Raw genomic sequence first — 111,652 nt, 5'->3', positions numbered from 1 at the left:
ACGAGCTGTCCGGGCTGAACGTCCAGGGTCTGCGTCCATGTCTGGGTCTGACAAAGCAGCTTGAGCAGACATCCCTTGAGCTTCAGCCGGTCGGACGCATCGCGCCACAGCGAGACCGAATAGGACTTGCCGTCCTCTGCATTGTAGATATCGCCGTCGAAGCGGCCCTCCGGCGTCAGCTTCAATCCCAGGATCATCTGATGGCCGAGCAGCGCGCGCGTTCGCTTGTCGGGATCGGGATTGAAGCTGTCGCGAAACGGCTGGCCGTGTGGATCGAGCGGATCCTTCATCCACACGATGAAGCCGCAGATGCGGTCATGCGCGGTGCCGCAGCGCTCGAGACGGATGCGCGCGCGTCCGTCTTCGGTCAGCCAGGTGCCGCTGGGATCGGCTGGTGCAACCGTCTCGGCGCGGCCGGTTGAACTCATCAGCAAGGCGGCGACGAGACTGCGCAAGAACATGCGAACCAGGAAGTTCATCGGTCAGGACCTTTCATTGTCGGGATGATTCGGGGACGCGCGACGCGCCTCACTTCAGTTGCGTCATGAAGGCATCGGCACCCTTGTCGATGCCGGCGGTCGCGGCGGCGAGATCGCCGACACTGGCCTTGATGTCGTAGGCGTTGGGATATTGCTTGCTGACATAGGCGCCGAGCAGGCGCGCGGTCGAGCTGTCGAACATCTCGACGGCATAGATCACGGAGCCCGTCATCGTGCCCTCACCGTCGCGCGCGGCCTGCACGCCGTTATAGACCGCGCCCGCGATATCGAAGCGCGACAGCGTGCCGAGCACCGGTGTGTTGGCGACCGCGCCGGTCAACGTCAGCCGCACGCGAAACGTGTTCGGTCCGCGCGTGTTCACCAGCGTGAAGCGGCTGCGGAGCTTGTCGGCGAAGCGGGTTTGCATGTGGGCGGCGAGCGTCTCCCTGTCCTTCTCGGACATGTCGCCGAACTGATGATCCGCGCCGCGATAGATCACGACCGGATCGAGCATCACCTTGTTGTAGCTCCGCCAGTCGACCGGCGGCGCATAGCGATACGGCACACGCCCCGAGGAATCCGACGTGTCCGCCGTCATGTAAGCCGACGAGGCCACCTCCGAGTAAGCCACCGGCGTGACGGCGGCACATCCTCCGGCGAGGACGCAAAGCGCCATCGCTCCCAGACCGCGCGCGGCGATCGAGCTCTTCATTCCAATCTCCTCATCCGACCTGGGCGGAAAAGCAGCACGGCCGCAGCCACGTCCGGGGCTGAAGTGCGGCTGCGGCCGTCACTGCCGATCCGGCTCGCCGTCCCGGCGCCGCCAGATCTAGCCTCAGTGCGACGAACTATAAAACCGACCAGTTGGTTTGTAAAGTTGCAATCGCAGGAAACGCGTTAGAAAAATGCGGTGATCCTGACGCTGGGGAAGCTGGTGAGCTCACTTTGCGAATGGCGGTCTCGCCTTGTCACAAACCCGCGATATCTCTCGTGCTAACGCATCAATTGCCGGGGGATTTCAGGGGCCCGGTGCCGATCCAACGCCGCCAAGCGATCCATATTCCGCTTGGGCGGCGTTGTGCTTTCGAGCAGCGCCGGAAATTCAGCTGCGCTTGCGCGCCGGGACCGGCCCTGCGGCCCGTGCGCCGGCAGGCTGCGACGATGCCGCTCGCGCCGCCGCCGTCCTGGATGGCTTGCCAGCCGCCGTCGCCCCCTGCTCGATCGCAGTCCACTTGCTGTCGTCGAGCAATCGTTCGAACAGGCGATCGCGCTCGGCATCGGTCAGCGACAACATGCCGAACAGCGAACTCAACAGCAGCCCCCTCGCCGCCGCCCAGCGCAGCAGCGCGAGATCGGGATCGCGCGCCTCGGCCTTCATGCGTGCGACCTTCTCGATGTCGACGTCGCGCGGCATCGCCATCAATTCGGGATTCTCGTTCATCGCCGCCAGCAGTGCGAACGCGCCTGCCCGCGGCGTGCTGATGGCCTCCCGCAGCGTTGCGATCTGCGCCGCCAGTTCGGGCTGGTCCGTGGTCGCGCGCGCCTTTTCGATGTAGCGGTTCGAGAATTCCTCGAAATACGCCATCTGCTGCTCGAGCAAGGCACGCAGCACCGCTTCCTTGGTGCGGAACTGATGCATCACGCCGCCCTTGCTGAGACCGCTCTCGCGCGCAATCGCGTCCAGCGTCAGGCGTCCCGGACCATCGCGCGTCACGATGGTGATCGCGGCGTCGAGTGCGGCGTTGCGGGAGCGTTCCGAGCGGGAAGGATTGTCCATGGGTTACTCAGGAAGGAGTCGCGTGAGAGCACAGTATCTCAGCGGCATCAGTCAATCTCAAGCGCTGCATGGAAATCTGCCAGGCAGCGCCAACGACGCCCCGAAATGCCGGTATCGGCCTCGGGAGACGCATCAACTTCAGGAATCGATCATCGCGCTATCCGGTTGCTCGCGCGCGCCAGCTCTCGGTGCCGTGAACGTTCCGCAGCAAGCGGCGACGCAGGCTGTGAAGGAAGCCGTGAGCCATTCGGCCGATGACCCGTTCCCCGCGACCGCGCGCGCGGGCGACAGACACAGCATCGGCATAACTGGCGGCAACGATCGTGCCGTGCCTGTTGCCATCGAGCTTCAGGTCGGTGAGATAAACCAGGTCGCGCGACGTCAGCAGCGCCGCCTGCGCGTCGCTGAATCGGGTCAGTTCATCGCAGATATCCACGGCCTGGTCGCTCACCATGCTCCTCCTGCCAGGCGGCCTCCGGGAACGAGGCGCGCGTCTTCATCCGGTATCATTCCTTATACAAACCAACCGGATGGTTTGTAAATAGGGAAGAAATGCGGATCAGGCCGTTTCGGCCGCATCGCGCGCCGACCTGACCCGGACGAAAATCTACCTGGCGTGTCGGATAGGCGTCGTCGCATTCGTCCTCGAAGCATCGATCAGCCGGCACTCGGAGCACGCAAGCGATGACACAGCAGAACCACACGGCACAAACTGAAGTCAGAACACTCATTGAAGCCTGGGCGGACGCCGTCCGCAGACACGACTATGCGGGCGTTCTCGCCCATCACGATCAGGGCATCGTGATGTTCGACGTTCCACCGCCGTTCCAGTCACGCGGACTTGATGAGTACAGGAAGACCTGGGATCTGTTCTTCGGCTGTCAACGCCCGTCCTACGCCTTCGATATCGAGGACATCGCGATCACGGCCGGCGACGACGTGGCCTTCGCCGTCGCAGTGATGCGGTGCGGCGCGCCCGACGCCACGTTCCAGTTCCGCCTGACGATCGGGCTGCGCAAGATTGACGGCAGTTGGCGGATCACGCACGAGCACCATTCCGTGCCGGCGACTGATTAGAGTGCAGGTTGGGTTAGGCCAACGGGTCCGCGCGAAGCGCGGCAGGCTCCGGCGTAACCCGCCAAATTTCTTTGCCGCACGAAGACGGCGGGTTACGCTTCGTTGACCCGCCCTACGCGCTCTTCGCCGTTGCGCGCCAGGCGATCGCAAGTGCGAGCAGCAGCAGCGCGCCCGCCAGATAGAACGGCGCGCCGGGCATCTTGAGCGGCATGTTGTCGCCGATGAAATAGGCGAAGGTCAGCGTGAACAGGAACGGGCCGATCAATTCCGACATGCTCTGCACGCTTGATGTCGCGCCCTGCAACTGGCCCTGCTGGTCGGCGGCGACGAGTTGCGTCGTCAGGGCCTGCGTCGCGGCGCCCGAGATGCCCCACAGCGCCATCACCGGAATGCCGATCCAGAACAGCTGGCCGGTCGGCGCCGCGCCGAAGATCACGAAGCCGGCGGCGCCGCAGACGAGGCCGAGGAACAACGCCTTGCGCTCGCCCAGCCGCTGCACGATCGGACCGATCGCCGCGCCCTGCACGATCATGCCGCAAAGACCGACCAGCGCGAGCGTCGCGCCGACCGTGCCGGTGTCCCAGCCATAGCGATAGGTAGCGTAGAGCACGAACACCGAGGGCAGCACGACATGCGCGAGCTGGCCGAAGAAAGTCGCCAGCGACAGACCGGCCAGCGTCCGGTTCGAGCGCAGGAAATGCAGCGCGCCGATCGGATTGGCGGTCTTCCATTTGAACGGCGCACGCCGCTCCGGCGGCAGCGACTCCGGCAGGATGAACAATCCATAGAGTCCGTTGGCAAAGCTCAGGCCCGCCGCCGCCCAGAACGGCAGCCGCGGATCGATCTCGCCGAGCAGGCCGCCCAGCGCCGGTCCGAGGATGAAGCCCGCCCCGAAGGCAACGCCGATCTTGCCGAACATCGCGGCGCGCTGCTCCGGCACGGTGACGTCGGCGATATAGGCGAACACGGTCGAGATGCTCGACGACGTGATGCCCGAGATCGCCCGCCCGACGAACAGCCAGGTCAGGTTCGGCGCCAGCGCCATCAGCACGTAGTCCGCCGCAAGCCCGAAATTCGACACCAGCACCACCGGCCGGCGGCCGAAGCGATCGGACAGCGCGCCGAGGATCGGCGAACAGACGAACTGCATCAGCGCCCAGATCGAGCCGAACACGCCGAAGATGCGCGCAGCGTTTGCGGTGTCGTTGTTGACGAAGCCTTCGATCAGCTTGGGCAGGATCGGGATGATGATCCCGAGCGCGAGCATGTCGAGCAGCAAAGTGATGAAGATGAAGACCACCGCGCCGCTGCGCGCCTGCGGTACGGCCGCAGCGTCATTCTCGTTTTGACGCGTTTCCTTCACGCGAACCGGCACCCGCTTCGCTCGAAAACACTATGCGCGGCCTCTCGGCTCATGACGGGCGTTTGCGCTTGTGGGCGAACGGATTGGCCTTCTCGCGCAGCGTGATCCTGATCGGCGTGCCCGGCAGGTCGAAGGTCTCGCGCAGCGAGTTGGTGAGATAGCGCAGGTAGGATCTCGGGATGGCGTCGGCGCGCGAGCAGAACAGCACGAAGCTCGGCGGTCGCGCCTTCACCTGCGTGATGTAGTTCAGCTTGAGCCTGCGGCCCGAGACCGCGGGCGGCGGGCTGGCCTGGACCGCTTGCTCGAACCAGCGATTGAGCGCCGCCGTCGGCAAGCGCCGGTTCCAGACCGCGTAGGCCTCCTGGATCGCCGTCATCAGGCGGTCGATGCCCTCGCCCATCAGGCCGGAGACGGCGACGATCGGCGCGCCCTTGACCTGCGGCAGCCAGTGATCGGCATCGGTGCGCAATTGCGAGATCTGGTTGGGCTTGCGCTCGACCAGATCCCATTTGTTGACCGCGAGCACGATGGCACGGCCCTCGCGCTCGACCAGGTCGGCGATGCGCAGATCCTGCTCCTCGAACCTGTTCTGCGCGTCCATCATCATCACGACGACCTCGGCGAAGCGCACCGCGCGCAACGCGTCGGCGACCGAGAGCTTTTCCAGCTTCTCCTCGATCCGCGAGCGGCGGCGCAGGCCGGCGGTATCGAACACACGGAACTGGCGGCCCTGCCAGGTGATCTCGACCGCGATGGAATCGCGCGTGGTGCCGGCCTCGGGGCTGGTCAGCAGCCGCTCCTCACCGAGCAGATGGTTGATCAGCGTCGACTTGCCGGCATTGGGCCGGCCGACGATGGCAACGCGGATCGGGCGCTGCGCGGCCTCCTCCTCCGAGATGTCCTCGTCGTCCTCGGCCCCTTCGTCTTCCTCTGATGTCGCGGGCACCAGCGTGCTCAACGCCTCGTGGAGGTCGCCCATGCCCTCGCCGTGCTCGGCCGAGATCTGGACGGGATCGCCAAGCCCGAGCGCATAGGACTCCATCGCACCGATCTCGCCATGCTTGCCCTCGGCCTTGTTGGCGACCAGCACCACCGGCTTGTTGGCCTTTCGGGCGAAGTCGGCGAAGGCGCGGTCGGTCGGCGTGAGGCCGACGCGGGCGTCGATCACGAACATCAGCGCGTCGGCAAGCTCGATCGCGGTTTCGGTCTGCTCCTGCATCCGCGCCGTCAGCGAGCCCCTGGCCCCCTCGTCGAGCCCCGCGGTGTCGATGATGATGAAGTCGAGATCGTAGAGCCGGGCCTGGCCCTCGCGACGGTCACGGGTCACGCCGGGCTCGTCGTCGACCAGCGCGAGCTTCTGGCCGACCAGCCGGTTGAACAGCGTCGATTTTCCGACATTGGGCCGGCCGATAATGGCGATGGTAAAAGACATGGATCATCCCGGCACCGCGGCGCGGCGCGCGTCTAATGAATTGAAGCAGGAGTCTAGCGGCTAAACCCGCCGCTCGGTAGCGGCGCCGGGAACCCGCTGCCGGATTGTTGCGTGGTCTGGGTCTGCTGGGCCGGCGCCGCGGGCTGCGCCTGCTGGTCGTCGCCGGCCGGCGCGGTGGTGCGGCGGCGGACCATCTTCTTCGGCTTCGGATCCGGCGGCACCGCCGCGGGCGCGCCCTCCTCGGCTGCGGCGTCGGGCGCCGCCGCCTGATCCGCGGCCGGCGCGGCCCTCTTGGTGTGCTTCTTGGCGCCCTTCGGCGGCTCCGCTGGCGGAGCCGGCTGGGCGGCGGCCGCCGCCGCGGCGTTCTGCTGGTCCAGCTGTTCCTGCTGCGAGCCCTTGTACAATTCCTTCGGCACACCCTGCTCGAGGCCGGGCACGCCTTCGGGGAACACCGGCTTGCGGTCGCCCTGCAGCTTCTTCTTGGTGTCGAGGAAGTCGAGCAGGTCGCTCGGATCGAAATTGGCCATGCCGCCTCCGCCGCAACCCGCCAGCACGCTGCAAAGCGCGACGAGGACTGCGGCTGCGATCAGGCGTTGCGAGCGGCGCATGTTCGATCTCTCACTCAACTCGGGTTTCGCGCCAGATCAGCTTTTCGCGACCGGCGGCAACAAGGCCTGCAGCGCCTCGGCGCGCGAGCGCATGCTCGGCGGCGTCTCGCCGTCATTGGCAATCTGGTCGAGCCACTGCCGCGCGGCGGTGGCATCATTGGCGCGCCAGGCCGACAGCGCCAGCAGCTCGCGCGCGGAGTGGCGGAATGTCGAGTCCTTCGACGTCGCCGTCGCCTCGAGCCGTTGCAGCATGTTCGGATAGGTCGTGGTTTCCATCAGGATCTGCGCGGCGCGGATCCGCGCCAGGTCCTGCTCGGGGCCGCCGACGCTGCGGTCGGCTGCGATCTCGTCATAGAATTTCGCGGCGGCCGGCTGGTCGCGGGTCGCGACCTCGGCGGCCATACGCAGCCGCGCCAGAGTGCGGTAACCGGACGGCGCCTTGGCGGAAAGGTCGGCGAAGGCAGCCTCGGCCTCGGCATGCTTGTTCTGGTCCGACAACTCAACGGCGCGGTCGAACGCCGCACCGGCCACGGCAGCCTTCTTGGCCTCGAGATATTGGTAGCCGCGCCAGCCACCGACGCCGGCGACCACGAGGATCGCCAGAGCGATGATAAAGAGCGAGTACTTGTCCCACAGCTTCTTGAGCTGATCGCGACGGACTTCCTCGTCGACTTCGTTAAATAATTCAGACACTTAAGGCTATCCCATCCCCTCGGGACCGCTGATATCGGTGAGGCCCAGCCCCTACCCGATCCCCACATCGCGGCGGCGTTACCCTAACGGTGTGGCGGAGGCAAGGCAAAGCGAGGCGGATCAAAGCGTTAACGGCGCAGCGACGCGGCTTTCATCAAGCGACCAATAGTTTTTGGAACGTCGGTATACCCAAGTTGTAACGATTGCTGACTGCCAGGTTTGCGCTTGGTTTTATAGGGTGACACGACTCGAGATGAGAAATCGTGGTAGTTTAGCAACTTGAGATTGTCCCAGAACAATAAGCTTTTTCGGACACTTATGATCAAGCGAACGTACCCATCTTGCGACACAACGATACCAAGAGCTTTGCGATCTTGTGCGCAGTAACGGAGCATGGACCCATGTCGCGTTCCGAACTGCGTAGGATCAATCTTCCTCGCGCGAGTTCCTCGACGAGCAAATCCGGCACCGTCATACACTGTCGTAACATTCGGCGCTGAGCCGATCTTCACACCAAAGCCCACCACAGAAAGCGTTGGGGTCATTAGAACCAACCCGTCGACGGCAGCCAAAGAAGTGACTAGCTTGACCGCGCCGGTCATTTCCTCTTCTCGATCTTTCGCATCCGCATCAGCCAACGACGCCTCTATTGCCAAATCTGCGGGGACTGAATCTCCTTCGTCGACTAACGCATCCTGCGCGTTCTCAATATCCGCTAAATATCGTTCATCCATCACTCTAAGGATCGAGGCGTCCCCCAGCGGGTACGCGAACGAATGTTTGATTTCCAGCAAGCGTTTGATTGGCTTCGGGGTCAGAAGAAACGCTCCTCCTGTGCCACGCAGCCGCAGCCCGATGCAGAGCCTAGCGATGGAGGTTACCCACATATCGGCGAGGCGCGCCTGGATTTCGGCCGCACCGTCATCAGTGTCAAGAACTCGCGCTATAGCATTTGCGAACATCGCCAGCGCGTCGAAAGCGTACTCGGAGACGATCGCCGATCCGAGTGCGTCGTTTTCACGTGTTATGACGGTTTGGGACTTTATGCCACCCAAGAACAAGTTACCGTGGTAGGCAGAGATATCGCCAATACCGTCCATCGTGACCGTGAGCAGACCCGGATTTGCGAAAAAGCCTTCAGTCCGTTCTCGATGCAAATGCACGCTTTGTGGGACCAACTGATCGACCACGCCCCACGCGACAATTTCGCTCCGGCGTGTTGTATAAACCGCTATGGACCCCGACCACCGGTCAATCGCGCATGCGAGCTTCGCGAGTTCCCGAACGGTCAAAATCTCAGACGACCCAAATTTTGTGAATGCCGGGTAGTCTGCTCTTCGGAGAAACGGAGGATGGACGTCTGGCTGCTTAGGGTTTGCAAACGTCAGGCTTCCTTTGACAAACCGGCCTTCTTCGCTGCGCATAGTGCCGAGGTAGGCCATTTCAAGGAGAGCGAAAACCACCTGATGGTTTGGTTCATCGAACCCAAGTTTGCGAATTTTGGATGTGACTTGATGTGCTAACTGATCGACCAAATCTGGCATGCTTCGCCCGCAATGTTACACCTGCGAAATAACGCGACTCAAACTATAGTAGCACAGAACTGAAACATTTCCCTTTGGTTGCGTAGATAGTCTGCCGCAGGACCGCTAGTTACAGATTCCCGCAAAGGCAACGACGAAGTGGAATGGAGCTTGTCTAGAAAATCTAGCCGTCACCTGTTGCCAACACCTCCCGCAGCTGGCGCTTGATCACCTTGCCGTTGGCGTTGCGCGGCAATGGCTCCGCGGTCAGCGCCATCGTCTCCGGCACCTTGTAGTCCGACAGACGCTCGGCGCACCAGGCGCGCAGGCTCTCCGCATTGACGTCGGTGCGGGTCACGATCACGGCGTGCACGCGCTCGCCGAGCACCGGGCACGGCTTGGCGATGATCGCGCTCTCGACCACGGCCGGATGGCCGGCCAGGACTGACTCGACCTCCGCGGAATAGATCTTGAGGCCGCCACGGTTGATCATGTCCTTCTGGCGATCGAACACGCGGACGAAATTCTCCGGATCGATCGAGCCGAGATCGCCGGAATGCCAGAACCCGGCGGTGAAGCTCTCCGCGGTCGCGTTCGGATTGTTCCAGTAGCCCTTGATGACGGAGGCGCTGCGGATCCAGAGCTCGCCGACCTCGCCGCGCGGCACCTCGCGGCCGTCGGCGCCCATCACGATGATCTCGGCGCCGGGACACGGCAGGCCGACGCTGTCGATATGCGCGGCGGTCAGTTCACCCGGCATCAAGGTCGAGGGCGACGTGGTCTCGGTCGCGCCGTAGCAATTGGCGAGCTTCAGCCCGGGAATCTTGGCGTCGAGTCTTTCGATGGTCGCGACCGGCATCGGCGCGCCGCCGAAGCCGCCGACCCGCCAGCTCGACAGATCGTAGCTGTCGAAATCGGGCTGCATCAGGCAGAGATTGTACATCGCCGGCACCATGACGGTGTAGCTGACGCGCTCGCGCGCGGCGACCCTCAGATACTCCGACGCCTTGAACTCCGGCATGATGATCAGCGCGCCGGCGCAGCGAACCATGGTGGTGATGTTGGCGACCGCGCCGGTGACATGGGCGAGCGGCACCGCGGCGATCGAGCGATCGGCCTTGGTCAGCTTCAGGCAGGACACGAACACGTCAGAGGAATGGATGATGTTGCAATGGGCGAGCATCGCGCCTTTCGGCCGCCCCGTGGTGCCTGACGTGTAGAGGATCATCGCGGTGTCCTCTTCCTTCACCTCCGCCGGCGCCCGCGCCGGAGCATTGTCGCGCAGGCGAGCGAATTGCGACGCGCTGTCGTCGCTGACCGGGATGCGATGCGTCAGGCCGGGAATATCGGCAGCATCAGGGATGCGGCCGGCAAGCGTGGCCTCATGGACCAGAACCTTCGCGCCGCAATCGTTCAGCACATAGGCGATCTCGGGCTTCTGCTGGCGCGTCGAGAGCAGCACCGTCACCAGCCCGGCATGGGCGGCGGCGAACATCGCCAGCACGAACTCAATGCGGTTGCCGAGCAGCATCGCGACGCGGTCGCCGGACGCGAGGCCAAGCTTTGCGAAGCCCGCCGCGACCTTGGCCGACTGCTCGGCGACCTCGCGCCAGCTCAGACGCGTCTCGCCGCAAACCAGCGCCTCGCCGTCGCCGTTCTGCGCGGCGGCCTCGGCGACCATCGCCCACAGGCTGGCTGGCCGCTCCGCGAATGCCGGCACGACGCGGTCGCCGAAGCGCGGCTCAAGCCGCATCGGCGGAAGTGCGTGTTGCGACCAGTCCATGCGCGCTCCGTCAGCTCTTCTTCATGCCGTAGACGTGCTCCGGCCCCGGGAAGGCGCGGCTCTTCACATCGCGCGCATAGCCCGCAATCGCTTCCTCGATCGCGGGGCCGAGATTGCCGTAGCGGCGCACGAATTTCGGCGCGCGCGGCGACAGGCCGAGCATGTCCTCGAGCACCAGCACCTGACCGTCGCAGGCAGCACTCGCGCCGATGCCGATGGTGGGAACTGCGATCGATTGCGTGATCTTGCGCGCCAGGGGCTCGGCGACCGCCTCGACCACGATCGAGAAGGCGCCGGCCTCCGCGATTGCGTGAGCGTCGTTCTCGATCGGTGCCCAGTTCTCCTCCTCGCGGCCCTGCGCGCGGAACGAGCCGAGCGTGTTGATCGACTGCGGCGTCAGGCCGATATGGCCCATGACGGGAATACCGCGCTCCGACAGGAATGCCACCGTCTCCGCCATCCGCGCCCCGCCCTCGAGCTTGACCGCGCCGCACAGCGTTTCCTTCATGATCCGCACCGCGGATTGGAACGCCTGCTCCTTCGAGCCTTCATAGGACCCGAACGGCATGTCGACCACGACGAGCGCAGCTTGCGAGCCGCGCATCACGGCGCGGCCCTGCAGGATCATCATGTCGAGGGTCACCGGCACCGTGGTCTCGAAGCCGTGCATGACATTGCCGAGGGAATCGCCGACCAGGATGGCGTCGCAGTGGCGGTCGACCAGCGCCGCGGTATGCGCGTGGTACGATGTCAGCATCACGATCGGCTCGCCGTTCTTGCGGGCGCGGAGATCGGGCGCGGTCTTGCGCTTGATGGCGGATTGAACAGACATTGTCAGGCTCCCATGACAGGCACGCCGATCACGACCGGGTGGAACGCAAACGCCAGCGCCAGATATGCGATGACACCGACCGCAATCGCGATCAGGTCGTTGGTCGGGCCGCCCACCGGGATCGGCGGCGCGCCGGCATCCGTGCGGCGCTTCAGCGAGATGCGGTCATAGACCGCCCAGGCGAGAAACGAGCCGAACAGGATGATCGAGCCGAGGTCGCCATTGGCGAGCAGATGCGCGAACGCCCACAGCTTGACGCCCGCCAGCATCGGGTGCTTCAGCGTGGTGTAGATGCGGCCGCGGACATAGGAGGCGACGACGAGGATTACGGCGGGCAGCATCAGCGCCACCGCGATGTGCTTGAGCGCGGTCGGCGGCGTCCAGACGTCGATCCATCCGGTCGCGCGGTAGTGGCCGAAGCCCCAGATGATCAGCGCGAGCCCGGCGAACGACACCAGCGAGTAGCCGATCTTGTAGGTCCCCTCGCCGATCGCATTCACGATGCCGGCGCGCAGGTCGCGCAGGCTGGTCAGCACATGGATGCCGAGGAACAGCACGAGACCCAGGATCATGACGAGCAGTCCCACGATGTTCCTCCCCTGATTGATTAATGTCTTCGCGTATCACCTTCGCCGGGCGGTAGGCAATGCGTCAGCTTCACGGCTTTTCGGCCGATTTGGCCAGCTCGCGATTGTCGACATAGCGGATCATGATCGGGCGGCCGGCCAGCGCGCCGCCGAGCCCACCGGTGAATTTCAGCGGCAGGCAGGCGCCCAGCGAGGCGTTGATCGCATTGAGGTAGGTCGTGCGGGTGTCCGCCGGGACGCCGGACGTCGCGAACGTCAGGCGCGGCGTGCCGATCATTTCGCCCGACCGCTTGAAACTGAAGCGCACCGACATCTGCATGCCCTCGCGCGCATCGTCCGGCGGTGGGGGCGCCCAGCAGGCCCGCAGCGCGGCAAAGAGATCGCCGATGGTATCGAGATCATGATCCGGCTTGCGGTACTTCCCGGCCTGATCCTGCGGCGGCACGGTCAGGATCGTGAGCTGGAGATTTTCGCCATACGGATAATCAATTTCGGGAAGGCAGGGCCCATGGTTGAGCACGCTGCAATAGGATGGGATGCAAGGCCCGTTGTCGAGCACGCTGCAGGGTGTGTGCGCGAACGGCACCGGGTTTGTCTGGTGCCGCTGCCGCGCGCCAGCCGTGCCCGCGAAGGCAACGGCCAGCACGGCAAAAGCGAGGCAAATGGCAACGCGTCGGAGCATGCAGGCGGATCCAGAGTGCGTCTCCGGGGAAAATGGTACCGCGGCCGGACCGCATCAAGCGGGGCCAGTTCACGTCCTCGCGCTTTTCGCGACACCCCGCCCGGCTTGACCGGGCGATCTTCCATAGGCGATTGTGGGTCACGGAGAAGCCGCGGCGTACTGGGTCCGCCGCCTTCGCGGGGGACGACAGTGAGCATGCGGCACTACGCCTTTTTCTTCACGTCCTTGACGTTGGAGAAGGTGATGCCCTCGGCCCGTTCGCGGGTGTAGCCGAGATAGAACTCGTTCTTGGCCATGAATACGGGGTCGCCGTCGACGTCGTCGGCAATGCCGGAATTGTTGGCGGCGACGAAGGCGTCCAGCTTCTTGCGGTCGTCGGACGAGATCCAGCGCGCCAGCGAGAATTCGCTGATCTCGAACTCGACCGGCAGCGAATATTCCGCATCCAACCGCGCCTTCAGCACGTCGAGCTGCAGCGGGCCGACCACGCCGACCAGCGCCGGCGCGCCATCGCGCGGGCGAAACACCTGAACGACGCCCTCCTCCGACATCTGCTGCAGGGCTTCCTTCAGCTTCTTCGCCTTCATCGCATCCGTCAGGCGAACACGGCGGACGATTTCCGGCGCGAAGCTCGGCACGCCGACGAACGTCAGATCCTCGCCCTCGGTCAGGGTATCGCCGATCCGCAACGTGCCGTGGTTGGGGATGCCGACGACGTCGCCGGCGAACGCCTCGTCCGCCACGGAACGATCCTGGGCGAAGAAGAATTGCGGGCTCGACAGGCTCATGTTCTTGCCGGTGCGTACCAGCTTGGCCTTCATGCCGCGGCTGAGCTTGCCCGAGCACAGCCGCGCGAACGCGATGCGGTCGCGGTGGTTCGGATCCATGTTGGCCTGGATCTTGAACACGAACGCGCTCATGCGCGGCTCTGCCGCCTCGACCTTGCGCAGATCCGAATCCTGCGCACGCGGCGCCGGTGCAAATTTGCCGAGGCCCTCCAGCAAGTCACCGACACCGAAATTGCGCAGCGCGCTGCCGAAATAGACCGGCGTCAGATGGCCCTCGCGGAACGCCGCGAGCTCGAACGGCTTGCAGGCCTCCGATGCCAGCGCGAGCTCGTCCCTAACCTCGCCGACGTCGAGATTGGGGTTGCGCTTGCCGAGATCGGCGATGTCGATCTGCTCGGTGGCGCCGGTCTTGGCGCCGCCGCCCTCGAGCAGCCGCACGCCGCCATTGACGACGTCATAGGTGCCGAGGAAGTCGCGGCCGCGGCCGACCGGCCAGGTCATCGGCGTGGTGTCGAGCGCCAGCGTCTTCTCGATCTCGTCGAGCAGCTCAAACGTGTCGCGGCTCTCGCGGTCCATCTTGTTGATGAAGGTGATGATCGGAATGTCGCGCAGGCGGCATACCTCGAACAGCTTTCGGGTGCGCGCCTCGATGCCCTTGGCGGCGTCGATCACCATCACCGCAGAGTCGACCGCGGTCAGCGTGCGGTAGGTATCTTCCGAAAAGTCCTCATGGCCCGGCGTGTCCAGCAGGTTGAACACGAGGTCGTTGAACTCGAAGGTCATCACCGAGGTGACGACCGAGATGCCGCGCTCGCGCTCGATCTTCATCCAGTCCGAACGCGTGTTGCGGCGCTCGCCCTTGGCCTTGACCTGGCCTGCGAGGTTGATGGCGCCGCCGAACAGCAGCAGCTTTTCCGTCAGCGTGGTCTTGCCGGCGTCCGGGTGTGAGATGATCGCAAAGGTGCGCCGGCGCGCCACTTCCTCTGAAAGCGGCGAGCGGGACGACGATTCGGCTGAAACTGAGATGTCGGACATGGCGGGGCAGCGTTTGGCAGGGAAAACGGGCGCAATCAAGGGCGTTTTGTCGCAATGCGGAATGGCCGCACCATCCCCATATAAGTGCAGGAAGGACGACCTTCTCCTCACATTGTCAGCCGCGGGGACGACCCTGCCTTATCTGGAGGGTTCGTTATGGCTTGGACCATTCTGTTCACCGCTGGTCTGCTCGAGATCGGCTGGGCGATCGGGCTGAAATATACCGAGGGTTTCTCGCGGCTGGTGCCGTCGGTGCTGACGCTGGCGGCGATGGCCGGCAGCGTGATCCTGCTCGGCATCGCGCTGAAGACGCTGCCAATTGGAACCGCCTATGCGGTCTGGACCGGGATCGGCGCGGTGGGCACCGCGGCGCTCGGCATCATCCTGCTCGGCGAACCGGCGACTGCGATGCGGCTTGCCAGCATCGGGCTGATCGTTTCCGGCATCGTCGGGCTAAAGCTCGTCGGGTAATCACTTCAGGATCTGCACCGCCCAATAGGTCAGCGCGGCGACTGCCGCAGACGCCGGGATCGTGATGACCCAGGCGTAGACGATCGAGCTCGCCACACTCCAGCGCACGGCGGAGAGCCGCCGTGCCGCACCGACGCCGACGATGGCGCCGGTGATGGTGTGCGTGGTCGACACGGGAACCCCGAGATAGGTCGCCATGAACAGAGTTACGGCGCCGCCGGTCTCGGCGCAGAAGCCCTGCATCGGCGTCAGCTTGGTGATCCGCAGTCCCATGGTGCGGACGATCCGCCAGCCGCCCATCAGGGTGCCCAGCGCCATTGCGCTCTGGCAGGCCAGCACGACCCAGAACGGAATCTCGAATTTGTCGCCGAGATGGCCCTGCGAGTAGAGCAGCACGGCGATGATGCCCATGGTCTTCTGTGCGTCATTGCCGCCATGGCCGAGCGAATAGAGTGATGCCGAGGCGAATTGCAGGATCCGGAAGGCGCGATCGACCGCGAACGGCGTCGAGCGCACCGAAAGCCAGGACACGATCGCAACCAGCACCAGCGCCAGCAGGAAGCCGACCAGCGGCGACAGCACGATCGCGAGCAAGGTCTTGGTGAGCCCGCTCCACACCGCCGCCGAGATGCCCGCCTTCGCCATGCCGGCACCGACCAGACCGCCGATCAGCGCGTGCGAGCTCGACGAGGGAATCCCCAGCGCCCAGGTGATCACGTTCCAGACGATCGCGCCGACCAGCGCGGCGAAGATCACGGTCGCGTCCACCACCGACGGATCGATGATCCCGGTGCCGATCGTGTTGGCGACGTGCAGGCCGAACACCAGGAAGGCGACGAAGTTGAAGAAGGCCGCCCAGAACACCGCGTATTGCGGCCGCAGCACGCGGGTCGAGACGATGGTCGCAATCGAGTTCGCGGCATCGTGCAGGCCGTTCAGGAAGTCGAACAGCAGCGCGACCGCGATCAGAATGGTCAGAACCGGAAGACCCAGCGTGGCGTCCACGTGATGGCCCCGCTTTATTGGGCTTTTTTGAGCATGATCTCCGCGCAAACGCTTCGCGTTTGTCGCATGGAAAACCGCTGCACACTTTTCCGGATCATGCTCAGACCTGTTCAATCACGATGGAGTTGATCTCGTTGGCGACGTCGTCGAAGCGGTCGGCCACTTTCTCGAGGTGATCGTAGATCTCCGCGCCGACAATGAAGTCCATCGTGTTGGCGTCGCGATGCTTCAGGAACAGCTCCTTGAGTCCGATATCCTGGAGATCGTCGACCCGGCCCTCGAGCTTGGTCAGCTCCTCGGTGATCTGGGTCAGCATCGAGACGTTGGGGCCGATCGACTGCAGCAAGGGCAGCGCGCGGCCGACCAGGTTGGCGCACTCGACGATCAGGCCGCCCATTTCGCGCATCGGCGGCTCGAATTCGCGCACCTCGAACAGCATCACCGCCTTCGCGGTCGCCTGCATCTGGTCGACCGCGTCGTCCATCGCGGTGATCAGGTTCTTGATATCGCCGCGGTCGAACGGGGTGATGAAGGTGCGACGAACCGCGGTCAGGACCTCACGGGTGACGCTATCGGCGTCGTTCTCGAACTGATTGACGCGCTGGCAGAAGACCGGGGTCTCGTCTCCGCCCTTCAGCATGTCCTGCAGCGCCAACGCGCACCGCACGGAGGTCTGGGCGTGGCGGGCGAACAGGTCGAAAAACCGCTCTTCCTTCGGCAGAAAGGCGCGAAACCAGCGCAGCATGTCTCAGTTCCATCGTTCCGGGACAGCCCTTTTAGCGACTGTCACAGAACTGTCATAGAGCATCTGGCGGGGAAAACACCGGGATCGACCGCCCGAACGGGCGGTCGTCCACCGCTATGTCAGCCGAAAACGCTGATCTCTGCCCTACAGCGACCGCCGCAGCAGGTGAGCGAGCTCACCAACCAGGCCGCGCCGGAACAGCAGCACGCAGGCCACGAAGATCACGCCCTGGATCACCGTCACCCACTGGCCGAAGCCGGCGAGATACTGCTGCATGGCGATGATCACGAATGCGCCGACCACCGGGCCGAAGATTGTGCCGAGGCCGCCGACCAGCGTCATCAGCACGATTTCACCGGACATCGACCAGTGCACATCGGTGAGCGAGGCATTCTGCGCCACGAACACCTTCAGCGAGCCGGCAAAGCCCGCCAGCGTGCCCGACAGGATGTAGGCGAGCATCTTGTACTGGTCGGTCTTGTAGCCGAGCGAGATCGCGCGCGGCTCGTTCTCGCGGATCGACTTCAAAACCTCGCCGAACGGCGAGTTGATGGTCCGGTAGATCAGCAGGAAGCCGGCGAGGAAGCCGACCAGCACAACGTAGTAAAGCACCATCGGCTTCGAGAGGTCGAAGATCCCGAACAGGTGCCCCTGCGGGATGCCCTGGATGCCGTCTTCACCATGGGTGAACGGCGCCTGCAGGTAGAGGAAGTAAAGCAGCTGCGACAGCGCCAGCGTGATCATCGAGAAATAGATGCCCTGGCGGCGGATCGAGATGAAGCCGGTGATGAGACCGAGCAAGGCCGCGGCAGCGATGCCGGCCAGGATGCCGAGCTCGGGCGGCAGTCCCCACACCTTCAGCGCATGCGCCGAGACGTAGCCCGCGGTGCCGAGGAACATCGCGTGGCCGAACGACAACAGGCCGCCAAAGCCGATCAGCAGGTTGAAGGCGCAGGCGAGCAGCGCAAAGCACAGCGCCTGCATCACGAAGAAGGGATAGATTCCCGTCCACGGCACCACCGCCAGCAACGCCGCCATCACGGCGAACACGATCATCTCATCGCGCATCGCGCGCGGCGTCATCGGAAGTGTATCGTCGGTCAATGCTGACATATCAGGCTGCCCGTCCCGTCAGTCCCGTTGGCTTCACCAGCAACACCAGCACCATCAGAACAAACACCACGGTGTTGGAGGCCTCGGGATAAAAATACTTGGTCAGTCCCTCGATCACGCCGAGCGCGAAGCCGGTGATGATCGAGCCCATGATCGAGCCCATGCCGCCGATCACGACCACCGCGAACACCACGATGATGAGATCGGCGCCCATCAGCGGGCGGACCTGGTTGATCGGCGCCGACAGCACGCCGGCGAGCGCGGCGAGACCGACGCCGAGCCCGTAGGTCAGCGTGATCATGCGCGGCACGTTGATACCGAAAGCGCGCACCAGCGTCGGGTTCTCGGTGGCGGCGCGCAGATAGGCGCCGAGCTGGGTCTTCTCGATCAGGAACCAGGTGGCAAGACACACCGCGAGCGAGAAGATGACGACCCAGCCGCGATAGATCGGAAGGAACATGAAGCCGAGATTCATGCCGCCCTTGAGCTGATCCGGGATCGAATACGGCAGACCGGAGGAGCCGAAATAGTTCTGGAACACGCCCTGAATGATCAGCGCAATGCCGAAGGTCAGGAGCAGTCCGTAGAGATGGTCGAGCCCGGTCAACCATTGCAGCATGGTGCGTTCGAGAATCATGCCGAAGATCCCGACCACGATCGGCGCGATGATCAGCGCCCACCAGTAGTTGATGCCGCCCAGATTGAGCAGGAAATACGCCACGAAGGCGCCCATCATGTAGACAGCGCCGTGCGCGAAATTGATGATGTTGAGCATGCCGAAGATGACGGCGAGCCCCAGACTGAGCAGCGCGTAGAACGAGCCGTTGATCAGTCCTACCAGAAGCTGTGCGTAGAGAGCCTGCATCGAATGAGCTTTCGCTAGATAGATGAAGCCCGCCGGCCACGCGCATGGCCGGCGGGCATGATCGTCACTTCTTCAGCAGCGCACAGGTGCTCTTGTCGAGCGGCGTGAAAGCCTGGTTGCCCGGCACCGTGCCGACCAGCTTGTAGAGGTCCCACGGCCCCTTGGACTCCGAGGGCTTCTTCACCTCGAACAGGTAGGCGTCGTGGATGACGCGGCCGTTGGCCTGGACCTCGCCCTTGCCGAACAGCGGATCGTCGGTCGGGATCGTCTTCATCTTCGCGACCACCTTGGCGCCGTCATGCGGATTGCCGCCGAGCGCTTCCAGCGCCTTGAAGTAATGCGTGAGGCCCGCATAGACGCCGGCCTGGACCATGGTCGGGGGAGCGCTGTTCTTCATCCGCGCCGAGAAGCGCTTCGAGAAGGCACGGCTGTTGTCGTTGAGGTCCCAGTAGAACGTCTCGGTGAAGTTGAGGCCCTGCGCGGTCTCGAGCCCGATCGCCTTGACGTCGGTGAGGAACAGCAGCAGCGCCGCGAGCTTCTGGCCGCCCTTGACGATGCCGAATTCGGCGGCCTGCTTGATCGAGTTGGTGGTGTCGCCGCCGGCGTTGGCGAGGCCGATGATCTTGGCCTTGGAGGCCTGCGCCTGCAGCAGGAAGGAGGAGAAGTCAGCGGTGTTGAGCGGATGCTTGACCCCGCCGACCACCTTGCCGCCATTGGCAGTAACGACGGCGGTGGTGTCGCGCTCCAGCGCCGCACCGAACGCGTAATCCGCGGTAAGGAAGAACCAGGTGTCCCCGCCCGCCTTCACCAGCGCCTGGCCGGTGGCGTGGGCCAGCATGTAGGTGTCGTAGGTCCAGTGCACCGTATTCGGCGAGCACTGTGCGTTGGTGAGATCCGAGGTCGCGGCACCCGAATTGATGTAGACGCCGTTCTTCTCCTTCACGACGTTGTTGACCGCGAGCGCGACGCCGGAATTCGGCACGTCGACGATGGTGTCGACCTTGTCGACGTCGAACCATTGGCGGGCGATGGTGGTGCCGATATCAGGCTTGTTCTGGTGATCGCCGGAAATCAGGTCGATGGTCCAACCCTTGGCCTTGAGGCCGGAATCCTCGATCGCCATCTGCGCCGCCAGCGTCGAGCCGGGACCGGCGAGATCGGCATAGAGGCCGGACTGATCCGACAGCGCGCCGATCTTGACCGTCTTGTCGAGCTTTTCCTGAGCGGAGGCGACGCTTGCGGCTGACAGCACCATCGCGGTGCCGAGCAGAAGCGCCGAAATCGTATTTTTCATGTCGTATTCCCTCGTCCTAAATTTTCTGGTTTCGGCGTTTCAAACGCCGAGATAGGTATGAAGCTTGTCCATGTTGGCCGACAGTTCGGAATTCGCGAAGCCGTCGATCACCTTGCCGTGCTCGACGATGTAGTAGCGGTCGGCAACGGTCGAGGCGAAACGGAAATTCTGTTCGACCAGCAGGATCGTGAAGCCCTGCGACTTCAGGCGCGCAATGGTGTGCCCGATCTGCTGGATGATCACCGGCGCCAACCCTTCGGTCGGCTCGTCCAGCATCAAAAAGCGCGCGCCGGTGCGCAGGATGCGGGCAATCGCCAGCATCTGCTGCTCGCCGCCCGAGAGCTTGGTGCCCTGGCTGGTGAGACGCTCCTTCAGGTTCGGAAACAGCGTGAAGATCTGGTCGAGCGGCAGGCCGCCCGGGCGCACCACCGGCGGCAGCAGCAAATTCTCGCGCACGTCGAGGCTGGCGAAGATGCCGCGCTCTTCGGGACAGAATGCGATGCCGAGCCGCGCGATGCGGTCGGAGGTGGCGCGGATGATCTCCTTGTTGTCGAAGCGGATCGAGCCCGAGCGCTTGCCGATGACACCCATGATCGACTTCAGCGTGGTGGTCTTGCCGGCGCCGTTGCGGCCGAGCAGCGTCACCACCTCGCCCGCCCTCACGTTGAAATTGATGCCGTGAAGAATGTGGGATTCGCCGTACCAGGCCTGCAAATCCTTGACCGTCAGCACCTCGGCGCCGGCCGCAGCCACGGGCTTCTCCGCCAATTTTGCCTCAGCCATGACCCGCTCCCAGATAGGCTTCCTTCACGCGCTCGTCCTTGGAGAGGTCGGCGTAGTTGCCCTCCGCCAGCACCTGCCCGCGCGTCAGCACCGTGATGATGTCGGAGAGGTTGGCCACCACCGAGAGGTTATGTTCGACCATCAGGATGGTGTACTTGGCGGAGATCCGCTTGATCAGCGCCGCGATCTTGTCGATGTCCTCGTGGCCCATGCCGGCCATCGGCTCGTCGAGCAGCATCATCTCGGGGTCGAGCGCGAGCGTCGTTGCAATTTCAAGTGCGCGCTTGCGGCCATACGGCATCTCGACCGCCGGCGTGTTGGCGAATTCGCTCAAGCCGACGTCGTTCAGCAGTTCATGGGCGCGCGGATTGAAGCGGTCGAGCACGCTCTTCGAGCGCCAGAAATCGAATGACGAACCGTGCTGGCGCTGCAGCGCGACGCGCACGTTTTCGAGCGCGGTCAGATGCGGGAATACCGCCGAAATCTGGAACGAGCGGACCAGCCCGAGCCGCGCCACGTCGGCCGGCGGCATCGCGGTGATGTCCTGGCCCTTGTAGCGAATCTGGCCGCCCGTCGGCTTCAGGAATTTGGTCAGCAGATTGAAACAGGTCGTCTTGCCGGCGCCGTTCGGCCCGATCAACGCATGGATACTGCCGCGACGCACCTTCAACGCGACGTCGCGAACGGCAAAGAAACCCGCGAATTCCTTGGTCAATCCGCTGGTTTCGAGGATGAACTCATCGGCCAAATAGATTCCCCCATACGCCATCGCCGCGAAGCCCGTCGCCCGCGTGGCCAGCTTTTTTCGTGTCCGACAGGTTGTCCGCACGTCTTGGAAACCGTCCGGAGACCTGTCGCCTCCGGGCCGGAATATGCCGTCATCTGCGGCGGTTACGCAAGGTGGAAAGCTGTGCAGTGCGGCATCGCCGCGACCGGTTCCGGTTGATCCTTAGTCGAATGGCATTTGGGTGCGTCTTACGCCTCGGGAAAGTGGCCGTTAACGGTGTTTTCCTCCAGACTCGCACTTTCATAGAATATTTGCGCCTCTCGCCGAAGCTCCGGTCATTGCATTATGAATGGCCAGAGCCTTGCATTTCGAGAGCGCCAATTCTTCGATCGTCAAGTCGATCACGCAGCGTGTGCTGCTGAACGCCTGGCTGCGCGCGGTGCGGATGCCGGACACCCTTCCTTTGCTGTGCGACTTCCATACCGACGGCACCGCCGACGAGCGCGCCGACATGATGGGTTTTGACGTGGTCGGCACTGGCGAAGCGGCCCGCTTCCTGATCACGCAGGAAGGCACGAGGCTGACAACCGCCTATGGCAACGAGGATGTCGAGCCACGGATGCGCACCAACCGCTATCTCGATGATGCGATCGGCCCGGATCGTTACGCCGGTGTGATCCGGTCCTATCGCGCCTGTCTCGCGAGCAAGCGCCCGACCTATACGGTTGCCGCGGTCACGGACGCCGACGGCAAGGACGTGTCCTATGAACGGCTGCTGCTGCCGTTCGGGCGCGGCGATGCCGTCGAACACATCATCGGCTCGTACAAGGCGATCAGCATCGAAGGCGGCTTCAGACTGCACAATCTGATGGGCGTGACGCCGAAGTCGGTCCCGGTCGTCACCGTGCGGGCGGTGATCGACCGCAGGTTCGTGCCCTCAGATCATCCGGCGAGCCAGGATTCAGTCGAGCTGATCTAGTTCGCGCGGACCGCGTCAGCCCTTCTTGCGCGCCTTCGCCGGCACTTCCTTGTCATAGATATCGGGCTTGAAGCCGACGACGCGCTTCGGCCCGAGATCGAGCACCGGCCGCTTGATCATCGACGGCTGCTCGGCCATCAGTGCCAGCGCCTTGCGCTCGTTCAGCCCTTCCTTGTCGGCATCGGGCAGTTTCTTGAAGGTCGTGCCGGCGCGGTTGAGCAGCGTTTCCCAGCCGACCTCGTCGCTCCACTGCTTGAGCTTGTCCTTGGCGATCCCGGCGGTCTTGTAGTCGTGGAAGTCGTAGCCGACGCCATGATCATCAAGCCAGCTGCGCGCCTTCTTCATGGTGTCGCAGTTCTTGATGCCGTAGATGGTGATGGTCAAAGCCGTTCCCCGCATGCGATTGCCGCGGGGAAACTAGCCCCGCCGCAACGACCGCGCCAGATCGGACCGTGCGGGTCTCCACACCGATCTTGCTGGCGCTCAATGCGCATAGTGTGTGAAGACGAAATCGTGATCGCTGGCATGGGCCTCGTGGCAGGCGAAACACGTCTCGTGCTGGGCGGCATCGACCGGCTTGCCGTCGATGAAGCGGCCAAAACCCCAGCCGCCGGTCGAGGCATATTTGGCGGAATCCTTGACCATGACCTGGACGGTTGTCGCCGCCCCCGTGATGAAGGCGCCGTTGAGGCCCGCAACCGGCTTGCGCTTCCAGGCGAGCTTGACCAGCACGGTGCCGTCGGGGAATCGCGCAGCGCCGTCCTGATAGGCCTTCACCGCGGTCGCGTTGCCGAGCACACTGCGCAGTTCGTCGAGCCCGGTCTCCTCGCCGACCGCGATCAGCTTCCAGTCGCGATAGCCTTGTGGAATTTTCACGCCGAAGATCGGCGATGCCAGCGCCGCATCATCGGCATGCCCGACGGCAAACGGCAATGCCGCGCTGATGCACCCTGCCGCGATCGCGGCAGCTCCCCATTTCAAAACCTGTGTCATGATCCGATATCCACGCTCCGCTCAGACCTTGCTGACGTCGATGATGGCCTGGACGAAGGCCTGCGGCGCTTCCTGCGGCAGATTGTGGCCGATGCCGCCGGTCAGGAGCCGATGCTCGTAATGCCCGGAGAATTTCCTGGCATAGGCTGCGGGCTCCGGATGCGGCGCGCCATTGGCATCGCCTTCCATCGTGATGGTCGGGATGGCGATGACCGGCGCCTGGGCCAGCGTCTTCTCGAAGCCGTCGTACTTCGCTTCGCCCTCAGCGAGCCCAAGCCGCCAGCGGTAATTATGGATCACGATATCGACATGGTCGGGATTCTCGAATGCCGCCGCGCTGCGGTCATAGGTGGCGTCGTCGAAGTTCCACTGCGGCGAGGCAAGCTGCCAGATCAGCTTCGCAAAATCATGTCGATTCCTGGCATAGCCCTCGCGGCCGCGCTCGGTCGCGAAATAGAACTGGTACCACCATTGCAGCTCGGCCTTCGGCGGCAGCGGCACCTTGCCGGCCGCCTGGCTGCCGATCAGATAGCCGCTGACCGACACCATCGCCTTGCAGCGCTCGGGCCAGAGCACCGCCATGATGTTGGCGGTACGCGCGCCCCAATCATAGCCGCCGAGCACAGCCTTCTCGATCTTCAGCGCGTCCATCAGCGCAATGATGTCGGCGGCGACCGCGACCGGCTGGCCGCTGCGCATCGTGTCGCTGGAGAGGAAGCGCGTCGTGCCGTAGCCGCGCAGATGCGGCACGATCACGCGGTAGCCGGCCTCGGCCAGCGCCGGCGCGACGTCGGCATAGCTGTGGATGTCGTAGGGCCAGCCGTGCAGCAGGATCACCGCGGGACCGGAAGCAGGACCCATCTCGACATAGCCGGTATCGAGCACGCCGGCATTAATCTGCTTGACCGGACCGATCGAGGTATGGGCGCCAGCCTTGACCGCTGATGGCGCCGGCTTGGACTGCGCGCTGGCCGATCCGATCAAGCCGAACGGGGAAGTGGCGAGAATGCCGCCAGCGATGCCAAGCAAGCGGCGGCGTTGCTGATTGATGGATTGGGACATGGCGATCTCCTGCGTCTGCTGTCGGAATTGACTATTGCAGAGACCGGACCCGCCCGCTTTCAGGGGACGTTGAGTTGTCCTTCAGACCGTCGTGATTTTGGCCCCACGCCGCCTGTGCTAGGTTCCGCCACGGATTCAGCCACCGGCCGCCGGACCATCGAATTTGACTTACCGTTTCAACGACTTGACCCTCGATTCCGAGCGCCGGGAGCTGCGCCGCGGCGATGCCCTGGTGGCGGTCGAGCCGCAGGTCTTCGACCTCCTCGAATTCCTGATCCGCGCCCGCGACCGCGTGGTCAGCCGCGACGAGGTGCTGGCCGCCGTCTGGCACGGGCGGATCGTCTCGGAAGCAACGCTGAGCAGCCGGGTCAATGCGGCGCGGACCGCGATCGGCGACAATGGCGAGGCACAGCGGCTGATCCGCACCCTGCCCCGCAAAGGTCTCCGCTTTGTCGGCGATGTCAGGGAGGACATCGCGCCCGGTCATCGGATTGCTGATAGCGCCGGGGCGCGCCTGAGCGAGGGTCCGTCGATTGCGGTGCTGCCCTTCACCAATATGAGCGGCGACCCCGAGCAGGATTATTTCGCCGACGGCATCGCCGAGGACATCACCACCGCGCTCGCCCGCTGCAGCCGCCTCACCGTGATCGCGCGCAACTCCGCCTTCACCTACAAGGGCAAGGCGGTCGATATTCGCCAGGTCGGGCGCGATCTCGGCGTCGGCTATGTGCTCGAGGGCAGCGTCCGCCGCGGCGGCGATCGCCTGCGCATCACCGGACAGCTGATCGACGCCGTCTCCGGCGCGCATCTGTGGGCGGACCGGTTCGACGGCGCGGCGACCGACGTGTTCGACCTGCAGGACCGCATCACCGAGAACGTGGTCGGCGCAATCGAGCCGACCTTGCTCGTCGCGGAAGCCGAGCGGGTGCGGGCGGCACCGCCCGACAGGCTCGACGCCTACGACCTGCTGCTGCGCGCCTACAGCCTGCGCTACGAGTTCACGCCCGAGAGCATGATTGCGGCCCTCGATTGCCTCGACCGCGCGCTGGCGCTTGACCCCGCTTACGCGCCGGCGCTTGCGGCCTCGGCCTATTGCCACGCGCTGCGTCATTTCCAGGGTTGGCTGAAGCCGAACGATGCCTATCGGGATCGCGCGGTTGCGCAGGCCTGGCGCGCGGCCGAGCTCGCGCCCAGCGATCCGCAGGTGCTGTGGATGGCAGCCTTTGCGATCTGGAACATGGCCGACGAGATCGAGCCCGCGCGCGAATTGTTCGAGCGATCGCTTGCGATCAACCCGAACTCGGCGATGGCGCTGGTGCTCGGCGGCTGGATCGAGGCGATGCGCGGCAACCAGAAGGCCGGCCGCGCGATGATCGAGCGCGCGCAGCGGCTGAACCCGCGCGACCCGCGCGGCTGGTTCGCCTCCGCGGCGCTGGCGATCTGCGCGGTGCTCGACCGGAATTTCGCCGAAGCCGTGATCTGGGCCGACAAGGCGCTGGCGCAGAACCGCCGCTTCGCGGTGGCGTTGCGCGTCTTGATCGTGGCACTGGTCAAGACCGGCGAGAACGAGCGCGCGACCCAGATCGCGCGCGAACTGCTCAAGGTCGACCCGGACTTCACGATCTCCGGCTTCCTGTCACGGAGTCCATTCCCGGTGGAATCGATGTCCAAGATCTATGTCGAGACTTTGAAGGCGGCCGGCGTTCCGGATTGATGCTGCCTGAGGATTTGCTCGTGGAGAGGAGCTGAACCAACGTGTCTGTGCTGGGGTACGACACCCGTGAAGACTCGGATGTTGAGATTTTCGCCCGTGAACGCTCGCACGCGGACATTCTCTCGGCTTCCGCTCGCGACAGTCATGCTGAGCTGGGGAGCCGCTTCGGCCAGGCGATCCAGCCGACGACTATTGATAGTATCGCCACGATAAGCGGCGGCGCTCCGTGCCCGTACTCGCCGTGGAGGGTGACGGTCGCGAGCGCCGCCAACATCACGGCGCAGCCGAGCGCCGAGCCCCACAGCCGCGTCCGTTCCCGCGCCAGCAGAACGGCGGTCGTGAGCTCCAGCGATCCGGTCACGAAATGGAACCAGTGCGGGTATCCCCACCGCAGATACTCCTCGTAGATAGACCCAGGGGCGAAGATGTTGCTGAGCGATCCCGCGACGAAGAAAGCTGCAAGTGCCAAGGCCGAGACCTGGCGCCAGGAAATCTTTGACATTTGTCGAACCTTTTCTGACAGGGCGTCGCGGAGGTCGCGCAAGAGACGGCCTGGCCGCGACGCATTCATTCCGAAGGAGATGCGAATTTCCGGAGCAGGTCCGAAGTCGTATCTCATCGCTGATCCGCGGACCTACGCCGTGGCGGCCTTCTGGGCCGCCGCGAAGACATCGCGGGGAAGCGTTGTGCCGGCGACGTGCTCCGTGCCGGCGACGCCGAGATCCATCCAGCCCGCATTGACGGCCTCGAACATCGCTTCAGCCGGTCCGGTTTGGCCCTTCGGGATGCCGAACTGCTCGAACGCTGCCGGCCACTCGGCCCGCGGGACAGGGAAGGCCTTGACTTCGCGCTGCATGACATCGCCCAGTTGCGCTGCGACTTCATCCGCGCTGACCATCGAACCAAGTTCGATGACGCGATGCCCCGACCACGCCGGCCCGGTCAGCAGCGTCGCCACCTCGGCACCGATGTCGTTCGTCGCGACCATCGTCGATTTCCGGCTGGTCGGATTGTAGTAGACCGGGAGCGCGCCGCCCTGGGCGACCTGCAGGCCATAAATGAAGTTCTCGAAGAACCCGCCGGCGCGCACGAGAGCGACCGGCGACGCCAAGTCGCGAAAGCCTTGTTCCAGCAGCGACAGCGCGGTGATCATTCCCAGCCCGCTGGTCCGGTTCGCCCCCATCGACGAGAGCGCGACCACACGCGGCGGCGCGGCCTTGGTCAGCACCTCGACATAGTTCGCGATGACGCCCTTGGCTTCCTTGAAATCCGGCGAGGGGGCCCAGACTGCTGGCAGCATGACGAACGCGCCGTCGACGCCGTCGAGCGCCCGCTCGATCGCTGCCGTGTCGTTCCAGTCGCCGTCCACCAGTTCCACGTCCTGGTCCATCCAGGCCGCCGCCTTCTCGCGACTGCGGACCAGCGCGCGTACCCTCTTACCGCGGGCCAACAAATGCCTGGCCGTTGCGCCGCCGACTTTTCCTGTGATTCCCATGACTAGAAACATGCGTATTCTCCCGGTGCTAGATGGCCTATATTCTAGGGTAGGTCTCACATAGAGACCTTCGACCTGCACCGTAAGGAGGCAGTTTTTTGTAACCAGGAGAGAAAAAGGGGACCAGCATGAGCGACGCATTGAGCGCGATCGAGCGATTCAGCCGATATCAATCGGACGACGCCCAGTCAGCGGAACCCGTACATTGCCCGGTGCGCGACGTGCTCGACTGCATCGGCGACAAGTGGAGCATTCTCATGATCATGACGCTCGCGACGCGACCGCAGCGCTTCGGCGAGCTTCGCCGAGCCATCCGCGACATCTCGAAGCGCATGCTCACCCAGACGCTGCGCGATTTAGAGCGCGACGGACTTATCACCCGCCATGTCTTTCCGACCAAGCCGCCGAGCGTTGAATATTGCCTTTCCCCGCTAGGCCAATCCCTGCTGGACCCGATGGCGAGCCTCATCGATTGGGCCGACCGTCGTTATTCCGATATCCATGCAGCGCGCGTCCGCTTTGACGGAGCATCCTGTGATGTCCAGCGCCAGTAATCTGAAACAGCAGTTCGCATCATCGCAAGTGCGAGGTCTGGCGGCGTGCTTCAGATGGAGATACCAGCGACCGGCTCGTTGACTCAGCAGCAGCGCACCAAACGGCGATCAACGGAAGTGGCATTGCCTAGGTAGGATGAGTTAGTCGCCTTGGATTTGGCAACGGGCCGCCTCGAAGTCGGTTAGATCATGTCGGCTCATACCGCGCGAATTGTTCGAGCGATCGCTTGCGATCAACCCGAACTCGGCGATGGCGCTGGTGCTCGGCGGCTGGATCGAGGCGATGCGCGGCAACCAGAAGGCCGGCCGCGCGATGATCGAGCGCGCGCAGCGGCTGAACCCGCGCGACCCGCGCGGCTGGTTCGCCGCCGCGGCGCTGGCGATCTGCGCGGTGCTCGACCAGAATTTTGCCGATGCGGTGATGTGGGCCGACAAGGCGCTGGCGCAGAACCGCCGTTTCGCGGTGGCGCTGCGCGTCTTGATCGTGGCGCTGGTCAAGACCTGCGAGAACGAGCGCGCGACCCAGATCGCGCGCGAACTGCTCAAGGTCGATCCGGACTTCACGATCTCCGGCTTCCTGTCACGGATTCCATTCCCGGTGGAAATCGATGTCTGCGACCTATCGCGAGACGCTGAAGGCCGCCGGCGTCCCGGACTGACGCCGCTCTGAGGACGCGACGATCGTTCACCCGCGGTACGCCGCGCGGCTTGTTTGGCAGCATCGGCGTGATGACCCTAAGCGGAGCTTGGACTTGTCGCGCGTTGGACTAGTTTGCGGGTTGTGGCTCCGGGAATTTCCATTTGCCGCTTAGGATTTCGGCGCGAGGGCGGTAGAGCCTTACCGTATAGTTCCATCCCTTAGTGGTTGGCAGACAGTTAGGCACTTTGCCGTCGCATCCGCCGAACTGGATCGCAATGGATCCATCGCCACTCTTTTGGGCCGTGAGGTTATTGAGCGTGTACGCATTGTAGGTGTTTTTCTCGAAGTAGCCGTTCGCATTGTAGACGCTGACAGACCAAAAGTCATCGACAGGCACATCCTTCACTTGGAGCTTGTAAACTGTGGTTCCGTCGTTCTTGGTGGGTGTGATGTTGAGATACGTCGCGTCCTTGTCCGGATTGCCGCCCCATGCCGCAGCCGTTGCGACCAAATGTCGTACCGGATCAACCTGCTCCTTCGTTCCGAAAGCTCTCTTGAAGTCAGGTATCGTCGAACTGAGCACCAGAAGCGCGTCGCGAACCTTCTTCTGGTTTGCGGCATCCCACCTCGGTATCTCGAACCTGCCGATGCTCTTCTGGCTCACTTGGATCGCGTCCTGCAGCGCGTGAACCCGTTCAACATCCTTCGGGTCGGCAGGGTTTACCAATGTGCGAATGGCGAACACGACATACCGTGTGCCGATTTTTTCCTTTGTGAGGGTATGAGAGCCTCCTCCGTAGAACACGGATGGCGCATAGTGGTCTTCATTGATGACCAGCAAGGACATGAAGCGCTTGCCCGCATCGGGAAGCGTAACGCTCACAGGACCAGCGTCGAGATCAAAAACGCCTGACGAATACAAGGTGTCGCGATTGAGACGAATTACGGTCTGATTGTCTATTGAGGCGGGTTCGCGGCGGTGAATGAGCTTTCCGAAGCCACCATCCTTGACGATATTGCCCATGTATAGGTCAGTTTCGGCGCGGGTAAAATTATCGACGGTGACTGGCATCTCGCCCACGGGCGACTGCTCGGCAGATTGTGCATGACCCACCCTGACGGCGAACGATAAGATCACAGCGCAAATGATAGATTTGACTTTCATTTACCTCGTTCCTTTGTATTCTTCTCAAGGTGGCAGCATCGCAACTATACTCGAAAATGGTGACCTTGCTATCCGGACTTCACAACCATGAGAAATGCGACATGCGTAAGTTGCTGATGGGTGCTCTTACATTGCTAACTGCCGCAACCCAGATACCCGCCTACGCGCAAAGCCAGTCAGCTCCGGCGTATTCCGCCAAAGTCCCAAGCTACATTCAGACGCCCGATAAGGTTGAGACCCGGCTAGGAACGTTGAAGTTCTTTGACGGACTCCCTGATCAGGAAACGGTGCAGAAGGTTTACGACAATATTGACTACGCCCGTGGCACCGAAGCATTCATGGCCGGAATGCCAGCCGCCTCCGTCTACGCGATGTGCGAGGGGCTCGACCAAGTTGGCGCGAAGCGAAATCAGGGAATGGCCATCACCCAAGAGTTGATGGATGCTCGCTCATTGTTTCTTACGGCCAACTCCACAACGGTCTATGTATTCTTCTGCATCGATCTAAGAAACGGGCCAGTGATCGCGGAAGTCCCGCCAGGCGTGCTGGGACCTGTTGACGACGCTTACTTTCGGTACGTGACAGACGTTGGACTGATCGGTCCGGACAGGGGCAAAGGTGGCAAATACCTATTCGTGCCGCCCGGATATACAGGCAACCTTCCAACGGACGGCTACTTTGTCACTAAACCTCCGACGTACAGCAACCTCATTCTTTACCGCGCCTTCGTTAAAGACGGCGACATCGCGGCGGCGGTGAACAATGTGAGGAACAACGCGCGCGTTTATCCTCTCTCGGCGGCGGCAAATTCTCCCACTACCACGTTTGTCGACACGTCCGGGAAGCAGTTCAACACCGTCCATGCCAACGATTTTCATTTCTATGAGGAACTGAATGCAGTGATCCAAGCCGAGCCTGCCGACGCATTTGATCCTGAAACGGTGGGGCTGTTCGCTTCGATCGGTATCAAGAAAGGCAAGTCGTTCGCACCGGACGCACGGATGAAGGCAATCCTCACCGAAGCGGTCGCGGTCGGCAACGCGACGGCGCGAGCTATGGTGTTCGCTCCGAGAGATGAGCGAGCCAAGTTCTATCCCGATCGCCAGTGGAACAATGGCTTTATCGGCAACAGCTATCAATTCCTAGACAACGGCGAGCGAATGCTCGATGCGCGCACGATGTTTCATTACGCCGCAACCGGCATAACGCCCGCAATGGCCGACGCGAAGCCGGGCACGGGATCGGCCTATGCGTTCACCGTACGCGATGCAACAGGGACCTATCTCGACGGCGGGAAGACTTACAAGATTACGCTCCCCGCCCCGATCCCGGCTGGTCAGTTCTGGTCATTCACGGTCTATGACAACCAAACCCGCTCGATGCTCGAAACTGATCAGAAGTTAGCCGGCCTCGACAGCAACCAGCCCGGTATCGAGAAAAATGCTGACGGGTCTGTGACGGTGTGGTTCGCACCTAAGGCACCTGCCGGACATGAAGCCAATTGGGTCCAAACCACGCCGGGCAAAGGTTGGAACTCGCTGCTGCGTCTCTACGCGCCACTCCAGCCTTGGTTCGATAAAACTTGGAAACCGGGTGATTTCGAAGTCCAGTGAAGCCATCAGGGTCGCTCCTACTCGTGCACACTCGTTCGGAACGCTTGTCTGCTTGTGGCCCTTCGGCAATCTCGGGAGATGTCCGCTTTTCCGCCGCTGTTGGGGGTTAAGCGGACATCGTGCGTCGGCCGCTTAATGAGCGCACGGCCTACTAGTTAGCTAGCTAGTCAGTATTACGCCAGGCGCTTGGCCGCTCCGATGAAGCGCGCACTACAGTCCCGGTGATCTCGCCGCCCAAGCCTTGGTGTCCTGGCAGCTTTCCATCGCTCGGACGTAGGCAGGGCGTGCCGTCGTGCGGGCGAGATAGTCCCGCTCGGTCGAACCGGGGATGTAGTTGCCGGTTCGCAGGCCGAGCAGGAGGGCGTAGCTCACCGAGATATCGGCAGCAGTGAATCGGTCGCCGGCGAGATAGGGGCAATCCGCGAGGCGGCGGATAACCAACCCCAGCCGGCTCTCGAAGGTCTCGAGTGCCCAGCGGGTAACCCGGGTATCTCGCTCGCCTTCGGGTGCCAGTTCACGACCGACAAAGACGGCGTTCATCGGCCCGGCGAGCCCGGCCTCGCCTAGGTGGAGAAATTGCAGATAGGAAGCGAAGGCGGGATCGTCCGGGGCGACGGCAAGCGAACCTGAGCCGTGGCGGGCGAGCAGGTACTCAAGAATCGCAATCGATTCGACCATGATCGTCTCGCCGTCCTGCAGTGCGGGAATGAAGCCGGCGGGATTGATCGCGAGGAAATCGCGATCATTCTCGACTGCGAGCAGATCGACCGCGCGCAGCCGATAAGCCAATCCTAATTCCTCGAGCAGCCAAACGATACGGAAGCCACGACCTTCGCCATAGACGGTGAGCATAGTTAAGCATTCCTGGATTGGGTTAGTGGATCGACCGTCCTTCCGATTCGTGGAAGAGCACCGCGCCCTTGCCCATTAGCAAACGTTCCGAAGGTCGCAGGGGGTGAGAAGCGGTCACTCACGTTCCAAGACCGGCGGCTTCCATGCGTCGATCGCCGTCTCTGGATAAATTTGCACCGAGCCAGGCTCGAAGTAGCTCTCGATCGCATATCCGAGCTTGGTCAAATCCGTACGATACCAACCAACGATTCTACCGCGCCATGATGCTCGCCCCTTCTTTGCGGCATAGTCACCCATTTGAAACTTTGCATCTGGGGGCCACTGATCGACCATCTCGCCTCCGACCGAATTGCTTTAAAAAGAAGACATTATGGCCGCCCCACCGACGTCCACAGAGCCGGCTCCGGAAATCTGAACAGGGCGATAAGTGGAGTTTCTGCCTGACGGCGGGCAAGATTGTCCCGCGAATCAGGAGAGACGATGACGAGACGCGCACGCCGGAACCACACACCGGCTTTCAAGGCGAAGGTGGCGCTGGCCGCTGTCAAGGGCGACCGAACGATAGCTCAACTGGCCGAGCACTTTGACGTTCACCCCAATCAGATTACGGCATGGAAAGCCCAGCTGGAGGGTGGAGCTTCCGGAGTTTTTGGACCCAGCAGCGCCGCGCCCGCCGTGCCTGCGATCGACGTGAAGTCGCTGCACGCCAAGATCGGAGAACTGACGCTGGAGAACGATTTTTTAGAAGGAGCGCTCACCAAGGCGGGATTGCTGAGCGCAAAGCGATGATCGACCGTGAGCACGATCTGTCGATCACCAGGCAGGCGGAAGTTTTGAAGATCAGCCGTAGCAGCGTCTATTATCTGCCGCGCCCGGTGTCGCCCGACGATCTCGCAACAATGCGACGGCTTGATCGGCTGCATCTGGAGTTCCCTTTCGCCGGTTCGCGAATGTTGCGAGGCCTGCTAGCTGCCGAGGGGTGCAAGGTCGGCCGCCGGCATGTCAAAACGCTCATGCGGCGGATGGGGATAGAGGCGCTGTACCGTCGTCCGCGCACCACCAAACCTGAGCCCGGGCACAAGATCTATCCGTATCTGCTGCGCGGCGTGGAGATCACGCGCCCGAACCAGGTTTGGGCAATGGATATCACCTACATCCCGATGGCGCGCGGCTTCGTGTATCTCGCTGTCGTGCTGGACTGGGCGACCCGCCGGGTTCTGTCGTGGCGGCTCTCGATCACGATGGAGGCGGCGTTCTGTGTCGAGACACTGGAGGACGCTTTGGCGCGTCACGGCAGGCCTGAAATCTTCAACACGGATCAGGGCTCGCAGTTCACCGGCTCGGCCTTCACCGGCGTGCTCGCCAGCAACGGCATTGCCATCAGCATGGACGGTAAAGGAGCTTGGCGGGACAACGTGTTCGTTGAGCGACTGTGGCGCAGCGTCAAATACGAGGAGGTTTATCTGCGGGCCTACGACAGCGTGTCCGACGCCCGCGCCTCGATCGGCCGATACCTCGACTTTTACAATGCCCGACGTCCACATTCGAGCCTTGACGGCGGCACACCGGATCAAGCCTACTTCAACCCGCTGCCAATCCGCATGGCGGCCTAACCCCGGCAGAGCCTCCACTTATCGACGCGGAGATTCTGTTCAGACAACCGGGACCAGCTCTCACAACGGGTCGACTTTGCCCCGTCGACCTCGGTCCGTAACCTGACGTTCGATGAGGCGGCAGTGCACGATAGCCCGTACCTAGCGGACTAAGTCCAGGGCTTGGTGCCCGCGCCTGACGGCGGCGATGATCTTGTCCGGATTGGCGGTCCAAGTGAAGGGTCCCAGCCCGGGTCCGAGCGGACACTTGCGCATTTTCTGAATATTAGAAATATATCCCTGAGTTGCCCGACATGTCAAGTTGCTCGGTCGAACGCCGGCCGCCGCCGGCCACTTTGCATGGGGTTGTTTTCGATATTTTGGCAGCGCCCCCTGCGACGGCCCCCATAACTCCATATTGCTCTAGCCCGATCCGCCCGGCTCCAGCGCCTCGCCGAGTTCGAGCGGGTGCGCCATGGTCTCGTGCAGCGCGTCCTTGTCGAGCTCGCCCTCGGAGAGGCTGATCACGACGCAGGCGACGCCGTTGCCGATCAAATTGGTCAGCGCGCGGCATTCGCTCATGAACTTGTCGATGCCGACCAGGATGGCGATCGACTGGATCGGAATATCGGGCACGATCGACAGCGTCGCAGCGAGCGTGATGAACCCGGCGCCGGTGACGCCGGAAGCGCCCTTCGAGGTGATCATGGCGATGCCCAAAATGCCGAGCTCCTGCCAGATCGTCAGATGGGTGTTGGTGGCCTGCGCCAGGAACAGCGTCGCCAGCGTCATGTAGATGTTGGTGCCGTCGAGGTTGAAGCTGTAGCCGGTCGGCACCACGAGGCCGACCACCGAGCGCGAGGCGCCGAGATGCTCCATCTTCTGGATCATCTGCGGCAGCACGGTCTCCGACGACGAGGTGCCGAGCACGATCAGGAGCTCGTCCTTGATATAGGCGATGAAACGGATGATCGAAAAACCCGCCAGCCGCGCGATCGAGCCGAGCACGATCAGCACGAACAGCACGCTGGTGAGATAGAAGGTGCCGATCAGCGCCGCCAGATTCACCAGCGAGCCGAGGCCATAGGCGCCGACCGTGAAGGCCATCGCGCCGAACGCGCCGAGCGGCGCGACACGGACGATCATGCGGATAATGCCGAAGAACATCTTGGCGGCCTTGTCGATCGCCTCCGCGATCGGCTCGCCGGGCTTGCCCATCAAGGCAATGGCAAACCCCGACAGGATCGAGATCAGCAGCACCTGCAGCAGGTCGCCGCGCGCGAGAGCGCCGAAGAAGCTGTCGGGGATGATCGCCATCAGATGGGCGACGATGCCTTCCTCCTTGGCCTTGGTGACGTAGGTCGCGACCGACTTCGGATCGATCGAGGCTGGATCGATGTTGAAGCCATGGCCCGGCTGCAGCACCTCACCGACCAAGAGGCCGACCGCCAGCGCCACCGTCGATACCGCCTCGAAATAGATCAGCGCCTTCAGTCCTACGCGGCCAACCCGCTTGAGGTCGCCCATCGAGGAGATGCCGTGCACCACCGTGCAGAAGATGACCGGTGCGATCATCATCTTGATCAGCGCGATGAAACCGTCGCCGAGCGGCTTCAACTCCTTGCCGAGGCCGGGATAGAAATACCCGATCAGGACGCCCGCCACGATCGCGATCAGCACCTGAACGTAGAGGATCTTGTACCAGGGCTGATGACGGTGATGGGTGGCGGGCTTGATCGCGTCTGTGGTCATGAGATGCCCCGGCTTGGATGAACTCAACTCATGCCATCTTGGCGGAGCGACGCGCAATCGACAATGCACATTCTTGTTCGGGCTAGTGCGGGGGCCGCAGGGCCTCAAGTTTCACCTCAAGCCCACACCTTATGTGCTCCGACTCTGCTGGAATGCGGCCTCGGCCGCGCCGACAATCCGACCGTCGATGCGCCGCCCAAACCTGCAGCCTAAGGCCGCTTGGGAATATTCAGCCCGCGTTCCACCGCCGGCCGCTTGAGGCCGCGCTCCAGCCAGGCCGCGACCTGCTTGAACTGGTCGAATTCAACGAGCTCGCGCGCGCCGTAGAAGCCGATCAAATTGCGCACCCAGCCGATCATCGAGATGTCGGCGATGCTGTATTCGTCGTCCATGAACCACTGCCGCGCGGCGAGATGCGTCTCCATCACGCCGAGCAGGCGGCTGGATTCGGCGACGTAGCGTTGCAGCGGCCGCTTGTCCTCATAGTCCTTGCCGGCGAATTTGTGGAAGAACCCGACCTGGCCGAACATCGGCCCTAAGCCGCCCATCTGGAAATGCACCCACTGGATGGCCTGATAGCGACGCGCCGCATCCGCCGGCAACAACTTGCCGGTCTTCTCCGCAAGATATTGCAGGATGGCGCCGGATTCGAACAGCGGCAGCGGCTTGCCGCCGGGACCGTTGGGATCGAGGATCGCCGGGATCTTGCCGTTCGGATTGAGCGACAGGAACTCCGGCGTCTTCTGGTCGTCCTTGTTGAAGTCGACGAGATGGACCTCATAGGGCAGCCCGATCTCCTCGAGCATGATCGAGACCTTCACGCCGTTCGGCGTCGGCAGCGAATAGAGCTGCAGGCGGTCCGGGTGCTGGGCAGGCCAGCGTTTTGTGATGGAAAAGGCTGACAGGTCGGTCATGTCGACATTCTTTGCAGGGTTGTTGCTTTGCATGGTTGTTGTTGGACGGCTAATGTACGGAGCTCAGTGAAAGTCGCAAGGTCGGCAACCGACACGGACGATCAACAGGACATGGGCGATCAACAGACAGGCGCAAAGCTCGGCCCTTCCGATGACGAACTCGCGACACACCCGACCGTGTTCGCCGCGAATGCGTTGGCCGGTCAGGTGGTCGTCGTGTCGGGCGGCGCCGGCGGCATCGGCCGTGCCATCGTCTGGCTGTTCGCGCGGCTCGGCGCTAACGTCGTCGTGATCGGCCGCAATGCCGACAAGCTCGATGCGCTGGTCGACAGTCTCGGCCATCGCGGCCTGAAGGCATCCGCGCATGTCGCCGATATCAGGGATCCCGACGCGGTCAACGCGATGTTCGATGCGCTGTGGGCCGTGCACGGCCGTGTCGATCATCTGGTCAACAGCGCCGGCGGCCAGTTCCCGCAAGCCGCAATCGATTTCACGATCAAGGGCTGGAACGCGGTCATCAACACCAACCTCAACGGCACCTGGCACATGATGCAGGCCGCGGCGCAGCGCTGGCGCGACCGCAAGCATCCCGGCAGCATCGTCAATATCGTCGTGGTCACGACCCATGGCCTGTACGGTATCGCGCACAGCATCGCGGCGCGCTCCGGCGTGATCGGGCTGTCGCGCGCGCTCGCGGTCGAATGGGCGCCACTGAGCATCCGCATCAATTGCATTGCGCCAGGCGCGATCGAGACCGAGGGCTGGAACGTCTATAGCGAGGCGGCGCGCGCCGCCTATCCGCGCTCCAACCCGATGATGCGCCCGGGCACGCCGTGGGACATTGCGGAAGCGGCCGTCTACCTCACCGCGCCCTCCGGCAAATTCATCACCGGTGAGATGCTGACCGTCGACGGCGGCGGCCAGCATTGGGGCGAGACCTGGACCACCGGCAAGCCGGACTATTTCAGGGGCGGCGAGTAACGCACGCATACCGGTCGCTGCCGCCCCCTCTGTCATTTCCCGTCGTCGAAGCTGACGATGACCGCCGCGTTCGCGATCAGGATCGGGTCGTTGCCCAGATCGGACGGGATTTCGAGCCCGCCCGCGATCGCCTTCACCGTCTTTGTGCCATATGGCAGTTCGTTGGCGACGGCAGCGGTATCGACCGCTTCGGGATTCGGCACCGCGATCGTGACATCGACGAACATGTCATTGGCGGTCTTGCCGAGCATGCGGAAGAAGCCGAGGCTGGAATGGCGGATCGCATCCGAGACCGCGCGCTTGGCGGCCTTGGTTGCGTCACGGCCGTGAACGTCGACGCCCATGCCTATTTCGGTGATACAGCGCACGCGTGTCATGAAGGCTTCCTGTTGTCGTTGGCGTGAGAGACCTTCACTCCTTCGGCTCCCGCGCCCGCGCCGTCAAGCCGGGTCCCTCGCGTCACCCACGCGCTTGTGATCGCCGCGCGCGAGCATCCACGCCGCGAGACCGGCGAGGATCGCCGCCGCAACGACCATGATGCTGGCCGCGCCCCAGCCCCACCCCGAGACGATGGCGCCGACCGCGATCGGGCCGGTCACCTGGCCGAAATTGCTGCCGGTCATCAGCAGCCCCATCATGACCGGCACCATCGCCGCCGAGCCCGCCGCCGCGGGTGCGGTCGCAAGCAACGTCGCCGGCATCAGGCCGCCGATCGCGGAGAACAGCAGGCACAGAAAGAATGCACCCCACCCGCCGAGCCCCGGCAGGAAGATGCCGAGCGCGGACGCGCCCATCACGAATGCCGCCACGACGATCAGCACGGTGCGGCTGACGCCGCGCGCAAGCAGATTGCCGGCGGCGAGATTGCCGACGACGTTGCCGGCCGCCGCCAATGCACTGAGGCCGCCGGCGCTCTGGCTGGAGACGCCGAGCCGCTCGGTCAGCAGGATCGGCAGGAAACTGAACAACGCAAAGAACATCAGGCTGTACAGCGCAAACAGCACCATCAGAAGCGCCGGGGTGCGGCGCCGCGCCAGCGCGGTCGCCTCCTGCATCAACCCGGCACGCGCCGGTCCGGTCCGCGATGCCACACCCGGCACGACGACGCTGGCGAGGACGAACAGCAGGCCGACAAACGCTGCACTGGCCCACCAGATCGCGCGCCAGCCATCGAACATCGGACCGGCGACCAGCGCCAGCGCGATCCCGAACGGCATCACGCAACTCCACACCGCCATGGTGACGTCACGCGCGCTGACATCGACGACGCGATCGAGCAATGCGGGGGCCGCGACCATCACGAGCAGGAAACCGAACCCTTCCAGCAGGCGCGATGCCAATAGCACCGCCAGTTGCGGCGCTAGCGCGCCTGAAGCCGCGCCGAGCGTGATGGCCGCAAGGCCGCATAGCAACACCCTGCGCGCGCCCACCGCGGCAATCACGACGCCCGCCGGGACGCTGCCGGCAAGCCCGAGCACCGCAAAGATGCCGGCGATTGTTCCAACGGCAGCGAGGTCGATGCCGAGGTTTTGTTGCAGCATCGACGCCGCAATCGGCACCTTCCCGACCTGCAGGGCGGCGCCGATCCCGCAACCGATCACAATGGCGACCGTCGCCCATCGCTTCGCCTCGCTGTGCTGCACCACGGCCGTCCCGATAGTCATGCGTCCACTCCGCCAGTTCTAATCATCACAAATAGCGTTTCCCGGCCATCGACAGGAGTGATAAGTTTTGCATCCAGTTGATCGATCTCATAGATCATGCTCGATAACCTCACGCTCGATCAGATCCGCGTCTTTGTTGCCATCGCCGAGAGCGGTAGCTTTCGCGCCGCCGCGACGAAGCTGGCGCGGGTGCAGTCCGCGGTCAGCCATGCCATCGCCAATCTCGAGGCCGAGCTCGGCCTCATGCTGTTCGATCGTTCCAGCCATCGCCCGGCGCTGACGGCGGAAGGCAAGGCACTGCTCGGCAACGCGCGCGACCTCCTGCTCCGCGTCGATGCGATGCGGGCGCGGGCCCACGGCCTTGGCGACGGCGTGGAATCGGAACTCGCGCTCGTCGTCGACACGCTGTTTCCGATCGCAGCCGTCGGCGCGGCGCTCACGCAGATGCGGGCGGCCTATCCGTCCGTGAGCGTTCGGCTCGCGGTCGAACCGATGGGCGGTCCGATCGCAGCCCTGACCGGACGGCGCAGCGCGCTCGCCGTCACCGTCGGCGAGGATTTTCGCGATCCCCGCGTCGCGCTAGAAGCAATTTGCGGCGTGCAGATGGTCGCCGTCGCCTCCGCAAGCCATCCGCTTGCGCGCCGCGGCCGCAAAACCGTCGCCGATCTTGCCGACCATTTGCAGATCGTGCTGTCGGATCCGACGCCGCTGTCGGAGGGCCGCAGCTTCGGCGTGCTCTCGCCGCAGATCTGCAGGGTGAGCAATCAGGACACCAAGCACGCCATGATCCTGGCCGGGCTCGGCTGGGGCCGGCTGCCGCTCTGGCAGGTGGCGCGCGACCTGAAAGAGCGCCGCCTGGTGCGGGTCGAAACCGGCGCACTCGGCCGCAATGCTGCGCTTGCAATGGAAGCCTATCTCGCCCACCGGCTCGACGAACCGCTCGGCCCTGCCGCGCGCGCGTTTGCCGATGCATTGACGCGGATCGCTGCGCACAGTCACACGTCGAAGATCAGTACGAGAGCACGCAAGAGAAGCTGAAGCACTGCCGGCGACAACGGAATCGCCACATCATCCCCCCGGTGCAACCACCGCAAACGCCGCCAGAGTCCGCTCGACCGCCGCGCGGTCGATATGGCGGTGCGTGACGAGGCGCAGCTGGCTTGCGCCGCTGGCCTGCACCAGGATGCCTTGCGTCTTGAGGCGCGACGCCCAGTCCGCGGAGCTCTGCGCACTGCCCGACGTATCAATGCGCAGGATGTTGGTTTGCACATGGCCGGGCTCGGCGAGCGCCGGGTCGAGCCAAGCCAGGCTACGTGCGAGTTGCTCGGCGGCCTCATGATCGTCGCGCAGGCGCGCGATCATGGTGTCGAGCGCGACGAGACCGGCGGCGGCGATCACGCCCGCTTGGCGCATATTGCCGCCGACGAAGCGGCGGAACGCCCGTGCCCTGGCGATCAAGGCGAAGTCGCCGACCAGCAGGCTGCCGACCGGCGCGCTCAATCCCTTCGAGATGCAGAACATCAAACTGTCGGCATGCGCGGCAATTTGCTGCGCACTCACCCCGAGGGCCACAGCTGCGTTGAACAGGCGCGCACCGTCGACGTGCACGGCAATGCCGTTGCCGCGGCCGAGTGCGTGAACGCGCGCCATATGCGCCAACGGCAGCACGGTGCCGCCGGCGCCGTTGTGGCTGGTCTCCATCCAGATCAGCGCCGGACGCGGCCGTCCCGCCGATGACGTGGCATGGATTGCCTGCGCGAGCGCCTCCTCCTGCATCGCGCCGCTGAGGCTCGGGAGCGGTCGCGGCACCAGGCCTGCGACGGTCACGACGCTGCCGATCTCCGAATTGAACAGATGCGCGCCGGCGTCGGAAAACACCTCCCCGCCCCGCTCGCCATGCGCCAGCATCGCCAGAAGATTGCCCATGGTGCCGCTCGGCACGAACAAAGCGGCCGCCTTGCCGGTCAGATCGGCCGCCCGCTGTTCCAGCACGCGGACGGTCGGATCGCCGTCGCGGCCGTCGTCGCCGAGCGGCGCGCTGCGCATCGCGTCGAGCATGGCATCGGTCGGCAACGTCACGGTGTCGCTGCGCAGGTCGATGATCTCGGCCGCGCGCTCCGGATTGGCTGAACTCATCATGCGTCCTGGGTCTTGAGCGCAAGCGGCGCAGCCTCCGGCGCTTCGACCGGAAGCCCGCCGCCAAAGCGCTGCACCAGCTTCACCGCAACCGTGTTGCCGAACACGTTGATCGCAGTGCGGCCCATGTCGAGGAAAGCGTCGACCCCGGCAATGATGGCGAGCGCCTCGACCGGGAGGCCGATCGCCGACAACACCATGGCGATGGCGACGAGCCCGCCCGAGGGAACATTGGCGCTGCCCTTGCTGGCGATGGTGGTGACCATCACGATGGTCAGCAGCGTCGACCAGGTCAGCGTCACGCCATAGGCTTCGGCCAGGAAGGTGACGGCGAGCGCGAAATACATGATCGCGCCGTCGCGGTTGAAGGCGTAGCCGAGGGGCAGCACCACCGAGACGATCCGGCTCGGCACGCCCATCGCCTGCAGCTTCTCCATGTGGAGCGGCAGCGTGACCTCGGAGGAGCGGGTCGAGAATGCCAGCAGCATCGGCTCCATCACCGCTTTCGTCACCGCGATCGGCTTCTCGCCGATCGCAAGCAGGATCAGCCAGAAGATCACGACCATGATGGCGAGGCCGAGATACATCACGGCCACAAGCTTGGCGAGCGCAACGACCGTCGCCAGGCCCTGCGTCGCGAACAGCCACGACATGATCGCAAACACGGCGATCGGCGCCAGCGCCGTGATCCATTTCGTCATCTTGAACATCGCCGCCATCACGGCTTCGAGCACAGCGACCATCGGCTCATCGACCTTGCCGATCGAGGCCAGCGCCAGCCCGAACAGGATCGCGAACACGAGCGTGGGCAGGATTTTCTGCTCGGCCATCGCCGCGACGATGTTCGACGGGATCATGTCCATGAAGAACTTGATCCAGTCGACCGACACCGCGAGGTTCGCCGGCACCTTGCCGGTCGCCGCCAGCGGCGCGCCGGCGCCGGGGTGGAAGACCCCGTTCAGCAGAAGCCCGATCACGATCGAGATCACGGTCGCCAGATAGAAATAGCCAAGGCAGATGACGACGACGCGGCCGAGCACCTTGAGCTCGCTGCCCATCCGGTAGATGCCGAGCGCCACCGAGGAAAACACCACCGGGATCACGATCATCTTCACGGCTTCGACGAAGGCGGTGCCGAGCGGGCGCAGGCTGGCGCCGAAATCCGGCCAGAACAGTCCGACGGCAAGCCCTGCGAGCAGGCCGATCAGCATCTGAACCGCGAGCGGCAATCTCAGAACGCGCCGCAGGCCCGATCGTTCGTTCATGAGCGCTGGTCTCCAATCGCCGAATGGCGCGGCCGCACGGCGCCGAGCGCCTTCAGCCGCGCCTCGAATGCCGACGACAAATGCCGCCACATCCGCTGCTGCGCGGCATCAGGATCCTGCGCCGCGACCGCGGCATGGATGTCGAGATGCTCGCTGACCGCCCGGCGGGTGCGCTCGGCGCTGTATTGCGGCATCTTTTGCAGCGCGAGCCCGCTTTGCGCGCGCAGATTGTCGTAGGCCTCGACCAGCCGGCCATTGCCGGTGGCGCGGAACAGCTCGTCGTGAAAGCTCCAGCCGGCTTGCTGTGCCTCCTCGACATCGATCGCGGCGCGCGACTTGATGCGGCGCAGCTCCTTGGCACATTGCACAAGGCCCTCGGTCGGTCCACGCGTCGCGGCGAGATAGGCCGCCATGCCCTCGAGTGCGAGCCGCAGCTCATGGATCTCGCGCAGGTCGTCGAACGACAATTGCCGCACGAAGGTGCCGCGCATCGGATGGATCGTGAGCAGGCCGTCTTTCGCGAGGGCCTTCAAGGCCTCGCGCACCGGCGTTCGCCCGAGCGCGAGCCGGTCCGACAGGCCGCGTTCCGACAATGGCTCATCCGGCACGAACTCGCCCGACATCACGAGGTCGCGGATGCGCGCATAGGCCTGGTCGCGGTGCAGAGCAGCTGACACAACTGACATACCAGCAGTATGTCAGCGGCATGTCAAGCGCATAGGACCTTCTCAGCGTGCCATCCTGAACGCCCGCCACACGCCGATCGCGGCGCAGAACGATGCACCGAGCTCCTGCCCATCTGCGAAATCGGCCTCGAACGCCTCACGCGCCGCCGAAAACCGCGCGTCGGCGAATCCGTCTGATGTCGCAACTGCCATGGCTGTGCCCCCCGCTCCATCCCCCACGCTTGCAGGGAGGCGGGACCTAGGCGGCGGAAGGCGCGCCTGACAATTCTCGAACTGAATTCTTTCGTCCCCATGTATTTATTTAAGCAGAGAGCTTCCCCTGCAGCCCCCGCCCTACTCCTGCTTCTGCAACACCGTGATGTGCAGCCGGCGGCAGATCTCCATGCCCTGGCGCCGGTAGAGCGCGATCGCCGAGACGTTGCTGGTGAAGACGTGCAGGAATGGAATTTCGTCGCGCGCCACGATCTGGCGGGCGACCGCCGACAGCAGCGCCTGGGCATAGCCGCGGCCGCGGTGGTCCGGATGCACGCAGACGGCGGTCATCTCGGTATAGTTGCCCGGCTTCATCCGCTCCCCGGTCATCGCGACCAGCTCGCCACCGACGCGGATGCCGAGAAAGGTGCCGAGCTCATGCGTCCGCGCGCTGAACGGTCCGGGTTTTGTCATTTCCGTCAACGCCATCATCGCGGGAACATCGGCGACACCGAGAGCGACAATCTCGACGCCGGGCGCAGAATGATCCGCGGGAACACCGACCATCTGCTCGCCGGTCTCGGCCAGCAGCACCTTGAAGTCGGGCGGCACAGGGACAGGATCGGGTGTGAACAGCACCGCGATGTCAGGTCCCGACAACAGCGCACCGAGCGCGGCAAAACTCTGCGGCGACATGTCGATCATGTCGGCGAAGGGTGCGATCGCAGTCGGAAAGCGCCTTGCGTCGGCGCCGCCTTCCGCCAGATCGCGTTGTCTCGTGGTCAGCGCGCTCCAGATCGGGCGATCAAGCGGATGAATCGACGGAACTTCGGACATGCGGCGCTTCGCTCCTGATTTCCCTCGAGCAGATCAAGAAGCGCCGACAAAATCCAGCATGGCGTGATGTCGTTGCGGCTCACAATCACGCCAGCAGGATTGCTTCTCTGTGCCGGACCGGCGCTTACGCCACCTTCAGGCAAAGCTCGGTCCCGCCCTTGAGCGGCAGCGTGATAGACACGAAGCCGTTTTTGGGATCGCGGACGAACTCCAGGAAATCCGCCTCGGCATTGTCGTTCATGACATAGCCGCCGACACGAAGCTGCGGAGCAACGATCTCGATCACCTGGCGGGCGAGTGTCGGTCCCTTCTCGCCCGGCCAGCCGTCGATCAGGATGAAGTCCACGGGACCACCGAGATCGCGCAGCGTCTGGCGCGCATCGCCCTCGCGGATCTCGGCATAGTCGGCCAGGCCGGCCTCGGCGAGATTGCGCTTCGCGGTTGCGACCTTGGCCGGCACGATCTCCGAGCCGATCACGGTGCCGCCGCCATTGTCGCGCATCGCGGCCGCGAAATAGAGCGTCGACATTCCGACCGAGGTCGCGAACTCGGCGACACGTTTGGCGCGTAAACCACGGCACAACAGATAGATCAACTCGCCCTGCTCCGGGTGGATCGAAAACCCCTGCTCGGCATAGTCGTTCGGATCGCGGCTGCCGCTCTGCATCGGATTGCCTCGCACGGGCGCCCGGCGCGTGGCCTGCAGGCGCTCGATGACGGCAGCGACCCGGGCATCGGCAATCGCGCTGTGAGGTCCAGCGTTGTACATGAAGGGTCTCCTTTGTGACTGCGTCATTGCTGCAGGATCTCGGTGGCAGCGCGGTCCAGGATTTTGGCGATGCGCCGCGCCTCGGCGGCATCGCAGCCGCGCTTCTGGCGCAGCGCGCTCTTCAGCGCGTGGCGGGCGCGGTGCACGTCGTCGGACGCTTCGCCATCCAGATCGCTGACGCCGGCGAAGGCTTCGCGCACCTCTTCCATGCGGCGGCCGATCCGCGACAGCGCCTCGAGAATGGTATCCGCGGTCGCACGGTTCTCGCCGAGATAGGCCTTGCCCTGCTCGGTGATATTATAGAGCTTGCGTGCCGCATCCTGGGTGACGCTGGCATGGCCGATCTCCTCGAGGAATGTCAGCGCCGGATAGATCACGCCCGGGCTCGGGCTGTAGAAGCCGTCCGACCGCTCCTCGATTTTCTTGATCAACTCGTAGCCGTGCGCCGCCTGCTCGCCGAGCAGCGCAAGGATGACCAGTTGCAGATCCTGCGACGAGAGCCGCCGCGATCCCGGAAAGTCGCCGCCGCCACCTCGCCCGAAGAAGCCAGGACCGCCGTGGCCAAAACGGCGGCTGCCTCTGCCGTGGCGGCCCATGGCGAAGAATCCAAACCGGAACCCGTCGTCGTCCCGGCCGTGAAATATCGATCTTCTCATTGGTCGTTCCTTACTGAAAACATATCTTACGATATATCTTCAGATGAAACAGCCGCAACCCACGTTTTCGTGAGTGCCCCCTTGCCGGGTCGGCCGCTCGGCGAGCTCGCTTGGTCTTTAGGGGTTTTGAGGGGTCATTTAGTGCCCCTCGTCCAACGTTGCAGGAAGTACAGGGCGATCAAACCGATGGGCCAACAGATCATGAGTGTCCGCTCCCAGGCCTTGAAGTCGCTGTACTCGGCAAGGGTATGCGGTCGGCCCTGCTTTCCACAATATCCACTGGCGCACATGTGCAGCGGAGCATCCGGGAATCTGACTAGGCCGTAGAGGAAGAGCGCCGCCATCAGAATTACAGCGCAAAACGTCACGACGCGCGCTGTGGTGACGCCCCTAAGCCAATCCGGAAGGGTACTGCCCATGTCGCAAATATGCGACCTTGATGGTGAACATTCCATTCAATCCCGTGATGCATGCGCCCCAGGACCTTCGAAGCCCACTGTCTGCGCCTGCCCGCCGCCACCAAGGTCGTGCAATGGGAAGGCACGTCGGTGTTCAAGGTCGGCGGCAAGATGTTCGCGCTGGCCGGCGGCTACATCGCGAGCACCGGCGGCTTCATGTTCAAGACCTCGAACATGGCCTATCAGCTGCTAATCGAGCAGGGCTTGGCGCGGCCGGCGCCGTATCTCGCGCGTGCCAAATGGGTGCAATTGATCGGCAACGACGCCCTCCCTGACGCCGAGCTCAAGGCCTATCTCGACCAGGCCCACGCGCTCATTGCCGGAAAGCTGACGCGGAAGTCGCGCAAGGCGCTCGGGCTCGACTGACCGGCGCGGCCGCAGCGCTAGTCAGCCACCCAGCGGCTTGTCGGAATCGCCCGACAGCAATTTCGGAAACAGCTCCTTGAAGGCGAACTTGACGTCGCCCTTGGCGCGCTCGAAGCGCAGCACGACGTCGAAGCGGCTGCCCTCCCATTTGGTGGGCGGCGTGCCCTTGCTCACCGGGATCAGCGGCAGGATGTCGGCGATGATCGCCTTGTGCTCCCAGCACAGCAGCACGACGCCCTTCAGCGCCAGTATCGCCTTCACCAACGCCGGCTCGTCACCCTTGCCAAAGCCTTCGTTCGGCGTCAGGCCGCGGCGCGCGGCGAGCGCGGAGATCGTCTCGGCCGGACGGCTGCTCGGCGGCTGATTGGGCGTGGTACCCGGCGTCGCGGCGTAGATCACGTCAGGCTTGGCATAGTCGCCCGTCGTGAGATCGGTGCCAAACAACGCTGCCCACGCGCCTGCGCGCTGCCAGCCGCGGAGCACGAGCGACTCGGTATCTGACACACCATCCGTAGTGAAGCCGGGCCCCGGCCAGGACTCGCCCGGCTTCTCGGCATGACGGACGATGTAGAGCGTGAGCGCGTCCATGGCAGCCTCGCGTAAACGTTGCATGATTGGAAACGACTTCAGACAGGTTGACCCTATCCCCGATCCGGCCTCGGCTTCATGAACGGCCTCACAATTTGCGAAAACTCGAGCGGTATTGCGCGGGCGACACACCAAGCCGCTCGGTGAACACGATGCGCATCCGGTCCGCCGAACCGAAGCCGCAGTCGAACGCAACCGCCTTCAGCGGCCGATCCGAGCCCTCGAGCAGCCGGCGCGCGGCATCGACCCGCGCTCGCTCGACGAATTCGTGCGGCGTGATGCCGGTCTCCTGGGCGAAGGCGCGGCCGAAATTGCGCACGCTCATGCCGACGGCCTCCGCCAGCGACTGCAGCGTGTGGCGCTCGCCGACACGCTGCATGACATGCGCCTGCGCGCGCGCAATCGGCGAATCCTCGTCGACCGGCGCGGTGAGATAGGGGCTGAACTGCGACTGCCCGCCCTGGCGCTGCGCCACCACGACCAGCCGCTTTGCCACCGCGACCGCGACCTGCGGCCCATGACGCTCGGCGACCAGCGCGAGACCGAGGTCGATGCCCGCTGTCACGCCGGCAGAGGTCATCAGTCTGCCGTCACGAATATAGATCCGGTCGAAGATCACCTCGGCAGCCGGAAAGCACGCCGCCAGCCGCTGCGCGTTCTGCCAATGCGTCGTCACCTTGTGCCCGTCGAGCAGCCCGGCATGGCCGAGCGCGAAGGCGCCGGTACAGATCGAACCGTAGAGCTCGGCGCGCGCGGGCGCCCTGCGCAGCCACTGCGTCAGCGCCTGATCCGGCTCGGCATCGGGCAGTGCCGGCCCACCGGCAACGAGCAGGATGTCGAATTTCTCCTTTGCCTCATCGAAACTGAGGTCGGCTGATATCTTCATGCCGTTCGATGCGCGCAGCGGTTCGCGGCTGGCGCCGACCAGCACCGTCTCATAGCCGTTACCGGGCGCGACAAAACCGTTCGTTTCCGCGAACACATCGACGGGACCGGCGACATCGAGCGCCTGAACCCCTTCGTGAATCGCGATCGCCACCTTCTGAACCGCCATGCCTTCTCCCTGTCAGCTGGCGCAAAACGACGTCTCGTTGGCCCGATCCGGCGGCGCGCGATCGTTGCGAGATCAGGCCAAGACGGGCGACAAAGCCGCGACGGATCACGCCACCAGGCGATCCGAACCTACCGCAGAGGCGAGCGCTGGCCCGGCGTGTTCGGACGCCACGGCATCGTCTTGCCACATCGAGGAGCGTCTTGAAATGACCGAGATCATCGCCGGCATCCGCGTACCCGACAGCGCCATGGCCCGTGCTGCCACCCAGCTGGTGCGCGATACCGAGGACGACCTGCTCTACAATCACAGCCGCCGCGTCTTCTTTTGGGGTGCGCTGACCGGCAATCGCCGCAAGCTGAAGTTCGATCCCGAGCTGCTCTATATCGGCGCCATGTTCCACGACATGGGCCTCACCGCTGAACATGCGAGCCCCGATATGCGCTTCGAGGTCGACGGCGCCAACGCGGCGCGTAACTTCCTCAAAGGCTACGGCGTCGCCGAGCGCGACATCGAGGACGTCTGGACCTCGATCGCGCTGCACACCACGCCCGGCATTTCCGAGCACATGCGTCCGACCATCGCGCTGGTCACCGCCGGCGTCGAGATGGACGTCCTCGGCATCGCCTATGACGATTTCTCACACGAGCACCGCGACCATGTCTGCGCGCATCATCCGCGCGAGACGAACTTCAAGGAAAACATCATCGATCATTTCGCCGCCGGCACCATCAAGAAGCCGCTGACCACCTTCGGCAACGTCAAGGCCGATGTGCTGGCGCTGAAGGACATGAATTACACAAGGGTGAACTTCTGCTCGATCATCCTCGGCTCGAAATGGCCGACATGAAGCGAGGCTCGTTCGGCTTCCTTCGCCCGGGCCGGAGGAAGTATGTTCAATCGGAGAAAAGCGCCTGGACGTCCTCTTGCGTGAGTGCGGAGCCAATGCGTCCTTCGGAATCGAAGATGCTGTCGGCCAGCGCGCGCTTGCGGGCCTTGAGTTCGTCCATTTTCTCTTCGATCGTACTGGCGGCCATCAGCCGATAAACAAAAACAGCCTTGTCCTGACCGATGCGGTGAGCCCGATCGATGGCCTGCTCCTCAACCGCGGGATTCCACCAAGGATCGAAGATGATCACGGTGTCCGCGGCCGTCAGGTTGAGTCCGACACCACCGGCCTTCAGGCTGATCAGGAACAAGTCGGTGGCGCCGTTCTGAAACCCCTCGATCGCGCTCCTGCGGTCCTTTGTTTCACCCGTCAGCACGCTGTACCGGATTCCGAGTGCGTCGCAACGCTTGCGGATCAGTGTCAGCATGGAGGTAAACTGCGAGAACACAATGATCTTGCGCTTCTCGCTCAGGAGTTCCTCGACCATCTCCATCAGCCGATCGAGTTTTGCGGACGGGCGCCTGACGCCGTCGTCGAGGTTCAACAGCGCGGGATCGCAGCAGGCCTGACGCATCCTGAGCAGCGCTTCGAGCACGATGATGTGGCTCCTGGCAAGGCCGCGCTCCCGGATCGCCTTGCGGACCTTCGCCGACATCGACAGACGGATCGCATCGTACAGTTCCCGCTGGCTGCCTTCGAGGACGATGCTTTCGGCGAATTCGCTCTTCGGCGGCAACTCGGCGGCTACTTCCCGCTTGGTCCGTCGCAGCAGAAACGGCCGGATGCGCTGCGTCAGCGTCCGTGCGCGTCCGGCGTCGGCCCGCTTCTCGATCGGCGTCCGCCAGTTGCGCACGAACGCCGCCCGATCGCCGAGATATCCCGGATTGGCAAAGCTCATGATCGACCAGAGTTCGCCGAGATGATTTTCCATCGGCGTGCCGGTCAGGCAGAAGCGATGCCGCGCGCGGATGCCCTGGAGCCGTCGTGTCGTCGCCGCGTTGGAGTTCTTGATGGTCTGAGCCTCGTCCAGCACTGCGATGTGCCACTCGCGCACCAGCAGCACCTCGTGATCGCGGGCGATCAGCGGATAGGTGGTGAGAACGAGATCGTAATCGCCGATCGTTTCAAAACTTTGCTTGCGGTTAGAACCATGCAGGACGAGAACCCTCAAGTCTGGCGTGAACTTGCGCGCCTCGTTGAACCAGTTGGTCATCAGGCTTGTGGGAGCGACGACGATCGCAGGATCCGTCATATGACCGCGCGCCTTCTCCAGCGCCAGCAACGCCAGGATCTGAACGGTCTTGCCCAATCCCATGTCGTCGGCCAGCACGCCGCCCAGACCGCTCTCCCTGAGCAGTTCGAGCCAGGCAAGCCCCTGCATCTGGTAAGGTCTCAAAACCGCGTTAAAATCGGCCGGCAGGACGGGAACCGGCAATCCGCGGGCGCTGAGCAATCCCGCCATGCGACGAAGATTTTCTGCACCCTTGAAGACGAATTGATCGTCTTCGAGACCGAGCAGTGGCACGATCTGTGCGCGCGAGAGCCGGATCTTCCCTGACGCGTCGACGAAGGTTTCGCCCGAAGTCAGGCTATGGAGCGCGAGTACGAGCGGAAGAAAGCGGCTGGCGGCCATCGCCAGATAGCGGCCGTCAGCCAGCGGCAGGTAGACGCTATCGCCATCGTCCGCGAGTTGCTTGACCGTCTCGGGCGCAAATCCGGGTTGCGATACCAGCGCCGCCAGGAGCGGGGCAAGATCGCGGCGTTCGCCGTCGATCTCGATCCCGAGTGCAAGCTCGAACCAGTCGATGCCGCTGCTCTCGAACTCGGCATCGAACGCCCCGGATGACATCGCGAGCCGGTATGGGAAATCGTCGTCGATGCGGATTTCGAAACCGGCCGTCTGCAGGCCGGCCGCATCAACATTGAGGAAGTCGAGCCAGTCCGTCGTCGACTGCGCGAAGGTCAGATCATGCGTATGCACGGCATCGAGCAGCGGGAAGGCCGATCTCGCTTCGACCAGGCCGAGACTGGTGAGCCGTGCGGTCATTTCCTTCTCTTTGGCCTTGCGTCGCGCGACGACGTAGAGGCTTCCGTCCCGGAACAGCTCCACGCGATGGGCGCTTTCCGACCGTTCGATTTCGACCGGACCGTAGCGGAAGCTGAGGCGGGCCACCGGTACGCGGTCTGGCGTCCGATCGCCATAATAATAGGCGGGCGCCGCCTTGCGCCCCGCCATCAGACGAAGCACCGGCATTGGATCCGTGTTGATCGTCGTCGCGGCCGCCGGTGGCGCGGGCAACCAGCCGGGATCCAGGTTCGGTAAACGCTGGCCAAGGCGTTGCGCGACTTGCGCGACATGGGCATGCGGGATGGCAGGAGCGAGCAGAAGCCGGCTGCTCAGCCGTTCTGGAAGATTCAACGTGATCGGCCCGATCAATCCGGCGGCATCGTCGACATAGACCGGCGGCTCTGCGTTCAGTGCCGTTGCACCCTCGACGATCAGTAGCGGACCGATCCCGTCCCTGCTGACCTGCCCCCACGCAATGCGACCATCGCGCGCCTCGCCCCATTGCAGCGGCGCGCCGCTGTGATCGTGCCAGAACGCCCGCCCGGTCGCTACGATCCGTTGCAGGACATCGGCCGAATAGGCGCGTCGGCCAAAGTTGTAGCCGGACCGAAACTCGCTGGACAGCCTGACAAGGATGTCGATGTCGGAACCGAGATAATATTTCGGAGCACGATCGACTGAAAATTCGGCCAAAGATGGCTGTGACACCTTGCTGCCGAACTCACCGGTCTTCAGGATTCTCACGGATACCAGCGACACCTCCATGCAGGGTACGCCGTACCCCGACAACGCGGGCTGCAGGTAGTAGAGCAATCGTTGCGCAACATCGGGCGGATAGTTCGTATCCCGCACCGCCCGACCGACCGTCTCGATCCATTCCGCGATTTGATAGGGCAGCACCGCTTCGGGCCGCGCATGCCCATTCCCTGCGGCGCCCCGTGGCTTCTGCGGTGCCGCTCCGGTTGACTGTGCCGGCGAATGCAAGGCTTCAAAGAGCGTTGCGGCAACATGCTTGCAGTTCACGGCCATTGGACAGCTGCAATCGCCGTCGATGTCAACCAGCCGATCACCGTCGAACTCCAGTTCGATATTGACCCGGTAGGGCGTGCGCTCGGTTCCACTCACCCGCGCCTGCATGCGGGTGAGATCCTCACTGATCTTCAAGCCGGAGACGCGGCCCTGGGCGCGGTAAGCAAAGGCCTTGTCCACAGCCGATCGGCTGAAGAAGCCGAGGATGTCTTTCTGTTTCAGTCGCTCGGAAAGGTTTGGAACGTCAGGCATCAAGGATTGCGGTTTCGACGAAGACGGGCGGCCCTAGACCAATCCACCATTAGCAGACGGAATATGTCGGCCAAACGGCATCGACCATCGCCCCTCCCGCGTCCACACCTTTGTCGTGGGCCGTGATGCACGGCGGCCGACGGACTCCCGCAGTGAAGGGCTAACTGCTGCGCGCCGGACCGCGGTCTGGACCGGGATCCCGACCGGCGGCCGCGAGCGCGAGCCGGCCCATATAGTGCGCCCAACCCTTGTCATGGCTCGCGCACTGCTCCGCGTTCGGCAGGCCGCTATGGGTCATGCGCAACAGCGTTCCGTTGTCCTGTTCCATCAGGTCGATCTCGATCAGGCTCGATCCCGGCGGTACTTCCGCGCCGCCTTCCCAGCCGAAACTGTAGGCCAGACGATGCACCGGCACCACCTCACGGAACGCACCGCGCGCGGCGCGGTTGCGGTCGTTACCGAGGCCCTTGAGCAAATAGAGCCCGCCGGGATGCAGCTCGGTTTCGGCCTCGAGCCCCATCCAGCTCACGATCTTCTGCGGATCGGTCAGGAAGGCGAACACGGTTGCGGGCGGTGCTGCGATCTGCATCTCGCGTTGAACGATGAAGGCTTCAGTCATCGATCCATCCTCCATGGGCGGTCGGGTTTCAGGGATAAGGCGTGACAAGGGTGGCGCATCAACCCCATGATGGGGGTGATGCAATTGTCCTCGACGCTGAGCTGGCTGGTCGACGCCGCCGCCGAGACCGCGAGCGCCAACCGGTTGCTGGCGGACCTGGGTCGCCACCTTATCACGGATGGCCTGCCACTTGTCGGCGGCGCCCTGACGCTCGAAGTTCCGCACCCGCTGATCGCCAGGCGCACCTGGTTGTGGCGTGCCGGCACTGGCGAGGTTATCGAAGCGCTTGGGTTCGCGCCTGAACAACCATTTGCAATGCCCGATATGGTCGGATCCGGCGATGCCGGCCGGCGCTGGCTCGGTAGCCTCGCGCCCGGCTCCATCCACGAGGACACGATCGGAACGCGACCGGATGGCCCGACCCTCGGCTGGATCGGGACAGCCGCCTTCACGCCTGCCGAGGCGGATCAATTGCGCGAGGCGGCACGCTTCACGGCCGCTCCGCTCGCAGCGCTCGCGGCGCGCGCGACATTGACGGCGGCGCTGGAAGCCTATCTCGGGCGGCGCAGCGCGGCGCGCGTCCTCGCATCGCCGTTGCGGCGCAACACTGGCGAAACCATCCGGGCGGCACTGCTGTTCGCCGATCTGCGCGGCTTCACCGCGCTCTCCGAAAGCCATCCGCCCGCCGAGGTGATCGCGGCACTCGACGCCTGGTTCGACCGCATCGCCGGCGCGATCCACGCTTTCGGCGGCGAGGTGTTGAAATTCATCGGCGACGGCCTGCTCGCGATCTTTCCGGTCACGACGAGCGCGCGCCGCGCATGCGAGGCGGCGCTGCGCGCGGTGTCGGCGGCACGCGTCGGCATGGCGCATCTTGATACCGACCGGCGCAAGCGCGGCCTGCCGCCACTGCCATTCGGCGTGGCGCTGCATCTTGGCGAGGTGCATTGGGGCAATATCGGCGCTGCCGACCGTCTCGACTTCACCGCGATCGGCGCCGCGGTCAATCTGGTCAGCCGGCTCGAAGGCCTGTGCAAGCCGCTGGAGCAGACCGTGCTGATCTCGGGCGCGGTTGCCGCCGAGACCGAGACGCCGCTGCTGGCGCTCGGCACCCACGAGCTGCGCGGCATCGCACGGCCATGCGCGGTCTTTACGTTGCCGGAGGGATGAGCCGGTCATCGGAACAGGCGCAACCACGGCGCCAGATGAAATGCGCTCATCAGTGCGTACATCGGGACCATGCCCTGCAATGAGAACGATCCCTGCATGGCGCCGCAGATCATGTCGGCCGGCGCCATCGCGGCAGCCAGAGCCATCACCGCGAAGGTCGGCGCGGCCGCCAGCGACAGCAGGCGCGCCATGACATGGCCGCGTGCGCCAAACCGGCCCCAAGCCTCACGTGTTTCGATTTCGGTCATCATTCGATCTCTCTGGAGATGATCCATGTCGTCATGTGCTAGGTTACGACCGGGCCTCGGAGGGTGAGAGTGACAAGTGTGTCGGGATTCGGATGGACTCGCTGATATCTGCTGCGGCGCGCGCGCTCGCGGCGGGTGATCCCCTCGGCGCACTGAAACGGGTAGCCCTGCGCGACGATGCGCCGGCGTTGGCGCTGCGCGGCATCGCGATGGCCCGGCTCGGCGATTTCGCACGCGCCAAGGAACTGTTGCGGCGCGCGGGCCGCGCCTTCGGTCCACGGGAAGCCATCGCGCGGGCACGCTGCGTGGTGGCCGAGGCCGAGATCGCGCTGGTGTCGCGCGACCTTTCCTTTCCCAGGAAGAGCCTCGCCGCGGCGCGCGCGACGCTTGCGGCGCGTGGCGATGCGCTCAACGCCGCGCACGCCGGCTATCTCGAAATCCGCCGCCTGCTGCTGATCGGGAGCCTCGATGCGGCCGAGCGCATGCTTGACGACCTCGACCCGGCGCCCTTCCCGCCGGCACTGCGGGTCGGCCATGAACTGGTCGTCGCCGGGATCGCAATGCGGCGACTGCGGACCAAACCGGCACGCGAAGCTATCGCGCGAGCTAAGGATGCCGCACGCCGCGCCGGCATCGCCGAGCTTGCGGCCGAGGTCGAGAGCACCGCGCGCCTGCTCGGCACGCCCGCGGCGCGCCTGATTGCGCGAGGCCACGAGCGGCCGCTGCTGCTCGAGGAGGTCGAGGCCCTGATGGCGTCGAAGGCGCTTGTCGTCGATGCCTGCCGCTATGTCGTGCGCGATGCCCGCACGACGGTCTCGCTGACGCGGCGGCCCGTGCTGTTCGCGCTCGCCCGCGCGCTGGGCGAAGCGTGGCCGCAGGACGTGTCGCGCGGCACACTGATCGCACGCGCATTTCGCGGCAAGCACGCCGATGAATCACACCGTGCGCGGCTGCGGGTCGAGATCGGACGGCTGCGCCGGGCGCTGCGGCCGCTCGCCGATCTCAGCGCGACGCCCGACGGCTTCGTGCTGGAGCCGCACGGCCGCCGCGAGGTTACCGTGCTGGCGCTGCCGGTCGAAGAGGAGCATGCAGCGGTGCTGGCTTTCCTTGCCGACGGCGAGGCCTGGTCGAGTTCGGCGCTGTCGGTCGCGCTGGGCGCGAGCCAGCGCACCGTGCAGCGCGCACTCGACGCGCTGGCCGCCACGGGCAAGGTGCAGTCGGTCGGCCGTGCCCGCGCCCGGCGCTGGATGACGCCCCCGGTGCCGGGATTCACGACGACGTTGTTACTCCCCGCCCCGCTGCCGAACGGCTAGCATCAGGGAGCAATCAGAGCGTTTTCGAGCGAAGTGGATGCCGGTTCGCGTGAAGAAAACGCGTCAAGACAAGAACCAGGAGCGCCGCATGAAGAAGTCTGAAGCCGAGATCATCCAGGAATATGCCTTCGAAGGCGTCGAGAGCGTGGGCGGCGTCAGCTTCGACGGCGAGCAGGTCTGGTTCGCGGCCGGTGGCCAACTGGTCGCCTTCGATCCCGACAGCGGCAAGACCACTCGCACCCTCGACATCGCGGCCCATGCCGGCACCGCCTTCGACGGCAAGCACCTCTATCAGATCGCCGAGGACCGCATCCTGAAGATCGAGCCGAACAGCGGACGCGTGGTGTCGACGATCCCCTCGCCCGGCGGCGGCCGCGACTCCGGCCTCGCCTGGGCGGAAGGCTCGCTGTGGGTCGGCCAGTATCGCGACCGCACCATCGTTCAGGTCGATCCCGAAACCGGCAAGGTTCTGCGCACCATCGAAAGCAACCGGTTCGTCACCGGCGTCTCCTGGGTCGACGGCGAACTCTGGCATGGCACCTGGGAAGAGGACCAGAGCGACGTGCGGCGCATCGATCCGAAGACCGGCGAAGTCGTGGAACGGCTGGAGATGCCGCAGGGCGTGTTCGTCTCCGGGCTCGAGTCCGACGGAAAAGACCGGTTCTTCTGCGGCAGCGGCTCGACCAACAACAAGGTGCGCGCCATCCGACGGCCGAAGCGCAGCCCGCGCGCCGGATGACGGTCCCTTATTGACGAAGGTTGGCGATTACCTAGCAACAAGGGAAGGAATGGAGCGGATGATCTGGCGCTTTTCGTCCGACAAACCCGCTAGCAGTGCCTCGTCGAGATGCCGTTCTCGAATGAGCCGCGCGAAGACAAGCGGGAGCTGCGAGTACCGATAATCGAACATCTCGTCGATCTCTTGCCTTTGCCGGCGCAGATAGTCGCCAACTTCCCACATCTCCGCTGGGGTCGCTGCTGCCCCGGCCCTGCTCTTGAATTCGGCCATCACCTTGGCGAGTGCGCACTGCAGCGCGGAATCATAGGCATTGCGCGCGATCTTCTTCTCGGCCGGGGACCATTGGAGATCATGGGTCATAGCGGGCTCTCACGGACATCATTTGGCGCTGTGACGACGGTCACTGCAACGGCGTTCGGGCGTGCGGGCGCCCGACCGATTCAATGATACCACAACGTGCAGTTTGTGCGCGCCGCTCGGCAAGAACAATACGTCCATCCGTTCGGTTGGCGCGCTGCGTGACGCAGGGCAAATCTCACGCCGGGGCCGGCACCGCCGTGGGCCGCGCCGCAGGCATCGGCCGGAAGGTCATCATGATCAGGAAAGCGCCGATGCCCATGGCCCAGGAGCCGACATAAAGCCATGTGTAGCTCGCAAAGGCATCGTAGATCAGGCCGCCGACCAGGGGACCCGTTGCCATGCCGAGGCTACCGGCCATCGACGTGCCGCCGATCACAGTGCCCATCATCCGCAACGGAAAGTTCTCGCGCACAAGCACGGCATAAAGCGGCATGGTTCCAGCATAGATAAATCCGAATACCGTCGCCACTGCATAGAATGCGGAGAGTTCGCGGACGAAGGCGTAACCGAGCGCGCCGAACGCCTGGGCGAGCAGGCCGAACACCAGCAAGCGCTTGGCGCCGAAGCGATCGCCGAGCAGTCCGAAGGCGATGCGGCCACCCATGCCGGCCAGTCCTTCGACACTGTAGATCGTCACCGCTGCAATCATCGGGACGCCGCAGGTGATCGCATAGCTCACGGTATGGATGATCGGTCCCGAATGCGTGGCGCAGCAGAAGAAACTTGTTGCCACCAGGATGATGAATTGCGGCGAGCGCAGCGCCTGCGCCAGCGACAACGGCGGCTCTCCATTCGCGGTTTCCGCTTCAGCGTGGTCGCCCTGCAGCGCCGGCGGGCGGCGCACCAGGAACGAGACCGGGATCATGATCGCGCCGACCACGGCTGACACGATCAGCATCGCCGTCCGCCAGTCGTGGTTGGAGATCAGCCAGGCCGCGAGCGGCGACATCGTCATCGGTGCCATGCCCATGCCCGCCGACACCAGCGAGACGGCGAGACTTCGATGGGTATCGAACCAGCCGGTGACGCAAGCCATCATCGGGGCGAAGATCGCGGCCGTGGCGGCGCCGACCAGCACGCCGAAGAGAAACTGAAACGCCAGCAGCGACGGCGCCTGGCTTGCCAGCGCAAGGCTTGCCGCCAGTACGACCGATCCGGTCAGCACCACCGGCAGCGGCCCGAAGCGGTCGGACAGCGTGCCCCAGATCATGCTGCTGAACGCCATCGCGAGGAAGCCGATCGTCATCGCGCTGGAGATGCCCGTCACCGACCAGCCGGTTTCGCGCGCCATGGGCTGGAGGAACACCGGCAGCGAGAACATGCCGCCGATCGCGACACAGCCGAGCAGGCCGCCGGCCGCGACGATCACCCAGCGATAGGTCGAATTGGTCATTCCGGAACTCCCAATGCAGTTCGTTCTGGCTGGAAGACGAACGGACCGGACTGGAACCGACAGCTGCCGAGCGCGCCAGCTCACTTTTTTGCTATCAGGCGTTCCGCGACCGCGGGCCACCCTGCTCCTACCGTTGCAAGGGAAGGACTTCTTTTGAAAACTGGCTTCGTCCTGATCTCCGGCTGCTCCAGCGGCGGAAAATCGACCCTGCTGGTCGAACTGCGCGGACGCGGCTATCGGGTCGTCGAAGAGCCCGGCCGCCGCATCATCGCCCATGAGCTCACGTCCGGCGGCGCGGCCCTGCCCTGGGTCGATGCCGAGGCCTTCCTGCGCCGCGCCATCGACGTCGCGCTGAAGGATATCGACGTCGCGCTGAAGGATATTGCGACGGCCCAAACCCATTCCGGATGGGTGTTCTTCGACCGCGGCCTCGTCGATGCGGCGTCGGCGCTCGAAGCATTGACCGGCGAGCCGGTGCTGCGCTTGCTGTGCTCCACACATCGCTACCACGCGCGCGTGTTCATGACGCCGCCATGGCCGGAGATTTACGTCACCGACGCTGAGCGTCGGCACGGCATCGAGGCAGCGATCGCAGAGTATCAGCGGCTGATGCAGACACTTCCGGCGCTCGGCTACGACGTCATGAACCTGCCGAAGATATCGCCGTCTCCGCGCGCCGATTTGGTGCTGGCGACGCTCGGGGGCGGCACCCCGCCTGTGGCCTGATCAGGCCCTCACTCCGCGGCCTCGCGATGCGGAACGCCCTGCTCGACGTCGAGCTGCAGGACGTCGTTGAAGCGATTGAAGGCGCCGCACAGCGCGATCCGCCAGGTCAGCTCGACGATCTGCGCTTCGGAGAAATGCTCGCGCAGGCGCGCGAAGATCTCGTCGCGGGTCCTGTTCCAGGTGTTGGTGACGGCGATCGCATATTCGACCACGAGCTTGTCGAGCGCATCGAGCTCGGGATGATCCTGATAGTCGAGCAACCGTTCCGCTCCCGCCTCGGAGACGCCCTGGATCGCGAGCTTCGGCGCATGGTGCGACACGCAATAGTCGCACTTGTTCAACAGCGAGACCGTTACCAGCGCCAGCTCGAGATGCCGCTTCGAGACCACCGCCTCGTCGGCGAGATCGACCAGCAGCGACCATATGTGCTTGAAGATCGGCGGACGCTGCGCCATGACGCCGGCCTGGTTCTCGAACGCGCCATAGGTGGTCATCTTGTCCCACAGAGGCTTGAGCTCGCGCGGCAGGTCGTTCTTGGTCTTGATTGACACACGTGACATGACTCTTGCCTCGGATCGGAATTGGACTGCTGCAGCCTGCCCCGCTTCAGCGGGCGCCGCAAGCTGCCCAACGGCATGGCAGTATCGCGCCAGGTCGGCGCCCCGGCGGCGACACACGCGGCAAGCGAAACCATCACCTTCCTAGAAGGAGGTCCCGCCTCCGAACCTGAACTCCTGCACGATATCGTACTTGCCCTTGGTGATCGGTACTGCGTAGTCGAAGCGTAGCGGCCCGAACGGCGACGCCCAGATCAGGCCGACGCCGACCGAGGTTCTCACCACATTGTTGTCGTCGTACTGCAAGCCGCAGGTCGGACACGCCGGCGTGTTGACCTCGCCGGTCGCGGTCCACGACGTCGGTCCTTCGTAACCCCAGAGCGAGCCGGCATCCGCATAGACCGCCCCCTTCAGGCCGACCTCCGAGGGCAGGAACCAGAACGGCATCTGCAGCTCCATCGAGGCACCCCAGTACTTGGTGCCGCCGAGCGAATCCCCGACCGCCCCCAAACTCGCGTAGGTAATGTCGCGCGGCCCGATGCCGTTGGTGGCAAAGCCGCGCACAAGGTTCGGCCCCATCTGGAAATGATCCAGCATGCGCAGGTCGTTATCGCCGACCTTGGTGAGCAGGCCGCCCTGCAGGTGGATCAGTCCGACGAGGTCGGACACCAGCGGCGTGTAGTATTTCGCGTCGACCGCGCTCTTCAGATATGTCACGTCGCCGCCGACGCCCGCAAAATCCTGCTTGAAGTCGATCAGCAGGCCGTCGGTCGGGTTCTTGTTGTTGTCGAGGGTATTGTAGGTCAGGGTGTAGCCGATCTGTGAGGTCCAGGTCGCACCTGCAGCCAGTTCCTTGCGCACGGGCAAGGTGGATTCGCCGTCACCGTAGCAACCGTAACCGTACAGGCCGGAATCGACCGCGTTCGTCGGATCGACGCCTCCGAGGACATTCTGGATGTAGGCGGGCGTCGGGTTGAACGCGAGCGACGGATTGGACGGATTGTTGTTGCAGTTCGCGTAGGTGCTATCGAGCGAAATTTCCTGCTGGTAGAGCGAATACCGCAGCTGGAGCGTCAGGTCCTCGCGCAACGCCAGACCGAGCCTTGGCGAGAAGCCGATCGTCTTCACCCCGTAGGTCGTGTAGTCCGTCGGCAATTGCTCCTTGTAATATGCATCGAGCCCGAGCGCGACGCGATAGTCGAGCAGATATGGCTCGACGAAAGACAGCGACAGGCCGCGCGAGTACTGGCCGTAGCTGACCGTTGCCTTCGCGTACAGGCCACGCCCGAGCAGATTGCGTTCGGAGATGCTGACCTCGGCAAGCGCGCCGTCGGTGGTGGAATAACCTCCCGAGACGGAGAAGTCGCCGGTCGACTTCTCCTCCAGATCGACAACCAGAACGACGCGATCGCTCGACGAGCCCGGCTCGGTGGTGATCTTGACCGTTTTGAAGTAGTCCAGATTCTTCAGCCGCCGCTCGGCACGATCGACCAGCGCGCGGTTATACGCATCGCCCTCGGCGAGATCGAACTCGCGCCGGATCACGTAGTCGCGCGTGCGGCCGTTGCCGCGAATATCGATGCGCTCGATATAGGTGTGCGGCCCCTCCTCCGCGCGAAACACGATCCCAACAGTGTGGGCCTCAAAGTTGCGGTCGCCGTCCGGACGGACCACCGCGAAGGCGTAGCCGCGGCGTGAGGCCTCGATCTGCATGTCCTCGACCGACTTCTCGACCGCCTCGGCATTGTAGAGCGAGCCTTCGCTGACGCGCGAAAGTGAGCGGAGGGTATTTGGATCGAAGCCCGCTATGTTCGAGCGGAAGCTCACGGTCGCAACATGGTACTGCTGCCCCTCCTCGATCTTGAACGTCACCTGAAAACCCTTGTGTTCCGGATCATACTCGGCGAGCGCGGCCACGACCTGCACGTCGGCATAGCCGTGCTTCAGGTAGAAGCGTCGGATCAGGTCGCGATCGGCCTCGACACGATCCGGGTCATAGATGTTGGCGTTGCCGAGAAAGCTCAGGAAGTTCGTCTCATGGGTCTTGATCACGTCCTTCAGGCGCGCCGCCGAGAAACTGCTGTTCCCCATGAACTCGATGGTCTTGATGCCGGTCTTCGCGCCTTCGTCGACAGTGAAGACGAGATCGACTCGGTTGTTCGAGCGTTCGATGATTTCCGGCGTGACGTGCACGTCGTAGCGGCCGGAGCGCCGATAAATTTCGGCGATCCGTAGCGCATCCGACTGCACCGTTGGCCGCGACAGCGTGCCGCGCGGCTTGGACTGCACCTCCGCCGAGAGCTGCTCGTCCTTGATCTTCTTGTTGCCCTCGAATGCGACACGACCGATTACCGGATTCTCGATCACCGAAACGACGATCCGGCCGCCCGCGCGATCGATCTTGACGTCCTGGAACAACCCGGTCTCGACCAGTTGCTTAAGCCCGTCGTCGATGGCCGCCTGATCGAGATGGCCGCCCGCCCCGGGCCTGAAATAGGAGCGGATGGTCTCCGCCTCGATTCTCCGGTTGCCTTCGATCGTGATCGCATCAACGGATTGGGCCGCCGCCGGTGCCGGCAATAGCCATGTCACTGACGCCCCCGGGATCGAAAAGCCCGACAGCACAATCGCCGCGACAAAGCTCCGCCACGTCTTCATTCCACACCTCGCAAAACCAGCCCCCCGTTGTGACGGGATGGTGATGGCTGCGGTGTGGCTGCCGGATTGCGCGATTATTTCCAATGGTTTTGGACTGTGAGCGCAACGCGACGCCGCGCCGTCCCGTTTGTTTCCGGCAGCACGCGTTGCTCACAATTCAGAAACATTATGCTTACGAAAAGGCGCAATGCCGCCCACAAGCGACGCATATGCTGGTCGATTGGTGGCTAAGCGCGCTGGAACGCGTAAATGACATATGATGAGGCGCAGTCGCGGCCATGCTTGCACACACTCCGAAGATCCTTGTCGTCGAAGACGATCTGCAAACCAGAGAGTTGATTGCCCGCTACCTCCGCGACCAATCCTGTCTGGTCGCTACGGCCTCGAACGGCAGGGAAATGGATCGTTACCTTGCCGGGCACTCGCTCGATCTCGTCGTCCTCGATCTGATGCTGCCGGGAGAGGATGGATTGACCCTGTGTCGCCGCCTTCGCGGCGACTCGACGATTCCAATCATCATGCTCACGGCGAAGGGCGAGGATCTGGACCGGATCCTCGGGCTCGAGATGGGGGCGGATGATTATCTCGCCAAACCGTTCAATCCGCGCGAGCTGCTGGCGCGGATCAACGCGGTGTTGCGCCGCCAGGCCCAGGCCGGCCTCGCCGGGCGCTCCGGCCAGAGCGCCGCGCGCCTGCGCTTCCAGGATTGGACCATCGATCTGCGCCTGCGCGAACTGCGCGATCCCGACGGCGCCCAGGTCCCGCTGACGAGCGCGGAGTTCGACCTGCTGCAGGTCTTCTGCGAACGGCCTGGCCGGATCTTGACGCGCGATGGCCTCCTGACGATGACGCGCAGCCGGCCAGCCAGTCCGTTCGGCCGCAGCATCGACGTACTGGTCAGCCGGCTTCGCCGCAAGCTCGATACCAGCGAAGGATCGTCGGTGATCAGGACGGTGCGCACCGGCGGATACATCTTCACGCCGCATGTGGAGGACGCATGAGCTCGACCCGCGGGATTGCCACGCTCTTCAGCTTCCACCGGATCAGCGGCCAGATCGCGGCGCTGATCCTGCTTTCGCTGGTGCTGATCCACGCGCTGATCGGGCTGTATTTCACCAGCCAGAAACCGAGATCGTTTGCGGACAGGCCGATCCATCAGTTCCAGCTGGTTGCCAAGCTTCTGGCCGAGGCCCCTGCGGCCAATCGCGCCACGCTGTTGCAGGCGGCCGATCGGGCCTTTCCCCGGCTGCACTTCACATTGCGCGACGCAGCTCCCGGCTTGTCCGGCGATGCGTCGTCCGAGACGCCGGGCGTCGACGATGTCGATCTGGAGTTTTCCTCGAAGACCGCGCTGGCGGCGGTGCGGTTGCCGGACGGAGCCCTGTTCGAAGCGACAATCGGCCCGGCGAAAATGCCGCCCTTCTTCGGCGTATTCTGGGCGAGCACATTCCTGTTCCTGCTCGTCAGCGTCACGCTGCTCGGCGTGTGGGCCGGTCGCGCGCTGAGCGCGCCGCTCTCCGCCTTTGCCCGCGCCGCAGAGAACTTCAGCATCAGCCAGGCGGCGGCTCCGCTTCCGGAGACCGGCCCCGAGGAGATTCGCGCCGCGGCGGTCGCGCTCAATCGCATGCGCGAACGCATCACCACCCTGATGAATGACCGCACGCGGATGCTCGCCGCCATCAGCCACGACTTGCGAACGCCGCTCACCCGGCTACGGCTCAGATCCGAATACATCGAGAACGACGTCCAACGCGCGGAGACCTTGCACGATCTCGACCAGATGCAGGCCATGCTGGAATCCGTGCTATCATTCTTGAGCGGCGGCAGCGCGGCAAAGCCGACCCTGGTGAACGTGGCCGCCCTGCTGCAGACGATCTGCGAGCAATTCTCCGATTGCGGCCGTGTCGTGCGCTACCAGGGCCCGGCCAGGGCTTCGCTCCTGATCCGCCCCGGCGAGATCAGCCGCACCGTGACGAACCTGGTGGAGAATGCCCTGCGGTTCGGCAGCGAAGTCGAGATCCGGCTGACTGCATCCGCCGATCAGGCCACGATCGACGTCTCGGACGACGGTCCGGGGATTCCGGAGCACCGCCGCGCCGAAATGTTAAAGCCCTTCGTCCGCGGCGACGAGGCCCGCACCATGGACGAGAAAAGCGGTTTTGGACTTGGCCTTTCGATCGCTCAGGCCATGGTGTGTGGGCATGGTGGCGAGTTGTCCCTGCACGACAATGCGCCGCACGGCCTGCTTGTCCGCATCAAACTGCCAGCGGCCGAGCATCTTGGATCGGATCGAAGCGCGGCAAGCCCGTCTCGACCTGCACGTCGCGAGCTCGTGTCGGGCTAGATCGAAATTCAGGATCGCTTGCCCCTGCCGCCCGGCTTCTTCTCCTCCGTCGTCGACCCCTTCAGTTCGTCCGGCGTGACACGGCAATCACCATTCTTGTCGTTTTGCAGAATGAACTCGTTCGGCTTGCCGACGAACTCGCTGCGGGTGATCTTGCCGTCCTGGTTCTCGTCGAAATAGCCGAAATCCGCGTCGGCGAGCGCGCTGCCGGGCCGGCGAACGCCGTCGAACTCCGCCGGCGTGAGAATTCCGTCGTGATTGCGGTCGGCGCGATCGAACAGCCGCCCGAGATAGGCCTTCCACTCGTCGCAGGTGTAAACGCCATCATGATTGGCGTCCCATATCTCGGCCGCGTTCGCCGGCGAGCGATCGCCACCAGCGCGCGACGAAGGCTGCGCGTGATCCGGTGACGCCGGTTGGGCCGATGCAAACGGCACCGCCGTGCAAGCCAGGCTCATCGTGGCGATCATCCCGCAGATGGATAGTAACGTTCTGCGCAAATCAATCTGTCCTCCGCGTCATCCCGACGCGGAGCAGAGTTGCCGGTTGCGCCGTGGCGAAAATGCGGAAGGCCGCGATGCGGATACAGCGCGTTACAATTTGCTGCCGCGGCATCAGCCCTTCTTCGGATCGCCGCGCGTATTGTGCAGCAGATTGTCGCGCAGCCTGACGACACTCTTCCGCACGATGGGAAATTCGTCTTCGAGCCCGGTGGCTTCGATCAGGTTCACGCTGAGGTCCTTGTCGAGCAGGCGCCGGCCCGCCGCCGTCAGGCTCACCCGCACCTGCCGCTCATCGGCGGGATCGCGGGTGCGGTTGATGTAGCCGCTCTGCTCCAGCTTCTTGAGGATCGGCGTCAGCGTGTTGGATTCCAGGAACAGCTTTTCACCAAGCGCGCTGACGGTCTGGTCGTCGGCCTCCGACAGCGCCACCATGGCGATATATTGGGTGTAGGTCAGCCCAACCGCGTCCAGGATCGGCTTGTAGGCGCGGCCGAAGGCCAGATTGGCCGAATAGACCGCAAAACACAGAAAATTCGATAGTTTTCGGCCTTTGGTCTCGGCCTTTGAGGAGCGGGTCACGGGCGTCTCCGGAGTTTGTGAAGTCCCCGCCAACATAAATCGTATCCGATTAAATCGGAAGTGCTTGACATGACCCAATGTCGGGTTTATTTCGACACGTATCCGATTATATCGGACACGATTTAATTTCATCCAAAAGGAGTTCGCCATGACCGCCAATGCAAAGGTTCTCGTCACCGGAAAGACCCATGTCACCGCCGGTCCGAACGGCGCCGCCCGCTCGCGCGACGGCTTCCTCGACGTCAGGCTGCAGCAGCCGCACCCGGCCGCCGAAAACCTGTTCGCCGCCGCCTGGTCGGCCTGCTACATCGGCGCGATCCAGCTCGCCGCCGGACAGCGCAAGGTCGGGCTGGCGAGCGAGCCTGAGGTCGACGCCGAGATCGATCTGAACCAGGCCGGCGGCGCCTTCTTCCTGAGCGCGCGCCTCAACGTCCACGTTCCCGGCGTGGAGCGCGAGGTTGCGCAGGAGCTGATCGAAGCCGCGCACGGCATCTGCCCGTACTCCAAGGCGGTCCACGGCAACATCGACGTCACGACCACCCTTGTCTGAGACCGGCACATGACAAGCTTCGACGCGGGCCGGCCGCTTGCCGGCTCGCGGTCGGACCAGCCCAGAAGACGAACCCTGGAGTTCAAGATGACCAGCAGACTGATGACGGCGACGCGTCTCCTCGCAAGAGCGGCCCTGATCGCTGGAAGTTTCCTGACCATACCCACAGCACAGGCGCAGCAACCGGCGGGCTTCACGCGGACCGATCTGCAGCGCCACGACCTCAACGCCCCCGGGCGTGAAGCGGTCCAGGTGCGTGTCGACATTGCACCCGGCAAGGCATTCGGCCGGCACACCCATCCGGGCGAGGAGATCATCTATGTGCTCGCCGGCACGCTCGAATACGACGTCGACGGCAAGCCGCCGGCGACGCTGAAGACTGGCGACGTGCTGTTCATTCCCGCAGGCACGGTCCATGCGGCGAAGAATGTCGGCAACGTCACCGCCAGCGAGCTCGCCACCTATATCGTCGAGAAGGACAAGCCGCTGCTGACCCTTGTGAAGTGACGGCTGCCGCCCGCCCCTGTCGCAGGGCGAGCGCAGCGACATCACGTTCACTTCGTGCCATGAACCTCGGCCTGCCGTACCGGCCGCGCGTTGAAGATCAGGAAGCTGATCGCGGCCATGATCCAGACGCCGATGCCGCCATAGAGCATCACCCAGCCAAAACCGCTCGCGAGCGCCTGATGCGCGACCGGGCCGGCCAGCTCCGGCGCGGATACGACGTCGCCGGACGCGATCCGCTCGGCGAAGACGCGGAGTTGCGCGCCATCCAGCGCCGGCAGCCCCGCTTTCAGCTGCGCGAGCACGCCGCTCGCCAAGATAAACCCCATCAGCGCGATGTTGATCGAAAGCGAAACCATCCGTGCGCTCATGTCGATGCCGGAGGCCATGCCGGCGCGGTCGCTCGAGACCGAGCCGGTCGTCGTGTTGGTGACCGGCGTGTTGGTGATGCCGAGGCCAATGCCGGCAAGCAGGCAGCCCGGCAACATCGTCAACCAGTCGGGCTGCGTGGCGGCGCTGCCGAACTTCATCAACATGAAGCCGGTGCCGATCGTGAACAGCCCCGCGGGAATGATCAAGCCCGGCTGATAGCGCAGCGACAGACGTTCGGCGAAGGGCGGCATCACCAGCGTCGGCAGCGTGTAGGCGAGCAAGGCAAGGCCCGCGGACACGCTGTCATAGCCGAGCCCGGCGTGAAACCAGATCGGCAGATAGATCATGAAGGGCCAGTAGCTGAGGTTCATCGCCGCCGAGCCGACGATCGAACCGGAGAACGCGGGAATGCGGAACACCGAGAAGTCGAACATCGGCCGCCGGCTGATCCTTTCGGCAACCAGGAAGCCGACGAAGCTCAGGGCGGAGACGCCCAGGAGCGCAAGCCCCTTCGCGCTGACGAAACCGAGATCCGGTCCCTGCGTGATGTAGAAGGCGAGGCAGAACACGGCGAGCGACATCGTCACGATGCCGGCGACATCGAGGCTGCTCGCCTTGGGATCCTTCGATTCGTGGACGCCGCCGATCGTCAGCGCGAACGCAACGGCCGCGAACAGCACGTGGACGAGGAACACCCACTCCCAGCTCAGCACCGCGACGACAGCACCACCGATGATCGGCCCGAAGCCGAGCCCGATGCCGAAGATGACGCCCCACCAGCCCCAGGCGGCCGCGCGCACCCGGCCGCCCTGGAATTCATGCGAGAGCACGGCGATCTGGCAGATCAGCAGCGCGCCGCCGCTCAGCCCCTGCAGGAACCGGGCGACGATCAGCATTTCGACGCTCTGCGCGGCGCCGCAGATCAGCGAGGTGATGCCGAACGCCGCGATTGCGACCAGGAAGATGCGCTTGCGTCCATAGCGGTCCGCCACCGTCCCGATCGCCATCAGCACTGTTGTGACCGCGATGGTGTAGGCGTTCATGATCCATTGCAGCGCCTTGAAGTCGGCATGCAACACCCGCTCCAGCGTCGGCAGGATCGTGGGGATGCTGGAAATCTCCAATCCAAACATCAGGCAGGCAAGGCATACGGCGGATAGAACGACAGCACCGCGGCGGCTCAGTTCAGTGGACATGATCAGTCCTTTTGTTGTGGCAAGCCAACGGCATACCGCACGCTGTTGCCAGGGTGCTGGCAGCAGCGTTGGTCGATCGACTCACGATGTATTGAGGCAGCAGCGGCAGGAATCGGGTGGGCCGCGGCGCTTCACGGCACAAGCTAGTTACGGCTTGAGCATTGGTGAATTGGATGACTAGATATTTCAGAGACAACAATTCCGGATGACTGACATGACCACGCTCGACGTCGACGCCGTGAAGACATTCGTGACCATCACCGATCTCAAGAGCTTTACACGCGCCGCCGAAGCGCTCGGCACCACGCAGGGCGCGATCAGCGTCAAGCTGAAACGGTTGGAGAGCCAGGTCGGCCACCGGCTGATCGAGCGGACGCCGCGACTGGTGCGCCTGTCGGCGCAAGGCGCTGCGTTCCTCGCGCCCGCGCGCGAACTGCTCGCCGCGCATGATCGCGCCGTCGCGGGGTTATTGCCCGCGCGTCCACGTCGCTTCGCGCTCGGCATCGCCACGCACGTCGGCGGCGCCGAGGTTCCGACCTTGCTGGCGCGGCTGCACGCGCACGACCCGGCTGTGACGATCGAGGTACGGCTCGAAGATTCCCGCGATCTCCTGAATGCCTTCGATCGCGGCGACATCGACGCCGCCATCATCCGCCGCGAGGACGACCGCCGCGACGGCGAGATGCTGGCGACGGATCACTATGGCTGGTTCGCCACGCCGGACTTTGTCCATCGCGTGGGCGAACCCCTGCGTCTAGCCGCCTCCTCGCCGTCCTGCGGCGTGCTCAATATCGCCACGCGCGCGCTCGCGGCGGCGGGCATCCAATGGACGGAAAGCTTCCTCGGCTGCGGATCCTTTGCCGTCGCCGATGCGGTCGCAGCAGGCCTCGCCACGTCGGTGTTCTCGTGCCGGCTTGCGCCCGCCGGAACCATCGAGGTCAGCCGGCGGTTCGGCCTGCCTGCCCTTCCGCCCTCCGAAATCGTGCTGCTGTCGGCGCTCTCGGATGCGAAATCCCGCGCGGCACTGAAGACGATCGTCAGCGCCTTTCGCGAACATCACCGGTTGCCAGCGGATCATACGGCAAGGCGCATCCCGACGGAAGTTCTCGGGATGTGAACGGTCTGCCGCCCTGCCGACTATCGCAGCGCGCTGCCGGCTCGTTTTCCCTCGAACAGCGCGCGCTCGGACGCGAGTGCCTTGGCTAGGAAATCGAGCGCGGCGCGGATGCGCGCCGTGCGCTTGAGATCGTCATGCGTCAACAGCCACAGCGCCGACCGCGGCTCGGCGAGTGCCTTTGGCGTCACGCGGCGCAGCGCAGGCGCAAGGTCGCCGACATAACACGGCAGCAGGGCAAGCCCCAATCCTGCCGCTGCGGCATCGCGCAATGCCGGAAGCGCATCGACGCGGCAGGCGAAGCGCGCCGAACGCAGGTTCTCGCGCATCCAGCTGGCGATGACGGTTCCCGCCAGCGCATCGTCGAGCCCGATCCAGTCGTGCGCTGACAGATCCTTGTTGCCGCGCCGGCCGAGATAGCCGCGCGATCCGTACACCGCATGGGCAATGTCGGCGACGCGCCGTCCCACCAGCAGCTCGGACGGCGCTGGCGTTGGCCGAATCGCGATCTCGGCCTCGCGGCGGGTCAGGTTCGCCATCGCGTTCGAGATGATGATCTCCGGCTGGATCTCCGGATGCGCGGCGCGCATTGCAGGCAGATGCCGCATCAGCACCGCGCCGAGCGTGTCGGTTGTCGTGATCCGGACCGTGCCCGACGGTCTGAGGTCCTGTCCCGCCAGCCTGCGCTCAAGCGCGAGCACCTCGTCCTCGAGCCGGGCGGCTGATGCCGCCGCGGTCTCGCCGGCCGGCGTCGGCGCGTAGCCGTCGCGGAAACGCTCGAACAGCCGCGTTCCGATCGCCGTTTCGATCGTTCCAAGGCGGCGAAACACCGTCGAATGCGTGACGCCCAGCCTGCGCGCTGCCCCGGACAGGCTGCCTTCCCGCGCGACGGCGAGGACGAGACGGAGATCGTTCCAGTCAAGAGGTCTGTGCATTTTTGCAAACTCACTTCGCGCGACTGGATAATATCCTATCACAAACAGACAGGCCAACTTCCCGGAAGTTCGACCGACAGGCGCGCCTTGTGCGACGCGCCGACGATGCAGAGGAGCCGGCAGGTGACAAGCGAGACCACCGAGACGTTGCAATTGCACGAGACGCGGGCGGCGACGGTCGACCCGCGGCGATGGCTGGCGCTGCCGGTGCTGCTCACCGGCGCCTTCCTGCCGATCCTCGACTTCAACGTCGTCAACCTTGCACTGCCAGCCATCCGCGACGATCTCGGAGCCACCTCGAGCGAGGTGCAGTTCGTGATCTCGGCCTATGCCGCAACCTACGCGGTGTTCCTGATCACGGGCGGGCGGCTCGGCGATCTCCTGGGGAGGCAGCGGATGTTTCTGACCGGTGTCGCAGGCTTCACGATCGCGTCGGTGCTGTGCGGCATCGCATGGTCGCCGGCCCTGCTGGTCGCCGGACGGATCCTGCAAGGCCTCACCGCCACCGTGATGGCGCCGCAGGTGCTCGCCTCGATCCGTGTGCTGTTTCCGGCGGCCGAACAGGGCCGCGCGCTCGGCTTCTACGGCGCGACGTTCGGTCTTGCCAACATCTGCGGCCAGGTGCTCGGCGGCGTCCTGGTGTCTGCCCATCCGCTCGGACTGGCCTGGCAAGCGATCTTCCTGATCAACGTGCCGATCGGCCTTGTTGCATTCATCGGCGGCGTGCTGTTCCTGACCGACTCGCGTGCCGAGCACGCACAGCGGCTCGACATCGGCGGCGTCATCCTGCTGTCGCTCACGCTGGGCCTTCTGGTCTATCCGCTGATCGAGGGCCGGGAAGCCGGCTGGCCGGCCTGGATCGTCGCGATGCTGCTCGCCGCTCCGCTGGTGCTCGCCACCTTCGTCCGCTTCGAGGCACGTCTCTCCGCGCGCGGCGGCGATCCGCTGGTCGCGATGCATCTGCTGCGCAACAGCGATTTCGTCATCGGCCTGGTGATGGCGCTCGCCTTCTACATGCTGTCGTCGTTCTACCTGACCTTTGCAGTCTACCTGCAAAGCGGGCTGCACCAGTCTCCGCTGGCGGCCGGCCTCGCCACCCTACCCTTTGCCACCGGATTCTTCGTGAGCTCGCTGGTGTCGTCGCTGGTGATGCAATTGCTCGGCGCCTACACGCTGACGCTGGGCTTTGCGCTCCAGGTCATAGGGTTCGGTGTCGTGATGCTGTCGGTCAGTGGCGCGCTGCCCCAAAGCCTCGAATTCGGTCTCATTTGCGGAGGACTAGGCTTCGGCACCGTGATGCCCTCGGTGATCAAGGCCGTGATCGGCAGCATCGATCCGCGCCATGCCGGGCTGGCATCGGGGATGATGATCACGACCTTCCAGATCGGTGCCGCACTCGGCGTCGCTGTGATCGGCGGCGTCTTCTACAGCCTGCTCGGGCCGCATCCCCAGACCGACGACTACGCACACGCCTTCACGATCGCGCTCGGCTGTAACGTCGCACTGCTGGCGCTCGGCGGCTGGCTGTCGCTGTGGCTGCCACGTGAGTCGGCGGCGGGTTGAGCTATTGCTCCGGGTCCCCAAGGCGCGACGGAAACAGCAGCTTCAGCGAAACAGCAGCGAGCAGTGTCATCACGGCAAGGCCTGTGGAGAGATAAAGCGCGGCCGCGTTGCCGAACCGGTCGATCACGATCGCATAGAGCAATGGCGCCGCCGCCGGCAGGATGAAACTCGGGACGATGAGCCGGCCGACCAGCGTGCCATAGCTGCGATAGTCGAACAGGATCAGCGGCAGCGTTCCCCTGGTGATGGTCAGAATGCCGTTGCAGGCGCCGTAGAGCAGCGCGAAAGCGATCCCCATCTCCATCGACGCCCCGCTGAACAGGCCGGCGACGAAGGCGAGCGGCATGATCAGGCAGGCCATCAGGTTGAGCGCGAGCGGATCGATCCGTCCGCCGAACAGGACTTCGCAGAGGCGCGCAGCCGATTGCCCAATGCCGCGGAGCGTTGCGACCCATACGGCCACCGTGACTGTGAGCCCGAGGCCGCTAAGCACCGCGATCATATGCGCGGACATGCCGGCATTCAGAAAGTTGGCGCCGGTCATGATCACGGCATAGAGCCCGCCCGCCGCTGCAAGCTGCCGCCGGTCGACGGCGAGCGGTTGTTTCGGTACCACCGCAGCAGAATCGGGCGCTCCGGCAAACCGCTTGTTCGGAATCAGCAGGTGCAACGGGATCGTCAATAGCGCAAAGCCGGCATGGGCCAGCACCGCAATGCGCCAGCCGAAATGCTCAGAGAGCGTATGGCCGAGCGGCCAGAACACCGTTGCCGCCAAGCCTCCGAGCAAGGTGATCCCGGACATCGCGCGGCGCGCCTCCGATCCGCCGATCCGGGCCAGCGCAGCGAATGCCGCGTCGTACAGCGTCAGCCGCATGCCGAGACCGAGGACGATCCAGGACACGAAATAGGTGCTGATCTGATGCGAGACTGCGAGACCGGCGCAGCCGAGCGCGTTGATCACGGCGCCTGCGACCATGACCTGCCGGCCGCCACGGCTGTCCACCAACCTGCCCACCAAAGGCGACGTCACACCCATCACCAAGAGTGCAGCGGCAAATCCGCCGTAAACGATGTCGCGACTCCAACCCAGATCCGCGGCGATCTGCTCGCCGAACGCGCCGATCAGATAGTAGGTTGCACCCCACGAGACCAGTTGAGCCAGCCCGAGGGCGATCACGACCCGGCGTGCGATCACCGGGCGGTTTGCTTTCCAAAGGGAAGCGTAGAAGCGCCCGGCCCAAGCGGCCGCTGCATCAGCACGGTGTCGACCCATTGCCCGAGTTTGAAGCCGACCGACCTCAGCGTTCCGACCATCTCGAAGCGCATGCGACGGTGTAGCGCGATTGATCCGGCGTTGCCGCTGTTACCGATCACGGCGATCATTTGCCGCCAGGGCCCCGCCTCCGATCGCTCGATCAGCGCCTGCAGCAGCGCCGCGCCGACGCGGCGGCCCCGCAGGGCTTCCGACACGTAGACCGAGTCTTCAATCGTGTTACGATACGCCGGCCGCGGCCGGTACACTGTCGCGTAGGAGTAGCCGGCCACGCGTCCGTCGATATCGGCCACGAGATACGGCAGCCCCACGGCCAGCGCGGCGGCGCGGCGCGTGAGCATCTCGTCGAGCGACGGCGGTACTTCCTCGAAGGTCGCAAGCCCGTTGAGCACGTGGTGCGCGTAGATGCGCTGCACCTCCACCATGTCGACCTCTGTGGCGTCGCGAATCACGGTGTCTTCGCTGTCTCTCATCCTTCCATTCTCGTCTCTCGCCACAACTCGACAACAACGCCGCCAATGGACTTGAAGCCGGACAATGCCTGCTCCGATCCGCCGAAGCCGTCGCTTGCCGGACTATGCGCCCCGGCGTTATATAAATGAAGCTTTAGTTGGTTATGCGTAGCATAAGAGATACTTTGATGAAGAACCTCAACCTCGACTATCTCGAAAGCTTCGCCGTCGTGATCGATTGCGGCAGCTTCTCTGCGGCGGCCGAGCGGCTGCAGCTGACCCAACCCGCGGTGAGCCTGCAGGTGCGCCAGCTCGAGAAGAGCCTGAACGCGACCCTGATCGATCGGGTCGGACGACGGGCCAGACCGACCGCCGCGGGCGCCGCATTGCTGTCGCACACCCATCAGATCAACGCGGCCGTGACATCGGCGGTCGACGCTGTCGCACAGCAGACGACGGGAACGGCAGGCCGTGTGCGGCTCGGTACCGGCGCAACCGCCTGCATCTTCCTGCTGCCCCCGATCCTGAAGGAGCTGCGGGCCGCGCTGCCCTCGCTCGAGATCACGGTCACGACGGGCAACACGGCAGAGATCGCCAGAGCAATCGAGGACAACACGATCGACATCGCGCTGGTCACGCTGCCGGTGTCGGGGCGCAGTTTCGAGATCACCCCTGTCATGAACGACGAGTTCGTGTTGATCGCGCCGCGCGAGATGAAGCTGCCGGCGCGGATCACGCCGGAGGTGCTGGCGACCAGACCGGTTCTGCTGTTCGAGCCCGGCGGCAACACCAGGCGCACCGCGGACGAATGGCTGGCGCGCGGCGGCGTCTCGTTGAAACCGTTGATGTCGCTCGGCAGCGTCGAGGCGATCAAGGAGATGGTGCGCGCCGGCCTCGGCTGCGCGGTGCTGCCGGGCATGGCCGTTCCTGCCAGGGCCAAGCAGCGCGACCTGATCGTCCGGTCGCTGTCACCGAAACTCTACCGTCGGCTCGCGGTCGTGATCCGCCGCGACAAGCGCCTCGATCGCGGGCTCCGGCAGACGCTGACGGCGCTGAAGGCGCTCTCGTCCGCTGGCTAGGGAGGACGCCGCGCGTCCTCCCTGCTCCAGATATCAAGTCGCCTTGCGCTCCTGCTCCGCGATCTTGCGGAACGCGGCTTCGCCCGCATCGGTCACGGCCGCCCACTTCGCATTCGGCGTGGCCTCGGCGTCGTAATTGTCGTGCCAGTTCCACCATTTGTAGGTGGGGGTCTGCGGGTAGCCCTTCGGCGAGTCCTCCCAGAGCTCCTGGCGGCCGAGCGGTGTGATGTCGAGATAGCTCCACACCGTGCCCATCGATTCGTCGCCGCGGCTGTTGACGAGACAGGTGCGGAAGATCCGCTCGCCGTCGCGGATGAACACGTTGTGGCCGTGCCACTCGGCGACGCCGAAGTCCGCGTCAAAGCTGTCGGTGATAGTGTACCACGGCATCTCCCACTCCATCCGTGCCTTCAGCCGCGCGATGTCGGCCTGCGGCGCGCGCGAGGCGTAGGCGAGCGTGGTGTCGCGCTGGTTCAGATGCGAGAGATGGCTGACCTGATCGGCGCCGAGCGAGCAGCCGCGGCAGCCGTGATCCGGCCAGCCGAACACGCCGGGCTCAAAGAACGCGCGGTAGACGATCAGCTGCCGGCGACCCTCGAACAGGTCGAGCAGGCTCGCCTTGCCGTTCGGCCCTTCGAAGACATACGCCTTGTCGACCGCCATCCACGGCATCCGCCGCCGTTCCGCGGCGAGCGCGTCGCGCGCCCGCACATGCGCCTTTTCCTTCACCAGCATCTCCAGGCGCGCCGCCTCCCACGCCTCCCGCGACACCACTGGCGGAGTCTGCATTGCCGCCAGTCCGCCGCGATCGTCCTCTTGCGATTTGCTCATGATGATCTCCGTCTCCGAATTGGACGAACTCCGGGACCCCAACGCAGTTCCAGCGCCGCCGGCCGTTCGTCATTGGCCATGTCCCAATCTGGCGCGGCAGCGATGACGAGTGGGAGTGACAAGTGTGTCGGGATTTTTTCGCACGCCCGAATGTCATTGCGTATTGCTTGCATATTGCAATTATCTATGCGATCCTCTTGGCCATGAAGCAACCTGCTCCTGCGTCCGATGATGGGCTGAAGCTCAGCGCCTGGCTGCCTTACCGCCTGTTCCTGGTCGCAGCGCAGGTCGCCCGCCCGCTCGAGAGCTTTTACAGCGAGACGTTCGGACTGAGCCAGGCCGGCTGGCGCATCCTCGCCGTCATCGCCGAGCGCGACGCAGCCAATGCCTCCGAGATCGGCCGCGCCTGCGGGCTCGACCCGTTTGCGGTCAGCCGCGGCATCGGCCAGCTCACAGAGCTCGGCTTCGCCGTGCGACGTCCCGCCAAGACTGACCGCCGCTTCGCCGCGGTCAGCATCACGCGCAGCGGCCGGATCGCCTTCAACCGGATCGCTGCACTGGGCAGCGCGATCGAGGCCCGGCTGCTCGCGCGCCTCTCGGAGAGCGAACGGACAACGCTCGATTCCGCCCTTACCCGGCTCGAGGGAGAGAGCACGCGGATCGATGCCGGCGGCTGGCGCGCGCTGCTCGATGACGCCGGCGTGCCATGACGGGCCTGCTGTTCGCGCTGACCGCGCTGCTCTGGGGCGGCGGCGCGCTGGCAACCGCGATGCAGGCCGGTGTCACACCGGCGCCGTGGTCGGTGGCGCTGCGCATGGTGCTCGCGGGCCTCATCCTGCTCGGCTACGGCCGGCTGCGCGGCGTGCCGCTCGCGATCCCGCGCAAGGATCGACCGGCTGTCGCGTTGCAGGGCCTGCTGTTCTTCGCCATTGCCTTCATCGCCTTTTACGAAGCAACCGCGCGCATGCCGAGCGGCCTTGCGGCGCTGGTGCTGTCGACATCGTCGCTGTTCGCGGCCGTGATCGCGCGGGCCGCACTCGGTGTGCCGATCTCCTCCGGCTTCATGTGGGGCGCGCTGTGCGGCATCCTTGGCCTCGCGATCATCTTCCTGCCCGGCGCCAGCGTGCACGGAGCCGCGCCGCTCGCGGGCTTTGCCTGGGCACTCACTGCGGCCGTCGCGACCGGCGCCGGGACGACGGTCGGTGCGCGCAACCAGCGCGCCGGACTGCCCGTCGTTTCCGTGCTGGCCTGGGGCGCATTCGTCGGCGCCGCAGCGAGCGCGCTCTGGGCGGTCGCGACGGGCACGCACTTTGCGGCCGACATCTCGCTCTCTTATGCCGCGAGCTTCCTCTATCTCGCCGTCGCCGCGTCCTGCATCACCTTCATGCTCTATTTCGAGCTGGTGCGCCGGCTCGGTCCCGGCCGCGCCGCCTATACGCTCGCCCTGGTGCCGCTCGTCGCCCTCGTGCTGTCGGCGCTGTTCGAACACCTTGCCCTGGGCTGGCCGGTGCTCGCCGGCGCCGCCGCGATCCTTGCCGGCAACGTGCTGGTGCTGGCGCGGGCCTAGACTCAGTTTGCCTGCCTTGGGCCGCGCAGCCATCACAATTGACGTCGTGATGATATCTGACTAAAGTCAGATATATGCTCGACCCCGTTTCGCGCGTCCGTCGTTTCAACCGAGCCGTCACCTCCGCCGTCGGCGCGCTCGACACCTCGTTCCTCGGGCGCGGCCGGCCGCTCGGGGCGGCGCGCGTGCTCAACGCGATCGGGCATGGACGCACTGATGTCGGCGACATCAGGGATTATCTCGGGCTCGATTCCGGCCTGATGAGCCGGCTGTTGCGCGGCCTCGAGGACGAAGGGCTGATCGAGACGACGGCGCATGGCGACGACGCGCGCCGCCGCATCGCGAAGCTGACGCCGGCCGGCAAGCGCGAGTTCAACGCCTATGAGGCGATCTCCAACCGGCAGGCGAAGGACTTCCTCGCCCACCATACACAACGCGAGGCACTGCTGGCGGCGATGGACATGATCGCGTCGGCGCTCGGACGCGACGGCACGGCCTTGCATGAGATGGACCCGCGCAGCGACGAGGCGCGCTACTGCCTCGGCGAATATTACGCCGAGCTGGCGCGACGGTTCAGCCAGGGTTTTGACGTCAAGTTGTCGCGCGATCCCGAGGCGAAGGACATGGTGCGCCCGCGCGGCACCTTCATCGTGGCGATGTCGGACGGCCTGCCGATCGGCTGCGTCGGACTGAAAGGCAGCAACAGTGAGTTGGCGGAGATCAAGCGGCTCTGGGTCGCGCCGGCCGCACGTGGCCTCGGTCTCGGCCGGCGCCTGATGGACGCGGCCGAGCGCGCCGCACGCGTGCTCGGCATCGCGGTGTTGCGGCTCGACACCAACAGCGCGCTGGCGGAAGCCGGTCAGCTCTACCGCAGAAGCGGCTGGACCGAGATCCCGCGCTTCAACGACGACCCCTATCCCGACCTGTTCTTCGAAAAACGTCTCTGAGCGGCGCGCCGCGCGCGGCCGCTGCATGCGCGTGTTGTCCGGCGTCCTGCGCTGGCCTAAGACATCGGCATGACCGTTCGCCCTATCGTCCGCTATCCCGATCCGCGGCTTGCGCTCCCGGCTGAGCCGGTGACCGCGTTCGACGACGCGCTGCGCGCGCTGGCGCAGGACCTGCTCGAGACCATGCGCGCCGCGCCGGGCATCGGCATCACCGCGCCGCATCTTGGCGTGGCCCTGCGGGTCGTGGTGCTCGAGCTCGACACCAGCGAGGGCCCACGGAGCTATGTCAATCCGGAGATCATCCGGGCCTCGCCCGAGATGGTCCTGCACAAGGAAGGCAGCGTCTCGATGCCCGGCGTCACCGACGACGTCGAGCGCCACGCGCGCGTTCGCATCCGCTATCAGGACCTCGACGGCAATTTTCAGAGCGAGGAATCCGACGGCCTGCGCGCGGTCTGCCATCAGCATGAGATCGACCAACTCGGCGGCGTGTTCTGGATCAGGCGGCTCTCCCGCCTGAAGCGGGAGCGCCTGATCAAGCGTTTCGAGAAGCTGTCGCGCGCGTAACCGGACTTCAGCCTCCCGCCGTCAAGTCCTTCGCCAGCGCCATGTAGGCCGGCAGCGTCACCGGATCGTTGGCGGCGTTGCCCGCCATCGGGTGCGAGGCGTAGCGCGCGATCACCATCTCGGCCTTCGGATCGATGTAGATGCCCTGGCCGTGCACGCCGCGCGCCATGAAAGCACCGTGCGCATTGTGCGTCACCCACCATTGACTGCGATAGGACGCGCCGGGCAGCGTGATGTAGCCGGCCGGCTTGAACTTTTCGGGATCGCCGCCGCGCGCGATATCCTCGACGACTCCAGACGGCACGATCTGGCGCCCGTTGAAGCGGCCGTGATTGCGGATGGTCTCGCCGAACCGGGCGAGATCGCGCAGCGTGGTCGACAGGCCGCCGCCGCCGCTTTCGGTGCCGATGCGGTCGACGTGATAGTGCGCGTCCTCCTCCGCGCCCATCGGTGCCCAGATCCGTTCGGAGAGCAGGTCCGACAACGTCATGCCGCTGGCGCGCCTGATGATCCAAGCCAGCACATCGGTGTTGACGGTCTTGTAGGCGAAAGCCTTGCCGTGCTCGCCCTGCTTCGTCTGCGCGCAGAGGAAATCGAAGATGGTGGTCGCGCCCTCATAGCCGGGCGGGATCGGCGCCATGCCGTTGGCGCGCCGCAGACCCCACACGTCGGAATTCCTGTCGGTATAGACCTCGGTGTATTTGAGGCCCGTGGTCATATCCATCGCCTCGTGCACGCGCGCGTCGCCGAACGCGCTTCGCGCCAGCTCCGGCACATAGTCGGTGACCGGCGCCTGCGGATTGATCTTGCCTTCGGCGACCAGGATGCCTGCGAGCGTGCCGGTGAACGACTTCGTCACCGACATCGCGATATGCGGCTTGTGCGGCTTCAGCGCGCCGAAATAGCGCTCGTAGATCAGTCTGCCCCGGTGCAGCACGGCGATGCCGTCGGCATAGGTCTCCTCGAGCATGCGCGCAAAGGTCATTGGCCGACCGTCCATCGTTACCGACGCGGAGGCGCCGATATCGTGGTCCTCACGCGGCAGCACCGACGCCGGCCCTGCGCCGCGCCAGACATTCACGGTCGGCACCAGCTGGCGGATGTTGCTCCAGGCCCAGCGCAATTCGGGGAAGCTGCGGAACGAGCCGTCCTGGAATATGATCGTCCTGTCCTGCGGCGGCGGAAAGCCCTGCATCCAGCCGAGCATCTCGGGATCGGTCTCGGCGGCGGTGGGATTTTGTTGCGTGGCGGCGGCTGCGATGGACATCAAGGCTGGCTCCCGAGCTGCGATGCAAAATCCGTATCATGCGATGGCATCACGCACATCCCGCGTTTGCGCCGGGGTGACCGTCGCGGCGTGCGCATGCCGATGCACGAATGGCCGCCGACACGCACCACTAGCTCAATCGAACGTATGACTGTCGATTTCGGGCCAAATAGTTTCCGGCGGACGGATTGAGCGCCGGCGCGCAGGGCGGGTCAGCGAAGCGTAACCCGCCATATGCCCCCAGGCGCAACAACGTGGTGGATTACGCCTTCGGCTAATCCACCCTACGCTTCTACGCATCCACCGCCGCCCGCTCGATCGCGGCGATGTCGATCTTCTTCATCGTCATCATCGCCTCCATCGCGCGCCGTCCGGCGGCGCGGTCGGATCCGTTGACTAGTTCGAGCAGCCGCCGCGGCGTGATCTGCCAGGTAAATCCCCAGCGATCGCGGCACCAGCCGCACGGAGCTTCCGTGCCGCCATTGCTGGTGATCGCCTCCCAGTAGCGGTCGGTTTCTTCCTGGCTATCCGTGAGCACCATGAAACTCACCGCTTCGTTCGGCTTGAAATTAGGGCCGCCGTTCAGCCCGACGCAGCGTTGGCCAAGCACGGTGAATTCGACCGTCAGTTCGTCGCCCGCCCCCACGCCCGGGATCGGCGACGTGTGGCCCGCACCGACATGGCTGTCGGGAAATGTCGCGGCATAAAATTCCGCCGCCTTGCGCGCCTGGCCCTGATCGAACCAAAGGCATGTGACGAGATCGGTCATCCGTAGTCTCCTTGTTTGTGTTGTGCAAAGGACGCTTGGCGAAGACGCCAGCCGACACCCGGCAACAGACCGATGAAAATAATTTGCGGAATGGCGATTGTCACAGCTCCGCCTCTACACGCATGGTGTCGTCCTGGCGAAAGCCAGGACCCATAACCGCCGAATTTGATTATGAACAAGATCGCGGCCCCAGCGTCGCATAACAATTGCCATTTGGGGTAATGGGTCCTGGCGTCCGCCAGGACGACATCGAATTTTTTTGCAGCCGACATCCACAATCGTCGTCCCTGCGAAAGCAGGGACCCATCAACCACAGGATCGTCTTATTGAAACGCGCTGTGGCTCCAGCTTCGCAAACCATTGGCATTCGTGGTTGGGTCCCGGGTCGCGCTTCGCTTGCCCGGGACGACATCGAATTTGTGGTTCGCTTTGAGTCACACAGCCGCGTTCTCGCGACATGATTTGTCCGAGCTTTGCTCTTCGTTTCACCCTCCTCTCACAGAGGGCGCAGGGAAGACCGGGTGCCGATCGCACCCATGGGCCCCGAGCAATGGGTAGAAAGCTCGGGGGTAGGACCACAGGTGTAACCGGAAACAACCCGGCCTTCCCTGCGCGATGGGTTACGGCTTATACGTGCTCTCCCCGGCGAGACTGGGCTTTTTTGTCACCGCCTCCGCAAAAACGCTTGCGCGTTTTGCGGGAGGACACCTGCCACTAGGGCGTCAGGCCTGCACGATTTCGCCGTCCGCGTCATGCGCACTCGTCAGTTGCGCATTCCGCGTCCACCGCATCCCACACCACGTTCGTGACGATCGCGATCCGCCCCTCGTGTCGGGTGAGACGCACAGATTGAACATCTGAGTTGGGTCAAACGCCAAGCGGAATATTTTCTTATGCTGATATTGACAGGTTTTTAGTGTGTTGCCCGTCGGGTTGATTTGTCGCAGGCGGGGAAGCGAGATTTGATTTGCGTCGGAGGCAACTCGGGCGCGCGAAACGCGGTCGAAAGATTCCAGGATCGGCTGTCGGGGGGCGCGCCGCCCGCTCGTCCTCGGGACGCAAGGACACGGAGAGAAACGATGCCTCCCACCATCACTGCCTTCGAACGGTCACCCGACGGCGGCAAGGGACTGGCGCGCGATACACGCGTTCGTTGGGCGCTGGAGGAAGTGGGCCAGCCTTACGAGGTTCGCCTTGTTTCGTTCCAGGCGATGAAAGAGCCGGCACATCTGGCGCTGCATCCCTTCGGCCAGATTCCGACCTATGAGGAAGGTGATCTCGCGCTGTTCGAAACCGGCTCGATCGTGCTCCATATCGCCGAGCGTCATGCGGGCCTGCTGCACGGCGATGCCAATGCCCGCGCCCGCGCAATCAGCTGGATGTTTGCCGCGGTCAACACGATGGAACCGCCGATCCTCGAACTCGTAACCGCCAGGATTCTGGAGAGCGACAAACCCTGGACCAAAGAACGCCTGCCTCTGGTCATGGATCGCGTCCGCGACCGGCTGAAGCGGCTCTCCGCGCGCCTCGGCGAGGCCGACTGGCTCGATGGCGCGTTCAGCGCGGGCGACCTCATGATGGTGTCGGTGCTGCTCAGGCTGAAGGCATCGGGCATCCTCGACGAATATCCGAACCTTTCCGCCTACGTCGCCCGCGGCGAATCCCGGCCGGCTTACAAGCGCGCTTTCGACGCTCAGCTGGCGGTTAACACGGGTAAGCAACCGACCAGCTGAGGTTGGCGGCACGTGGACAGAACCCTCGCGCAGATGGCAAAGCCCCAGACATCGCTGCGCCCATCCGGGCTAGGTCTGCTAGTCGAATGGCTCGTGTTCCGCCAGCGGTTCGGTCAGCTCGAATCCTGGATGAAGCTGCGAGATAATATGTAGCGCGGTGCTCCCGGGTGCGATCCCCACGGGATGCACGCCCGACGCATCGAAATACTGATTGCTCAACACCGCGACACCGCATTGCAGTTCCGGCACGACGATCACGATCGCTTCGAATCCGCCCTTGCTCGTCGCGCCGTTCTTCATGAAAACGGTATGGCCTTGCGAGTCGGTCGTGATTTGCCAGGCGAGGCCCATGGTGACGCTGGTCTTCTGCCCGCAGACAGGGAATGTCCCCTGATTCTGCTGCGTGAGCGCGATCTGCGCCCCGAGCGGCCCCTTCGGTGCCGCGATCTGCGCCGCAAGAAACCTGATCATGTCGTCGCCGGTGGATTTCAGATCAAAGGCCGAGTCCCCCGTCGGCGTATTGCGGTCGAAAACGATCGGATATGGCGGCTCAGAGCTCTTGCTCCAATGTCCGATACATCCCTGCGCGATCTTCCAGGATGAATTGACGACAGCTCCCGTCTGCTTCATGCCGAGCGGACCGGTGACGTATTCGGCCAGAATCTCGTTGTAGTTGTGGCCCTGGTCTTTCGCAAACATCTGCGTGACCGCAAAGCCCAGTGTCACGAAACCGATATTGGAATACTGCCAGCATCCCGGCGGCGGCGTATCATATTGATTCCACCACGCGACGAGTTCGCTGGAGGGCGGCTCATCCGCGAACAGTTGCTCGCTATAGCCAGTCAAGCCGTCCCCCGGCTGCTCCGGCATGCCGGAGGTATGGGTGGCGAATTGCACGAGCTGGATGGCGTCCAGCACCGGCGTTCCGATCGGGTTCGGGCTGAAATTGTGGTTGGCGTTCAGATAAGTGCCGATGCTGTCGTCAAGAGAGGGACCACCGGCCTTGACCGCCACCGCCAGCAACGTGCTGGTGAACACCTTCGTCACTGATCCGATCTCGAACACCGTGTCTGTCGTGACATTAAATGGCGCGGGCGAAGAGCCGGCAACGCCTGACATTCCCTTGGGGTAGACGTAGCCCTTGGTGCCGAACGACTTTTGGTCATAGACCGCGATGCAGCAGCCTGGCGCATTGCTGATACTGAGATAGTTTGCAGCCGCCTGCTGAACGATCTGTGCCGGACTTGTCGTCGCTTCGATCATTTGGTCGCTCATTCCGCCCTCCTGCCCAGTGAAGATCTACGATGTTGACCATTGGTTGTATCATCTCATACAATGACGTTCAGCGCGAGTGAAATGATCGTTACTGTTTGTTTCAAGTTCGGTCGGTGGAAAGTTCGTGCGGAAAGCAGCGTCATCAGACGTTGGCTTGCCCGACTTCTGCGCAATCGCGAAAAGTTTAGCGAGATCGCAGGGCGGGTTAGCGGGGTAACCCACCATCAGGAGCTCCACCAGGATATGGCGGATTACCGTTCGCTAACTGCCTTACAAGCTCATTGCTTGAAGCAGTGCTCACGATGCCATCTTAGGAAATGCGGATGTGGACGGTTAGACGCGCGCTGCGGTGCAAGCGCATGACCTGACTTGTTAATTATCGATCGTATGTCTTGCGGATCATTGGTCTGCCGCGAGATCAGTATTTCCAAATTGTCGGCCAAGCTGATCAGGCCGCGATCAAACATCCAATGGGCTGTGCCCGAAAGCGCGATCCCATTGCTGACGATATCGGGCCCGCTCGCTTCCACTGGTCGAATGTGCGCGGCAGCGACTTCCGCCCGCCCTTTTCCATTGATCAGTTTTAGTCCTGTGATGGCGCACCGTTCATCGTAGGCGCGCAAGACGACACGTCGGAAGACGCGATCGCGCAATATCCTAGACATTGTGATGCTAATGCGATCGCGCTGTTGATCATACTTGAAAGGTACTTGCTCCTCGTCAAAGGAAGGCAACGGCATCTCATGGTCAAGCCGAGGCAGTAACGGTGCTTTATCCTCAAAACCGAGTCCAACGATACTACTGAAGTCTTCAGGAGAGATTGGCCGGACTGCCGATTGAGCGCGTCCTGAAATCCGCCCCTCGTCGTTGAGAACGCCTCGCTCTATCGGTCGCCCGGTTGATTCATTGAAGGGAACCGGATTGGCAAAGTCGAGGTAGCTTCCCGGCTCAATCAGCGCGAGGTACATTCCGGGTACGCTGGGGTCAGGGATAACTTGGTGGACCTTTGCAATCGCAAAGTAGCCGCGCGTCTCCGCGACCTTGCGCGGTTCGTAGTAGATTATCCAGTCACCGACGCAGGCTTCTACGCGACGCAAGTATTGGCTGGGAAATTGATATTGTTCCGCTGGACTGTCCTGATAGATCGAGTCTAGACGATGGATGAATACTCCCAGTCCCATAGCTTGATCGGCAAAGCCTTCCCGTCCTGGTCTTCGAGGTTAAGCCTCTGAGAGAGGGTAATTTGTAAGACCGCCCGGCGTCTGCCCCTACTCCCACTCGATTGTTCTGAAGCATCATAACGCATTGATCCATCGAGGCAAATATTTCCGCTGACGACGAAGAACCGTATCCCGGATCCATCAGAGATTCTCGCTCTTGAATTCAAAGGAGAATTTCGGCGATCCGCGATTTGCTCGGTTTCAAAGACTATCGATATCGGTTGGTCTATTTTGCGCGGAGTTCTCCGCAAAAGCGGCGTCTCCAGCCTGCCAAAAAGACCGTCAGCGATCGTGAAATCCGTGGCCGTCAGTAGTGTGTCCCTCGCACCGGTTGCGATACGGCGCAACATTCGCGGATTGAACGATGCCGCTTCAAGCGATCGCAGTTCGGCTTCCGGCCGGATTACGCCAAGCGTCGCGGACGACCTGCCGCGCGTCAGTCGCGCGATATGGACAGCCCCGCGAGAAGCGGAGCGTACGCGGCGAGCCTGCGGGATACGAACTCCGTGAAGAGCCGCACGCGCTTCGTCTTGCGCGTCTCCCCCTGTGTGAGAAGCCAGAGCGTTCCGTACATGTGGAGGTCGGTGCCCGGCACCCTCACCAGTCGGGGGTCGGCGTCTCCGACGAAGCACGGCAGTGTCGTGATCCCGAGCCCTTGCCGTACAGCAACGATCTGCGCCTCGGCGTCGGTGGTCCTGAATGGAACCCCCGTGGTGCGAACCTCACCCTCGCTGGCCCAATCCGGAATTCCATGAATGCTTATGACAACCCACCGGATGGGATCAGGCGCGCCCGCACGCCACGCGGCTAGCCGATCGCGAGACATGTAGACGCCGCCGGACAGCTCCGGTCCCTTCAGACCGTGAAGATTGAGCGGCAGGGTCTTGCGGTCGTAGACGACGCGGATCGCGACGTCGGCCTCTCGGTTGGTCAGATTTGCCAGCTCGCCGGACGACAATATTTCCATCTCGATGTCCGGATGCAGACGTGCGAAATCGGCGAAGTCCGGCATCAGCAGGTGTGTCGCGAGGGGCGGCGCCAGCGTCACCCGCAGCAGCCCGCGCACGCTCTGGTCGCGCCCGAAGACGCGCGTCTCCAGCAGGTGCGACGACGCTTCCATCTGGTCCGCGAACTCGAGGACCTCCTCGCCCGCAGCCGTCAGGCGGTAGCCCGAAGGCAGCTTTTCGAACATGTGGACCCCGAGGCGTTCCTCGAGCTGGGCGATGCGTCGCAGCACGGTCGCGTGGTTCACAGCGAGGCGCTCGGCGGCTGCCCGCACCGAGCCTCCGCGCGCGACGGCAAGAAAGTAGCGAACGTCATCCCAGTCGATCATGGTGCAATCCCGCACCGCACGGTGCGCCTTCCAAAGCCCGCATCTAACACATCGAACAGCAGTACGGGCGGTCATCATAGCCTGTGCCGACAAGCCCGGCCCAATTCCGAACGGCGGACACCGATCGTCGCGGCCGGCGTCAGCCGCCCAGCCGGATCGATTTCGCACCACCGATGTGCGCGCTTCTGCACTCAACGCCTGACGCCGGCAGACCCATGTCGAGGTTCTCGGGGGCAGATGCTGTCCCGACACCACGAAAGGAGAAGTTATGGGAAAGCTTGAGGGTAAGGTTGCAGTCATCACGGGTGGATCGAGCGGCATGGCACTGGCGAGCGCCAAGCGGTTCGTTGAAGAAGGCGCCTATGTTTTCATCACGGGCCGGAGGCAGGAGGCGCTGGACGAGGCCGTCAAGCTGATCGGCCGGAACGTGATCGGCGTGCGCGGCGACGCGGCCAATCTCGACGACCTCGACCGTCTGTTCGACACGGTCAAGCGGGAAAAGGGCAGGATCGACGTCCTGTACGCGAGCGCCGGCATGGGCGAAGGCGTCCCACTGGGCGAGATTACCGAGCAGCACTTCGATGCGACCTTCGACCTGAATGCGCGCGGCACGCTGTTTACGGTTCAGAAGGCGTTGCCGCTGTTCAACGATGGCGGATCGATCTTCATGACCGGGTCAGTTGCTTCGATCAAAGGTTTCCCTGGTTACAGCGTGTATGCGGCGAGCAAGGCGACGTTGCACGCATTCGCACGCGGTTGGCTCAACGAACTGAAGGGCAGGAATATCCGGGTGAACGTGCTGCACCCGGGGCCGATCGCCACACCGATGCAGGACCAAGTTCTCACCGAGGAAGCGAAGCAGATGTTCGAATCCCTGATCCCGCGGGGAAAGATGGGTCGTTCTGAGGAAATTGCGGCGGTCGCGCTGTTTCTTGCTTCAGACGATTCGAGCTTCGTGAATGGGGTGGAATTGTCTGTCGACGGCGGCTTCTCGGCCATCTGAAGGGCCGGGGAATCAATATCAACACGGATCGGAGAAGTATATGAGCTACGCGGTTGTAGGATTCGGTAAGATAGGCCAGGCCCTCGCCCACGCCTTCGCCCGTAAAAACATCGACGTGATTGTCGCGAGCCGCCGGCCGCCTGAGGCGTTGGCGCCGCAGGCTCGCGCGATTGGACCCACGGTCGTCGCCACGTCGCTGCGGGATGCACTCGAGGCCGACACAATCATCTTGGCGGTCCCGTTCGGGGAGCATCGCGAGGTTGCGAAGGCCCTGCCGAGCTGGAAAGGCAAGACGGTCATCGACGCGATGAACGCGTTGCTTCCCCCCGAGGAGCTGGACGGTCTCCCGTCCTCCGCCTTCGTCGCGAAGGCGTTCACCGGCGCCAAGCTCGTGAAAGGTTTCAATCACCTGGTTGCGGCCAGGCTGGCTGCCGATCCGATCGTCGAGGGCGGGCACCGGGTGGTCTTTCTGTCTGGTGACGACGAGGACGCGATCGCTCCCGTGGCGGCCTTGGCCAAACAACTCGGGTTCGCACCCGTCAAGCTGGGAAAGCTCAACGAGGGCGGCGCGCTGGTGCACGCACGCGGCCGCATTTGGGGCCAGCTCATCTTCCAGGATTTGTTCAAGAAGGAACAGTAATCGATCTACCACCGTGTGATCGACGCCGAGAACTGGTCGCGCGCGCTGACTTCTTCGAGCAGCGCGCGACCGAATATTTGAAGGCCACAAAGCCGCGAAGGTTGGGATGGGCCTGACGGCGTATGGGCGTCGTTCGAAGAGCGGGGAGACGCCCGACAGACCGGCAGAGCTGCGGGTCGCCTAGAATCTATCGACTGCTATCGATGGCCTGGGATTCGCTCGAGTGTCCTCTGCGATCCGATACTACTCCACGGTACTCCCCTTCACTCCCACTCTATTATTGTGGATGACGTTTCGTCGTTGATTTGCAAGGACAAATCTTCAAATCTGACAGACTGATGCCGACAGTATACCCGCCGCATTTCTTTGATCTTGAATTCACAGAAAAATTCGAGCCGCTCGCGACGCGGGCGATTTCGGTACCTATCGGAATCGATCGACTAATCAGCGCTGCCTGCGGAGCCATGACTGTCTTCGCGCCCTCGTACAGCTGAGCTTCAAATACCGTCAGAGATCGGGAAAGCGTGGGCCGGTCGTTCGACGCCTCTTGCGCTTGCACGCCGCCGTCCTACCTGCCCGCTTTCCTCCGGCAGATCGCAGTTTTATATAGAGACAACTGAGGAGGCGCACCTACCTCAGACGCCGGGCCTCATTTTCGCCGCCACTGCAGCAATGAGAAGGCTGGATCGGACTCCAGATGATGTTCGAAAACCCCTTCAACCGCTTGTCCGATGACGACGGCCTGCTGGGGGGCGCCCAGGAGATTGCCGACCATGCGTACGCTGCCGGCGTGCGGCAACTCAACAAGCAGAGCGACGTAAGGCCCGTGCTGCTTCAGCGCTGCGTGCGAGGGATGCCACACGCGTTCCCAACTGAAAATGCGACCGGTTGGCTCGACCTCAGTCCACGCAGGATCAAAGGAGTGACAATGATGGCATATCCATTCCGGCCCGAACTGCCAGGTACCGCAGCTGTCACAGCGTTGCACCAATAGTCGGCCTTGGCGTAAGCCCTCCCAGTATGGTGCCGAGAGACCATCCGGCTCACTGACTGGAATGGGCAGCCCGACAGGAAGATGATGCGTGCGTGCAGATCCGCTCATAACGTGGCCTCCGAACCCAGAATGAGGTTGCTGGCCGGCGTCACCATCGGGCCACCGATGACCAACGCCACATCGTTTCGTCGAACCTGGCTCGTCGACATTCCTCGCACCTGACGAACGGCTTCCAGAATCAGCTCAAATCCGTGCATGTAGCATTCAGCGAGGTTGCCGCCGCTGGTGTTGAGCGGAAGTTGCCCGGACGGCGCGATCAGGTTCTCGAATGTCAGGAAGTCGTTGGCCTCCTCCGGCTTGAAGAAGCGGTGCTCCGCCAGCGCCATCACGACGCCGCCCGTGAAATTCTCATAGGCCTGGACCACACCGACATCCGCGGGCCCGACCCCGGCCATGCGATAGAGATCGGCCGCGACGGTGTCGAAGCTCGCGGTGGCGTAGAGCGACGCGTTGTGCGCCGTCGCCGCTGCGCGATGCCCCGAGCCGAAGGCGGCACCGAGCAGATAGGCCGGCTCGCGCTTGAAGTCGTTGGCGCGCTCCGCCGATACCAGCACCAGGGCCGCAGCACCGTCGTTCTCCATGCAGCAATCGTAGAGATGGAAGGGCTCCACGATCCAGCGCGAGGCATCGTATTTCTCGGCGTCGAGCGGCTTGCCGTACATCACGGCGCGCGGGTTGGCCTGGGCATGATGATAGGAGGCAAGTGCAATCGCCCGCAAAGCGTCCTGGCGGACGCCATGATCGTGCATGTAGCGCTGCACCCGCATGGCAAAACGCTGCGGCGGCGCCAGCACACCGTACGGCATCAGGTAGGACCGTTCCCCCGAAACCGTGTGGATGCCGCCCGCCTGTCCGAACCGGCCATATTGGCCCTGCGCCAATGAGCGGAACACCACGACACAATCGGCGAGGCCCGCGACGATCGAGGCCGCCGCGTTGGCGACCGCAGCACAGCAACCGCCGCCGCCTCCGCCCCATTGCATGGTCGCTGAACGCAATCGATGCGTACCCAGCGCCGCGGCCAGCCGCGAGGCCTCGCTGCGATCGTCGCTGTAGGACGAGAACCCGTCGATCTCGCGGGGATCGAGGCCAGCGTCCTCGCAAGCCGCCAGAATGGCTTTCAGCGCGAGCTTGAATTCCGGATCGGGCGAAGCGCCGTGGCGATAATATTCTGTTTCGCCGATCCCGATCACGGCCACACGGCCCCGCAGCGTCCGCTCGTCTCGCCCGCGCGCCGTCACGGCTTGGCCTCCTGTCGCGAGGGCTGGCTGCCGAAAGCCCCACTTGCGGCAAGGCGCGCGATCTCCGCCTCACCGTAGCCGAGCAATTCGCGCAGTACATTCTCGGTGTGCTGCCCGACGGCAGGCGCCGCAACGGGATCGACGATCGGCGTCCGCGAATAGCGGATCGGAAGGTTCACGTTCGGCACCCAACCCAGCGTCTCGTGCCGGATCCTCGTGACGATCCCGCGCTCCCTTGCCTCCGGGGAGCGGATCGCCTCGCCGACGGTGCGCACCTGACCGCAGGGCACCCCGGCCGCCCGCATCCGCGACTGCCAGTGCAACCAGGGTTGCCGGGCAAAGGCATCGCCGAGGATCGCAAACAGCTCCTCGCGCCGACGGATTCGATCGGGGCCGGTTGCATAGATCTCGGCCGCGGCGAGATCCTCGCGCTCGAGAACCTGCGCCATCAGCCGCTGAAAGATCTTGTCGTTACCGCAATTGATATAGAAGGCGCAATCGCTGGCCTGAAACACGCCCGACGGGCACGTATCCGGACTGGTGTTGCCGCTTCGCTTCGGATCAGCATTGTTGAAAAGCGACTGCATGGTGGCGTAGCCGGTCATCAGGACGGCATTCTCGAACAACGACACCTCGATGGCCTGGCCCTGCCCGCTCCGCTCGCGCGCGAACAACGCGCCAAGGATCGCATTGCTGGCCATCATTGCGGTGCTGATGTCCATCACCGGCGACAATGCCCGCACGCCCTCGCGGTCGGCATAGCCGTTCATCGACACGAAGCCGCTCTCGACCTGCGCGATCGGATCGAAGCCGAGCCGGTCCGGAAACGCCCCGTCGCGGCCATAGGCCGACACCGAGCAATAGATGATCTCGGGCTTGATCTTGCGGCAGCTCTCATAGTCGAGCCCCAGCCGCGCCATCACATCAGCCGAAAAATTCTCGACAATGACATCCGCCGTCGCGATCAGCTCGCGCGCGACCTTCAGGCCCTCAGGCGACTTGAGATCGAGGGTAACGCTGCGCTTGTTGCGGTTGGTCCAGAGGAACGGCGCACCGTGCCTGAGGTCGGGATGCACCGGGGGATAGCGGCGCAAATCGTCACCGCGGCCCGGCGCTTCGACCTTGATCACCTCGGCGCCCATGTCGGCGAGGATCATGGTCGCAAACGGTCCCGCGATGAAATGCGAGAAATCGATCACCCGAACTCCCTCGAGCGCCCTTGGCGCATCGACAGGGCGCGGCGTGTACTCGGGGAAGTCGGCTTCTAGCTGATCCAGCATCGGGAGGTCCGTCAGTTTGAGAAGTGTTGATCCGAAGTCGCTTCCGTCGTCGTCAATTGCTCTTCGGCGGCTCCACGAGCGAGCATCCGCCCTGGTCGAGTGGCCGAAACGCCTCCGGCCCTGTGAGCACGCCGACCTGCTCCAGCAGGTCCCACTTGCTCTTCGACGCATTCGGGCTCTTCACTTTGAAGATGTACATGTTGTGAATCGCGCGGCCGTCCGCGCGCACCACGACCGGCCCGAACAAGGCGTCGTCGATCGGCTTCTCCTCCAACTTCCGGATCACCGCAGGCGCGTCATTGGTTCCTGCCGCCGACGCCGCGTTCAGGTAGGCCAGCACGGAAGAGTAGACGCCGGCGTGAAACGCGGTCGGCGATTGCCCGCGCTGCCGTTCGCTGAACTTTGTCGACCAGGCACGGCTGGCATCGTTGAGGTCCCAGTAAAACGGCTGGGTGATGATCAACCCCTCGCCGACCGCAAGGCCGCTCGACTCGACATCGTTCGTGGTGGTCAGCAGCGCCGCGAAGGTGCGCCCGCTCTGTTTCAGCCCGAACTCGGCGGATTGCTTGATCAGGCTGACCGTGTCGCCGCCTGCGGTCGCGAACGCGATCACGTCGGCGCCCGAGCTATCCGCCTGCAGGATGAACGAGGCATAGTCCGCATTGTTGATCGGCACATTGACCGACCCAAGAACGGTGCCGCCGCCGGCGCCGATCACCGCGGTGCCGTCGCGCACCATCGACTTGCCGAGCGCATTGTCGGTCGCAATGAAGTACCATTTCTTGCCGCCGTGACGCACGAGGTAGGCGCCGATGGTGTGCGAGGCCGCCCAGGTGTCGAACGTCCACTGGATCGTGTTGGGCGAGCAGTATTTCCCGGTCAGGTCGGAGGACGCAGCACTCGACGCAATCAGCGCCGCCTTGGTGCCGCGCACGACTTCGTTGACGGCGAGCCCGACGGCCGAGTTCGGCACGTCGGCAACCGCATCAACCTTCTCCTGATCGATCCAGCGGCGCGCGATTGCGGCGCCGACATCCGCCTTGTTCTGGTGGTCAGCCGAGACGATCTCGACCTTGAAATCCGGATGAAGCCGCATGAAGTCTTCGGCGGCCATTTTGGCCGCCGTCACCGAACCTTCGCCGGCATTGTCCGAGTAAGGGCCCGACGCGTCGTTAAGCACGCCGATCTTGAGGGCGCGCGCAGCCTCCGCCGACGCGGGCGAACTGACGCACACGGCCAGCAGGGCCATTCCGGCAATATGCGAGAGATACTTCATTGTTTCCACCCGTCGTCTGTTGTTGTTCTAGAGATCGAGCACGAGCGTCCGGGACTTGGCGCCCGAACAGCAGATCATGACGCTGTTGTTCGCCGCTTGCTCTTCCTTGCTCAGAAACTGGTCGCGATGGTCGGGTGTGCCCTCGAGCACGCGCGTCTCGCAGGTGCCGCACACTCCCTCGGTGCAGGCGTAGTTCGCGGTGATGCCGGCATCCAGCAACGCATCGAGGATCGTCTTGCCGGGTTCGACCGCAATCGTGCGGTTGCTTCGCGCGAGCTTGACGTCGAAGCCGCCCTCGGTTGAGGGCGCTTGGCGCGCCTGGAAGTATTCGACATGCACGCGATCGGACGGCCGATCGGTCGTCGCCGCCTCGAATGCCGCGAGCAAGGGCACCGGGCCACAACAATAAAGATGCGCGTGGGCCGGTGCGTTTCCGACAATTGCCGGCAGGTCGAACAGACGCCCCGATCGCTCATCGTCGAAATCGAGATGTATCCTGGAATGAAGATCGGATCGGAATGCATCGAGCTCGTCGAGGAACGCGGCACCAGTGCGCGTCCTCGCGGCGTAGAACAGCTCCCAGTCGCGTCCGAGCGCCTCCAGCCGCCGGATCATGGACAATAGCGGCGTGATGCCGATGCCGCCGGCGATCAGGACCGAATGCTCTGCCGCCTCGTGCAGCGCGAAATTGTTGCGCGGCTCCGAGATCGTCACGATGTCCCCGACCTTCATGGAGTCGTGGACAAAGCTGGAGCCGCCCCGGCTTTCGGCATCCTTGTTGACGGCGATCACATAGCGGTGCCGCTCGCGCTCATCGTTGATCAGCGAATAGCTGCGGATCATGCCGTTCGGCAGATGCAGGTCGATATGGCTGCCGGCCGTGAACGGAGCCAGCTCTCCGCCCGTCTCTCCGCCCGGCCTGGCGATCAACTCGTAGGAATTGATCCGCTCGGCCTCGTAGCCGATGCGCTTGACCAGAACTTCCTGCGTTCCGTCAGCCATGGCCGCAACTGCTCCCTCGCCGGCGAGTGACGCGAAGCAACATATGGCCGGATGCGCTCACAGCTCGTACCCGAAATCAGCGCCAAGCTTCGCCCGCATGAACGGCGCACCGACATCGACCCAGGAATCCTCCGGCGGCAGCCGCAGCGACACCGCGCGCACCATGAACACGTCAGGGTCCAGCACACCCTTGGGCTTGATGGCGTGATCGCGGTAGGCGCCGAGCGCTTCCAGAATGAAGCGCCGCGTCATCGCAATGCCGGTATCGCTCGAGCACAGCGTCTCTCTGGTGCGATCGAAGATCGGCGAGACGCCGCTCTGGCAGGCGCCGTCCTGCACCCACAGCCCCGGCAGGCCCGAGAACCAGGTGGTGCGCTGCGCCTCGTAGTCGAATTGAAAGCCGTTCTGCGGATTGTATTTGGTCCAGTAGCCTGCATACGGGACCGTCACCGGGTGCTGAACCAGCGCGTGGCGGCTGGCATGGCCACTCTCGCGGCCCTTGTGGCCTTCGGCGAACACCTGCCGCGTCTTCTCCAGCAGAGGTTCCGACGGATGATAGGAGAACATGATGCAGAGCGTGTTCTCGTCATCGATCGGTACCCAGGCGTGCCCGCTCAGATCCGGGAACGGTGACAGCGGCGGCACCAGCGTATAGAACGGCAGCATGAACTGGTTGACCCGCCAGTACAGGGTGTTGGCATCGTAATTGCGCCGCGCGGCGATGCTCATGCCGAAGTCTTGCTTGATGCATTCGAAGGTCGGCCGCAGGTCGCGCTTCTGGATCCAGGCGCTGGTCGTGCCTTGGGCGTCGAGCCGCCCATGCAGCAGCGGCGCGTGCGCCGAGTCGATCTCGCCTTCGACCGCCTGCAGCCAGTTGCACTCCTGGACTCGCACCGAGATGTGCACCTGCTCGGCCGGCACCAGATTCCATTCGAGGTTCGGCAGCGGCGGAAGCTCGGCCTCGTCGGGACCCATATAGGTCCAAATCATCCCGTTGCGCTCCTTGCAGGGATAGGCCTTGATCCGCACCCGCTCCTTGAGGCGGCTGCGCACCGGCTCCGCGGGCATATCCGTCACCGCGCCGGTGACGTCGAATTTCCAGCCGTGATAGACGCAGCGCAGCCCGCAATCCTCGTTTCGTGCGAAGATCAGCGGCGCACCGCGATGCGGGCAGGCCTGATCGACCAGCCCGACCCGTCCCTCGGTGTCGCGGAAGGCGACCAGATCCTCGCCGAGCAGCCGGATGCGCTTCGGCTGTCCGTTCTTGGCGAGGTCGGCCGACGGCAGGAAGGGAATCCAGTAGAGCCGAAACAGGTCGCCGAGCGGCGTGCCCTTGCCGACCCTCACCAGGCGTTCATTGTCTTCGCGCGAGAGCATGGGTTTGCCTCATTCAATTGCGTGTGGCCGGGCCCGCCGCGCCGCCGAGAAGTGCGGCGACACGGTCAGACAGTCCGAGATCCTGAGCGGTCCACAGTGGATCGGCTGCGGTGAGCGGCTTGCGCGGAATGGGAGGCTGCTTGCCCTCCTCCACGAGGCCGACGATCAATTCGATGCGGCGACGCTCCAGTTCCCGTAGGGCGTCCTCGACGACGGCGGCTTCCGCCGTGCATCCCGGCAGCTCCGGATAGGCAAGGCGAACCCGCCAGTGCCCCGGCTCGGTTTCGACCGCCTCAGCCTCGAGCAAATAGGGAATCGACAGCAGCTCACGCAGGTCCAAGTTCAACCTCCCTGAACGATGTCTTGGCATCGCATTTGATACGTATACGTACTACATTGCCAAATGCGTGACAAGACCGAAAGTAGTTGCATCGTGCCAGGAACAGGCCGGGGTGCGGTTCACCGCAGGGTTGAGGACGTCAGGCCAAGCTGCTAACGGCTAACGCGAATTCGAAAAATCGGAGTCCAACGACGGCATGGCAGCCGACAAGAGTATGAAGACGAACTCGGCGACGGACATTGCCCGCGACTGGCAACTCGAAGGCGGCGTCGGATTTCTGCTGCGGCTGCTGGAGGCCCGCTATGACGGCCTCTATCAGAGCATGACGCGCCAGAGCGACATCACGCCGCGGCAGTTCGGCGTGCTGATGGCGCTGTACCAATTGGGTCCTCTCACCCCCTCGGTGCTGGCGGACCGGATCAGCTGCGATCGCAACACGCTCAGCGAGATGCTGAAGCGGATGGTCGCGCGTCGGCTGGTCTCGAAGAAGAACAATCCGGACGACCGCCGCTCGCTCCAAGTGCAGATCACCGCCAAGGGAGAGGAAGCGCTTCTGGCGGTTATCCCCGTCGCCGCCGAGCTGCAAAACATCATGCTGGCACCCCTGCGCAAGGAAGACCGCGCGCATTTCCTGAAATGCCTGCTCGCGATCGCGAAGGCTCCGCCGCCGGACGCTCCGTCCGATACCTGAGATTTTGGGCTTCCGGCTGCCTAGGCCTGCGCCCTGCCGAACGTGCCCGCAGCGGCGAGCGCCGCGATTGCCTGCGGCGACAATCCGAGGATTCGCGACAGCACATCGTCCCGCTGCGCGCCGATCCCGGGAACGTGACTTCCGATCGAGATGTCGGCCCCGGACATCTGCCATGGCGCATTGACGCCGACGAACTCGCCGGCACCATCCGAGACCGTCCCGAACACGCCACGTTGACGCAAATGGGCATCGGTCAGCGCCGCGCCTGGCGTCCGGTACTCGGCGCAGGGAACGCCGGCGCGATCCAGCGCCGCGATGCATTCAGCGACGGTGTGACGCCCGGTCCATTGCTCGATCACCTGCATCATGGCGGTCCAGTTGGCACCGCGCGCCGGAATGCTTGTGAAGCGCGGGTCATTCACCAGCTCGTCCTGCCCCGTGACCTCACACAGCGCCGCAAAATTGCGCGGCGTGACCGGGGCGATCAGAATATCGCCATCGCGCGTGCGGACCGGCCCATAGGTCGGACGCGGCGAGTGGATCGGGAACTGGGCTTCCTGCAGTTCATAGACCAACAGATTGAGCATGCAGTCCATCAACGCCACATCGACGCGCTGCCCCTTCCCGGTGCTTTCGCGCTGAACCATCGCGGTCTGGATCGCGGAGTAGCCGAAGATGCCGCCGAGGATGTCGGCCACGAAGATCGCTCCTGCCGCGGGACGTTCCCGGTCACCGGCGTAGCGAGCCAGGGACTGATCGAATCCACTTTCGGCGTGCACGATCATCGCATACGCCGCGCGCTCGGCGGCAGGGCCCGACTGGCCATAGCCCGAGATCGAGCAATAGATCAGGCGCGGGTTGATCTCGCGAAGTGCGTCATAGCCGAGGCCGAGCCGCTCCATCACTCCCGGACGGAAATTCTCGACGAGAATGTCCGCTTCCGCGACCATGCGATGCACGAGCTTGATGGCATCGGCGTTCTTCAGGTCCAGCGCCAGGCTACGCTTGCCGGCATTGAGCTGGCCGAAATAGGTGCTGTGGCCTTTGCGCAGCGGCGTCCGCAGCCGCATGTCGTCGCCTTCCGGCGGCTCGATCTTGATGACCTCGGCCCCGACGTCGGCGAGCAGCCGCGCGCAATAGGGTCCCGCCACCATGATGGAAAAATCCAGCACCCGCACCCCGGCGAGCGGCGCCCTGTCGCCATCCTTCTGCATCCGATCTCTCCTATCTCGGCAGCCCGAGCGCGCGTTGCGCGATCAGGCTGCGCTGAATCTCGTTGGTCCCAATGCTGATGACCCACATCAGCGAATGCCGCTGGTTCTGCTCGAAGCGGCCGTTGTCGATCGCGCCCGGCATCTGCTCGGACAGCGCGGCGCGCATGCCGAGAATGTCGAGCGCGGCCTCACCGAACCGCTCCATCAGCTCTCCGGAGAACACCTTGCTGATCGCGCCGTATTCCGGCGGCGTCACGCCATCGGCCGCCAGCTCAGCACAATGCATCATCAACTGACGGCCGATCTCGATCTCGGACGCCAACGTCGCCATCCTGTCGCGGACGATCGGATCCTCCGCCAGGCACAGATCGCCTTCCCTGTCCATCACATGCGCACGTAGTTGCTCGAAGGCGTGCGCGACCTTCAGGACGATACCGCCACCGACCAGCCCTCGCTCGAAGGCCAGCGCGCCGGTCAGCACCTTCCAGCCGCCATTGACCTCGCCAACCAGGTTTTCGGCGGGAATGCGCACATTGTCGTAGAAGATGTTGGCAAAGGTGCCGTCATACATGGTCACGGACGGACGGATCGTGATGCCTGGCGCATCCATCGGCACGATGAACATGCTGATGCCGGCGTGCGGCGGCCTCGCGTCCTTGTCGGTCCGCGCAGCGAGGAACATGTATTTGCCCCACCAGGTGGTGGTCCAGATCTTCTGGCCGTTGATCACCCAGTGCTCGCCGTCTCTGATCGCACTCGTGCGCAGCGCCGCGAGGTCCGAGCCCGCCTGCGGCTCGCTGTAACCCATGCCGTGCATGGCTTCGCCGCGCAGGATTTCCGGAAGGTATTTTTGCTGCTGCTCTGGCGTGCCGAACATCATCAGCGCGTTGGCCTGGATCGCCGCACCGATCCGTGGTGCCTCGCCCCGCTCCATCGTCTCCATGAAGGCGATCTGCTCCAGCGGAGAGCGAGCCTGGCCGCCGAACTGCTCCGGCCATCCGAGCCCAATCCACCCGGTCTCGCCGATATTTCGGGCGAAGTTCGCATCGAACTCGCGCTCGGCGAACGGCCTCTGGTCGAATGCCTGCTTCGAATCTCCGGCCCAGTTTTGGTCGAGCCAGCGCCGGACCTGCTCGCGAAACGCATTTCCGGCGGACCCGAGGTCGTATTGCGGCAGCCCGGCGCCGCCCGCATCCAATAGCCGACCGGCAAGTCTGCGCTTTGCATCCGAGGCGCCGCCGAGCGCGATGGCATCGAGGTGCACGCGCTTGAAATGGATCGGCGCCTCGTGCTCCTCGGCATAGCCGATCGCACCGAATGTATGCTGGGTCTCCAGCGAGACCTGCCGCAGCGCGTTGCCGGAGAACGCCGACGCGCAATCGGCGAAGTAGCGCCAGTCGTCGTCGCCGCCATCATGCAGTCTGGCGGTATGCTCGAGGATCAGCCTGACGCCTTCGAGCGCGATCAGGCAGTTTGTCAGCTTGTGCTGGATGGCCTGGAACTTGCCGATCGGTTGTCCGAACTGGTGCCGTTCCCTAGCGTAGTCCACGGCCAGCTCAAATGCACGCTGCGCCGCGCCGTAGGCGCGCGCAGTCAACGCCGCCTTGCCCCTGATGCGGAGATGGTCCAGATCGTCCGTCCGGACGGAAATGCACGTGAGCGGCGCTGCGTTCAGCCTGACCTCGTGGAGCCCCCACGCCCCCATCGCGCGGGTCGCGACGCATTCGACACCGGGACCGCCAAGATCGATCAGCGCAAGATGGACTTGATCGAGCACGACCAGAAGATGCGTGGCGCCTCCCGCGGCCTCGACAAAGCGGAGCACACCCGTTGCCTTGAGGTCGGTGACCTCGATCAAGCCCGCCCCAGAATCGCGATCCAGCGCCCCGAACGAGAAAGCGACGATCGCCTTTCCGGAATGCAGCCGCTCCAGCAGATCCACCACGACGTCGACCTGCGATCCGGAGATCGCAAGATTGGCGAGCGCCGCAGACCACATCGGCGCCGGACATCCGGCCCGGCCAAGCTCCGCCATGACGACGAAAATCTCGGCGAGCCCGCCTTCGCCCTCCACACCGAGCGCGGCGACGCCCTGCCCGACCAGCTTGCGCCAGATCGCCGACACCTCGTCGGGCGACGACGACGCCGTTGCGCCGCGCGGACGCCAATGCTCGTCGAGGAAGCCGCGCAAGGAATCGCGCAGCATCCCTGCGACATCGTCATTCGACGCTTCGGTCGCGGCCATGGCTAAGACTCGAGCTACGCCTGGCCGAACCTGGGTTTGCGCTTCTCCTTGAACGACATCGTCGCTTCCTTGTGGTCGGCGGTCTCGAATGTCACCTGCTCCAGCGCCATCGAAGCCTCCAGCAGCATGTTCACGCGCTCCTTGACGATCTGGTTGATCGACAGCTTGGTCCAGCGAATGGCCCAGGTCGGACCGTTGGCGAGCTCGACCGCAATCTCGCGGGCCTTGGCCAGCACTTCCGTGCGCGACGCGACATGGTTGACCAGCCCGATCCGCTCCGCCTCCTTGCCCTTCAGCAGCGTGCCGCGGATCAGGAATTCCTTGGCCTTGTTGATGCCGACCAGCAGCGGCCAGATCACGGTGCCGCCGTCGCCCGCGACCAGGCCGACGCGCGAGACGTGGGTGTCGCCGATCCGCGCATCTTCGGCCATCACGGTGATGTCGCAGAGCAGCGCATGGGTCGCCGCAAGGCCGATGGCGTCGCCGTTGATCGCCGCAATGATCGGCTTGTCGAGCTCGAGCTGGCGGGTAACGCCGCGCCGGCTGATCATGGGATCGTGCACCTCTCCCTCTTCGAGCACGTCGCCGCCCGGTCGCTCGGACATCGCCTTCACGTCACCGCCGACGCTGAAGAAGTCGCCGGCGCCGGTCAGCACCACGGCATTGACGGCGTGATCGTCGGCGAGGTCATCCCAGATCGTCCGCAGCTCGCGGATCAGCTTCTGATTGATGGCATTGCGCGCCTGCGGGCGATTCAAGGTCACGGTCGCGACCTTGTCCGCGACCTCGACCGTCAGGCATTCATACTTGGCGTAATTGGACACGTTTGCCTCCATTGTTATTGCTGCTTGAGTGTTGATTTATTCGCCGGCGCTGCGCTCTACCGACGCAGCCCGGGCTGCACGTCGGCCAATGCGACGTGAAGCGACATTGCTCCCGGATCCTGCTCCAGCATGCGCTGCACGGATTCCAGATGCGAGCGCAGCAGCCGGCTTGCCAGCGCCACATCTCGCTCGTTCAGCGCCGCCAGGAACTGCCGCCGCTTCTCCGCAAGCCGCGCCATCGCGACCCCGCTGGAAGCGACCTTGGCGTAAACGAAGCGCATGTGGATCTCGGTGACCGAGTCCACGATCATCGCGATCACCTTGTTGCCGGTCGATGCCGCGAGCAGCTTGTAGAACTCGCGCGAGCATTCGACCCGATCGAGCAGCCTGCCTTCCTTCGTGGCAAGCTCCGTTCGCTCGATATTGGCTTCCAGCGCATCGAGGTCGGCCCGACGTGCATTTGCGCACGCCAGCTGCACCACAAGGTCGAGGACGTGGACCCGCGCCTCCGACAATTCCCGTACGGATATCGTCCCGAGGCTCAGCATGTCGCGCATGACCTCGTTCATGCGCCGGGTGTCGCCCTGCTGGATGAAGGCGCCGCCCTTGACGCCCTTCTGCAGCCGCAGCACGCCGGCCATCTCCAGGCTGCGCAGCGCTTCCCGCAGCACGTTCCGGCTGACGCCGAGTTGCTGGGCGAGCTCGCGCTCGGCCGGCAGCTTGTCGCCGGGTTTCAGCACGCCGAGCGCCAGCTGCTCGCGAATGCGCTCGCAGATCTCCTCGAACGTCCGCCTGGTGTGGATCGGCTTGAATGTGGGCGCGGCCGCGGAGCCGGCCGCACGGAGATCGGCGGCCCGTTCCCTGCGGTTCGGCGAGGCGGTGCGGGAGCGCTGCGGCGCGCGAGGGCTTGACTTGGTGCTCATGCGGTGAATTATTAAATGGATCACCCATTCAATGGAAGCCCCTTTTTTGGCTTCCGGCAAAGAAAACAGACGGGGAGTCCGTATGAGTTTTTCCGAGGAGCAGGTCGCGTTCCGCGACAACGTGCGCAGGATGGTCGCGAAGCACGTGGCGCCGGTCGCCGCCGAGATCGACGAAACCGATCGTTTCCCGCTCGAGCTGGTCAAGCTGTTCGGCGAGATGGGACTGATGCAGCTCTGGGTACCGGAGCGCTATGGTGGCCCGAACGGCAACCTGACCATGGCCTGCATCGCGCGCGAGGAGATCTCGAAGGTTTCCCCTGCCTGCGCATCGATCGCGGCGCTCAATACCATGTTCATCATGCCGCTGCTGCATTTCGGCTCGGAAGAGCAGCGCAGGAAATATTTGCCGATCATCGCCGAGGGCGGTGTCGTCACGGCGATCGCGATCTCGGAGCCGCAGGCCGGATCCGACGTCGCCGCGCTCAACACCCGCGCCCGCAAGGACGGCGACAGCTACGTCCTGAACGGCCGCAAGCAGTGGTGCAGCTACGGCGTCGTCGCCGACTACATCGTGGTGATGGCGCGGACCAGTGACGGCGCCGGCGCGGACGGCATCAGCGCCTTCATCGTCGAGCCGAAGAAGATGCCGGGCATCTCGTTCGGTCGCCACGAGCGCAAGATGGGCTTTCGCGGCGCCCCCAACACGCCGATCTTCTTCGACAATGTCAGGGTGCCTGCGGAAAACCTCGTCGGCGAGGAAGGCAAGGGTTTTCGCGCGTCGATGCGAGCGCTCGATCTCAACCGCCCGACCATCGGCGCTCAGTCGGTCGGCCTCGCGCAAGGCGCGCTCGAAGCCTGCGTCGCCTACGCCAAGGAGCGCAAGCAGTTCAAGCAGCCGATCGCAGAATTCCAAGGCGTGCAGTTCATGCTTGCCGACATGGCGATGCAGATCGAGGCGGCCCGTGCGCTGGTCTATGAATGCGCCCGCGCCGGCGATGCCGGCGACTGGAAGCGCCTCAACGTGCTCGCCAGCATGGCGAAATGCGTCGGCAGCGACATGGCCATGAAGGTGACGACCGACGCGGTCCAGATCTTCGGCGGCTACGGCTACACCATGGACTATCCGGTCGAACGCATGATGCGCGACGCCAAGCTGACCCAGATTTTTGAAGGCACCAACCAGATCCAGCGCGTGGTGATCGCCCGCGAGCTGCTGCGCTAGGGCAGATCGATTTCAACAAGACACCAATTGCGACACGGAGGAACGACCTTGAACCACATCGTCAATCGGGCGCTGGCAGCCGTCACGTTGTCCGCCCTGCTGGCAGCGCCTGGTTATGCGCAGAAGGCCTATGGCCCCGGCGCCAGCGATACCGAGATCAAGCTCGGTCAGTCGACGCCGCTGAGCGGCCCGGCTTCCGCCTTCGGCGCAGGCGCCGGGCGCGCCGTCGTCGGCTATTTCGAGATGCTGAACGCGAAGGGCGGCATCAACGGCCGCAAGATCAACTTCACCCAGCTCGACAACGCCTACAGCGCGCCGAAGGCGGTCGAGCAATCCCGCAAGCTGATCGAGGATGTCGGCATCTTGGCTGAGGTCGGAACGATCGGCACGGCGCCCAACGTCGCAATCCAGAAATACCTCAACGGCAAGCAAGTGCCGCAGCTCTTCATCACCGCAGGCGGACGCCGCTTCAACGATCCGAAGGCGTTTCCGTGGACCATCCCGCTCTATCCGGACTTCGAAACCGAAGGCCGCGTCGTCGCCAAGTACATCCTGGCCGCAAAGCCCGACGCCAGGATCGGCGTGCTCTACCAGAATGACGACTACGGTAAGGATTACCTCAAAGGGCTCCGCGCCGGCCTCGGCCCCAAGGTGCAGCTGATCGTTGCGCAAGTCTCCTACGAGCTTGCCGACCCGACGATCGACTCGCAGATCGTCCAGCTGAAGGCCGCCGGCATCGACACTTTGATCGAGCAGTCGTCCTCGAAGGCCGCTGCGCAATCGATCCGCAAGGTGTACGAGCTTGGCTGGAAGCCGCTGCACGTGATCGGTGGCTCGACAGCATCGGTCGAAACCATCCTGAAGCCGGCCGGACTCGAAGCATCGAAGGGGCTGGTCACCACGCAATTCCTCAAGCAACCGGGCGACCCGGCCTGGGCCAATGACGACGAGGTCAAGGCCTACAAGGAGTTCCTGAAGAAATACGCACCTTCGGCCAATCCAGATGACTACTCCGTGCTCGTTGCTTATATGAATGTGCACGCCGTAGAGATGGCGTTGCGCAAATGCGGCGACGACCTGACCCGCGAAAACCTGATCAAGCAGGCTACCTCAATGAAAGGCGAACGTTTGCCGATGATGCTCCCGGGCGTCTCGATCAGCACCATGTCGGAAGACTACACGCCCTTCAGGAACCTGCGGATCGCGACATTTGACGGAGCAAGCTGGACCCTGACCGGTGAGCCTCTCTCTGCTGATTAGACCAGAGTACGAGAGCCGTCCCGGAATTCACGGCTGACCATTTCAGAAGTAGCCCGTGCTTCGCCCGAATGGCTACCCCATCCAACTAGAACGGAAATCGTCGGTCAAGTGGAGCAATGCCGATCGCTTGGAAGAAGTATCCAACGCCTCAATACGCGGTTGATCCCAGCCCCATCACTCGAGGGCCGAGTTCACGACGCAATACCGTCGAGATCAATCATGTTCCCGACTGGCAACCAGTTGGCGCCATCAAAGCGGGTGATTTGAAGGTTGTGGACGGCGCGATAGTCGGTTGAAGAGTTGCTGACCTTAATGCCATCCAGATATAACGGCGGCTGTTCGTCCTTCAGAGACGTTGCATGCTTCAGCAGATTTTCGCGCGTGAGTTCGTCGCCACATCGTCTCAAAACCTGCTCGATCATGTAGGCATTGTTATAGCCGGGCGTCGCGGTGTTGTCGTCGATGCTGACGGACGGCATGTATTTCTTCATGAATTCGACATAGGCCTTAACGGGAGGTTTAGACTGCTGGCGTGGATCGGTCGCTATGACTTCCCACCACGCCGAGACGAGCCCTTTCGCATTGTCGAGCCCCGCCGGCGCCAGCGTTCCTCCGATCGAGCTGCAGTTCGAATTGACGATGTGGAGCGGTTTCCAGCCCATCGCCGCCACCTTGCGGATGCCCTGAGCCGCAAATTTGGAATAGGTTAACTGCACGAAGATATCCGCGCCCGCCCCTTTGCAGTCGGCGACTTGGTTGTCGATCGTAGGCTCCGTGATCTCGTGGCTGATTTCCTTTACGATAGCACCGACCTTGCTGCCGAGCCCTTTCTTCAGGCCACGGAGAAAGTCCTTGCCGAGATCGTCATTGACATACTGAACCGCGATCTTCGCTTCCGGCTTCTCGCTCAGGATATGCGACCCCAGCGCGGCTCCCTGCGCGACATAGATCGGATAGAACGGCACGATCCAGGGAAATTCCTTGGGGTCGTTGAAGCGCTCGGCGCCCGAGGTCAGGAACAGGTTCGGTACCTTCTTGGCGTTGAGATATTTCATCACCGCCGCATTCGCCGCCGTGCCGAGGAAGCCGGCGATCGCAAAAACCTCCTCCGATTCCACCAGCTTTCGGGTCTGCTCGACGGCCTTCGGCGGCGAGAACGCATTGTCGAGCGAGATCAGGTTAACCTTTCTGCCGTTGATGCCGCCATTGTCGTTGATCATCTGGAAATAGGCTGTCTGCGCCTGCCCATAGACGCCGTATCCGGACGCGGGGCCGCTGTAAGGTGCAGTGGTCCCGAGCTTGATCTCGGTATCAGTGACGCCGGGTCCGTAGTTTGCAGCACGCACCCCTGACGTGCTTCCGAACGCGAGCGCGCTCGCTCCCAACCCCACAACGGCCGATCTTCGCGAAATCAACGTCATGCTCAATCCTCCCAATTATCGATTGTTGGTGATTTGGAGCTCTGAAGCGGCTCTTGATGCCTCCTGATCCGGGCGACTACGTGAAGGTCACGCTGACAGGCCCGAAACCGGAGACTCTCGCCTCATAGACTTCGCCGACCGACACCGGTGAGACCGGGCCAAGCGCGCCCGTCAGCACGACATCGCCACCTCGCAGGGGTTGGCCGGCGCGTGCCATCGTCCTTGCGAGCCAGAGCCCGGCGCGCAAGGGATGACCAAGACAGGCCGAGCCACAGCCGACCGATACGATCGTTCCGTTGCGTGTCATCGTCATGCCGCAGGCCTCGAGGTCGACATCCGTCAATCGCCGCGGCGCTGCGCCGAGCACGTAGCGGGCGCTCGAGCCGTTATCCGCGACGGTATCGAGAATGCTGATCTTCCAGTCCCGTATCCGGCTGTCGACGATCTCGAGCGCAGCAACGGCATAGGCGGTCGATCGCATCAGTTCGCCAAGCGTGATGTCCTCGCCGGAAAGATCGCGGTCGAGAACAAGCGCGATTTCGGCCTCGACGCGCGGCTGGATCAGCCGCGCGACATCGATAGCCTCGCCGGTCGAAACCTCCATGCCCGCGAACAGCGCACCATAGTCAGGCTGATCGACCCCGAGCTGCTGCTGCACGGCTTTCGAAGTAAGGCCGATCTTCCGGCCGACCAGCCGCCTGCCATCAGCGATACCGCGCCGGGTCACCTCGGACTGCACCGCATAGGCGGTCTCGAGGCTGCCGCTGCCGATCTCGCCGGCGATCGGGTCGATCGGCCGCCGGGCTGACTCCGCCTCCTGGAGGCGCGTTGCGAGCCTGTCGACGAGCGCGCTCATGGCCGATCCAGGAAGGCGGCGACCAGCGCGTTGAACTCGTCGGGCTTTTCCCATTGCGCCCAGTGGCCGCACTTGGGATAGACGTGAAGCTCGGCGTTCGGCATGGTCTTCAGCAGGATGAAGGCGGAATCGAGCGGGACCACACGATCGTCGCGTCCCCAGACGATCAGCGTCTTGTGCTTCAGCGCGGCGAGATTCTCACGCCAGATGTCGAGCGGCGGCCGCTTGAAGATGTCGATGACGTCCTTGCGCATCGCAGCCTTCAGCCGCTCCTCGAGCAACGCATCGGTGATCGCCCTGGAATCGAACACCAGAAGCTCGATGACCCCTTTCACCTTCTGCATCGAAGGGCCGTCGCCGCCGTGGAACATCGCCATGCGGCGCAGGCCTTCGGTCGGCATTGGCGTGAAGATAGCCTGACTGCCACCCGTCCCCATCAGCACCAGACGGTTGACCCGCTCCGGGGCGCGCAAGGCGACCATCAGCGAGGTAGCGCCACCCAGCGAATTGCCGACGAAGCTCGCCTTCTGGACCCCCATCGCATCCATGAATCTGCGGACGAATTCGCCCATGGCCTCGAAGATCGGTCCGTCCTGCAGCTTGCCCTCGGTCTCGCCGAACCCGGGCAGATCGACGACGATGACGCGGCGGCTGGCCGCCAGCGGCTCGACATTCTTGCGGTAATTGCTCAGGCCCGATGCGCCCGGTCCACCACCATGGATCAGGATTATTGGTTCTCCCTGCCCGACATCATGATAGCGTGTGCGGGTTCCCGCCACGTCGATGAACTTGTCACTCAAATCCACGCTTGATCTCCTGTTGATGGCAATGACCGTTCAGGCGGGCGGTACGCCGGACTGAAGGTAGTGGTCGCGCAGCTTCCGCTTGAAAATCTTGCCGCTCGCCTCCCGCGGCAGGGCGCCATGAAAGACGAAGCGCTTCGGCACCTTGAAGCGCGCGAGGCGCTGTTCGAGGAACGCCGCGACATCGGCCGGCGCGGGCTCTGCGTCCGGCTCCGCCTCGATCGCCGCGATCAGGCTTTCGCCGAACTCCGCATCCGGTACGCCGAACACAGCGCAGTCGCGCACGCCGGGACAATTGACCAGGACATTCTCGATCTCAGCGGGGTAGATGTTGACCCCACCGGAAATTACCATGTCGCGTTTGCGATCGCAGATGTAGAGAAAGCCGTCGGCGTCGAGATAACCGGCATCGCCGCAGGTCACGAGGCCGGCACGATCGACCTGTTCACGCTGCTCCGGACGGCCATGGTAGGTGAAGTCCGAATACGCCTCCGTGCGCAGGTAGATCTCGCCGATGCCGCCGGGCGCGACTTCTAACCCGGACTCGTCGTAGATCCTGAGCTCGGTGCCAGTCATCGGCCGACCGACCGTGCCGGGATGTGCGAGCCACTCCTCGGTGTTGCAGCCGACCGCAGCGCCGGTTTCCGTCGCGCCATACGTCTCGTGGATCACCGGCCCCCACCATTCGATCATCCCGCGCTTCACATCGGGTGGACAGGCCGCACCGGTGTGCGTCACCCAGCGGATCGAGGACAGGTCGTAGCGGTCGCGGACGGCATCGCTGAGCCGCAGCAGGCGCACGAACATGGTCGGTACCATCGTCAGATGCGTGATCCGGTGCTCGGCAATGACCCGCAGGAGATCCTCCGGATCGAAATTCTGCTGCAACACCGTGAGGTCGGCATGCTGGAAGGCCTGCCGCGCAAAGGCGCCGGGCGATGCGTGGTAGAGCGGACCGCAGATTAAGGCCCGCATGCCGGGTTCGATGCCGTAGATCTCGCGAAGCAGTGCCGCGTTCTTCTTGATCTGCTCGCGTGTCATTGGCGCGCGTCGAACACCCTTCGGATGTCCCGTGGTGCCCGAGGTGTAGATCATTGTGCCCCGCGGCGCGCGAGGCGGCTGTTCCCATCGCACAGCCCTGTCGCGAAACGCCGGCCAATCCTGCGCATGGGGCGGCGATGGCAACGACGTCGAGGCGCCCGCGGGTTCCTCGTCAACGATAAAGGTCGGCATGTCGGCGGGAACAACCCGCTCGACCGCCGTGATCAGGTCACGGTGTCCGATCAGGGTCCGGGGCGTGCAATCGGCAAGAATATAGGCGATTTCGTCGGGCTTGCTGTGCCAGTTCAACGGCACAACATAGGCGCCGAGTAGCGCGGCTGCATGCAGCACCTCAAAATAGCAGGGATCGTTCCGGATTAGCAGCGCGATGGCATCGCCTTCGCGGACGCCAATCGACTCGAGCGCCGTGGCTGCACGGCTGCCCTGCTCAAGCAGGTCTTGGCGCGCAACGCGACGCTCCCCGATCGCGATCAACTTGTCAGCCATCGCGCTCACTCCAGGCAAACCGAGACCTCGGCGCGTGCCGGCGGCAGCAGAACACTATCGAGCAAGCCGAACTCGTCGTCGCTAAGTGCAAGGGCGATTGAGAACGTCAATGCATCCATGTGACCGCTGAGAACGGTCGGGTAGCGCCATTCAGCCTTCCCGATGGTGCGGCCGCGGCCCCGGAATTCGAACAGCAGCGGCTCGGGCGTGCTCGCGCCATGTCCGCTCTGGTAGCCGTCCCCAATGGCATAGACTTCGCATACGAAGTCTTCCGGACCGCGGCGCTGGATTGCGATCTCGATGTCGAGCAGTCCGAAAGCGGGATCGGCCGCCACGCCGTCCTGGTAGAAATAAACGAAGGGAATGCGACCGTATTTGCTGGCTCCCCCCTCCGTGTCGGAGGGCACCTGCGCATCACCGCGGCCGGGCGTTCGCGGCGGGATCGGACCGAGCAGGCACATCTGCGGCAGGGAGCGACAATCAGCCATGGGATGACCCCGAATGTTCGCTCTTCCCTCGCGCTTGCGCGACCTGCAGCGGCGCGACGTGGTAACGCCGGCCAAGGAAGCCGAAGGAATTCTCGGCGAGAACGGCATCACTGCTCAGCGCGCGTCTGGCGAACGCGCCCGGCTGCTTCTGCCGGATCGTGAAGGGATAATCGGATCCGACGACGATGCGGCTCTCGCCCACCGCGTTGCCCAGGAACGACAGCGACACCGGATCATAGAGGATCGTGTCGTACCAGAACTGCCGCGCAAGGTTTGACGGCGCCCGCGTCATCTTGCCCCTGGCGCCGAGCGACCAGCCGAAATCCATTCGCGGCAGAATCCATGGCAGCGCCCCGCCGCCATGGCTGAGCAAGACACGCAGCCGGGGAAATCTTTCGGGCACACCGGCAGCGAGCAGCGACACCGACGCGAGCGCGGTTTCGAGAGGAAATACCGCCGTCGCGGCGAATTCCGGGCTGCCGCCGACGCGCTCCATGCCGGCCGGGTGCAGCGGATGCACGAATATGCCGAGATCGAGCGACTGGGCGGCCTCGTAGACCGGAAACAGGCCCTCGCTCCCGAGCGCCACGCCGTTGATGTGTGTCCCGATCTCGATGCCGGCAAAGCCAAGCGCCTTGAGTTTATCCAGCTGCCGGACGGCACGTGGCACATCCTGCATGCACACCATGCCGATACCGGCGAAATTGCCGGGCGCCTGCGCGATCATGCCTGCGATCTGGTCGTTCATGAGGTCCGCGAGATATTCGGCGTCATCAGGCGGCAACCAATGCGACAGCAACTCCGGCATCGGCGAGAGCACCTGCATGTCGGTGCCGTCCTCAACCATATCCGCGAGCCGCCGTTTGACATTCCATGATCGCGTATCGACCTTCCGGAATAGCTTGCCCGCGATCATCACCATCGCCTGATCGCCCGTCGAAAGCTCGACGCTCGGCCAGCGCGCGTCCCGCTTCGGGTCGGCGGCCAGCCGCGCAGGCACAACATGCGTGTGAATGTCGATCACAGTGCCCAACGCGCTCTCCCTGTCGCTCCCTTGCGAGCTTCTTGTCGTGATCCCCGCCCGCGCCGCTGCGCGTCATAGAATTCACTTTACAAACAGGAATGATTGTTTTTATCTTTGCTGTCAAGATGCCTCTGAGCGTCACGGTGGCGACGAGCGGAAATGTCGCGCTGAGGGAGCGGCCAAGGGAGCGAATGACGATGGATCCGCAGCAAGCGCGCATCGTGATCGTTGGAGCCGGACAGGCGGGCGCCCGCGCCGCCGAGGCCTTGCGCGCTGCCGGACATCGCGGCGCGGTCAGCCTGATCGGCGAGGAAGAGCACCTTCCCTACGAACGCCCGCAACTGTCGAAAGCCATTTTGATCGACCGCGTTTCCAATCCGGTGCTGGTGCTGCAGCACCAGCAGTGGAGCGAACTCGATGTCGCGTTGCACACCTCGACCCGTGTCGTTGCAGCGGATCTGCGGCGGCGCGTTGTCGGCCTCGCCAACGGACAAGAGCTCGCATTCGACCGGCTGCTGCTCACGACCGGGACGCGTGTGCGTCGCCTGCCCGAGCTCGACAATGGCCCGCTCCCCGTCCGCTACCTCCGTTGCATGAGCGACGCGCTGGCGCTGCGCCAGGAGTTGCAACCCGGGCGACGGATTGCGCTGATCGGCGGCGGGGTCGTCGGTCTCGAAGTCGCCTCCGCTGCGATCGGGCGCGGATGCCACGTCACCATCATCGAGAAGGCCGAAGGCTTGCTGCCTCAGATCGGCTCCGGATCGCTCGGCCAATATCTCAATCAGCTCCATGAGTCGAAGGGCGTGAAGATTGTGTGCGGCGCCGTGGCGAAGCGATCGACATCGCGCGGGCTGGAACTCGACGACGGCAGCTTCGTCCTGGCCGATCTCGCATTGGCCGGCGTCGGCGTCGAGCCGGTCACTGAGCTCGCCCAACAACTCGGCCTCGATTCCCGGCATGGCATCCGCGTCACCTCGAGCGGAGCCACCCTCGCCGATGGCATCTTCGCCGCTGGCGATGTCGCCGAGCAATGGAGCCGGAGCCACGACCGCTGGATGCGCATCGAGAACTGGGCCAATGCGCAGAACCAGGCCATAGCCACCGCAAAATCGATGACGAACCTCGCGACTGCCTATGATGCTCCGTCCTGGTTCTGGTCCGACCAGTACGACGCCAACATCCAGGCCGTCGGAAACCCAGCAGGTGGCGAGGAGATCGTCAGGGGTGACGTCGGCGCCGGACGCTTCGTCACCATCAACGTCCGCGACGGCGAAGTCGTCGGCGGCATCA

General features: G+C 64.0%; 110 protein-coding genes and 2 pseudogenes (2 of these 112 only partly in view). 34 read left to right on the top strand and 78 right to left on the bottom strand.

Translation table 11 applies throughout. The annotated features are described in order from the left end of the window. The 4 genes from ABIB78_RS05335 to ABIB78_RS05320 form a co-directional block, all read right to left on the bottom strand. Positions 1-479, bottom strand: the 5' portion of a protein-coding gene (locus ABIB78_RS05335) for a DUF2147 domain-containing protein (protein ID WP_429022295.1). Its footprint begins 91 nt before the window's first position; the window shows 479 of its 570 coding nt (coding positions 1-479); it begins with the start codon at positions 477-479; its stop codon lies beyond the left edge, outside the window. A gap of 49 nt (positions 480-528) precedes the next feature. Next, a complete protein-coding gene (locus tag ABIB78_RS05330; protein ID WP_429022294.1) occupies positions 529-1,191 on the bottom strand; it encodes a DUF3313 domain-containing protein in 663 nt (220 codons plus the stop codon). A 390-nt stretch (positions 1,192-1,581) separates the two neighbouring features. After that, positions 1,582-2,256 (bottom strand): TetR/AcrR family transcriptional regulator, encoded by a 675-nt coding sequence (locus ABIB78_RS05325; protein ID WP_429022292.1) that lies wholly within the window; start codon positions 2,254-2,256, stop codon positions 1,582-1,584. 157 nt (positions 2,257-2,413) lie between these two features. After that, positions 2,414-2,707 (bottom strand): hypothetical protein, encoded by a 294-nt coding sequence (locus ABIB78_RS05320; RefSeq protein WP_429022290.1) that lies wholly within the window; start codon positions 2,705-2,707, stop codon positions 2,414-2,416. A gap of 233 nt (positions 2,708-2,940) precedes the next feature. Between ABIB78_RS05320 and ABIB78_RS05315 the strand changes: the two genes are divergently transcribed. After that, positions 2,941-3,333, top strand: coding sequence for a YybH family protein (locus tag ABIB78_RS05315; RefSeq protein ID WP_429022288.1), 393 nt, complete (start codon positions 2,941-2,943; stop codon positions 3,331-3,333). A gap of 112 nt (positions 3,334-3,445) precedes the next feature. On the opposite strand, the gene ABIB78_RS05310 is transcribed toward ABIB78_RS05315, so the two are convergent. The 10 genes from ABIB78_RS05310 to ABIB78_RS05265 all read right to left on the bottom strand — a co-directional run bounded on the left by ABIB78_RS05310 (position 3,446) and on the right by ABIB78_RS05265 (position 14,659). Beyond that, the gene (locus tag ABIB78_RS05310; protein ID WP_429022287.1) at positions 3,446-4,696 is read right to left on the bottom strand and encodes an MFS transporter; all 1,251 of its coding nucleotides are present in this window, start codon (positions 4,694-4,696) and stop codon (positions 3,446-3,448) included. A 49-nt stretch (positions 4,697-4,745) separates the two neighbouring features. After that, positions 4,746-6,128 (bottom strand): ribosome biogenesis GTPase Der, encoded by a 1,383-nt coding sequence (gene der / locus ABIB78_RS05305; protein WP_429022285.1) that lies wholly within the window; start codon positions 6,126-6,128, stop codon positions 4,746-4,748. A 53-nt stretch (positions 6,129-6,181) separates the two neighbouring features. After that, on the bottom strand, positions 6,182-6,736 hold the full coding sequence (locus tag ABIB78_RS05300) for a hypothetical protein (RefSeq protein WP_429022283.1): 555 nt from the start codon (positions 6,734-6,736) through the stop codon (positions 6,182-6,184). Positions 6,737-6,772: 36 nt separating this feature from the next. Beyond that, the gene (locus ABIB78_RS05295) at positions 6,773-7,429 is read right to left on the bottom strand and encodes a tetratricopeptide repeat protein (protein ID WP_429022281.1); all 657 of its coding nucleotides are present in this window, start codon (positions 7,427-7,429) and stop codon (positions 6,773-6,775) included. 128 nt (positions 7,430-7,557) lie between these two features. Continuing rightward, a complete protein-coding gene (locus tag ABIB78_RS05290; protein WP_429022279.1) occupies positions 7,558-8,973 on the bottom strand; it encodes a putative sensor domain DACNV-containing protein in 1,416 nt (471 codons plus the stop codon). Between the two features lie 163 nt (positions 8,974-9,136). Further along, positions 9,137-10,735, bottom strand: a complete 1,599-nt coding sequence (locus ABIB78_RS05285; protein ID WP_429022277.1) for a class I adenylate-forming enzyme family protein — start codon at positions 10,733-10,735, stop codon at positions 9,137-9,139. Positions 10,736-10,745: 10 nt separating this feature from the next. Continuing rightward, positions 10,746-11,567, bottom strand: coding sequence for a 3-methyl-2-oxobutanoate hydroxymethyltransferase (gene panB / locus ABIB78_RS05280; RefSeq protein WP_429022274.1), 822 nt, complete (start codon positions 11,565-11,567; stop codon positions 10,746-10,748). Positions 11,568-11,569: 2 nt separating this feature from the next. Next, positions 11,570-12,154, bottom strand: coding sequence for an NnrU family protein (locus tag ABIB78_RS05275; protein WP_429022273.1), 585 nt, complete (start codon positions 12,152-12,154; stop codon positions 11,570-11,572). Positions 12,155-12,224: 70 nt separating this feature from the next. Then, positions 12,225-12,836: a hypothetical protein gene (locus ABIB78_RS05270; protein ID WP_429022271.1), complete on the bottom strand. Its 612-nt coding sequence runs from the start codon at positions 12,834-12,836 to the stop codon at positions 12,225-12,227. Between the two features lie 203 nt (positions 12,837-13,039). Beyond that, positions 13,040-14,659 (bottom strand): peptide chain release factor 3, encoded by a 1,620-nt coding sequence (locus ABIB78_RS05265; RefSeq protein WP_429022270.1) that lies wholly within the window; start codon positions 14,657-14,659, stop codon positions 13,040-13,042. A gap of 156 nt (positions 14,660-14,815) precedes the next feature. Here ABIB78_RS05265 and sugE point away from each other — a divergent pair, with 156 nt between their 5' ends. Further along, positions 14,816-15,130 (top strand): quaternary ammonium compound efflux SMR transporter SugE, encoded by a 315-nt coding sequence (gene sugE, locus ABIB78_RS05260; RefSeq protein WP_429022269.1) that lies wholly within the window; start codon positions 14,816-14,818, stop codon positions 15,128-15,130. Here sugE and ABIB78_RS05255 read toward each other — a convergent pair whose 3' ends face one another. The 7 genes from ABIB78_RS05255 to ABIB78_RS05225 form a co-directional block, all read right to left on the bottom strand. Continuing rightward, complete coding sequence (locus ABIB78_RS05255; RefSeq protein ID WP_429022267.1) at positions 15,131-16,135, bottom strand: inorganic phosphate transporter; 1,005 nt, start codon at positions 16,133-16,135, stop codon at positions 15,131-15,133. A gap of 100 nt (positions 16,136-16,235) precedes the next feature. Further along, positions 16,236-16,880 (bottom strand): DUF47 domain-containing protein, encoded by a 645-nt coding sequence (locus tag ABIB78_RS05250; protein WP_429022265.1) that lies wholly within the window; start codon positions 16,878-16,880, stop codon positions 16,236-16,238. Between the two features lie 144 nt (positions 16,881-17,024). Continuing rightward, positions 17,025-17,993, bottom strand: coding sequence for a branched-chain amino acid ABC transporter permease (locus tag ABIB78_RS05245; protein ID WP_429022263.1), 969 nt, complete (start codon positions 17,991-17,993; stop codon positions 17,025-17,027). A 1-nt stretch (position 17,994) separates the two neighbouring features. Continuing rightward, entirely contained in the window at positions 17,995-18,858 is an 864-nt protein-coding gene (locus ABIB78_RS05240; RefSeq protein WP_429022261.1) for a branched-chain amino acid ABC transporter permease, read from the bottom strand. Positions 18,859-18,922: 64 nt separating this feature from the next. After that, positions 18,923-20,152 (bottom strand): ABC transporter substrate-binding protein, encoded by a 1,230-nt coding sequence (locus tag ABIB78_RS05235; protein WP_429022259.1) that lies wholly within the window; start codon positions 20,150-20,152, stop codon positions 18,923-18,925. 39 nt (positions 20,153-20,191) lie between these two features. Further along, positions 20,192-20,935, bottom strand: coding sequence for an ABC transporter ATP-binding protein (locus tag ABIB78_RS05230; protein WP_429022256.1), 744 nt, complete (start codon positions 20,933-20,935; stop codon positions 20,192-20,194). Then, positions 20,928-21,683, bottom strand: coding sequence for an ABC transporter ATP-binding protein (locus tag ABIB78_RS05225; protein WP_050419084.1), 756 nt, complete (start codon positions 21,681-21,683; stop codon positions 20,928-20,930). Before ABIB78_RS05225 ends, ABIB78_RS05230 begins: the two co-directional genes overlap by 8 nt. A 328-nt stretch (positions 21,684-22,011) precedes the next feature. Here ABIB78_RS05225 and ABIB78_RS05220 point away from each other — a divergent pair, with 328 nt between their 5' ends. Continuing rightward, positions 22,012-22,641 carry a hypothetical protein gene (locus ABIB78_RS05220; RefSeq protein ID WP_429022254.1) on the top strand — a complete coding sequence of 210 codons (630 nt, stop codon included), beginning with the start codon at positions 22,012-22,014 and terminating at the stop codon, positions 22,639-22,641. 15 nt (positions 22,642-22,656) lie between these two features. On the opposite strand, the gene ABIB78_RS05215 is transcribed toward ABIB78_RS05220, so the two are convergent. From ABIB78_RS05215 to ABIB78_RS05205, 3 genes are all read right to left on the bottom strand, one after another. Continuing rightward, positions 22,657-23,025 (bottom strand): ArsC family reductase, encoded by a 369-nt coding sequence (locus ABIB78_RS05215; RefSeq protein WP_429022252.1) that lies wholly within the window; start codon positions 23,023-23,025, stop codon positions 22,657-22,659. Between the two features lie 99 nt (positions 23,026-23,124). Beyond that, complete coding sequence (locus tag ABIB78_RS05210; RefSeq protein WP_429022249.1) at positions 23,125-23,634, bottom strand: cytochrome P460 family protein; 510 nt, start codon at positions 23,632-23,634, stop codon at positions 23,125-23,127. Between the two features lie 21 nt (positions 23,635-23,655). Continuing rightward, the gene (locus ABIB78_RS05205; RefSeq protein WP_429022247.1) at positions 23,656-24,696 is read right to left on the bottom strand and encodes an alpha/beta fold hydrolase; all 1,041 of its coding nucleotides are present in this window, start codon (positions 24,694-24,696) and stop codon (positions 23,656-23,658) included. 163 nt (positions 24,697-24,859) lie between these two features. Between ABIB78_RS05205 and ABIB78_RS05200 the strand changes: the two genes are divergently transcribed. After that, positions 24,860-26,410 (top strand): winged helix-turn-helix domain-containing protein, encoded by a 1,551-nt coding sequence (locus tag ABIB78_RS05200; RefSeq protein WP_429022245.1) that lies wholly within the window; start codon positions 24,860-24,862, stop codon positions 26,408-26,410. A gap of 142 nt (positions 26,411-26,552) precedes the next feature. Here the strand turns inward: ABIB78_RS05200 and ABIB78_RS05195 are convergent, their stop codons facing one another. Continuing rightward, positions 26,553-27,029, bottom strand: coding sequence for a DoxX family protein (locus ABIB78_RS05195; protein ID WP_429022243.1), 477 nt, complete (start codon positions 27,027-27,029; stop codon positions 26,553-26,555). A 15-nt stretch (positions 27,030-27,044) separates the two neighbouring features. Continuing rightward, entirely contained in the window at positions 27,045-27,917 is an 873-nt protein-coding gene (locus tag ABIB78_RS05190) for an NmrA family NAD(P)-binding protein (protein ID WP_429022241.1), read from the bottom strand. A gap of 116 nt (positions 27,918-28,033) precedes the next feature. Here ABIB78_RS05190 and ABIB78_RS05185 point away from each other — a divergent pair, with 116 nt between their 5' ends. Together ABIB78_RS05185 and ABIB78_RS05180 are read left to right on the top strand one after the other, a co-directional pair. Then, the gene (locus ABIB78_RS05185) at positions 28,034-28,459 is read left to right on the top strand and encodes a winged helix-turn-helix transcriptional regulator (protein WP_429022240.1); all 426 of its coding nucleotides are present in this window, start codon (positions 28,034-28,036) and stop codon (positions 28,457-28,459) included. Positions 28,460-28,664: 205 nt separating this feature from the next. Further along, positions 28,665-29,118, top strand: a pseudogene (locus ABIB78_RS05180) (tetratricopeptide repeat protein); the annotation flags it as partial. 108 nt (positions 29,119-29,226) lie between these two features. On the opposite strand, the gene ABIB78_RS05175 reads toward ABIB78_RS05180, so the two are convergent. Beyond that, the gene (locus ABIB78_RS05175) at positions 29,227-30,264 is read right to left on the bottom strand and encodes a DUF1254 domain-containing protein (protein WP_429022238.1); all 1,038 of its coding nucleotides are present in this window, start codon (positions 30,262-30,264) and stop codon (positions 29,227-29,229) included. 101 nt (positions 30,265-30,365) lie between these two features. Between ABIB78_RS05175 and ABIB78_RS05170 the strand changes: the two genes are divergently transcribed. Continuing rightward, positions 30,366-31,877: a DUF1254 domain-containing protein gene (locus ABIB78_RS05170; protein WP_429022236.1), complete on the top strand. Its 1,512-nt coding sequence runs from the start codon at positions 30,366-30,368 to the stop codon at positions 31,875-31,877. Positions 31,878-32,087: 210 nt separating this feature from the next. On the opposite strand, the gene ABIB78_RS05165 is transcribed toward ABIB78_RS05170, so the two are convergent. Further along, positions 32,088-32,729 carry a glutathione S-transferase family protein gene (locus tag ABIB78_RS05165; protein WP_429022233.1) on the bottom strand — a complete coding sequence of 214 codons (642 nt, stop codon included), beginning with the start codon at positions 32,727-32,729 and terminating at the stop codon, positions 32,088-32,090. A gap of 114 nt (positions 32,730-32,843) precedes the next feature. Continuing rightward, a pseudogene (locus ABIB78_RS05160) lies at positions 32,844-33,083 on the bottom strand (hypothetical protein); the annotation flags it as partial. A 126-nt stretch (positions 33,084-33,209) separates the two neighbouring features. Between ABIB78_RS05160 and ABIB78_RS05155 the strand changes: the two are divergent. Continuing rightward, positions 33,210-34,342, top strand: a protein-coding gene (locus ABIB78_RS05155; protein WP_429022231.1) for an IS3 family transposase whose coding sequence is annotated in 2 segments (ribosomal slippage) — positions 33,210-33,465 and positions 33,465-34,342 — 1,134 coding nt in all. Because the reading frame shifts where the segments join, the coding sequence is not laid out codon by codon here. Positions 34,343-34,744: 402 nt separating this feature from the next. Here ABIB78_RS05155 and ABIB78_RS05150 read toward each other — a convergent pair. Together ABIB78_RS05150 and ABIB78_RS05145 are read right to left on the bottom strand one after the other, a co-directional pair. Then, positions 34,745-36,073 carry a dicarboxylate/amino acid:cation symporter gene (locus ABIB78_RS05150; protein ID WP_429022228.1) on the bottom strand — a complete coding sequence of 443 codons (1,329 nt, stop codon included), beginning with the start codon at positions 36,071-36,073 and terminating at the stop codon, positions 34,745-34,747. Positions 36,074-36,282: 209 nt separating this feature from the next. Continuing rightward, positions 36,283-36,987, bottom strand: coding sequence for a glutathione S-transferase family protein (locus ABIB78_RS05145; protein WP_429022226.1), 705 nt, complete (start codon positions 36,985-36,987; stop codon positions 36,283-36,285). A 111-nt stretch (positions 36,988-37,098) separates the two neighbouring features. Here ABIB78_RS05145 and ABIB78_RS05140 point away from each other — a divergent pair, with 111 nt between their 5' ends. Then, positions 37,099-37,968 carry an SDR family oxidoreductase gene (locus ABIB78_RS05140; RefSeq protein ID WP_429022224.1) on the top strand — a complete coding sequence of 290 codons (870 nt, stop codon included), beginning with the start codon at positions 37,099-37,101 and terminating at the stop codon, positions 37,966-37,968. A 32-nt stretch (positions 37,969-38,000) separates the two neighbouring features. On the opposite strand, the gene ABIB78_RS05135 is transcribed toward ABIB78_RS05140, so the two are convergent. Together ABIB78_RS05135 and ABIB78_RS05130 are read right to left on the bottom strand one after the other, a co-directional pair. Continuing rightward, complete coding sequence (locus ABIB78_RS05135) at positions 38,001-38,345, bottom strand: Lin0512 family protein (RefSeq protein WP_429022222.1); 345 nt, start codon at positions 38,343-38,345, stop codon at positions 38,001-38,003. A 63-nt stretch (positions 38,346-38,408) separates the two neighbouring features. After that, a complete protein-coding gene (locus tag ABIB78_RS05130; protein ID WP_429022221.1) occupies positions 38,409-39,632 on the bottom strand; it encodes an MFS transporter in 1,224 nt (407 codons plus the stop codon). A gap of 96 nt (positions 39,633-39,728) precedes the next feature. Here ABIB78_RS05130 and ABIB78_RS05125 point away from each other — a divergent pair, with 96 nt between their 5' ends. Further along, positions 39,729-40,670, top strand: a complete 942-nt coding sequence (locus tag ABIB78_RS05125; protein WP_429022219.1) for a LysR family transcriptional regulator — start codon at positions 39,729-39,731, stop codon at positions 40,668-40,670. A gap of 30 nt (positions 40,671-40,700) precedes the next feature. Here the strand turns inward: ABIB78_RS05125 and ABIB78_RS05120 are convergent, their stop codons facing one another. The 7 genes from ABIB78_RS05120 to ABIB78_RS05090 all read right to left on the bottom strand — a co-directional run bounded on the left by ABIB78_RS05120 (position 40,701) and on the right by ABIB78_RS05090 (position 46,173). Next, positions 40,701-41,768: a GntG family PLP-dependent aldolase gene (locus ABIB78_RS05120; RefSeq protein ID WP_429022216.1), complete on the bottom strand. Its 1,068-nt coding sequence runs from the start codon at positions 41,766-41,768 to the stop codon at positions 40,701-40,703. Beyond that, positions 41,768-43,033 (bottom strand): dicarboxylate/amino acid:cation symporter, encoded by a 1,266-nt coding sequence (locus tag ABIB78_RS05115; RefSeq protein WP_429022214.1) that lies wholly within the window; start codon positions 43,031-43,033, stop codon positions 41,768-41,770. Before ABIB78_RS05115 ends, ABIB78_RS05120 begins: the two co-directional genes overlap by 1 nt. Then, complete coding sequence (locus ABIB78_RS05110; RefSeq protein ID WP_429022211.1) at positions 43,030-43,719, bottom strand: GntR family transcriptional regulator; 690 nt, start codon at positions 43,717-43,719, stop codon at positions 43,030-43,032. The genes ABIB78_RS05115 and ABIB78_RS05110 overlap by 4 nt, the downstream gene beginning before the upstream one ends. Before the next feature lie 42 nt (positions 43,720-43,761). After that, positions 43,762-43,911 (bottom strand): hypothetical protein, encoded by a 150-nt coding sequence (locus ABIB78_RS05105; RefSeq protein WP_429022209.1) that lies wholly within the window; start codon positions 43,909-43,911, stop codon positions 43,762-43,764. 141 nt (positions 43,912-44,052) lie between these two features. Then, the gene (locus tag ABIB78_RS05100; protein ID WP_429022207.1) at positions 44,053-44,748 is read right to left on the bottom strand and encodes a GNAT family N-acetyltransferase; all 696 of its coding nucleotides are present in this window, start codon (positions 44,746-44,748) and stop codon (positions 44,053-44,055) included. A gap of 124 nt (positions 44,749-44,872) precedes the next feature. Continuing rightward, positions 44,873-45,517: an O-methyltransferase gene (locus ABIB78_RS05095; RefSeq protein ID WP_429022206.1), complete on the bottom strand. Its 645-nt coding sequence runs from the start codon at positions 45,515-45,517 to the stop codon at positions 44,873-44,875. A gap of 23 nt (positions 45,518-45,540) precedes the next feature. Further along, a complete protein-coding gene (locus ABIB78_RS05090) occupies positions 45,541-46,173 on the bottom strand; it encodes a PadR family transcriptional regulator (protein ID WP_429022203.1) in 633 nt (210 codons plus the stop codon). Positions 46,174-46,643: 470 nt separating this feature from the next. Here ABIB78_RS05090 and ABIB78_RS05085 point away from each other — a divergent pair, with 470 nt between their 5' ends. Further along, on the top strand, positions 46,644-46,997 hold the full coding sequence (locus ABIB78_RS05085; protein ID WP_429022202.1) for an MmcQ/YjbR family DNA-binding protein: 354 nt from the start codon (positions 46,644-46,646) through the stop codon (positions 46,995-46,997). 21 nt (positions 46,998-47,018) lie between these two features. Here ABIB78_RS05085 and ABIB78_RS05080 read toward each other — a convergent pair whose 3' ends face one another. Together ABIB78_RS05080 and ABIB78_RS05075 are read right to left on the bottom strand one after the other, a co-directional pair. Then, entirely contained in the window at positions 47,019-47,585 is a 567-nt protein-coding gene (locus ABIB78_RS05080; protein WP_429022200.1) for a histidine phosphatase family protein, read from the bottom strand. An 88-nt stretch (positions 47,586-47,673) separates the two neighbouring features. Then, positions 47,674-48,639 (bottom strand): GlxA family transcriptional regulator, encoded by a 966-nt coding sequence (locus tag ABIB78_RS05075; RefSeq protein ID WP_429022198.1) that lies wholly within the window; start codon positions 48,637-48,639, stop codon positions 47,674-47,676. Between the two features lie 205 nt (positions 48,640-48,844). On the opposite strand from ABIB78_RS05075, the gene ABIB78_RS05070 reads away from it, so the two are divergent. Next, positions 48,845-49,486: an HD domain-containing protein gene (locus ABIB78_RS05070; protein ID WP_429022195.1), complete on the top strand. Its 642-nt coding sequence runs from the start codon at positions 48,845-48,847 to the stop codon at positions 49,484-49,486. A 46-nt stretch (positions 49,487-49,532) separates the two neighbouring features. Here ABIB78_RS05070 and ABIB78_RS05065 read toward each other — a convergent pair whose 3' ends face one another. Both ABIB78_RS05065 and ABIB78_RS05060 read right to left on the bottom strand, forming a co-directional pair. Continuing rightward, the gene (locus tag ABIB78_RS05065; protein ID WP_429022192.1) at positions 49,533-52,874 is read right to left on the bottom strand and encodes an SNF2-related protein; all 3,342 of its coding nucleotides are present in this window, start codon (positions 52,872-52,874) and stop codon (positions 49,533-49,535) included. A gap of 160 nt (positions 52,875-53,034) precedes the next feature. Continuing rightward, positions 53,035-53,493 carry an SRPBCC family protein gene (locus ABIB78_RS05060; protein WP_429022191.1) on the bottom strand — a complete coding sequence of 153 codons (459 nt, stop codon included), beginning with the start codon at positions 53,491-53,493 and terminating at the stop codon, positions 53,035-53,037. A gap of 78 nt (positions 53,494-53,571) precedes the next feature. On the opposite strand from ABIB78_RS05060, the gene ABIB78_RS05055 reads away from it, so the two are divergent. Beyond that, positions 53,572-54,663 (top strand): adenylate/guanylate cyclase domain-containing protein, encoded by a 1,092-nt coding sequence (locus tag ABIB78_RS05055; protein ID WP_429022188.1) that lies wholly within the window; start codon positions 53,572-53,574, stop codon positions 54,661-54,663. A 5-nt stretch (positions 54,664-54,668) separates the two neighbouring features. On the opposite strand, the gene ABIB78_RS05050 is transcribed toward ABIB78_RS05055, so the two are convergent. Beyond that, complete coding sequence (locus tag ABIB78_RS05050; protein ID WP_429022186.1) at positions 54,669-54,914, bottom strand: hypothetical protein; 246 nt, start codon at positions 54,912-54,914, stop codon at positions 54,669-54,671. A gap of 89 nt (positions 54,915-55,003) precedes the next feature. Between ABIB78_RS05050 and ABIB78_RS05045 the strand changes: the two genes are divergently transcribed. Together ABIB78_RS05045 and ABIB78_RS05040 are read left to right on the top strand one after the other, a co-directional pair. Beyond that, positions 55,004-56,224, top strand: a complete 1,221-nt coding sequence (locus ABIB78_RS05045; protein WP_429022184.1) for a helix-turn-helix domain-containing protein — start codon at positions 55,004-55,006, stop codon at positions 56,222-56,224. An 88-nt stretch (positions 56,225-56,312) separates the two neighbouring features. Next, positions 56,313-56,963: a glutaminyl-peptide cyclotransferase gene (locus ABIB78_RS05040; RefSeq protein WP_429022183.1), complete on the top strand. Its 651-nt coding sequence runs from the start codon at positions 56,313-56,315 to the stop codon at positions 56,961-56,963. Positions 56,964-56,990: 27 nt separating this feature from the next. Here ABIB78_RS05040 and ABIB78_RS05035 read toward each other — a convergent pair whose 3' ends face one another. Then, on the bottom strand, positions 56,991-57,323 hold the full coding sequence (locus ABIB78_RS05035) for a hypothetical protein (protein WP_429022180.1): 333 nt from the start codon (positions 57,321-57,323) through the stop codon (positions 56,991-56,993). A gap of 175 nt (positions 57,324-57,498) precedes the next feature. Next, a complete protein-coding gene (locus tag ABIB78_RS05030) occupies positions 57,499-58,716 on the bottom strand; it encodes an MFS transporter (RefSeq protein WP_429022178.1) in 1,218 nt (405 codons plus the stop codon). A gap of 153 nt (positions 58,717-58,869) precedes the next feature. Between ABIB78_RS05030 and ABIB78_RS05025 the strand changes: the two genes are divergently transcribed. Further along, on the top strand, positions 58,870-59,442 hold the full coding sequence (locus ABIB78_RS05025) for an AAA family ATPase (RefSeq protein ID WP_429022176.1): 573 nt from the start codon (positions 58,870-58,872) through the stop codon (positions 59,440-59,442). Positions 59,443-59,450: 8 nt separating this feature from the next. Here ABIB78_RS05025 and ABIB78_RS05020 read toward each other — a convergent pair whose 3' ends face one another. Both ABIB78_RS05020 and bamA read right to left on the bottom strand, forming a co-directional pair. Then, positions 59,451-60,002, bottom strand: a complete 552-nt coding sequence (locus ABIB78_RS05020) for a carboxymuconolactone decarboxylase family protein (protein WP_429022175.1) — start codon at positions 60,000-60,002, stop codon at positions 59,451-59,453. A 141-nt stretch (positions 60,003-60,143) separates the two neighbouring features. After that, positions 60,144-62,657, bottom strand: coding sequence for an outer membrane protein assembly factor BamA (bamA, locus tag ABIB78_RS05015; RefSeq protein WP_429022173.1), 2,514 nt, complete (start codon positions 62,655-62,657; stop codon positions 60,144-60,146). A gap of 278 nt (positions 62,658-62,935) precedes the next feature. On the opposite strand from bamA, the gene ABIB78_RS05010 reads away from it, so the two are divergent. Both ABIB78_RS05010 and ABIB78_RS05005 read left to right on the top strand, forming a co-directional pair. After that, entirely contained in the window at positions 62,936-63,658 is a 723-nt protein-coding gene (locus ABIB78_RS05010) for a response regulator (protein ID WP_429022171.1), read from the top strand. Beyond that, positions 63,655-65,001, top strand: a complete 1,347-nt coding sequence (locus ABIB78_RS05005; RefSeq protein ID WP_429022169.1) for an ATP-binding protein — start codon at positions 63,655-63,657, stop codon at positions 64,999-65,001. The genes ABIB78_RS05010 and ABIB78_RS05005 overlap by 4 nt, the downstream gene beginning before the upstream one ends. Before the next feature lie 8 nt (positions 65,002-65,009). Here the strand turns inward: ABIB78_RS05005 and ABIB78_RS05000 are convergent, their stop codons facing one another. Continuing rightward, entirely contained in the window at positions 65,010-65,459 is a 450-nt protein-coding gene (locus ABIB78_RS05000) for an EF-hand domain-containing protein (protein ID WP_429022167.1), read from the bottom strand. 156 nt (positions 65,460-65,615) lie between these two features. Next, positions 65,616-66,119, bottom strand: coding sequence for a MarR family winged helix-turn-helix transcriptional regulator (locus ABIB78_RS04995; RefSeq protein WP_429022164.1), 504 nt, complete (start codon positions 66,117-66,119; stop codon positions 65,616-65,618). Positions 66,120-66,231: 112 nt separating this feature from the next. On the opposite strand from ABIB78_RS04995, the gene ABIB78_RS04990 reads away from it, so the two are divergent. Together ABIB78_RS04990 and ABIB78_RS04985 are read left to right on the top strand one after the other, a co-directional pair. Beyond that, positions 66,232-66,633 carry an Ohr family peroxiredoxin gene (locus ABIB78_RS04990; protein WP_429022161.1) on the top strand — a complete coding sequence of 134 codons (402 nt, stop codon included), beginning with the start codon at positions 66,232-66,234 and terminating at the stop codon, positions 66,631-66,633. Positions 66,634-66,735: 102 nt separating this feature from the next. Further along, a complete protein-coding gene (locus ABIB78_RS04985; RefSeq protein WP_429022995.1) occupies positions 66,736-67,140 on the top strand; it encodes a cupin domain-containing protein in 405 nt (134 codons plus the stop codon). Between the two features lie 47 nt (positions 67,141-67,187). Here ABIB78_RS04985 and ABIB78_RS04980 read toward each other — a convergent pair whose 3' ends face one another. Continuing rightward, the gene (locus ABIB78_RS04980; protein ID WP_429022158.1) at positions 67,188-68,705 is read right to left on the bottom strand and encodes an MFS transporter; all 1,518 of its coding nucleotides are present in this window, start codon (positions 68,703-68,705) and stop codon (positions 67,188-67,190) included. A 214-nt stretch (positions 68,706-68,919) separates the two neighbouring features. Between ABIB78_RS04980 and ABIB78_RS04975 the strand changes: the two genes are divergently transcribed. Next, positions 68,920-69,822 (top strand): LysR family transcriptional regulator, encoded by a 903-nt coding sequence (locus ABIB78_RS04975; RefSeq protein ID WP_429022156.1) that lies wholly within the window; start codon positions 68,920-68,922, stop codon positions 69,820-69,822. Positions 69,823-69,842: 20 nt separating this feature from the next. On the opposite strand, the gene ABIB78_RS04970 is transcribed toward ABIB78_RS04975, so the two are convergent. After that, the gene (locus ABIB78_RS04970) at positions 69,843-70,754 is read right to left on the bottom strand and encodes a LysR family transcriptional regulator (RefSeq protein WP_429022153.1); all 912 of its coding nucleotides are present in this window, start codon (positions 70,752-70,754) and stop codon (positions 69,843-69,845) included. Between the two features lie 123 nt (positions 70,755-70,877). On the opposite strand from ABIB78_RS04970, the gene ABIB78_RS04965 reads away from it, so the two are divergent. Continuing rightward, a complete protein-coding gene (locus ABIB78_RS04965; protein ID WP_429022150.1) occupies positions 70,878-72,317 on the top strand; it encodes an MFS transporter in 1,440 nt (479 codons plus the stop codon). Between the two features lies 1 nt (position 72,318). On the opposite strand, the gene ABIB78_RS04960 is transcribed toward ABIB78_RS04965, so the two are convergent. Beyond that, positions 72,319-73,512 carry an MFS transporter gene (locus tag ABIB78_RS04960; RefSeq protein ID WP_429022147.1) on the bottom strand — a complete coding sequence of 398 codons (1,194 nt, stop codon included), beginning with the start codon at positions 73,510-73,512 and terminating at the stop codon, positions 72,319-72,321. Beyond that, positions 73,509-74,063 carry an N-acetyltransferase family protein gene (locus ABIB78_RS04955; RefSeq protein ID WP_429022145.1) on the bottom strand — a complete coding sequence of 185 codons (555 nt, stop codon included), beginning with the start codon at positions 74,061-74,063 and terminating at the stop codon, positions 73,509-73,511. Before ABIB78_RS04955 ends, ABIB78_RS04960 begins: the two co-directional genes overlap by 4 nt. Positions 74,064-74,230: 167 nt before the next feature. Between ABIB78_RS04955 and ABIB78_RS04950 the strand changes: the two genes are divergently transcribed. Continuing rightward, complete coding sequence (locus tag ABIB78_RS04950; protein WP_429022143.1) at positions 74,231-75,121, top strand: LysR family transcriptional regulator; 891 nt, start codon at positions 74,231-74,233, stop codon at positions 75,119-75,121. A 33-nt stretch (positions 75,122-75,154) separates the two neighbouring features. Here the strand turns inward: ABIB78_RS04950 and ABIB78_RS04945 are convergent, their stop codons facing one another. Further along, a complete protein-coding gene (locus ABIB78_RS04945; protein ID WP_429022141.1) occupies positions 75,155-75,952 on the bottom strand; it encodes a DUF899 domain-containing protein in 798 nt (265 codons plus the stop codon). Positions 75,953-76,155: 203 nt separating this feature from the next. Here ABIB78_RS04945 and ABIB78_RS04940 point away from each other — a divergent pair, with 203 nt between their 5' ends. The 4 genes from ABIB78_RS04940 (at position 76,156) to ABIB78_RS04925 (ending at position 79,033) form a co-directional block, all read left to right on the top strand. Continuing rightward, positions 76,156-76,662 (top strand): MarR family winged helix-turn-helix transcriptional regulator, encoded by a 507-nt coding sequence (locus tag ABIB78_RS04940; protein ID WP_429022139.1) that lies wholly within the window; start codon positions 76,156-76,158, stop codon positions 76,660-76,662. Further along, a complete protein-coding gene (locus ABIB78_RS04935) occupies positions 76,659-77,519 on the top strand; it encodes a DMT family transporter (protein WP_429022136.1) in 861 nt (286 codons plus the stop codon). The genes ABIB78_RS04940 and ABIB78_RS04935 overlap by 4 nt, the downstream gene beginning before the upstream one ends. A 74-nt stretch (positions 77,520-77,593) precedes the next feature. After that, the gene (locus ABIB78_RS04930; RefSeq protein WP_429022133.1) at positions 77,594-78,466 is read left to right on the top strand and encodes a bifunctional helix-turn-helix transcriptional regulator/GNAT family N-acetyltransferase; all 873 of its coding nucleotides are present in this window, start codon (positions 77,594-77,596) and stop codon (positions 78,464-78,466) included. Positions 78,467-78,535: 69 nt separating this feature from the next. After that, a complete protein-coding gene (locus ABIB78_RS04925) occupies positions 78,536-79,033 on the top strand; it encodes a peptide deformylase (protein WP_429022130.1) in 498 nt (165 codons plus the stop codon). 7 nt (positions 79,034-79,040) lie between these two features. Here ABIB78_RS04925 and ABIB78_RS04920 read toward each other — a convergent pair whose 3' ends face one another. Both ABIB78_RS04920 and ABIB78_RS04915 read right to left on the bottom strand, forming a co-directional pair. Then, complete coding sequence (locus ABIB78_RS04920; RefSeq protein ID WP_429022128.1) at positions 79,041-80,300, bottom strand: serine hydrolase domain-containing protein; 1,260 nt, start codon at positions 80,298-80,300, stop codon at positions 79,041-79,043. Positions 80,301-80,592: 292 nt separating this feature from the next. Beyond that, positions 80,593-81,069 carry a VOC family protein gene (locus ABIB78_RS04915; RefSeq protein ID WP_429022125.1) on the bottom strand — a complete coding sequence of 159 codons (477 nt, stop codon included), beginning with the start codon at positions 81,067-81,069 and terminating at the stop codon, positions 80,593-80,595. A 1,079-nt stretch (positions 81,070-82,148) separates the two neighbouring features. Between ABIB78_RS04915 and ABIB78_RS04910 the strand changes: the two genes are divergently transcribed. Then, on the top strand, positions 82,149-82,802 hold the full coding sequence (locus ABIB78_RS04910; RefSeq protein ID WP_429022122.1) for a glutathione S-transferase family protein: 654 nt from the start codon (positions 82,149-82,151) through the stop codon (positions 82,800-82,802). A 78-nt stretch (positions 82,803-82,880) separates the two neighbouring features. Here the strand turns inward: ABIB78_RS04910 and ABIB78_RS04905 are convergent, their stop codons facing one another. The 3 genes from ABIB78_RS04905 to ABIB78_RS04895 form a co-directional block, all read right to left on the bottom strand. Next, positions 82,881-84,065 carry a serine hydrolase domain-containing protein gene (locus ABIB78_RS04905; protein WP_429022119.1) on the bottom strand — a complete coding sequence of 395 codons (1,185 nt, stop codon included), beginning with the start codon at positions 84,063-84,065 and terminating at the stop codon, positions 82,881-82,883. Positions 84,066-84,355: 290 nt separating this feature from the next. After that, positions 84,356-85,258, bottom strand: a complete 903-nt coding sequence (locus tag ABIB78_RS04900) for an HNH endonuclease (RefSeq protein WP_429022118.1) — start codon at positions 85,256-85,258, stop codon at positions 84,356-84,358. A gap of 475 nt (positions 85,259-85,733) precedes the next feature. After that, positions 85,734-86,630: a LysR family transcriptional regulator gene (locus ABIB78_RS04895; protein ID WP_429022115.1), complete on the bottom strand. Its 897-nt coding sequence runs from the start codon at positions 86,628-86,630 to the stop codon at positions 85,734-85,736. Between the two features lie 268 nt (positions 86,631-86,898). Between ABIB78_RS04895 and ABIB78_RS04890 the strand changes: the two genes are divergently transcribed. Both ABIB78_RS04890 and ABIB78_RS04885 read left to right on the top strand, forming a co-directional pair. Beyond that, positions 86,899-87,633 (top strand): SDR family NAD(P)-dependent oxidoreductase, encoded by a 735-nt coding sequence (locus ABIB78_RS04890; protein ID WP_429022113.1) that lies wholly within the window; start codon positions 86,899-86,901, stop codon positions 87,631-87,633. 40 nt (positions 87,634-87,673) lie between these two features. Next, positions 87,674-88,273, top strand: a complete 600-nt coding sequence (locus ABIB78_RS04885; RefSeq protein ID WP_429022110.1) for an NADPH-dependent F420 reductase — start codon at positions 87,674-87,676, stop codon at positions 88,271-88,273. Between the two features lie 649 nt (positions 88,274-88,922). Here the strand turns inward: ABIB78_RS04885 and ABIB78_RS04880 are convergent. The 7 genes from ABIB78_RS04880 to ABIB78_RS04850 are packed head-to-tail and all read right to left on the bottom strand — an operon-like array spanning position 88,923 to position 95,843. Continuing rightward, positions 88,923-89,375, bottom strand: a complete 453-nt coding sequence (locus ABIB78_RS04880) for a Zn-ribbon domain-containing OB-fold protein (RefSeq protein WP_429022107.1) — start codon at positions 89,373-89,375, stop codon at positions 88,923-88,925. After that, positions 89,372-90,568 (bottom strand): thiolase C-terminal domain-containing protein, encoded by a 1,197-nt coding sequence (locus tag ABIB78_RS04875; protein WP_429022104.1) that lies wholly within the window; start codon positions 90,566-90,568, stop codon positions 89,372-89,374. The genes ABIB78_RS04880 and ABIB78_RS04875 overlap by 4 nt, the downstream gene beginning before the upstream one ends. Further along, the gene (locus ABIB78_RS04870) at positions 90,565-91,848 is read right to left on the bottom strand and encodes a CaiB/BaiF CoA transferase family protein (protein WP_429022101.1); all 1,284 of its coding nucleotides are present in this window, start codon (positions 91,846-91,848) and stop codon (positions 90,565-90,567) included. The genes ABIB78_RS04875 and ABIB78_RS04870 overlap by 4 nt, the downstream gene beginning before the upstream one ends. A gap of 52 nt (positions 91,849-91,900) precedes the next feature. After that, entirely contained in the window at positions 91,901-93,124 is a 1,224-nt protein-coding gene (locus ABIB78_RS04865) for an ABC transporter substrate-binding protein (protein WP_429022098.1), read from the bottom strand. A gap of 27 nt (positions 93,125-93,151) precedes the next feature. After that, positions 93,152-94,126, bottom strand: coding sequence for a PDR/VanB family oxidoreductase (locus tag ABIB78_RS04860; protein WP_429022095.1), 975 nt, complete (start codon positions 94,124-94,126; stop codon positions 93,152-93,154). Between the two features lie 57 nt (positions 94,127-94,183). Next, positions 94,184-95,503 carry a Rieske 2Fe-2S domain-containing protein gene (locus tag ABIB78_RS04855; protein ID WP_429022092.1) on the bottom strand — a complete coding sequence of 440 codons (1,320 nt, stop codon included), beginning with the start codon at positions 95,501-95,503 and terminating at the stop codon, positions 94,184-94,186. Between the two features lie 13 nt (positions 95,504-95,516). Next, positions 95,517-95,843 carry a hypothetical protein gene (locus tag ABIB78_RS04850; protein ID WP_429022089.1) on the bottom strand — a complete coding sequence of 109 codons (327 nt, stop codon included), beginning with the start codon at positions 95,841-95,843 and terminating at the stop codon, positions 95,517-95,519. A 214-nt stretch (positions 95,844-96,057) separates the two neighbouring features. Here ABIB78_RS04850 and ABIB78_RS04845 point away from each other — a divergent pair, with 214 nt between their 5' ends. After that, positions 96,058-96,534 carry a MarR family winged helix-turn-helix transcriptional regulator gene (locus tag ABIB78_RS04845; protein WP_429022086.1) on the top strand — a complete coding sequence of 159 codons (477 nt, stop codon included), beginning with the start codon at positions 96,058-96,060 and terminating at the stop codon, positions 96,532-96,534. 20 nt (positions 96,535-96,554) lie between these two features. Here ABIB78_RS04845 and ABIB78_RS04840 read toward each other — a convergent pair whose 3' ends face one another. From ABIB78_RS04840 to ABIB78_RS04825, 4 genes are read right to left on the bottom strand one after another with little or no spacing between them, the layout of a single operon-like run. Next, positions 96,555-97,748 (bottom strand): CaiB/BaiF CoA transferase family protein, encoded by a 1,194-nt coding sequence (locus tag ABIB78_RS04840; RefSeq protein WP_429022083.1) that lies wholly within the window; start codon positions 97,746-97,748, stop codon positions 96,555-96,557. 10 nt (positions 97,749-97,758) lie between these two features. After that, on the bottom strand, positions 97,759-99,993 hold the full coding sequence (locus tag ABIB78_RS04835; RefSeq protein ID WP_429022080.1) for an acyl-CoA dehydrogenase: 2,235 nt from the start codon (positions 99,991-99,993) through the stop codon (positions 97,759-97,761). A 14-nt stretch (positions 99,994-100,007) separates the two neighbouring features. Beyond that, positions 100,008-100,817 (bottom strand): enoyl-CoA hydratase/isomerase family protein, encoded by an 810-nt coding sequence (locus tag ABIB78_RS04830; RefSeq protein ID WP_429022077.1) that lies wholly within the window; start codon positions 100,815-100,817, stop codon positions 100,008-100,010. A 56-nt stretch (positions 100,818-100,873) separates the two neighbouring features. Then, entirely contained in the window at positions 100,874-101,740 is an 867-nt protein-coding gene (locus ABIB78_RS04825) for a FadR/GntR family transcriptional regulator (RefSeq protein ID WP_429022074.1), read from the bottom strand. A gap of 82 nt (positions 101,741-101,822) precedes the next feature. Here ABIB78_RS04825 and ABIB78_RS04820 point away from each other — a divergent pair, with 82 nt between their 5' ends. Both ABIB78_RS04820 and ABIB78_RS04815 read left to right on the top strand, forming a co-directional pair. Continuing rightward, on the top strand, positions 101,823-102,962 hold the full coding sequence (locus tag ABIB78_RS04820; protein ID WP_429022071.1) for an acyl-CoA dehydrogenase family protein: 1,140 nt from the start codon (positions 101,823-101,825) through the stop codon (positions 102,960-102,962). Between the two features lie 48 nt (positions 102,963-103,010). After that, complete coding sequence (locus ABIB78_RS04815) at positions 103,011-104,222, top strand: ABC transporter substrate-binding protein (protein WP_429022069.1); 1,212 nt, start codon at positions 103,011-103,013, stop codon at positions 104,220-104,222. A gap of 191 nt (positions 104,223-104,413) precedes the next feature. Here ABIB78_RS04815 and ABIB78_RS04810 read toward each other — a convergent pair whose 3' ends face one another. The 6 genes from ABIB78_RS04810 to ABIB78_RS04785 all read right to left on the bottom strand — a co-directional run bounded on the left by ABIB78_RS04810 (position 104,414) and on the right by ABIB78_RS04785 (position 110,362). Beyond that, complete coding sequence (locus ABIB78_RS04810; protein WP_429022065.1) at positions 104,414-105,643, bottom strand: ABC transporter substrate-binding protein; 1,230 nt, start codon at positions 105,641-105,643, stop codon at positions 104,414-104,416. Positions 105,644-105,719: 76 nt separating this feature from the next. After that, on the bottom strand, positions 105,720-106,499 hold the full coding sequence (locus ABIB78_RS04805; RefSeq protein WP_429022062.1) for a 2-keto-4-pentenoate hydratase: 780 nt from the start codon (positions 106,497-106,499) through the stop codon (positions 105,720-105,722). Next, positions 106,496-107,305 (bottom strand): alpha/beta fold hydrolase, encoded by an 810-nt coding sequence (locus ABIB78_RS04800; RefSeq protein ID WP_429022060.1) that lies wholly within the window; start codon positions 107,303-107,305, stop codon positions 106,496-106,498. Before ABIB78_RS04800 ends, ABIB78_RS04805 begins: the two co-directional genes overlap by 4 nt. 30 nt (positions 107,306-107,335) lie before the next feature. Continuing rightward, entirely contained in the window at positions 107,336-108,850 is a 1,515-nt protein-coding gene (locus ABIB78_RS04795) for an AMP-binding protein (RefSeq protein WP_429022057.1), read from the bottom strand. A gap of 5 nt (positions 108,851-108,855) precedes the next feature. Then, complete coding sequence (locus ABIB78_RS04790; protein ID WP_429022054.1) at positions 108,856-109,338, bottom strand: hypothetical protein; 483 nt, start codon at positions 109,336-109,338, stop codon at positions 108,856-108,858. Beyond that, the gene (locus ABIB78_RS04785) at positions 109,331-110,362 is read right to left on the bottom strand and encodes an amidohydrolase family protein (protein WP_429022993.1); all 1,032 of its coding nucleotides are present in this window, start codon (positions 110,360-110,362) and stop codon (positions 109,331-109,333) included. The genes ABIB78_RS04790 and ABIB78_RS04785 overlap by 8 nt, the downstream gene beginning before the upstream one ends. A gap of 197 nt (positions 110,363-110,559) precedes the next feature. Between ABIB78_RS04785 and ABIB78_RS04780 the strand changes: the two genes are divergently transcribed. Continuing rightward, a protein-coding gene (locus ABIB78_RS04780) for an NAD(P)/FAD-dependent oxidoreductase (protein WP_429022051.1) crosses the window boundary here: on the top strand, positions 110,560-111,652 show its 5' portion. Its footprint extends 119 nt past the window's final position; only the first 1,093 of its 1,212 coding nucleotides appear in the window; it begins with the start codon at positions 110,560-110,562; the stop codon falls past the right edge of the window.

The organism is Bradyrhizobium sp. I1.14.4, from assembly GCF_050435825.1.
Classification (GTDB): Bacteria; Pseudomonadota; Alphaproteobacteria; order Rhizobiales; family Xanthobacteraceae; genus Bradyrhizobium.
The sequence above is the reverse complement of the archived record's forward strand: the minus strand, read 5'-3'. Positions and strand labels throughout refer to the sequence as shown.

What these genes read in the sequence shown, in the direction of transcription:
- ABIB78_RS05330 (WP_429022294.1), bottom strand. Translation starts at nt 1,191, where the DNA reads ATGAAGAGCTCGATCGCCGCGCGCGGTCTGGGAGCGATGGCGCTTTGC.
- ABIB78_RS05325 (WP_429022292.1), bottom strand. Translation starts at nt 2,256, where the DNA reads ATGGACAATCCTTCCCGCTCGGAACGCTCCCGCAACGCCGCACTCGAC.
- ABIB78_RS05315 (WP_429022288.1), top strand. Translation starts at nt 2,941, where the DNA reads ATGACACAGCAGAACCACACGGCACAAACTGAAGTCAGAACACTCATT.
- der (WP_429022285.1), bottom strand. Translation starts at nt 6,128, where the DNA reads ATGTCTTTTACCATCGCCATTATCGGCCGGCCCAATGTCGGAAAATCG.
- ABIB78_RS05300 (WP_429022283.1), bottom strand. Translation starts at nt 6,736, where the DNA reads ATGCGCCGCTCGCAACGCCTGATCGCAGCCGCAGTCCTCGTCGCGCTT.
- ABIB78_RS05290 (WP_429022279.1), bottom strand. Translation starts at nt 8,973, where the DNA reads ATGCCAGATTTGGTCGATCAGTTAGCACATCAAGTCACATCCAAAATT.
- ABIB78_RS05285 (WP_429022277.1), bottom strand. Translation starts at nt 10,735, where the DNA reads ATGGACTGGTCGCAACACGCACTTCCGCCGATGCGGCTTGAGCCGCGC.
- panB (WP_429022274.1), bottom strand. Translation starts at nt 11,567, where the DNA reads ATGTCTGTTCAATCCGCCATCAAGCGCAAGACCGCGCCCGATCTCCGC.
- ABIB78_RS05270 (WP_429022271.1), bottom strand. Translation starts at nt 12,836, where the DNA reads ATGCTCCGACGCGTTGCCATTTGCCTCGCTTTTGCCGTGCTGGCCGTT.
- ABIB78_RS05265 (WP_429022270.1), bottom strand. Translation starts at nt 14,659, where the DNA reads ATGTCCGACATCTCAGTTTCAGCCGAATCGTCGTCCCGCTCGCCGCTT.
- sugE (WP_429022269.1), top strand. Translation starts at nt 14,816, where the DNA reads ATGGCTTGGACCATTCTGTTCACCGCTGGTCTGCTCGAGATCGGCTGG.
- ABIB78_RS05250 (WP_429022265.1), bottom strand. Translation starts at nt 16,880, where the DNA reads ATGCTGCGCTGGTTTCGCGCCTTTCTGCCGAAGGAAGAGCGGTTTTTC.
- ABIB78_RS05245 (WP_429022263.1), bottom strand. Translation starts at nt 17,993, where the DNA reads ATGTCAGCATTGACCGACGATACACTTCCGATGACGCCGCGCGCGATG.
- ABIB78_RS05240 (WP_429022261.1), bottom strand. Translation starts at nt 18,858, where the DNA reads ATGCAGGCTCTCTACGCACAGCTTCTGGTAGGACTGATCAACGGCTCG.
- ABIB78_RS05235 (WP_429022259.1), bottom strand. Translation starts at nt 20,152, where the DNA reads ATGAAAAATACGATTTCGGCGCTTCTGCTCGGCACCGCGATGGTGCTG.
- ABIB78_RS05230 (WP_429022256.1), bottom strand. Translation starts at nt 20,935, where the DNA reads ATGGCTGAGGCAAAATTGGCGGAGAAGCCCGTGGCTGCGGCCGGCGCC.
- ABIB78_RS05220 (WP_429022254.1), top strand. Translation starts at nt 22,012, where the DNA reads ATGGCCAGAGCCTTGCATTTCGAGAGCGCCAATTCTTCGATCGTCAAG.
- ABIB78_RS05210 (WP_429022249.1), bottom strand. Translation starts at nt 23,634, where the DNA reads ATGACACAGGTTTTGAAATGGGGAGCTGCCGCGATCGCGGCAGGGTGC.
- ABIB78_RS05205 (WP_429022247.1), bottom strand. Translation starts at nt 24,696, where the DNA reads ATGTCCCAATCCATCAATCAGCAACGCCGCCGCTTGCTTGGCATCGCT.
- ABIB78_RS05195 (WP_429022243.1), bottom strand. Translation starts at nt 27,029, where the DNA reads ATGAGATACGACTTCGGACCTGCTCCGGAAATTCGCATCTCCTTCGGA.
- ABIB78_RS05190 (WP_429022241.1), bottom strand. Translation starts at nt 27,917, where the DNA reads ATGTTTCTAGTCATGGGAATCACAGGAAAAGTCGGCGGCGCAACGGCC.
- ABIB78_RS05185 (WP_429022240.1), top strand. Translation starts at nt 28,034, where the DNA reads ATGAGCGACGCATTGAGCGCGATCGAGCGATTCAGCCGATATCAATCG.
- ABIB78_RS05175 (WP_429022238.1), bottom strand. Translation starts at nt 30,264, where the DNA reads ATGAAAGTCAAATCTATCATTTGCGCTGTGATCTTATCGTTCGCCGTC.
- ABIB78_RS05170 (WP_429022236.1), top strand. Translation starts at nt 30,366, where the DNA reads ATGCGTAAGTTGCTGATGGGTGCTCTTACATTGCTAACTGCCGCAACC.
- ABIB78_RS05165 (WP_429022233.1), bottom strand. Translation starts at nt 32,729, where the DNA reads ATGCTCACCGTCTATGGCGAAGGTCGTGGCTTCCGTATCGTTTGGCTG.
- ABIB78_RS05150 (WP_429022228.1), bottom strand. Translation starts at nt 36,073, where the DNA reads ATGACCACAGACGCGATCAAGCCCGCCACCCATCACCGTCATCAGCCC.
- ABIB78_RS05145 (WP_429022226.1), bottom strand. Translation starts at nt 36,987, where the DNA reads ATGACCGACCTGTCAGCCTTTTCCATCACAAAACGCTGGCCTGCCCAG.
- ABIB78_RS05140 (WP_429022224.1), top strand. Translation starts at nt 37,099, where the DNA reads ATGGGCGATCAACAGACAGGCGCAAAGCTCGGCCCTTCCGATGACGAA.
- ABIB78_RS05135 (WP_429022222.1), bottom strand. Translation starts at nt 38,345, where the DNA reads ATGACACGCGTGCGCTGTATCACCGAAATAGGCATGGGCGTCGACGTT.
- ABIB78_RS05130 (WP_429022221.1), bottom strand. Translation starts at nt 39,632, where the DNA reads ATGACTATCGGGACGGCCGTGGTGCAGCACAGCGAGGCGAAGCGATGG.
- ABIB78_RS05125 (WP_429022219.1), top strand. Translation starts at nt 39,729, where the DNA reads ATGCTCGATAACCTCACGCTCGATCAGATCCGCGTCTTTGTTGCCATC.
- ABIB78_RS05120 (WP_429022216.1), bottom strand. Translation starts at nt 41,768, where the DNA reads ATGAGTTCAGCCAATCCGGAGCGCGCGGCCGAGATCATCGACCTGCGC.
- ABIB78_RS05115 (WP_429022214.1), bottom strand. Translation starts at nt 43,033, where the DNA reads ATGAACGAACGATCGGGCCTGCGGCGCGTTCTGAGATTGCCGCTCGCG.
- ABIB78_RS05110 (WP_429022211.1), bottom strand. Translation starts at nt 43,719, where the DNA reads ATGTCAGTTGTGTCAGCTGCTCTGCACCGCGACCAGGCCTATGCGCGC.
- ABIB78_RS05105 (WP_429022209.1), bottom strand. Translation starts at nt 43,911, where the DNA reads ATGGCAGTTGCGACATCAGACGGATTCGCCGACGCGCGGTTTTCGGCG.
- ABIB78_RS05100 (WP_429022207.1), bottom strand. Translation starts at nt 44,748, where the DNA reads ATGTCCGAAGTTCCGTCGATTCATCCGCTTGATCGCCCGATCTGGAGC.
- ABIB78_RS05095 (WP_429022206.1), bottom strand. Translation starts at nt 45,517, where the DNA reads ATGTACAACGCTGGACCTCACAGCGCGATTGCCGATGCCCGGGTCGCT.
- ABIB78_RS05090 (WP_429022203.1), bottom strand. Translation starts at nt 46,173, where the DNA reads ATGAGAAGATCGATATTTCACGGCCGGGACGACGACGGGTTCCGGTTT.
- ABIB78_RS05085 (WP_429022202.1), top strand. Translation starts at nt 46,644, where the DNA reads ATGCGCCCCAGGACCTTCGAAGCCCACTGTCTGCGCCTGCCCGCCGCC.
- ABIB78_RS05080 (WP_429022200.1), bottom strand. Translation starts at nt 47,585, where the DNA reads ATGGACGCGCTCACGCTCTACATCGTCCGTCATGCCGAGAAGCCGGGC.
- ABIB78_RS05075 (WP_429022198.1), bottom strand. Translation starts at nt 48,639, where the DNA reads ATGGCGGTTCAGAAGGTGGCGATCGCGATTCACGAAGGGGTTCAGGCG.
- ABIB78_RS05070 (WP_429022195.1), top strand. Translation starts at nt 48,845, where the DNA reads ATGACCGAGATCATCGCCGGCATCCGCGTACCCGACAGCGCCATGGCC.
- ABIB78_RS05065 (WP_429022192.1), bottom strand. Translation starts at nt 52,874, where the DNA reads ATGCCTGACGTTCCAAACCTTTCCGAGCGACTGAAACAGAAAGACATC.
- ABIB78_RS05060 (WP_429022191.1), bottom strand. Translation starts at nt 53,493, where the DNA reads ATGACTGAAGCCTTCATCGTTCAACGCGAGATGCAGATCGCAGCACCG.
- ABIB78_RS05055 (WP_429022188.1), top strand. Translation starts at nt 53,572, where the DNA reads ATGCAATTGTCCTCGACGCTGAGCTGGCTGGTCGACGCCGCCGCCGAG.
- ABIB78_RS05050 (WP_429022186.1), bottom strand. Translation starts at nt 54,914, where the DNA reads ATGATGACCGAAATCGAAACACGTGAGGCTTGGGGCCGGTTTGGCGCA.
- ABIB78_RS05045 (WP_429022184.1), top strand. Translation starts at nt 55,004, where the DNA reads ATGGACTCGCTGATATCTGCTGCGGCGCGCGCGCTCGCGGCGGGTGAT.
- ABIB78_RS05040 (WP_429022183.1), top strand. Translation starts at nt 56,313, where the DNA reads ATGAAGAAGTCTGAAGCCGAGATCATCCAGGAATATGCCTTCGAAGGC.
- ABIB78_RS05035 (WP_429022180.1), bottom strand. Translation starts at nt 57,323, where the DNA reads ATGACCCATGATCTCCAATGGTCCCCGGCCGAGAAGAAGATCGCGCGC.
- ABIB78_RS05030 (WP_429022178.1), bottom strand. Translation starts at nt 58,716, where the DNA reads ATGACCAATTCGACCTATCGCTGGGTGATCGTCGCGGCCGGCGGCCTG.
- ABIB78_RS05020 (WP_429022175.1), bottom strand. Translation starts at nt 60,002, where the DNA reads ATGTCACGTGTGTCAATCAAGACCAAGAACGACCTGCCGCGCGAGCTC.
- bamA (WP_429022173.1), bottom strand. Translation starts at nt 62,657, where the DNA reads ATGAAGACGTGGCGGAGCTTTGTCGCGGCGATTGTGCTGTCGGGCTTT.
- ABIB78_RS05010 (WP_429022171.1), top strand. Translation starts at nt 62,936, where the DNA reads ATGCTTGCACACACTCCGAAGATCCTTGTCGTCGAAGACGATCTGCAA.
- ABIB78_RS05005 (WP_429022169.1), top strand. Translation starts at nt 63,655, where the DNA reads ATGAGCTCGACCCGCGGGATTGCCACGCTCTTCAGCTTCCACCGGATC.
- ABIB78_RS05000 (WP_429022167.1), bottom strand. Translation starts at nt 65,459, where the DNA reads ATGAGCCTGGCTTGCACGGCGGTGCCGTTTGCATCGGCCCAACCGGCG.
- ABIB78_RS04995 (WP_429022164.1), bottom strand. Translation starts at nt 66,119, where the DNA reads ATGTTGGCGGGGACTTCACAAACTCCGGAGACGCCCGTGACCCGCTCC.
- ABIB78_RS04990 (WP_429022161.1), top strand. Translation starts at nt 66,232, where the DNA reads ATGACCGCCAATGCAAAGGTTCTCGTCACCGGAAAGACCCATGTCACC.
- ABIB78_RS04985 (WP_429022995.1), top strand. Translation starts at nt 66,736, where the DNA reads ATGACGGCGACGCGTCTCCTCGCAAGAGCGGCCCTGATCGCTGGAAGT.
- ABIB78_RS04980 (WP_429022158.1), bottom strand. Translation starts at nt 68,705, where the DNA reads ATGTCCACTGAACTGAGCCGCCGCGGTGCTGTCGTTCTATCCGCCGTA.
- ABIB78_RS04975 (WP_429022156.1), top strand. Translation starts at nt 68,920, where the DNA reads ATGACCACGCTCGACGTCGACGCCGTGAAGACATTCGTGACCATCACC.
- ABIB78_RS04970 (WP_429022153.1), bottom strand. Translation starts at nt 70,754, where the DNA reads ATGCACAGACCTCTTGACTGGAACGATCTCCGTCTCGTCCTCGCCGTC.
- ABIB78_RS04955 (WP_429022145.1), bottom strand. Translation starts at nt 74,063, where the DNA reads ATGAGAGACAGCGAAGACACCGTGATTCGCGACGCCACAGAGGTCGAC.
- ABIB78_RS04950 (WP_429022143.1), top strand. Translation starts at nt 74,231, where the DNA reads ATGAAGAACCTCAACCTCGACTATCTCGAAAGCTTCGCCGTCGTGATC.
- ABIB78_RS04945 (WP_429022141.1), bottom strand. Translation starts at nt 75,952, where the DNA reads ATGAGCAAATCGCAAGAGGACGATCGCGGCGGACTGGCGGCAATGCAG.
- ABIB78_RS04940 (WP_429022139.1), top strand. Translation starts at nt 76,156, where the DNA reads ATGAAGCAACCTGCTCCTGCGTCCGATGATGGGCTGAAGCTCAGCGCC.
- ABIB78_RS04935 (WP_429022136.1), top strand. Translation starts at nt 76,659, where the DNA reads ATGACGGGCCTGCTGTTCGCGCTGACCGCGCTGCTCTGGGGCGGCGGC.
- ABIB78_RS04930 (WP_429022133.1), top strand. Translation starts at nt 77,594, where the DNA reads ATGCTCGACCCCGTTTCGCGCGTCCGTCGTTTCAACCGAGCCGTCACC.
- ABIB78_RS04925 (WP_429022130.1), top strand. Translation starts at nt 78,536, where the DNA reads ATGACCGTTCGCCCTATCGTCCGCTATCCCGATCCGCGGCTTGCGCTC.
- ABIB78_RS04920 (WP_429022128.1), bottom strand. Translation starts at nt 80,300, where the DNA reads ATGTCCATCGCAGCCGCCGCCACGCAACAAAATCCCACCGCCGCCGAG.
- ABIB78_RS04915 (WP_429022125.1), bottom strand. Translation starts at nt 81,069, where the DNA reads ATGACCGATCTCGTCACATGCCTTTGGTTCGATCAGGGCCAGGCGCGC.
- ABIB78_RS04910 (WP_429022122.1), top strand. Translation starts at nt 82,149, where the DNA reads ATGCCTCCCACCATCACTGCCTTCGAACGGTCACCCGACGGCGGCAAG.
- ABIB78_RS04905 (WP_429022119.1), bottom strand. Translation starts at nt 84,065, where the DNA reads ATGATCGAAGCGACGACAAGTCCGGCACAGATCGTTCAGCAGGCGGCT.
- ABIB78_RS04900 (WP_429022118.1), bottom strand. Translation starts at nt 85,258, where the DNA reads ATGGGACTGGGAGTATTCATCCATCGTCTAGACTCGATCTATCAGGAC.
- ABIB78_RS04895 (WP_429022115.1), bottom strand. Translation starts at nt 86,630, where the DNA reads ATGATCGACTGGGATGACGTTCGCTACTTTCTTGCCGTCGCGCGCGGA.
- ABIB78_RS04890 (WP_429022113.1), top strand. Translation starts at nt 86,899, where the DNA reads ATGGGAAAGCTTGAGGGTAAGGTTGCAGTCATCACGGGTGGATCGAGC.
- ABIB78_RS04885 (WP_429022110.1), top strand. Translation starts at nt 87,674, where the DNA reads ATGAGCTACGCGGTTGTAGGATTCGGTAAGATAGGCCAGGCCCTCGCC.
- ABIB78_RS04880 (WP_429022107.1), bottom strand. Translation starts at nt 89,375, where the DNA reads ATGAGCGGATCTGCACGCACGCATCATCTTCCTGTCGGGCTGCCCATT.
- ABIB78_RS04870 (WP_429022101.1), bottom strand. Translation starts at nt 91,848, where the DNA reads ATGCTGGATCAGCTAGAAGCCGACTTCCCCGAGTACACGCCGCGCCCT.
- ABIB78_RS04865 (WP_429022098.1), bottom strand. Translation starts at nt 93,124, where the DNA reads ATGAAGTATCTCTCGCATATTGCCGGAATGGCCCTGCTGGCCGTGTGC.
- ABIB78_RS04860 (WP_429022095.1), bottom strand. Translation starts at nt 94,126, where the DNA reads ATGGCTGACGGAACGCAGGAAGTTCTGGTCAAGCGCATCGGCTACGAG.
- ABIB78_RS04855 (WP_429022092.1), bottom strand. Translation starts at nt 95,503, where the DNA reads ATGCTCTCGCGCGAAGACAATGAACGCCTGGTGAGGGTCGGCAAGGGC.
- ABIB78_RS04845 (WP_429022086.1), top strand. Translation starts at nt 96,058, where the DNA reads ATGAAGACGAACTCGGCGACGGACATTGCCCGCGACTGGCAACTCGAA.
- ABIB78_RS04840 (WP_429022083.1), bottom strand. Translation starts at nt 97,748, where the DNA reads ATGCAGAAGGATGGCGACAGGGCGCCGCTCGCCGGGGTGCGGGTGCTG.
- ABIB78_RS04835 (WP_429022080.1), bottom strand. Translation starts at nt 99,993, where the DNA reads ATGGCCGCGACCGAAGCGTCGAATGACGATGTCGCAGGGATGCTGCGC.
- ABIB78_RS04825 (WP_429022074.1), bottom strand. Translation starts at nt 101,740, where the DNA reads ATGAGCACCAAGTCAAGCCCTCGCGCGCCGCAGCGCTCCCGCACCGCC.
- ABIB78_RS04820 (WP_429022071.1), top strand. Translation starts at nt 101,823, where the DNA reads ATGAGTTTTTCCGAGGAGCAGGTCGCGTTCCGCGACAACGTGCGCAGG.
- ABIB78_RS04810 (WP_429022065.1), bottom strand. Translation starts at nt 105,643, where the DNA reads ATGACGTTGATTTCGCGAAGATCGGCCGTTGTGGGGTTGGGAGCGAGC.
- ABIB78_RS04805 (WP_429022062.1), bottom strand. Translation starts at nt 106,499, where the DNA reads ATGAGCGCGCTCGTCGACAGGCTCGCAACGCGCCTCCAGGAGGCGGAG.
- ABIB78_RS04795 (WP_429022057.1), bottom strand. Translation starts at nt 108,850, where the DNA reads ATGGCTGACAAGTTGATCGCGATCGGGGAGCGTCGCGTTGCGCGCCAA.
- ABIB78_RS04790 (WP_429022054.1), bottom strand. Translation starts at nt 109,338, where the DNA reads ATGGCTGATTGTCGCTCCCTGCCGCAGATGTGCCTGCTCGGTCCGATC.